Here is a 110886-nt window from a genome sequence, read left to right as displayed (position 1 = left end):
TCCATCGGCACCGACGCGATGCCGGCTGCTGCGCGTCACCTGCCCGCGCAGCAGCAGTGAAAGTTCATCCCCAACGCCCAGCCGGTAATCATCGCCGACACTGCCCAATGACGGGCCGTCACCGGGTGCGGTTCCGGCAAACAGGTCACGCCCGAACAGCCGCAGTTCCTGCCCGGCACGGTCGCTGAACAGCGCCTCGACACGCCCCGCCGGCTCCCCTACCGGGGCAGTAGCCACCTGGAACGGGAAGATCAGCAGGACCAGCAGCAGAAGGGTATGACGACAGTGGGCCATGATTCCTAAAAGCTGTAGGAGTCATGGTTTACACATGTCTTCAGACTTTGAAAACGAGAATGAGGCTACTTAGCCGTGCCGCAGGCTGCCGTCCAGCGACAGGATGGGGGTGTAAAGGGCCGGACGGCGGTCGCGAAACACGCCCCAACCGGCGCGGATGCGGGCGATGGCATCCAGGTCGAATTCCTGGACCAGGACAGCTTCCGACACCCGGTCGGCCTCCACCAGTCTGGCTCCCTTGGGATCGGTGATGAAGCTAGAACCATAGAAGGTGATGCTGCCCGTCTCGAACGTCTCCCTGCCGATACGGTTGCTGGCGATGACGGGCATCAGGTTCGCGCCGCTATGGCCCTGCATCACCCGTTGCCAATGGTCGCGGCTGTCCAGACTGTCATCCTGCGGTTCCGACCCGATGGCCGTGGGATAGAACAGCAGCTCCGCCCCCTGCAGCGCCATGACACGAGCCGCTTCCGGGAACCATTGATCCCAGCAGATGGCCGTGCCGATGCGGGCATAGCGCGTCTGATAGGTCTGGAAGCCCGTGTCGCCGGGATTGAAGTAGAACTTCTCCTGGTAGCCGGGCCCATCGGGAATATGGCTCTTGCGGTAAAGGCCCAGGATCGTGCCATCGGCATCAATGGTGACCAGGGAATTATAGTGCGCGGTATTGGCCTTCTCGAAGAAGGACAGGGGTAGAACGACTTCCAGTTCCTTGGCCAGGGCCTGGAAATGCTGGATCAGGCGGTTATTCTCCAGCGGGGCTGCCAGCTCGAAATATTCCGGCTTCTGGTCCTGGCAGAAATAAGGCGTCTCGAACAGTTCCTGGATCAGGATGATCTGGGCACCCTGGCCATGGGCCTTGCGGACCAGTTCGTCAGCCTTGGCGATATTCGCCTCGCGGTCCCAGCTGCACGCGAATTGCGTGGCGGCAACGGTCACCTTGCGCATCTTGTCCATCCTTACCGGTGCGTTCGGCCATCAGCATAGCCCAAGTTTGGGCCGTCGGTCACATGACCCTTGTCCGCGTCTTCAGCACCAGGGCCAGGAAAAAGGGCGCCCCCAGCAGCGCTGTGACCACGCCCAGCTTCAGTTCCGGTCCCGGTCCGCCCAACCGCAGGCCGGTATCGGCAGCCAGCAGCAGTGCCGCACCGCCCAGCGCCGACAAAGGCAGCAGGCGTGAGGGCTGGGCGCCGGCCAGCGGGCGCAGCAGGTGGGGCACGATCAGGCCGATAAAGCCGATGGCACCGGCCACCGACACGGCCGCCCCCACCGCCAGCGCGGTGCCCAGAATGACCAGGATGCCGGTGCGGCGCGGGCTGAAGCCCATGGACCGTGCCGTCCCCTCCCCCAGCGACAGGGCATCCAACCCCCGGCCCGAGGCCAGCAGCAGCAGCGCCCCCAGCCCCAGGAATGGGGCCGCCACGGCGACATGGTTCATGGACCGGTCGGCCAGCGATCCCAGCATCCAGAACACGATCTCGGTCAGGGCAAAGGGATTGGGCGACAGCGACAGGGCAAGCGAGGTCAGGGCGCCGGCCAGGCTGCTGATGGCCACGCCGGCCAGGATCAGCGTCAATACAGACGCCTGCCGCCCGGCCAGCAGGTAAAGCAGCGTCACGGCGATCAGCGCCCCCGCCATGCCGCCCAGCGGCAGGGCCAGGGGCAGCACCAGGCTCGCCCCGGAATAGAATGCGATGACGGCCCCCAGCCCCGCACTGGCCGATACGCCGATGACGCCCGGTTCGGCCAAAGGGTTGCGCAGCAGCCCCTGCAACGCCGCCCCCGACAGGCCCAGCACCGCCCCGATGCCCAGGCCCAGCAGGGCGCGGGGCAAGCGGATATCGGCGAAGATCACGGCGGCCATGCCGTCCCCGCCCGCCCACCAGTCGCGGATGGCCAATGGCAGCGACACGGGCGTGGGTCCCACCGCCAGGGAGGCCAGGAAAAACAGGATCACGGCCGGGATCAGCAGGGCCAGGACACCGCGCATCATCATCATTCCTTCCGGGACAGCAGCCGGTCGCGCGCGGCGGCCAGCAGGGTAACGGCATCGGCGGTGAAGGGCCCGCCGCAGGTCCAGAGCTTGCCCGGTATCGTCGGCCGGTCGATCGCCGGCACGGCGCGGTCGAGCGCCGGGTGGGCCAGCATCTGGCCGTTCAGCGACGGGTGGCCCTGCTCATCGGCATTGGCGACCAGCAGGTCCGGCGGGTCGGCGGCCACCGTCTCCACCGGCAGATAGCCATAGCCCTTCAGGCCCTTGTCCGCGGCATAGTTCACCAGCCCCGCCGCCCGCATGACGGCGTCCGACAGGGTGCTCGACCCGGCCGTGAAGGCACCGGGCGCCAGGGACAGGACGCGCGCAAGCCGGGACGGGGTGGTCGGGGCGGCGGCGGCCAGCGTGGCGTCCATGCCGGCGATCAGTTCCTCGCCGCGCGCCGCGACATCCAGGGCGGCGGCAACCTGACGGATCTGGGCACGGATAGCATCGAAGTCGCTGACCAGCCCCACCTCCAGCACCGTCACCCCACGGGCGCGCAGCAGGGCGATGGTGGGACGTGTGGTAAAGGTGCCGGCCAGGACCAGATCGGGCGCCAGCGGCAGCACCTCCTCCGCCATGCCGTGGACCAGGGGGATGTCGCCCACCCGGTCCGACAGGGCCGACAGGCCGGGATCGGCCGCCAGGAAGGACAGGGCCGCGATGCGCTCACGCGGTAGCAGCAGCATTGCCAGCTGGTCGGTGCACAGGTTCAGCGACACCACACGCGTCGGCCCCGCTTTCGCCGCAATCGGGGCCAGCATCGCCATGCTGAAGACACAGAACAGACCGATGACCGAAAGGCTGGTGGACCCCCACCTTTCGGGGGGATTGGCGGCGGGCTTGGTTGGCACGATGCTATCCTTGGACCCGGATCGCCGATGAACCGGCGGGCGCGATCTTATAGTGCGGTCGTGACGGAACGGGCAAGGTTGGGGGAGGCGTCGATCATGCAGCGACGGCCACATATCGGTATCACGGGCAGCGCCGGCACGGGCAAAACCAGCCTTGCCGCCGATCTGTCCCGGCTTCTGGACCTGCCCGTCCGGCGGGAGGCGATGCGCGACCGGCTGGCCGCCGGCTTCGATCCGCATGTCCTGCCCCGCGACGGGCACCGGCGGATGATCGCCGGCGACGCGGACGACCTGGCCCTGGACCTGGCGCGCGGCCGCGGGCTGATCACCGACCGCACTCCGCTGGATATGGCCGCCTTCTGGCTGGCCAACGGCTTTGGTGTCGATGATCCGGCAGGGACGGAGGCGCTGCTGGCCCGTGCGGTCTGCGCCATGGCCGATTACAGTCTGGTCGTGCTGCTGCCCTGGGGCGAACGACCCATCGCGACCGATGGGGTGCGCTCCACCAACCCCTGGATGCAACTGCATTTCCAGACGGTGCTGGAAGGGCTGTGCCGGCGCTATGTGGCCCCGGACCGGCTGCTGGTGGCCGATGGCAAGGCCCCGCCGGAAAGGCTGGCGGCGCTGGTCAGGGAACGGGTGTCGGCATAGAGCCGGTTCGCGATCACAGCGAATAGGCTCCGGCGGCGACTGCCGCCGCGCCGCACGTGCGGCGTCAGCCAAGCCGCCGGATAGCGGCGCCCGGCGTCTGAGGGAACAGTATCAATTGAAATCATCATCATCATCGGGCGCCGGCAGGCTGGCCCCGGTGGTGATGGCGTCGGTCAGGTTGGCACCACGGATATTGGCTTCCAGCAGGTTGGCCCCCGACAGATCGGCCCCGCGCAGGTCAGCACCCGACAGATTGACCCCGCGCATGGAAGCGCGGGTCAGGCTGGCCTGGATCATGATGGTGTTGGACAGGTTGGCCGGCCATTTGCGGCCCGTGCCGCGCCCGTTCGGTCCCTTGATCTCCACCGACCCGACCTTGGCATTGTCCAGCTTGGCACCCGTCAGGTTGCTGGCGCGCAGGTTGGCACCGTCCAGTGTCGCCCCCGTCAGGTCGGCGAAATTCAGGGCGGCGGCCGACAGGTCAGCCATCACGAACAGGCAATCGCGCAGCTTGGCACCGGAGAAATTCACGCCCTTCAGGTTGGCCCCACCCAGATTGGCGCCATTCAGGTCGATATGGGACAGGTCCTGGCCTTCTAGGTCCGCGCGTTCGCCCTTGTCGCCATTGCTGGTGATCCAGGTCTGGTGCTGGGACAGGATACGCTGGATGGAGGCGGAGAAGGTTTCAGCCGAACGGCTGAAATTTGCCCCCAGCATGTCGACATTCGACAGGTCCACCCCTTCCAGGTTGGCCCCCTGAAGGTCGGCGTTGCGCAGATTGGCGCCCGCCAGCACGGCACCGGCCAGATTGGCATCGCGCAGCCTAGCGCCCATCAGGTTGGCGGAGTTCAGGTTGACACCGCGCATGTCGCAGCCGGCGAAATTGGCACTTTTCATCACGGACCGGGCCAAATTGGCCCCGGCCATCTGCGCGCCTGAACAATCGGCCCCGACCAGCGAACATTCCGACAGATCGGCACCGGCCAGATTGGCGTTGGACAGGGTGGCATCATCCATGTCGGCCCCGCGCAGGTCCGACGGCTCCATCTTCACATTGCTGGGCGATCGCCGGTCCAGCAGGGCTCCGCCGCGCAGGTCCGCACCGCGCAGGATGGCGCATTTCAACCGGGCGCCGCGCAGGTGGGCTCCACGCAGGTCGGCGTTGGTCAGGTTGGCATTGACCAGGATGGCCCGGGTCAGCCGCGCCGCGAACAGGTCCGCCGCCGTCAGATTGGCGCCCGTGAAGTCGCAATCCGACAGGTTCGCCCCCGACAGCTTGGAATTCTGCAGATTGGCGCCGGAAAAATTATGTCCTTGCAGGTCGGCCAGGGCCAGCATGGCACGGGCACCGCCCGTCAGCCTTTTGAGCCAACGTTCATGCTTGTCGATGACGGCGAGCAACTCATGCGGTGTCATGGCGGGGGGACCATTGCGGACAAGATGAACTTTTCTTGAACGTGCCACAGGCCGGGGCATTTGTGTTAGATGGTTTCTTGACAATCATGCGCCTCGCTATTGCCGGAGCCTGTTCAGTGGACGAAAAAGCCAACGTCGTGCCCACCCGTCACATCGTGACCGCCTTCGATGAGCAGCTGGATCTGCTGCACGACATGGTGCGGGAGATGGGCCGGCTGGCGGGGGAACAGATCATTGATGCCGTTGCCGCAATCATCGGGCGCGACGCCGATCTGGCCGGTCGGGTCATGACCCGCGATGCCCGCCTGGACGAGCTGGAGCAGAAGGTGGAGGCGCAGACGGTACGCCTGCTGGCCCTGCGCCATCCCAAGGCCAATGATCTGCGCATGGTGATCGCCGGGCTGCGCATCGCCAACAATCTGGAGCGAATCGGGGATTTCGCGGCCAATGTCGCCAAGCGCTCTCTGACGCTGCAATCCCAGCCGGAGGTGGCGCTGGCCCGGTCCATGCTGCCCATCGGCCGTGCCGTCGCCGACATGCTGTCCGACGTCATGAAGGCCTATGACAGCGACGATGCCCAGGCCGCCCTGGCGGTGCGCCAACGGGATGAGGAGGTGGACCATGCCTATTCCGCCCTGTTCCGCGAGTTGCTGACCTATATGATGGAAAGCCCGGCCCGCATCACGGCCTGCACCCACCTGCTGTTTGCGGCCAAGAACCTGGAACGCATCGGCGACCATGCCACCAACATCGCCGAAACACTGTGTTTTCGTGTTCAGGGCCACCCGCTGGATGCCGCGCGCGCCAAGGGCGACGACACGGCCAGCATGACGGTGATGCCGGCCTGATATACCGCCAGCACCCTGGGTTTTTCTGCTGCCGGCCTCTGGCCGAACGCCTCGCCTTGTGCTATGTCTTCACCTTGGTCGGCAGAAAACCCAGGCGTCGCCAGCCCCGCAAGGGGCCGCTAAACCTGCCATATATCCTGAATTTCGACCGTCACTCCTCCCAAGGCGTGGCCTGCGTCGACAAGTTGGCGACCATCGACGGTTCCTGAACGGATCAAGGCTGTGCCTATGCGGGATGTTGACCCATGTCGAGAGAACATTTGTCCTTCCAGGTCGCCGATATCAGCGCCCTGGCCAAATCGCTGAAGTCCCAGCTGGAGGTCCATGAGGGGCCGGCCGGACATGTCAGCCTGTTGAACATGCTGGCGCGCGGCGCGGGCTTCCGCAATTTCCAGCATTACCGCGCCCAGGCCACGGCGCTCGACCGGCTGGAGAACCCGCCCCCAGCACCTGCCCCTCTGCCTGAGGTGGATCTGGGTCGGGTACGCCGCCTGCTGCGTCATTTCGATGAGGCGGGGCGCCTGATCCGCTGGCCCAACAAGTTCAACGAGCAGGTCACCTGCCTCTGGGTGCTGTGGTCGCGCCTGCCGGCCCGCGAAAGCATGACCGAACAGGGGATCAGCCGGAAGCTGGACGTATTGCACAGCTTCCGCGATTTCGCGCTGCTGCGCCGGGAAATGGTGGAACAGGGGCTGGTCAGCCGCACGTCCGACTGCCGTGATTATCGCCGCATCGAACGCCAGCCACCGCCCGATGCCCTGGCCCTGCTGCGCTATCTGGCACCGCGGCTGATCGCGGCAGCGTGAACCTGAAAGGGCGGCCCGGATGGACCGCCCTTCAATCTTCAACCCAGCCCCTTCTCCACGAACGCCGCCATGCGGCGCGCGAAGGACAGCGGGTCGGGCAGCGTCTCGCCCTCCAGGATGCGTGCCTGGTCCAGCAGCAGCCAGGCCGCATCCTCCAGCGACGTCGCCGCACCGTCCAGCCCCGCCTTTTCCGCCAGTCGGCGGATCAGCGGGTGGGCAGGGTTGATCTCCAGCACGCGCTTGGAAGCCGCATCGGCCCCCAACTGCCCATGCTGCTTCAGCAGGCGCTGGAGATGGATGTCCATGTCGCCCTCGTCCGCCACCAGACAGACGGCGCTGTCGGTCAGGCGCTCGGACCGGCGGACATCCTTCACCTCATCGCCCAGCGTCAGCTTCAGCAGGGCCGTCAGCGACGACAGGTCGCCATCCGACGCCTTGTCCTTCTTCTCATCCTCCGGCTTTTCATCGCCCTTGATCTTGGAGAGGTCGGCACCGCCGCGCGTCACGGATTTGAATGGCTTGCCGTCGGTTTCGCGTACCGACCCGACCCAGAATTCGTCCACCGGATCGGTCAGCAGGATGACCTCCACGCCCTTGGCGCGGAAGCCTTCGACCTGCGGGCTGCGATCCACGGCCGATTTCTCGTCGCCCGTGATGTAATAGATCGCGTCCTGGCCTTCCTTCATGCGCCCGATATAGGTGGCGAGGCTGACCAGTTCGCCCTTGCTCTCCGTGGTCCGGAAACGCAGCAGCTTCAGCAGATCGTCGCGGTGGCCGTAATCCTCATACAGCCCTTCCTTCAGGACCGCACCGAACGCGTCCCAGAAGCGGGCGTAATCGGCGACCTGCTCCGGATCGGCGGCCTTCTTGTTCAGATCGCCCAGCACACGCTTCACGATGCCGGCCTTCAGCTTGGCCAGAACCGGGTTGTTCTGCAGCATCTCGCGGCTGACATTCAGCGGCAGGTCTTCCGAATCGACCACGCCTTTCAGGAAGCGCAGATAGGGCGGGACCAGCCCTTCAGCTTCGTCCGTGATGAAGACGCGGCGGACATAGAGCTTCACATGATGGGCGCGGCGCGGATCGAACAGGTCGAAGGGCCGTTGCTGCGGCACGAACAGCAGGCCCGTATATTCGATGACGCCTTCCGCCCGCCAATGCAGGGTCAACCACGGTTCATCAAAGGCGTGACCGACATGGTGGTAGAATTCCTTGTACTGTTCGTCCGTGATCTCCGATTTTGCCCTTGTCCACAGGGCATTGGCCGCGTTCACACTGTCGGCGCTGTCGGCCCCCAGCAGGATGGGCACGGCGATATGGTCGGAATAGGTCTTGATGACATGACGAAGCCGATGTTCCTCCAGGAACTCGGTTTCCGCCTCCCGGATATGCATGACGATTCGGGTGCCGCGCGCCGGCGCGCTGGCATCATCCTCGGACACCGTGAAACTGCCCTGGCCGTCGCTGAGCCAGCGCCAGCCCGCCGCCTCCCCGGCCTTGCGGCTGAAAACCTCGACCTTTTCGGCCACCATGAAAGCGGAATAGAAGCCGACGCCGAACTGGCCGATCAGGCTGACATCCTTTTTGGCATCACCCGACAGGTTCTTGACGAAGGCCGAAGTGCCGGACCGGGCGATGGTGCCCAGATTCTCCACCAGATCCTGGCGGTTCATGCCGATACCATTGTCGACCAGGGTCAGGGTCTTGGCATCCTTGTCGGCGATCAGGCGGATCTTGAAGTCGCGGTCATCCCCCAGCAGCGACCCGTCGGTCAGCGCTGCATAACGCAGCCGATCGCACGCGTCCGACGCGTTGGAGATCAGTTCCCGCAGGAAGACTTCCTTCTCCGAGTAGAGGCTGTGCGCCACGATATCCAGCAGGCGGCTGACCTCGGCCTGGAAACTGAGCCGTTCCTCGCTCATCTCACTCACCTTGTTCTGCGATTGGTTCCATTGAGGGCGGCATTGAAGCCGTTGCTGGATATGGGGCAGGTCGCGGGCAAGCGCAAGCGGGGTCACGCCTTTCCCCTCCTTCCGCCCTCGGTATTATATTATCCCCGTCCCACGCCAAGGCTGGTCTATATAGTGGGGCACAACAAGCGCCCCCACCTCAACAAGCTTTAAGAAAAATGTCCTGCCGTACAGAGTCCTTGTCGCCCCCCGCACCCGACGGCCTGCTTCTCATTGGCGCCGGCAGAAATGCGCGGAATATCATATGCATATTCGAGAATGCCGGTGTCCGGGTCTCCAGGCTGGCGGATGACCGGCCTTCCGGGCCCGTATTGGGCCATGAGGTTGGGTTGATCGATGAGGTGGCGGGGAGTGCTAACATCAATGCCTTCCTTACCATTGCCGATCCCGCCCATGCGCAGAGCATCAGGGACCGCCCAGCTTTGCGTGGCTGCACCTGGCCGCGGTTCATCCATCCATCATCGGTAACCTCTTCCCACGCCAATGTCGGCGAAGGGTGCTACATTGGGCCATTCGCCGTCGTCACGGACGTCACCCTGGGCCGGCATGTGCATCTCTTCACTCACAATGTCCTGGGTGCGCGCGTTGCGGTCGACGACTTCACCGTCATTCTGCCGCATGCCACGGTGGCCAGCGATGTGCGGATCGGGAAGCGATGCATGATCGGGATGGGGGCACGCATCCATGCCGGCGTCCAGATTGGCGATGACTGCCGAATCGGTGTCAATGCCGTGGTTCGCCGCGACATGCCGGATGGCGCCATTGCCAATACCGACCAGCGTCTCCATGTTCGGCGCCGTATTACCTTTGCACGATCATAGCTCCAGATGTAACTACACCAAACTGGTGCCGGGACCCGGCACTCAGTCGAAAATACTGTATTGATTCGGAGTTTATGATGATTTTGATTTTAACTTATGCAAAAGTTTGTACAACTTCGATCAGTCACCTTTTGAACGAACGCTTCCCGGGGGAAGTCTATACTTCACACGGGCTCAGCACTTGGCTACGCGAGCCGCTGGCGCGTGTTTTTGCCGCCAATGATCAGGCCATGCCGGGTCTGCGCCCCTTCTTCGATGGTGGCCCGGCCATCCTGGACCGATTGGCCGAGGCCATGGCGGCCGGGGAACAGGTGACGGTCATCAGTGGGGTCCGCGACCCGATCGCCCGCTCCCTGTCCGTTGCGATGCAGAATTTCGATGACAGTTTTCTCGACTGTGTGGGCCCCACCGCGGAGGCCACGGCCAACGTCATGGCGGCCCGTATCGCCGACCTGTGGCTTAACGACACAGAAAGTGAGGACCCGGTTCGGGCGTGGCTGGAACTGATGGTGCGCGCCCCTTTCCGGTGGTTCAAGGAGGAGATCGAGACACCCTTCGGATTAGATCTGAAAGCCCGGCCGTTTGATCAGGACCGCGGTTACACCATCCTATCCAAGGATAATGTGCGGCTGCTTCTGTTCCGACAGGAAAAGGCACCGACCGCCATCGAACAAGGGCTCGCCGAACTGTTCCCGGATATCGATGTCACACTGCCCCACATCAACGACGGTGCCGATAAATCCACAGCGGATATCTACTGCGCACTCCAGGCCTGCTTTCGACTGCCACGTTCGGCATTGGTGCAAATCTACGCTCATCCCGAGATCAATCCCTATTTCGGGGAAAGCGATATTGCCGCGGCGATCGATCGTTGGGCCGAACCTCTCCCAACCCGCACTTGGGTCCTTCCCCCGCCGCCCGCTGCCCCGCGACCCACCTTCGCCGCAACTTTGTTCATTCCCTTGCGCAATCATGCTGAGTGGATCGGCGCGCAACTCGACAGCCTGTTTGCCCAGTGGCGGCCGGATCTCGAAATGGTCCTGGTCGATGACGGCTCCACCGACGGCAGCTTCGCAGTGGCATCGCAACGGCTGGCTACCCGACCGGATGTCGCCGCTACTGTGATGAGAAACAGTAAGCCAATCGGGCACGGCATGTTGCCGCACCTTGTCAAATTTTCAAAAGCACCCATCATTATTCAGGCAGATAGCGATGACATCACGCTACCGGGACGCATTGATACCATTATAGATCACTTCAACGCCAACCCGGACTGTAAGGTTATTACCTCCAATGCCGTATTGATTAACGAAAGTGGGTTGCCGACTTATTTGTTGAACACCGACCTTCCCGATGTGATCATCGATGATCCCGTGAAAGTGATCGATCAACAGGGCAGTCCCTTCTGGCTGGGTGCCTCCTCCGCCTATCATCGCTCCATCATCGAAGCGTTTGAGCCCCTGGATCCGGAACTCTGCGCATATGGTCTTGATCTTCTGACCGGCTTTCGGGCGGTATTGCTGGGCTCCCACCATTACCTGTCGCGCCCCCTTGTCGGCTGGCGCCAGCATGCCCGCAATAGCCATCGAATGATCGGGGCGCTCAACAATGACCCCGTTGCGCTTGAGCATGTGGGGGCTGTGTATGTGATGATCCGGGCGCAGCGCTTGCGAGACGTCGCATGGCTGCGCGCCAATGGCAAGATTGCGCCAGAGCGCGCGGAAGCGATTGAGGCAAAATGGCGGGCCGATTATACGAGCAAGGCCGACGAGTGGATTCGGCATCGCAACCGCCTTACCGGAACACATGCCACGCCGCAGCCCAGGGATTCCTCAAGAATTGACTCCGACCCGCATGTGCCCGGAATTCCTCCAATTTTTACCCTGGTCAAGGGGTATGAATATTCAATCAATGACCTGTTTCATGCTCTTGCATTCAGACCCGGCATCCACCTTGGGGCCCCCAATACTGCGTGGACAAGCCGCCAATCGATGTTCTCTGCCCGCATCCCGGATTTTGGCGCGAAAGCGATCATTCTTACGATGGCAGGTCTCCCCTATTGCGACACGCAATCGGTATTCATTTCAGTGGATTTTGTCGATCTGATCGAAGTGAAAATCACCGCCGGGCACGTCAAGCGTGTAACCGTGCCGATCGTCAGACGGTTTGATCCGGGCGGCGGGATTGTAACGCTCATGATTGTGACACCCGATGCCACGAAGCACAGTTCCTTCACCCCGAACAGCAATGATGACCGCATCCTGGGCGTTGCGTTGTTCTCATTGCAGGTTGTGTGATTCCACGACGGGACGTGTGAAGGCCCAGCGCCCGCGGGCACCAATCCCGCGCAAGCCCAGCCGCGGCATGATCGCGCACGGCATTGTGAACCATATCAAGCAGGATGACCGGTCCTGATCGATGTGGGCCGGTCAAACGGCGGTCGTGGTAACCGGGATCAGATCGCACAAAACGTGTTGCAAGCGCATTCAACCACGACGCCGCAGCCATACTGTTCAAGGCTGGCGCCCCTTGGGACTTTCAACAGCCCTCGTCAAATCGGACGAAACCCACCCAGTCCACTTAAAAGCCAACGAAGGGCTGGTGCATTATCGGCAATTCGATGAAGAGTGGCGCGCCCGGAAGGATTCGAACCTCCGACCCCCAGATTCGTAGTCTGGTGCTCTATCCAGCTGAGCTACGGGCGCACTGTATTCCGATTTCCGATCCCCGTTAAGGGTACCGGCCGGTGAGGTGGCGCTTGTATCCGATGGCGCCGGGGATTGCAATGGGATTTTGTTGACGTTGCCTACAATGCCGACGTCGGGTGATTGCCGAGCGCGCCTGCATCGGCTATTCCTGCGCCAACCCCACGAAAGCAGGCCCGCCTTGAGCAACAAGATCCAGAACCCCGACAAGAACTTCCCCGTGACCTGGGAGGAGCTGCACCGCAATGCCAAGGCCCTGGCTTGGCGCCTGGCGGAGCATACCCAATGGAAGGGTATCATCGCCATCACACGCGGCGGCCTGGTGCCTGCGGCCATCATCGCCCGTGAACTGGATCTGCGCGTGGTCGAGACCATTTCGGTCAAGAGCTATGACCACCAGACCCAAGGCGAGATCCGCGTGTTGAAGGCCGCCGACGCCGTCACCGATGGCGGCAAGGACTGGCTGCTGATCGACGATCTGGTCGATACCGGCAAGACGGCCGCCTATGTGCGCAAGCTGCTGCCCAATGCGCATTTCGCCACCATCTATGCCAAGCCGGCCGGCCGGCCCCTGGTCGATACCTTCGTCACCGAGGTCAGCCAGGATACCTGGATCCATTTCCCCTGGGACCTGCTGCCTGTCAGCTATTTGCAGATCGAGCGCTGATCCGCATTTCCAGGGTACCTGCCGCGGTGGGACAGCTGCGCAAGGGCAGTTCCACCCCGGCCAGCGACAGGCTGGTGGCCAGAGCCAGCAACGGCCCCGCCAGATCGCGCTGGCGGGCCGGCGGCGTCAGGTGCGCCAGCAGCAGTGCGGCCGACAGCCGTGCCTTCGGCCCCCGCTGCAATACGCCTACAAGGGTCAGCAGGGCCCGTTCGTCCGTGGACAGGGCGGAACGGCAGCCATTGCCGATATCCGGCCGGCCGGCCGGATAGACATGCAGTTGCTCCATCACCTCTTCCCAGGCGATCAGGGCGTCGGGCCAGCAGCCCGGCAATAGCCGGCGGAACTCCATCTCCACCTCCTCCCAGCGGAAGCGCCCGTGGCGCCAGCGCCGGGCCGACCACAGCAACAGCTGTTCGCCCCGCGACAGGGTGAAGACCGTCCCGCCATCCTGGAGTACCGCAAGCAGGCGCGCCCGCTCCGCATGGGCCATCTCCTCGGCCTGCCCTTCCCGGGCTGCCGCAGCGCCCAGATCGGGCCACCACAGGGCCATCTCGCTCATCACCGCCTCCGGCATCCATTGACCGTCAATGAGGAGATGCTATTGCGAATGGTTCGCAATAGCAAGGCGACAAATGCGCTGAACAGCATGATCTACACATGCAAAAAGGGGTACCCGCGAAGGTACCCCTTTTCGTGACCAGGAGCGCCATGAGGCCGCCTTGATTACAGGCTGCGCACGTCGGTCAGGTGGCCCTTGATGGCGGCGGCGGCCGCCATGGCGGGGCTGACAAGATGGGTACGGCCACCGGGGCCCTGGCGGCTTTCGAAATTGCGGTTGGACGTGCTGGCACAGCGCTCGCCGGGCTTCAGCTTGTCGTCATTCATGGCCAGGCACATGGAGCAGCCGGGCTCGCGCCAGTCGAATCCGGCCTCGGTGAAGATCGTGTGCAGGCCTTCGCTCTCGGCCTGTTCCTTCACCAGCCCCGACCCCGGCACGACCATGGCATAGACGCCGTCGGCCACCTTGCGACCCTTGGCCACCGATGCAGCGGCGCGCAGATCCTCGATGCGGCTGTTAGTGCAGGAACCGATGAACACCTTCTGCACCGGTACTTCCGACAGCGGCGTGCCCGGCGTCAGGCCCATATAGGCCAGCGAGCGTTCCACCGCCTTGGCCTTATGCGGGTCCTTGAAATCGGACGGGCTCGGCACGGTGGCGGTGATCGGGGCCACATCCTCCGGGCTGGTGCCCCAGGTGACCAGCGGCACAATGTCTGCCGCATCCAGTTCCACGACCTTGTCATAGACCGCGCCCTCGTCGGTGGGCAGCGTCTTCCAATACTCGACCGCCCGGTCGAAATCGGCCCCCTGCGGGGCGCGGGGGCGACCGCGCAGATAGTCGAAGGTCTTGTCGTCGGGCGCGATCAGGCCGGCGCGGGCCCCCGCCTCGATGGCCATGTTGCAGACCGTCATACGGCCTTCCATGGACAGGTCGCGGAAGGCCTTGCCGGCATATTCGATGACATAGCCGGTGCCGCCGGCCGTGCCCAGCACGCCGATGACAGCCAGGGTCAGGTCCTTGGCCGTCACACCCGGCGGCAGGTCGCCATCGACCTTGACCAGCATATTCTTCGACTTCTTGATCAGCAGGGTCTGCGTGGCCAGCACATGCTCCACGTCCGAGGTGCCGATGCCGAAGGCCAGGGCACCGAAGGCGCCGTGGGTGGCCGTGTGGCTGTCACCACAGACGATGGTCATGCCCGGCTGGGTCACGCCCTGCTCCGGCCCCACCACATGTACGATGCCCTGGCGGATATCGGCCATATCGAAATATTCGATACCGAATTCCTTGGTGTTGACACCCAGTTGCGCCACCTGGATGCGGCCTTCCTCGTTCTTGATGCCGGCCAGACGATCCTTGGAGGTGGGCACGTTATGATCGGCCACGGCCAGGGTCTTCTTGGGCTGGCGCACCTTGCGCCCGGCGATGCGCAGGCCTTCGAAGGCCTGCGGGCTGGTCACCTCATGCACCAGATGCAGATCGATATACAGCACGGCAGTGCCGTCCTCCTGCCGATGGACGGTGTGGCTGTCGAAGATCTTGTCATAGAGGGTGCGGGCCATGTCTCTCACCTGGGGGTCAAGGATCGAACCGCAAAGACGGGGGTTGCTTTACGGTCACATTGTTACATAGCGGCGGAGCATAGCGGCACGATCCGGACACGGCAAGCACAGGCGGCTTTCAGGCCGCGCGCCTGGATGCAACGCAGCGTTCAAGGCGGCGCATGATTGGTAGGAATAATACCAGTCTTATGCCCCGTCACCCCCGCGGCAGCCGCGCCTCCGGCGTCGGCGGGTCCAGGTCCTCGTACAGGGCCTGGGCTTCCGGCGCAGGCCCCCGCCGCGCCGCCAGCGCCTTGACCTTGATCACCCGTACATAGGCGCCTAGCGGGAAGGTCAGCACGTCGCCCACCTTCACCACCTGGCTAGCCTTCGACACGGGCGCGCCGCCCAGGCGCAGGCTGCCCGAACCCGCCAGCTTGGCCGCCTGGCTGCGGGTCTTCAGGAACCGCGCATACCAGAGCCATTTGTCCAGGCGCAGCCTCCCCTTGGCAATATCGGCGACGTCGGACAGGTCAAGGGGGGTGATGTCCTGATCGGCCATGGGCTCAGCCGTTCAGGGCGCGGACCAGGAAGGGCAGGCTTTCATCCATCCGGTAATCGACCGAGGAATGGTCGTCTGGAAATTCCTCATACCGGTGATTGATGCCCAGCTGTTCCAGACGGCGATGCAGGCGGCGGGCGCCATGGACCAGGTTATATTGGTCGCGGTCGCCACAATCGATGAACAGGCCCTTCAGACCGCGCAAGGCGTCGGCATGGGTCTCCACCATCCGCGCCGGGTCCCAGGCCAGCCAACGGGCCCAGCGTTCCTCTATCACCTCGCAGGTGTCAGGCGTCACGGGCAGACGGATGCCCAGATATTGCGACGGGTCGGGGTCATAGGTGGCGGCCATGCACAGGATCATCAGAACATGGGTATCTTTGCCATCCACCTTGCGCGCCGTTTCGAACGCATTCATGAAACGCTCGATAGAGCCGCCATAACGGCCAAGGGCGCGCAGCACGCCCGGCATGTCGGGCAGGTAACAGAGCTCGAACCCCATGTCGCCGGAATGGCAGGCCGCCGCCGCCCAGACATCCGGGCGCAGGTACGCATGCGCGAGAGCGCCATAGCCACCGCTGCTTTTCCCGAAAACCGCCCGTCGGCCGGCCCCGCCGCAACCGAACCGTCCCTCCACGAAGGGCACGACCTCGTCACACAGGAAATCCATCCAGCGGCCCATGACGGCGGAATTGATGTACTGGTTGCCACCCAGGCGGGTGAAGCAGTCGGGGAAGACCATGACGGCGGGGGCCATGGCGCCGCTATCGATCAGCCGGTCCAGCCTTTCCGGCAGGTTCTCCCCGAAATTCTTCCAGTTGGTATGGGCGGGACCACCGGCAGTATAGCCGACAATATCGACCAGCATCGGCAGGTCGGCGCCATCATGGCCGGCCGGAATATAGACATGCACCTCCCGCCTGGGGCTGTCGCCCAGCAGATTGCCGGCAAGAACCTGACTGTCCAGCGTCAGGCGATGGAGGGTGCCCTGGGCGGCGGTATGGGAACGGCGCATGCTGCTTTATCGTCCGGCTTGTTGTCGTTCTTGAAAGCCAGACTTTGCCCCCGCGCCGCGTTGGTTACAAGCCTTCCACGGGCGGCGGCGGATTGGAGCCGGGGGCGAAGGCCGCCTGCCCGGCCCGGTCGCGCCATTCATGCAGGGCCCAGGCGACGGAAGGAAAGGCCAGTTCGTCCCAGGGAATCTGGCCCCAAGCGAACATCCCCACCTCCAGGCTTTCCGGTCCGGCCGCAATGGCGGGGTCGGCCAGGGTGGCGCGATAGATCATCTGCACCTGGGAAATGCGCGGAATATTGTAGACGGCAAGCAGCGCATCGATGGTGATGCGGGCACCCGCCTCCTCCAGCGCCTCGCGCGCGGCCCCCTGCTCCGTCGTTTCGGCCAGTTCCATATAGCCGGCAGGCAGGGTCCAGAAGCCCCGGCGCGGTGGAATGGCGCGGCGGCACAACAGAAATCGCCCCTCGGCATCGGTGACCACGGACCCGACGACGATCTTGGGGTTCTCATAGGCGATATAGGAACAATCGGGGCAGACCAGCCTTTCCCGATCCTCGCCTTGCGGCACCATGCGCACGCGCGGGCCGCTGGTGGGCGGCGGCGGGTACAGGCGGGAAGGGTCGGCGGGGGGCGGGCTCATGGAATTTACCATGCAGCCAAAGCCCCCGCCGGGGCAAGAGGCCGGCGACCGCCGGCCCGCGCCACGTGGCGCGCAAGCCAAGGGCGCGGATGCGCCCGCCCGGCACCTGAGGGAACAAGAAAACGGCATTTGGCTGAAATCGGCCAAATGCCGTTGGTCTTAATTCTTGGCGTCCTGTGCCGTGTTCTCGATGGCCTTGCCACCGGACTTCACATCCTTGCCCACGCCCTCGACCGTATTGCAGGCCGACAGGGCGAACATTGACAGCAGCAGGGCGGCCGGAATCGCATAGGAGCGTTTATTCATGATGTCCTCTCGCGTTGAAGCCGGCTTTTCGCCAGCGGTTGATGGGGGAGTAACAACGAGAGAGGATGTTTGTTCCTTCAATCTTCCGTCACTTCCATCAGCCATGGCCAGCGGGCGCGATAGCTGTCCACCTTCGCCCGATACGCGACCGGATTATCGCTGTGGGGGTTGGGGCGCAGGATACCGGCTGCCAGTTCATCCAGCCCGTAGGGCGCCACCACCTCCCCGTCGGGGGCCATGCCGACGCAGGTGCAGCGGACCAGGAAACCGGCGACGCCGTCACGGCTGCTGACCAGCGGCGGGATCAGTTTGCCGAATCGCTGCGGATACCAGAGATGGACGCGCGCCTGGTTACGCAACTCCACCTCCACGCCCAGATCGGCAAAAACGGTGGTGGCGGCGCGGATGGCCGCATCCTCCGCTTCCCAACTGGTGTCCGGATCGTAATAGAACAGGTCGTAATCCTTGACGCCCCAGCCGGGGTCACGCCCGTCCCGCGCGTTCCACACGGCCTGATACAGACAGCCGGCTACCAGCAACGCCTGCGACAGGCCCAGGGCTGGCAGCCGTTCCAGGATGGCGGCATTGACGGGATTGGCCAGCGCCAGGGCGCGGAAAGCGTCGGGGGTCATGGCATGCATAACGGGGCGGATCGGAGCCAATGCTGATCCGCCCCTGGAGTAGCGCTTATTCCAGCCCCTCAAACAGGGCGGTGGACAGGTAGCGTTCGGCGAAACTGGGCAGGATCACGACGATCAGCTTGCCCTTGTTCTCGGCCCGCGCGCCCACCTCGAACGCGGCGGCCAGAGCGGCACCGGACGAGATACCCACCGCCACGCCCTCGGTCTTGGCGGCGTCACGGGCCAGCTCGAACGCGCGGACGTTGGAGATGCGCAACACCTCGTCGATCTGGTCCTTGGCCAGGATGTCGGGCACGAAGCCGGCGCCGATGCCCTGAATCTTATGGGGCCCCGGCAGACCGCCGGACAGGACAGGGCTGTCCTCCGGCTCCACCGCCACGACCTTGAAGCCGGGCTTGCGCGCCTTCAGCACTTCAGCGACGCCCGTCAGGGTGCCCCCGGTACCCACGCCGGAAATCAGGATGTCGGCCTTACCCGCCGTGTCCTTCCAGATCTCCTCCGCCGTGGTGGCGCGGTGAACGGCCGGGTTGGCCTGGTTCTTGAACTGCTGGAGGATATAGGCGTCCGGCGTGCTGGCCAGCAGTTCCTCCGCCTTGGCGATCGCACCCTTCATGCCCTGCGGGGCCGGGGTCAGCACCAGTTCGGCCCCCAGCAGCTTCAGCATCTTGCGACGCTCAATCGACATGCTTTCCGGCATGGTCAGGATCAGGCGATAGCCCTTGGCGGCGGCCACGAAGGCCAGCGCGATGCCGGTATTGCCGGAGGTCGGTTCGATCAGGACGGTGCGGTCGGGCGCGATCTTGCCCTCCGCCTCCGCCGCCTCGATCATGGCCTTGCCGATGCGGTCCTTGACGCTGGACAGCGGGTTGAAGAATTCCAGCTTGGCCACGATGTCGGCCACGACACCATGCTTGGCCGCCAGGCGGTTCAACCGCACCAGCGGTGTCGCTCCCACGGTGTCCAGGATGCTGTCATAAATCTTGCCACGGAATTCAGCGGACATTTCACATCTCCATTCGTGGTATTCTTCGGAAATACCGGATCAGTGCCGTGTATATAGGGGGGCTCAGGCAGTGTCAAAGGCCGTAGGTCAGGTCGAGGGCGTAAGCCTGAGCCCTGACAGATATGGACTTCAATCCAATGCTGTCAGGGCTCGCCTCCGGCTCGACCTGACCTACGGTGGGCTAGATACTGAAGTCCAGCTTCGAGGCGGCTTCGCTGGCCACACCAGCCTGATGGGCACGCACGCAGAGGTCTTCGATGCTGGTCTGTTCCAGCCGCGCCATCACCTCGTCCTGCAATTCCGCCCAGAGGGGGCGTACCACCTGGCGGCCCAGTTCGGCCCCCACCTCCTCCTCGATCGGATCGGTGGCCTGTTCCAGAGCGCGGACCACGCGCACGATCTCGGCCACCGTGATGCGGCGGCGTTCCTTGGCCAGACGATAGCCGCCCTTGGGTCCGCGCACACCGGCCAGCACACCGGCCCGCACCAGGGCCTGCAGCACCTGTTCCAGATAGCGCTTGGGAATGCCCTGGCGCTGGGTGATCTCGGCCGACTGCACGGGTGCGGAACCGGCATTATAGGCGATGTCCAGCACCGTCTCGATGGCGAACATCAGTTTCTTGGAAATGCGCAGCATGCCTGTCCCTCACCCTTTCGTGCCGGTGGTCTTCACGCCCGTTGAACCGAAGCCGCCGGCCCCCCGCTCCGTCTCATCCAGATCGTCCACTTCGGTCCAGACGGTCCGCTCATGCCGGGCGATCACCATCTGGGCGATGCGCATGCCGCGCTCCACCGTAAAGGGCGTGTCGGAATGGTTGATCACGATCACCCCGATCTCGCCGCGATAATCGGCGTCGATAGTGCCGGGGCTGTTGACCAGACTGATGCCGTTCTTCAGCGCCAGGCCCGACCGGGGGCGGATCTGCGCCTCATAACCGGCCGGCAAGGCGATGGCGATACCGGTGGGGATCAGCTTGCGTGCCCCGGGCGCCAGGGTCACCGGCTCCGCGATGGCGGCCAGCAGGTCCAGACCGGCTGACAGGGCCGTGGCATAGGCCGGCAGGGCAAGGTCGGCGCCATGGGGAAGGCGGCGGATGGCGATGCTGATATCCGACATTCTTAATTCTTTCCGTTTACAAAATGATCGGCGATGGCGGCGGCCAGGCGGCTCGCCACCTCGGCCTTGGGCATGTTTGTCCAGGCATCCTCCGTGCCGTCGGCACGGATGACATGCACGGAATTACGGTCGCCGCCAAAGGTACCGGTGGCTGGCGATACATCATTGGCGACGATCCAGTCACAGCCCTTGCGCAGCCGCTTGGCGCGGGCATAGGCGACGACATCGTTGGTCTCCGCCGCGAAGCCCACCACCAGCACCGGGCGCCGTGGCCCCGGGGCCGACAGGGTGGCCAGGATGTCGGGATTCTCCGCCAGGTGCAGGGCGGGCGGGCCGGACCCGTCCTTCTTCAGCTTCTGCCCCGCCACCCCATCCACCCGCCAATCGGCCACGGCAGCGGCAGCCACGAAAATGTCGGCCGGCAGAGCGGCTTTGCAGGCGTCCAGCATCTGCGCCGCCGTCTCCACGGACACGACCGTCACCCCGGCCGGGTCGGGCAGACGCACCGGCCCGCTGACCAGCGTCACCCGCGCGCCCAACGCCGCCAGGGCGGCCGCCACGGCATGGCCCTGCTTGCCGCTGGACCGGTTGGCGATATAGCGCACGGGATCGATGGGCTCATGTGTCGGCCCGCTGGTAACCAGGGCATGGCGGCCGGCCAGGGGCCTGGGCGCATCCTGCGCCGCGAACCAGCCGACCAGATGATCGATGATGGCCAAAGGTTCCACCAGCCGGCCCGGCCCGTACTCGCCACAGGCCATAGGTCCCTCATCGGGCCCGATGACCCCCACCCCCCTTGAGCCCAGCAGGGCCAGGTTGGCGCGGGTGGCCGGATGCTCATACATCCGCACATTCATGGCCGGCGCCACCAGCACCGGCTTGTCCGTGGCCAGCAGCACGGTGGTGGCCAGATCGTCGGCCAGCCCGTGCGCCATGCGGGCCAGGATATTCGCCGTGGCCGGCGCCACCAGCACCAGATCCGCCTGCCGTGAAAGCTGGATATGGCCCATGGACGATTCGTCGGTCAGCGACCACAGATCCTGATAGACGGTGTCCTCCGACACGGCCTGCAACGTCAGGGGCGTGACGAACTTCGCCCCGCCATCGGTCAGCACCACGCGCACGCAAGCCCCGCGCTCGCGCAGGCGGCGCACCAGGTCCGGCGTCTTGTAGGCGGCGATGCCCCCCGCCACGATCAGCAGGATGCGGCGGCCGGCAAGCGAAAGCACAGGCGGGCTGGTCTCGGGCAAGGGGCGATATCCCTTCGGCGCGGGCGCCGGGCAGATTGTTTACCGGTAAATGCGGACAATCGGCGACGCCAATGAACGCCGGTTGCGCTGTGAAATCAGGGATATTCCCAAACCGGCCCGGATGCAAGCGCATCGCGCCGCACCTGTTGCGGGGGCCGCGATGCCCCAGGCGCCGGGCAGCGCGACAGATTGTCCAGAAGCCTGCGCTTCCCAACCGTTGGCGGGCCATGTATATCGAACATCCGCGACCGGGGAAGCCTCCGGCCGCTCCGTTCGTGCTGGCCTTTCCCTGCTGTCCCGCCGTATCCCCCGGATGCGGGCGCGGATGCCAGAAATGGGGGTGGAAAGGCCGGACGGCAAGTCCAATTCGGCCCGGTCAATGCCGGGTCCCTTTAGTTGTTCCAGTAGCGGGTGGCGGCCCGCATTCCGTGGCCGCGCCCAATTCGCCGAGGAGATGAGAGGTATGGCGGACACCATCCATGCGGGCGACGGCCAGACCCGCCGCGACTTCATCTATCTGGCTGGCGCCGCCATGGGCGGTGTGGGTGCCGCTGCCGCTTTGTGGCCCTTCATCAGCAGCCTGAACCCGGCCGCCGACACGCTGGCCCTGGCCACGATCGAGGTCGATCTGGCCCCGATCCAGCCGGGTCAGGCCATCAAGGCCATGTGGCGCGGCAAGCCGGTCTTCATCCGTAACCGCACGCAGGAAGAGATCGACGCTGCCCGCGCCGTCCCGACGGCCGAGCTGATCGATCCGCAGGCCGATCAGGCCCGCGTCAAGGAAGGCAAGGACAACTGGCTGGTGCTGGTCGGCGTCTGCACCCATCTGGGCTGCATTCCGCTGGGCACGTCGTCGGGCGAATCGAAGGGCGATTTCGGCGGGTGGTTCTGCCCCTGCCACGGGTCGCACTACGACACGTCCGGCCGTATCCGCAAGGGTCCCGCCCCGCAGAACCTGCACGTGCCGGAATACGCGTTCCTGACCGACACCCGCGTCAAGATCGGCTAAAAGATAGATCCAGTCAGGGAGTGCCAGATGGCTCACGCCCCACAGTCCAATTTCGAGAACCCGGTGGTGAACTGGATCGACCAGCGCCTGCCGATCTTCACCATGATGAACAAGGAGTACGGGTCTTTCCCGACTCCGCGTAACTTCAATTATTTCTGGAACTTCGGTGCCATCGCCATGGTGGTGCTGGTGACGATGATCGTGTCCGGTATCGTGCTGGCGATGCACTATACCAACAACACGTTGCTGGCCTTCGACAGCGTCGAGCGCATCATGCGCGACGTGAACTGGGGCTGGATGATCCGTTATATCCACGCCAACGGCGCGTCGATGTTCTTCATCGCCGTCTATATCCACATTTTCCGCGGCATCTATTACGGCTCCTACAAGGCCCCGCGCGAACTGCTGTGGATCTTCGGCGTCGTCATCCTGCTGCTGATGATGGGCACGGCGTTCATGGGCTATGTGCTGCCCTGGGGCCAGATGTCCTTCTGGGGCGCCACGGTGATCACCAACCTGTTCTCCGCCATCCCGGTGGTGGGCGAGAGCATCGTGACCCTGCTGTGGGGTGGCTTCTCGGTCGATAACCCGACCCTGAACCGCTTCTTCGCCCTGCACTATCTGTTGCCGTTCGTGCTGCTGGGCGTGGTCGTCCTGCATGTCGCGGCCCTGCACATCACCGGGTCCAACAATCCGCTGGGTGTGGAACCGAAGGGTCCCCAGGACACCCTGCCGTTCCACCCCTACTACACGACGAAGGATTTCTTCGGGATCACCGTGTTCCTGATCATCTTCGCCGCGTTCGTGTTCTTTGCACCGAACTATATGGGTCATCCGGACAATTACATTCCGGCCGACCCGCTGGTGACGCCGGCGCATATCGTGCCGGAATGGTATTTCCTGCCCTTCTACGCCATCCTGCGTTCCATCACCTTCTCCATCGGCCTGCCGTTCACCGACGTCGTGCTGATCCCGGCGAAGCTGGGCGGCGTGCTGGCCATGTTCGGCTCGATCGCCATCCTGTTCGTCCTGCCCTGGCTGGACAGCTCTCCGGTCCGTTCGGCCCGGTTCCGCCCGATCTTCAAGTGGTGGGTGCTGCTCTGCCTGGTGCCGGCTTTCTTCATGCTGGGCTATGCCGGCGGCAAGCCGGCCGAACAGCCCTATGTGCTGATCGGTCAGCTGGGTACGGTGATGTATTTCGCGTTCTTCCTGCTCCTGCCGATCATCGGCCGGATCGAGAAGCCGCTGCCGCTGCCGGCCAGCATCGCCAATCCGGTCCTGGGCGGCAACGCCCCCACCACCAAGTGATGGAGAAGGCCTGATGCGTCGTCTTCGTACCCTCATCGCCGCCGGCGCCCTGACCATTGCCGGCCTGACCGGCAATGCCCTGGCCTCCAGCGACGCCCCCCTGCCGCCGGCCCAGACCTGGGCCCATGGCGGGGTGAACAGCTTCCTGTCCTTCTTCAAGGGCTATGATTACGCCTCCGTGCAGCGCGGCTTCCAGATCTACAAGGAAGTCTGCTCCGCCTGCCATTCGCTGCATCTGGTGTCGTACCGTCATCTGCACGACATCGGCTTCAACGAAGAGGAAGTGAAGGCCATCGCGGCCTCGGTGGAAATCACCGACGGCCCCAATGACCAGGGCGAGATGTTCACCCGGCCGGGCCTGCCGTCCGACCGGTTCAAGAGCCCGTTCCCCAACAAGAACGCCGCGGCCGCCGCCAATGGTGGCAAGGCCCCGCCGGACTTGTCGCTGATCGTGAAGGCCCGCGCCCATCACGAGGATTACATCTACGCCCTGCTGACGGGTTATGGCGAGGCTCCGGCCGGCCATGAATTGTCGGAAGGCAGCAACTACAACAAGTACTTCCCCGGCAACGCCATCGCCATGGCGCAGCCGCTGTACGCGGACGGCGTGACCTTTACCGATGGTACCAAGGCCACGATCGAGCAGCAGGCCCATGACGTGACGACCTTCCTGGCCTGGGCCGCGGAGCCCAAGCTGGAAGAGCGTCGCCGCGTCGGCCTGATGGTCATCCTGTTCCTGGTGTTCTTCTCCGGCATCATGTACGCCGCCAAGCGTCGCCTGTGGTCGGAAGTGCACTGATCAAGGTTTGGGGAACCGGGCAACCGGCTTCCCGCCAGATCGAAAGGGCCGCTCCCGGCGACGGGGCGGCCCTTTTGTTTTATGATGGGATTTACCTTCCCTACTCTCTCTCCGTCATCCCGGCGAAAGCCGGGACCCAGGAGCCACATGCACGACCTTTCAGCCACCGTCGTTCGACGCAAGTTGAGAGGTTTGATCCTGCGGCCCCTGGGTCCCGGCTTTCGCCGGGATGACGGTGGGGGAGAATTCATCGCCAGGGCCCCATGACCGAAGACGACCTCCTTTCCCGCCTGCTTTACCGCGATGGTCTGATGCTGGTGCTGGACAAGCCGGCCGGCATCGCCGTGCATGCCGGGCCGGATAGCGCCAAGGGCAAGGGCGACAATCTGGAACGGCATTTCGATGCGCTGCGCTTCGGCTTTCCCAAGGCCCCATCACTGGCCCATCGGCTGGACCGCGACACCTCGGGCTGCCTGATCCTGGGCCGGCATCCCAAGGCGCTGCGCCGGCTGGGCATCCTGTTCCAGGAAGGCAAGGTGGCCAAGACCTACTGGGCCATCGTGCTGGGCCATCCCGCCGACAATACGGGCAAGGTCGATGCCGGCCTGACCAAGGTCAGCGATGCGCGGCGCGGCTGGCGCATGGTGATCGACAAGGAAAACGGCCAGCCCTCCGTCACACTCTGGCGGGTGCGCGGGCGCGGCGAACTGCCCGGCATCGGCCCCGTCGCCTTCATGGAACTGAACCCCAAGACCGGCCGCACGCACCAGATCCGGGTGCATATGCAGCATCTGGGGCATCCGCTGCTGGGCGACCCGATCTATCTGCCTGCCGGGGTCGGGGGCCGCGTGGGCGATATGCTGCACCTGCATTCCCGCACCGTCACCGTGCCCATCCAGGCCACGAAACCGCCCGTGACCATCACCGCCCCTGTCCCACCGCACATGCGTGCGGCCCTGACCACTTGCGGCTGGGAGGGGGAACCGGCATCGGATGCGGTTCTCCGGTAATCAACGATCACCGGAACATGGCGTCACGCGTCGTTGGCCGCCGGCAACTCGCCCAGGGATATCGGCTCATGGTCGGGAAACCGGTCCAGCAGGGCACCGGTTTCCGCCGCCACCGGCCCGCGGTCGGTGACGAAGCCGTCGATCAGGGTGAGCGGCAGTATATCCATGCCGGGTGCGGCGATGGTGGTGGGGCCCAGCGCCTGCCAGTTGATGGCGGCGGCTGGCAGGCATACATGCACCGGTATCCCCGCCCCCTGACCCGCACGGGCCAGGTCGGCCGTGCCGGCCGGTACCAGCACGTCGCCACGCGAACTGGCCCGCAACGCGGCCACGAACAGACGCTCCACCACGCCACGGCGCACCAGGTCCAGGGCGCTTGTCTGGTCGCAGGGGCTGTGCGGGATGCCGGCCTCCACCATCTCCCACGCGGCCAGGGTGCCGATCGTCACCACCTGCGGCGGGGCGATATCCTCACCCAGCACGCCGCCCGTGGCCCGGCGCAGATCGACCTGTTCCTGCGCCAGGTAAAGCCCGGCCGATGCCGCCCCCCAGCCCACACCCGACAGCCAGCCAGGCTCCGCCGCCAGCAGCACGGTCTGCGGCATGCCGTCGCCCCCGCCGGCGCCGACTCGGCGCAGCATCGACATGGCGTGACGACCGATGGCCAGATTGGCCGCCAGTTCCTCCGTGGCGATCGCGTCGGCCTCCATATAGGCGCGCTGGGCCCGGTCCGATGGCGGGGTGACGTCCAGCACCTCGCGCATGCGATCCAGGACACCACGCAGACGCGGGCAGCGCGGATCGGTGGCGGCCAGGGCATGCCAAGCCGTCATGACGGGCACAATATCGGGATCCCGCCGGGCCGCCAGTGCCAGCCCATAGCCTGCCGTTACGGAGACCAAGCCAGGACCGCGTACAATACCACCCATGATGGCGCCCAGCACTTCCCCCACGCTGGACAGGCGACGGATCGTGCAAAGCGCCGGTAAAGCCGCCTGGTCGATCACCTCCACGCCCCAGCCATCGTCCGCCAGCCATATCGACTGGTGTCGCATGTAGCGGCGTGAAGGGGGGGCAGCGGGCATGGGGTCCCTGTTTCCGGTTGCAGATCCACCATGGCCCGCTCACATCCCGCGGGTCAAGCCGCCTTGGCCGGGCCGCCGACCGGTGTGGCATATTTAGCGGTACTATGCGGCGGCCAGTTGCTCAACGAAACCGCTAACATTCCGGCGAAGGCTGCCGGCCTGGCCGGCCACGCCATTGGCCGTACTGGTGACCTGACGGGACGTCTCCCCCGTTTCGCCCGCAATACCGCACAGACCGTCCAGATCCTGGCGGATATCCTCGGTCCCCACGGCCGCGGCCTGGACATTGCGGGTGATCTCCGCCGTGGCTGCTGCCTGTTCCTCCACCGCCGCGGCGATGGCGCCGGTCATGCCGCGGATATGGCCGATGGCCGCGACGATACTGTCGATGGCTCCCACCGACCCGCGGGAGGCGGCCTGAACCCCTTCAACCCGGCGGCGGATATCCTCGGTGGCGGATGCCGTCTGGGTTGCCAGGGCCTTCACCTCCTGCGCCACGATGGCGAAGCCGCGGCCGGCATCGCCGGCCCGTGCCGCCTCGATCGTGGCGTTCAGCGCCAGCAGGTTGGTCTGGGCGGCGATCCCGTCGATCAGGTCCACGATCTGGCCGATCTGGCCGACAGTATCGGCCAGATCGGCAATGTCGCGGGCCGTACGCTGGGCGCCGTCTGCCCCCTCGCCCGCCAGGGCCGCCACCTGGGTGGCCTGGCGGCTGATCTCCCGGATGCTGGCCGCCAACTGCTCCGTCGCTGCTGCCACGGTCTGTACATTGGCAGATGTGCGGTTGGACGCGTCCGCGGCGGCACTGGTACGGTCGGCGGCATTGGTGGCCGCGCGTTGCAGACCGCCGGCCTGATTTTGCAGCCCATCCGCTTCCCCCGCCAGTTCGGCGACGATGGCTTCCATCCGGCCCACAAACTCGCCCACCAACCGGTCACGTGCGGCGCGGCGGGTGGCGTCGGCCGCCTCCGCCTCCCGTTGTTCGCGGGCCAGCCGTTCAGCCCGTTCCATGCCATCGCGGAAAACTGCAACGGCACGGGCCATCTCCCCGATCTCATCGGCGCGGTCGCCGTCGGCCAGTTTCACCGTGAAGTCATTGGCCGCCAGCCGCCCCATGACACCGATCAGCCGGTTGAGCGGCAAGGTGACACCCTTCAGCGCCACCATCAGCGACAGCGCGATACCACCCACCGTGCCCAGCAGCGCAGTCAGCGCCAGAATCCACGTGGTCAGCTGTTCCAGCGCATGCAGCTCTCCGGTCAGGCCGGCAACGGCCTTCGCCAGCTGTGCGATATAGGGATCGGTCTGTTCCGATGCCGTGCGTTCGGCTATGCGCAGCCGGTCACGGAACAAGGCGTGCGCTTCGGCCGCCTTGCCGTCCAACGCCAGCGTCCGCACCTCGCGCAGGGCCGTTGCCACAGGGGCTTGGTCATCGGCAATGGCAGCGGGGTTGCTTCCCGGCACGGGTGGCGGCAACGTGCGCAGGGCAGCGATGGCGTTCTCCATGCCCTCCAGGCGCTTGTCGAATCGGCTGGCGATGGCGGCCCGCCCTTCCGCTGGCTCGAAGATCAGGTTCAGCGCGTCGCGCTGCAGCGCTCGGCTGGTGGAACGCAACTCCGCCGCCGCCAGGGACGCCTGATTGGTCCGGTTCAGTGCCTCCGTGGCACCAGTGACACGGGCCTTGGACCAGAGAGCGGTGGCCGTCACCGTCAGGGCCACGATGGACAGGATGGCCACCGGGGCCAGAATCTTCATCGACAGACGCATGATTTCCGCTCCCATGCTGACGAAACCACCGGGAAACAAATGGCCATGCGCGGCGGGCGAGGGCGGTTTTCGGCGCCCCTTTCCCTCATGTGCAGCAGCCGGGAAAGGTCATTTCGCCAGCATACATCCCACGAGCGTCAGGAAAAGGCCTCGCTGGATGTGCATTAGGCTAGTTCCACAAGTTTCCGGAAATTGCCGGCAAGGAAGCGGGTACCAAGAAAAAGGCCGCACCCCGGAGGGTGCGGCCTTTTCTCATCATTCTGTCGGCAGCCGGTCAACGCGGCGCCAGCACCATGATCATCTGCTTGCCTTCCAGCTTCGGCATCTGTTCGACCTTGCCCAGATCGTCCAGTGCCTCGCGCACCTTGACCAGAACGGCCATGCCGATGTCCTGGTGGGCCATCTCACGGCCGCGGAAGCGCATGGTCACTTTGACCTTGTCGCCTTCTTCCAGGAAACGGCGCATGGCCTTCATCTTGATGTCGTAATCATGCTCGTCGATGTTCGGACGCAGCTTGATTTCCTTGACCTCGATGATCTTCTGCTTCTTGCGGGCCTCGTTGGCCTTCTTCTGTGCCTCGTACTTGTACTTGCCATAGTCGAGGATCTTGCAGACGGGCGGATCGGCATTGGGGCTGACCTCGACCAGATCGAGGCCGGCATCCTCGGCAGCGATCAGAGCATCACGCAGGCTGACAACGCCCACCATCTCGCCTTCCGCATCGACAAGGCGGACAGAACGGACATTGATTTCGCGATTGATGCGGGGACCGTCGCGTTGAGGTTCGCGGTCTTGGGAGGTGGGCCTGGCTATGGAAACTTCTCCTGTTTTCCTGGGATCACCGCCCGGCGGCAGCTTGGGGTGCGCGGGCGGGCGGCGATCCGTTATCACATGGGTTACGGGTGGTCTTAGAAAGCGGAATCGGTGGAGTCCACGTCCGCGGGGGGACGCGCCTCTTCCGACAGATTAGCAATGGCGGCGTCAAGGGCAAGGATTTCCTGCGCATTGGAGCCAAGACGGCGCATGGCGACCGTTCCCTGCTCCGATTCACGCCCACCCACGACCAGCATGACCGGCACCTTCTGGAGCGAATGTTCGCGGACCTTCAGGTTGATCTTCTCGTTTCTTGTGTCCAGTTCGACCCGCAAACCGGCCTTCCTCAACGCTGCCGCCACCTTGCCGGCATAGGCGTCCGCATCCGACACGATGGTGGCCACGGTCACCTGGGTGGGCGCCAGCCAGAGCGGGAACTTGCCGGCATAGTGCTCAATCATCATGCCGATGAAGCGTTCCAGGCTGCCCAGGATAGCCCGGTGCAGCATGACGGGCCGGTGCTTGGCGCCATCCTGGCCGATATAGGAGGCGTCCAGCCGCTCCGGCAGCTGGAAATCCAGCTGCAGGGTGCCGCACTGCCAGGACCGGCCGATGGCATCGGTCAGGTGGAACTCCACCTTGGGGCCATAGAAGGCGCCCTCACCCGGTAATTCCTCGAATTCCAGCCCGTTGGCGCGCAACGCGACGCGCAGGCTTTCTTCTGCCTTGTCCCAGGTAGCATCATCGCCCAGGCGGTTATCGGGGCGCAGCGCCAGCTTCACGGCGATCTTGTCGAAGCCCAGATCCTTGTAGACCCCCAGCTGAAGCGCGAAATACTCCTTCGCCTCGCTGCCGACCTGATCCTCGGTGCAGAAGATATGCGCGTCGTCCTGGGTGAAATTACGCACGCGCAGGATGCCGTGCAGGGCGCCCGACGGCTCGTTGCGGTGGCAATTGCCGAACTCGGCCATGCGCAGCGGCAGATCGCGGTAGCTCTTCAGGCCCTGGCGGAAAATCTGCACATGGGCCGGGCAATTCATGGGCTTGACGCCCAGGAACTTCTCCACCCCGTCCTCGGTGGCCGACTCGCGAACCTTGAACATGTTGTCGCCGTACAGGTCCCAGTGACCCGACGCTTTGAACAGGCTGCTGTCATAGAGCTGCGGCGTGCGCACCTCCACATAGCCGGCGGTGACCAGCTTGGCCCGGATGTAATTCTCCAGCGACCGGTAGAGCGCCCAGCCCTTGGGGTGCCAGAACACCGACCCGACCGCCTCTTCCTGCACATGGAACAGGTCCATCTCGCGACCAAGCTTGCGATGGTCACGCTTCTCGGCCTCTTCGATCTGGTGCAGATGGTCGGCCAGTTCCTTTTCGGTCCGCCAGGCCGTGCCATAGATGCGCTGCAGCATGGCGTTCTTGGCGTCACCGCGCCAATAGGCACCGGCCACCTTCATCAGCTTGAAGGCATGGCCGACCCGGCCCGTGGTGGGCAAATGCGGGCCACGGCACAAATCGTACCACTTGCCCTGGCGATAGATGGTGATGGTTTCCGAGGCCGGCAGATCCTCGATGATCTGGGCCTTGTACTTCTCACCGATCGACTTGAAATGCTCGATCGCCTCGGTCCGGTCCCATTCCTCGCGCGTGAAGGGACGGTTCTCGTCCACGATCTCGTGCATGCGCTTTTCGATCTTCACCAGATCGTCGGGCGTGAACGGCACGTCGCGGGCGAAATCATAATAGAAGCCGGTGGCGATGGCGGGGCCGATCGTCACCTGTGTGCCGGGATACAGTTCCTGCACCGCTTCGGCCATGATGTGGGCTGCGTCGTGCCGGATCAGGTCCAGCGCGTCGGCCTCGTTCTTATCCGTGATGATCGCCAGATGGCAATCGGCCTGGATGGGCAGAGCCAGGTCACGGACAACGCCGTCGATCTTCACGGCCAGGGCGGCCTTGGCGAGCGACTTGGCGATGGAGGCGGCCACGTCGGCCCCGGTAGTGCCCTGCGCATAGGTCCGCACACTGCCATCGGGCAGCGTAATGGCAACCTGGGCGCTGGAAACGGGCACTTCAGCCGAAGACATGGCTTTCCCCTGGAAATAGAGTTGGACAACAGTTTGGAACCGCGACTTTTGACCGGCGGCCGCCGCCGGGTCAAGCACGCGAGATGGGCGAATTTCACATGGAAGGGAAGGGGTTTCGGTGGGGGCGCCATGATTTCGCCCTTCGTTTGCTCCGCTGTTTCCGGTAAAGGGGGAATGGTCACCCATGCGAGCCACCCCATAAAGCACATCAGGGCCCATGCGCGCACAGCCACGGCGGATGTTCAGGCACCCAACCGCGATCCTGCCTCTGCTGCTGGCATTCCTGCTGCCAGCGTATGCGCCCGCACAGGCAGCCGAGCCCAGGCTGATCGGCGTCTTTCGCGACTGGAACGCCTTCACGCTGGAGGAGGCGTCGGGTCCCGTCTGCTGGATGGTATCGCGGCCCAAGAAGATGGAAGGCGACTTCACCAAGCGCGGCGACGTCTTCCTGCTGATCACCCATCGCCCGAACGAACGCAGCTTCGATGTGGTGAATTTCATCGCCGGCTACCCGTTCGCCGACCATGCCGAGGTGACGGTGCAGGTCGGCAAGCAGAGCTTCAAGCTGTTCAGCAAGGATGAGCAGGCCTGGGCCCGGGACCCCGACACCGACCATGCCATCGCCCAGGCCCTGCGCCAGGGATCGACCCTGGTCGTGCGCGGCACCAGCCTGCGCGGCAGCCGCACCACCGACACGTTCAGCCTGGCCGGCAGCGGTGGCGCCTATCAGGCCATCGGCCAGGCCTGCGCGGAACGAGCGGCGGCACCGGCGGAACCGTAATCAGGGCGTCGCCGTCGCCGTGCCTTCCAACTTGCAGATATTCTTCAGCGCCTGCCATTCGGGCGCGCTCAGCAGGTCGCCCACCGTCTGGCCGCCGGCCTGTTCCAGGGTGGCGATACGCTCCGACAGACGGGGATGACTGCCGATCCATTCGGCCAGCGTGCCATCGGCCTCCGGATGCTCTGCCCGGATCGTGTCGAACAATCGGGCCAGACCTAGGGGGGAGACACGCGCCTGGGCCAGGGCATCGATGGCGAAGGCATCGGCCTGGCGTTCCTGATCCTGGCTGAAGTCCGACTCCACCATCTGGCTGACCCCCACGGCCAGGGCACCGCCGCCAATATCACCCACCACCATGGAAATCAGCGCCGAGCTGAGGCTGTAGCGCATCACGCGCTCCATGGAATGACCATGATGCAGGTGCCCCAACTCATGCCCGATGACGCCCAGGATGGCATCCGGCCCGTCGGCCCAGTCCATCAGCGCCGTGGTGACGCTGACATGGCCGCCCGGCAGGGCAAAGGCGTTGGGCAGGTCGCTGTCGATGACATGCAACCGCGCGGTCTCGGCCGAAGGCGGCAGGCGGCCCACCAGCTTTTTCAGGGCCGCAACACCGTCGGGTGCGTCGCACTGGGCATTGCCGCCCTTGCGCGTCAACAGGGAGGCCGCGATGGTCTGCACCTGATCGCCGATGCGGGCCTGCCAGGAAGCCGGCACCAGGGGGGCCAGCATCCCGGCCATGGCCGGGATCACGAATTGCACCAGCAGAACCAGGGACAGCACGGCCCCCACCAGCCAGACCGCCAGCGGCAGGTCGTGGCGCACCCGATGTTCCCGCTGGGCCGGCTGCTGCATGCCGGCGGCATGGGCCCGGCGCAGCAGCGTGTCGGGATCATCCAGCGCCAGAACGGCATGCGCGTCGGCGGCCAGCCCCACGCGCATGCGGCCATCAGGAAAGTCACCCGGTATGGGGGCCACATCCCGCCAGGACCAGCGGTCCAGTTCCCGCCCATCCTCCCGCTCGATCACCAGCCACTGGTCCAGGAAGGTCAGACGGACCGCGATGGCGCGGCCCGTCTGACGGTCTTCATATTGTGCCTGCATTCCGTCACGCGCCGATGCCGATATCGCCGATGGCGTCGGCCAGCCCCTCACCTCGCGTCGGGGCCGGCTGACCCCGGTTCAGCAGGTCATCCAGCACGCCCATGTTGCGCAGGTGCAGGTGACGGCCGATCTGACGCAGCACCTCCACCTGGGTCCAGGCAACGGAAATCAGGCTGTTCAAGGAGAGGAACACCACCATCAAAACCAGCGGCAGCAGGAACAGCGCGGCACTGCCCGGACCCAGCGCCCGGACAAAAAGCACGCCCGCCGCCACCATCAGCACCAGCGTCACCACATAGATCAGGGTGCCGACCAGTGGGATATAAAGTACCTGACGGGTGCGCAGCGGCAGGTCGAACAGCATGTCGCCCAACTGCGTCGCCCCCAGGAAGGCGATGGAACGGCGCACGGCGTAAAGGAAGAAGCCCGCCGTACCCAGCGTGATCAGGATGGCGGCGACAATCCACACGGTCGGTTCGAACGCCGGCATGGGGCCGGGATGGACCCCGGTCACCTGCGCCTCCTGTGCCGCCGCCGACCAGGTCATGAAGGGCATGAAACCCACGATCATGGCGCCATAGCCCACAACGAACAGCAGCCAGCTTGGCAGATAGATGGACCAGAGGCCGGCGCTTGTCGCCGTGGCGCGAAACCGTTCGGTGCCGAACCAGCTGATGCCGGTGCGGTAATTATACATCCTGGCATCCAGCTTTGGCTGCAACAGGCCGAACGACACCAGCACCAGCAGATAGGCATTGAGGTGCTTCAGCATGAACCGCCCCAACTCCCGGTCCTGCCCGCCATGGATGCCGCGCCAGCGGGTGCGGGTCAGCAGATAGCGGCGGGCGAAATACATGGCCATCAGGCCCAGGAGACCGGCCCCCAGCGCCACCACCATCTGAAAGGCGAAATGCTGACCGAACGCCGCGGGCGGGATCATGGCGTTCAACAGGGCAATGATCACGCCGAAAGGCAGCAGCGCCACCAGCGCCACCAGAAAGCCGATGAACAGTTCCTTGCCCGTACCCGTGTAGGCGAAGGCGTCCCCGCGCAGCGACACCGAACCCCACAGGACCCGTCGCACCTTGGTCCGCGCCCAGAAACGATAGAAGCCCAGGGTCAGGATAGTCAGCAGCGTATTCAGCAACAACAGGCCGATCAGCGGCCCCCTGTCCAGATGGACATCGATCCCACCATCGGCTGGCGGCGGTCCATCGGTGGCGGGGCTATCGGGATCATGGGCCAAAGGCAGGCTGGTCAACTTTTCCCCCCGGAATAGATTTGCCCGTTAATTATGCGTATCGTGAGGGGCGCGGTAAAGCGTCGCGGAGTGGTCACGCGTCGATTTTTTCATTCCTTTCAATCACATACAGGCGTGTGGGGAATTCCGCGCCCGTATGCTGAATACGGGATTTGCGAATGGCTCTCAATGGCATCTTGACAGAAGCGCAATGCGGTCCGACATATCGGGCAACCTTCCGGCCGCGCCCAAGCAGCCCACGCTTAAGCAGGAGCAGAGAATGAAGATGTTCGCCCGCCGCACCTTTCTTCGCGACATCGCCCGCCGGGCCACTTGTATCGGCCTGGGCGTGGCGATGCTGTCGCTGCCGGCCCTGGCGGCGGGTGCGGCCGAGGTGAACATCTATTCCTCGCGCCATTATGATGCCGACAAGCTGCTGTTCGCCGCCTTCGAGAAAGAGACGGGCATCCAGGTCAATGTCATCGAGGGCAAGGATGACGAGTTGATCGAGCGGCTGAAGGCCGAGGGGCAGAACAGTCCGGCCGACGTGCTGCTGGCCGTGGATGCCGGCCGCCTGTGGCGCGCCCAGGATGCCGGCGTGCTGCAACCCGTGAAGAGTGCGGCGCTGGAAAAGGCGGTGCCGGCCGCATACCGTGAGAAGGACGGCTATTGGTTCGGCCTGTCGGCCCGTGCCCGCGTTATCATCTATAACAAGGACGCGGTGAAACTGTCCGACCTGTCCACCTATGAGGATCTGGCCGATCCCAAATGGAAGGGCCGGCTGCTGGTCCGCAGCTCCACCAATGTCTATAATCAGTCGCTGACCGGCTCCATCCTGGCCGCACACGGGCATGACAAGACGGAAGCCTGGGCCAAGGGCCTGGCCGCCAATTTCGCCCGCAAGCCGCAGGGCGGCGATATCGACCAGATCAAGGCCGTGGCGGCCGGTGAGGGCGATGTCGCCATCTCCAACACCTATTATTTCGCCCGCATGCTGAATTCCAGCAACGCGGCGGAGAAGGCGGCGGCGCAGAAGGTCGGGCTGTTCTTCCCCAACCAGGGTGACCGCGGCGCGCATGTGAACATCTCCGGCGCCGGTGTGGCCAAGTTCGCGCCCAACCGCGACAATGCCGTGAAGTTCCTGGAATTCCTGGCCAAGCCGGAGGCGCAGAAGATCTTTGCCGAGGCGAACTACGAGTTCCCGGTGGTGGCCGGTATCCCGTCCCACCCGGTGGTCGCCGCCTGGGGCGATTTCAAGCGCGACAGCCTGAATGCCAGCATCTATGGCAAAAACAACGCCGAAGCGCTGAAGATCATGGACCGCGCCGGCTGGCAGTAAGCTGCGACGGTTGACGCAAGGGCCCGCCGGCCAATACCGGCGGGCCCTTTTCATGTCTAGAATCCGGCTTCGATCCCGCCCACCTTCAGCCCCGCCCGGTTGCGGATCGCCGGCTGCACCAGCCCTTCCAGCGCCGACCATTCCGGGTCTGTCAGCAGGCCCAAGCGACGCAGGACCGCCGCCATGGCGGGGCCGGCGGCCCGCTTGGCGCCGTCATCGATCTTCACGGCGATGGCAATGCCTTCTGCCGGGATGATGCCGACGCTGACGCCCTCCGCCCCTGCCTTGGACAGGATGCGGCTGTTCAGGGCCTGCATGAACATTGTATCGAAACCTTCCGTGCCGCTGATCAGTTCCGGATGCGATCCCCAGGCCGCCAGCAGGCGTTGGGCCGCGTCGGCGCGGGCGGATGGCAAATCCTGCGGGTCGGCCATCCGCGCCATGCCGAAGGCCAGGGCCTCCAACGGCAAGCCGATGGTCGGGATGGAACAGCCATCCGTGCCCCAGGGGGCAGATGTCAGGTCCTGCGCCGTCACCTGTTCCATGACACCCAGGATGCGCTGCTGCACCCGGTGCTGATAGCTGACATAGCCGCGAATCATCTCCCCGCGATGCAGGGCGGTGGTCAGCATGCCGGTATGCTTGCCGGAGCAATTATTGTGGATCGTCGTCGGCTCCTCCCCCCGGCGCAGCATCGCCTCCCAGGTCGGGACCGAATAGGGCGCGTGGGTGCCGCATTCCAGGTGGTCGGGCGTCAGGCCAATGCGTGACAGCCAGGCGGCCACGCGGTTCGTATGCATCGGCTCGCCATCATGGCTGGAACAGGCCAGCGCCAGTTCCTCCGCCCCCAGCCCGAAGGCATCGGCGGCCCCGGTTTCCACCAGCGGCAGGGCCTGCAGCGCCTTGTTGGCGGAGCGTGGAAATGTCACGGCCTTCACGTCGCCGAAGGCGGCCAGCACATGGCCGTCCGCCCCCACCACCACGGCCCGGCCGCGATGGCTGCTTTCCACCAGCCCGCCGCGCGTCACCCGGATCAGGATGGGATTGGTGTGGTCATCCGGCAGGGCGACCGTGACGCCGCCGCCAAGGCCGGTGTCGGGATGAGGATGGCCGCAGCCGGGTCTATGGATATGGGGCGGATCGGGATCGGGCATGACCGGGGCGCACATGTGGGATGGGGGGACGAAACTTGCCCCGACCGGCCTTTCCATGCAAGGAGTCCCCGCAATCCCCCTCACCGCTTCATCGGTTTCATCATGCGCGGCTATTTCGCCCTGGGCGCTGAAGGCATCAGCAAGTCCGGCAATCTCGGCACCATCATGCGCACCGGCCATGCCTTCGGCGCCAGTTTCGTCTTCTCCGTCAACGGCGTCGTCGATATGGACGAACTGCGCGTCACCGACACGTCCGGTGGGGTGGACCATGTGCCCTATTATGGCTGGCGCTCCATCGACGACATGGTGCTGCCCGCCGGCTGTCAGCTGGTCGGATGCGAGCTGACGGATGACGCGGCGGAACTGCCCAGCTTCCGCCACCCGCTGCGCGCGGCCTATGTGTTCGGGCCGGAGCGGGGCAACCTGTCGCCCGCCATGCTGGCCAGGTGCGACCATGTCGTGAAGATCCCTACCAAGTTCTGCGTCAATGTTTCGGTGGCCGCGGCCATTGTCACCTATGACCGCATGATCTCGCTGGGTCGGTTCGCCGAACGGCCGGTGCGCGTGGGCGGCCCGCGCGATGCCATGCCCGACCATGTGCATGGCAAGGTGCGGGTCCGTAACAAGGAAAGCCTGCGCATGCGCCCGCTTCTGGGCGATTGGGAGGCATGAAGTCGAATAAATTCAATGCATTGATGGCCTTGCGGATGATGTCGATCCCTGTCAAGGCGCAAGGTATCTTCTGGATGGCTGGGAACAAGGGCGCGCGATTACCATTTATGATATAAGGGTTTATCGATCATGAGGCCCACCATGTTTGCTTGTACGCGTGCCCCGATGCTGTCCCTGGTGCTGCTGGCCCTGGCTTGGCCGGCCGCAGCACAGCAACAGCAGCCCAAGCCGCAGCCGGAGGTGATGGACGAGGTGATTGTCACTGCCCCGCGCAATGGCGAGCCCGACTTCCAGGAAGCGCAGGAATTCCACCAGAAGGAATATCAGCGCCTCCACGCCATGTTCGGCAAGGAACCGCCGGCCCCGCCGCGCGGCGATCAGGTCTTCGCCTCGGGCGGGACGATGAGCAGCCCCAACGACCGCTCCGCTGCCCGCGACCAGATTCAGAACGCGCCACGCCTGCGCGACACGCTGGCCAGCAATTAAGCGTCTGTATTTAAACCCGCGGTTCCGGATTCTCCATATCGATGACGGCGATGTTGCCCAGGGTGCGCGTTGACAGGATGCGTAACCGGTTATCGGCGCCGTGCGGATAGAAGGCGGGGCCGGCCAATCGGGGCGCCCCCGCCCGGCCCAGCAGGAAGGGTGCCACGGCCACCCGCAGCCGGTGAAAGGCCCCGGCGGCCAGGAACTGCGTCAGCACCTGACACCCGCCCTCCACCATCAGCCGGCGCACGCCCAGGCAGCCCAGCCGGGACAGGATGGCGGCTACGCCATCCTCCCTGCCCAGCCCGATGACTGTGGCCACATCGCCCAGCCGCGCGCGGGCAGCGGGCAGCGCCTCCTCGTCGCACAGCACGATGGCGGGGCCGCCCTGGCTGAAAAAGGCCGATGTCGGGTCCAGGTTGCCGGAGAAGGTCACCACCACCTTGATCGGGTGGTCGGGCAGGCCACGCGCCCGGCGTGCCGCCAGCAGTTCCGGATAGCGTACCGTCAGCCGCGGCTGGTCCCGGCGTACCGTGGCGGCCCCGACCAGGATAGCGTCGCAATCGGCCCGTACCCGGTGCATGTCGTGGCAGTCCTCCTCGCTGGACAGGACCAGACGGCGGCCGCAATCATTGTCGATATGCCCGTCCAGGGACATGCAGACGGACAGGTGCACCCATTCCATGCGTCGTTTCCCTCGGCCTGCGGACGATCCCGATCATACAAGGTGGGACGGGGTGGCCGCGCTGTCCAGCATCAGTCCGCTGGAAAACGGTTCCATGCATGAAATGTGGCCGTTCTCAAAGGCCGTGCCCCCTAATTGACAAGGCCGCCACGGGTGATTACCACGCTTGGCCAATGACAGTTGACGGCGATGGAGGTTTGTATGCGGCGGATGGTCGGATGGCTGGGTATCGGCACAATGCTGGCCCTGGCAATGACGGCGACGGCCGGTGCCGCGGAGGTCCGGCTGCGCGCGGATAACTGGTGCCCCTATAATTGCGAACCCGGTGAACGGCCGGGCTATCTGATCGAGATCGCCAAGGCGGCGCTGGAGCCGGCGGGCCACAAGGTCGATTACGCCCTGATGACCTGGACCGACGTGCTGGCCGCCACCCAGGCCGGTACCGTCACCGGCGCGGTGGGCGCCATCCGGGACGAGGCACCGGACCTGATCTACCCGACCGTCAATCTGGGCCTGTCGCGCCCCACCCTGGTCATCCGCAAAGGCAAGGAGACCAAGGACTTCAAGGTCGAGAACCTCAATTCGCTGAAGGCGATCCGCTTCGGTTCCATCAAGGATTATTTCTACAGCACGGAAGTGAACGCCTTCATCGACGCCAACAAGGGTTCGCCCAATCTGGTGCAGGTATCGGGCGACAATGTGACCGAAGACCTGGTCAACATGCTGATCGACGGCAAGATCGATGCGCTGGTCGAGGACAGCAATGTCGTAGATTTTTTATTGGAATCAAAAGGTTACCGGAACCTGTTTAACTACCATTCCCTGGGTCAGCAGAGCGGCGTGTCCATCGGCTTCTCGCCCAAGGACCCGAACAGCGCCGCCTATGTGAAGCTGATCGACGCCAAGCTGCTGGAACTGCGCAAGGGTGGCAAGTTGGCCGGTATCCTGGCCAGGTACGGCGTCAAGGACTGGCAGCCGTAACCGGATTGCGAACCGGGGCGGCAGGGATACGGCCGCCCCGGTCAGATGAGTTTCAGAGCGGACCGGTCATCAAAAAGGCATTCAGCTTGTTGCCGTCCGGATCGCGGAAATAGGCGGCATAGAAATTTTCGCTGCGCGGACCCGGCGGGCCTTCGCAGGTGCCACCATGCGCCAGCGCGATCTCGTACAGGCGATGGACCTGTTCCTTGTCCTTCGCCTCGAACGCCACCATGACGCCATTGCCGACCGTGGCAGGATTGCCGTCATAGGGCTTGGTTGCCGCGATACCGGCAGCCCCGCCGGGATTGCCCCAGCCGATGAAGGTGGGATAGTCCATCATCCGGCCGGTGCCCATCTCCTTGGCGATGGCATCATAGAATATGGCCGCACGCGCCAGGTCGTTCGTGCCGACCGTCACATATCCGATCATTTTATCCCCCCGATCATTCCCGCCAGCATCGGCGGATGGATGAGAACAATACATGAACGAATACCAGATTTCGAGTCCTTTTCAGCTGCCCCTGAAGCAGCGTGCCTTCAATTTGGCAAAGGCATTGGACCGGTGGCTGATGGCATGTTTCAAGGCAGGGTCCATCTCCCCGCAGGTGATGTCGTACCCGTCGGCGATGAAGATCGGGTCATAGCCGAAGCCGTTCGATCCGCGTGCCGGGAAGCTCACCCGTCCCTCCAGCCGACCCTCCACCACCTCCACATGCCCGTCGGGCCAAGCCAGGGCCAGGGCACAGATGAAGGCCGCACGGTCGCCCTTGCGGTCGATGGATGCCTCCAGCTCCCGCCGCACCCGTTCCATGGCGACGGTGAAATCCTTGCCCGGCCCGGCCCAGCGCGCGGAATAGACACCGGGATCGCCGCCCAGCCCCTCCACCGACACGCCGCTATCATCGGCCAGCGCCGGCAGGCCCGATGCCAGTGCGGCCGCCCGCGCCTTCAGCACGGCATTGCCGATATAGGTGGTCTCCGTCTCCTCCGGCTCCCCCAATCCCAATTCACCTGCACTGGGGAAGTGCCGGACATGGTCCTTCAGCAACGCCGCAATCTCCGGCACCTTGCCCTTGTTGTGGGTGGCAATCACCAGCGTGTCGCCGGTGAACTGGCGGGGATGGGTCATGGGGGGCTCCGGTGGGGCAAGAGGAATCCGTGCTGAATATCCCCTGGCCACGCTGTCGCGCAATCTGCAAACCGCCAGCACTGGCGGGGCGAACCGGTTTCGGATAGAATTTGCCTATGGATGGACATTCGCCAAAGACCATGGCTCCGTTATCGGACGATGATGAAATGGCCCTGCGGGCGGCGGAAGCCAGCCTGAAGGCAGGTCATGTCGTCGATCATGCCGATGTGCGCCAATGGCTGCTTTCCTGGGGACGTGCCCAGGAGTTGCCCGCCCCGACCGTTCGTCCCTGAGCGCCGATGCGCATCACTTGGACGGCGGAGGCCATCGGCGACCTTCAGGCCATCCGGCTCTATATCAGCGATTTCAACCCGGTAGCGGCAGAGCGCATGGCCGTTCGGCTATTGGCGGCAGCGGAGGGGCTGATGACCTTTCCTGCACGTGGGGAAGCTGTTGCCGGCGGTCGGCGACGGTTGAGTATCTTGCCTCCCTACAGCATCTACTATCGTGTCGAACAGGAACGGATCATCATCCTTCGCGTCATTCACGATAAACGCGACCGGCCATGATGACGGGGGCTCCCGTTGGAGAGCCCCCACCTCCTCAAAGCCCCAGTGCGGCCCGCTGCAACGCCGCCAGCTCGCCCACACCCTTGCGGGCCAGCGCCATCAGCGCCATGAACTCCGCCTCCTCGAACGGCTTGTCCTCCGCCGTGCCCTGGATTTCCACGATGCCGCCGCGGCCAGTCAGCACGAAATTGGCGTCCGCGCCGGCATTGCTGTCCTCGGGATAATCCAGGTCCAGCACCGGCACGCCCTGATAAAGCCCGCAGGAAATGGCGGCCACCTGGTCGATCAGCGGGATCGTCGCCATCGTGCCGGCCTGCACCAGCTTCTGGAAGGCCAGATGCAGAGCGACATAGGCACCGGTGATGCTGGCCGTGCGGGTGCCGCCATCGGCCTGGATCACGTCGCAATCCACCTTCACCTGCACCTCGCCCATGGCCTTCAGGTCGGTGACGGCGCGCAAGGACCGGCCGATCAGGCGCTGGATCTCCTGCGTGCGACCGGACTGCTTGCCCTTGGCGGCCTCGCGGTCGGTGCGGGTATGGGTGGAACGGGGCAGCATGCCATATTCCGCCGTCACCCAGCCTTGGCCCTTGCCGCGCAGGAAGGGGGGGACCTTCTCATCGACGCTGGCCGTGCACAGCACATGCGTGTGCCCGAACTTGATGAGGCACGACCCTTCCGCATGGCGGGAGAAGTTGGTCTCCAGGCTGACGGCGCGGAGCTGGTCGGCCAGGCGGCCGGAAGGACGGGTCATGATCGCTGGGTCCATGGCTTGAAGGAAAAAACTTGCCTGCCCGTCATAGCAACGGCCCGGCATTCCCGTCCAGCGGCACCGACGTGACCCCTGCCATTGATTTGGTACGGAGCCACCACTAATCTCCTTTTGGAAGTTGCCGTCACAGGGGACCCTTGGCGCCAGGATGATCAGCGAGCTGAACCAGCGGTCGCGGGAGATTTTCCGCCATATCGTGGAAGCCTATGTCCAGACCGGAGAGCCGGTGGGATCACGCACCCTGTCGCGCCGGCTGTCCACCGCGCTGTCACCCGCAACCATCCGCAACACCATGGCGGACCTGGAAGAGCTGGGTCTGCTGATGGCTCCGCACACGTCGGCCGGGCGCGTGCCCACAGAGGCGGGCCTGCGGCTGTTCGTGAACGGCCTGCTGGAGGTGGGTGACCTGACGGAGCGGGAGCGGGAGGATATCGAGGTTACCTGCTCCGCCAAGGGCCGTTCGGTGCCGGAGGTGCTGGAGGAGGCGACAAACCTGCTGTCCGGCCTGTCATCCTGCGCCGGTCTGGTGCTGGCGCCCAAGACCGACCGGCCGCTGAAACATATCGAGTTCGTGAACCTGTCGCCGGGCCGCGCGCTGGTCGTGCTGGTGACAGAGGATGGGCTGGTGGAGAACCGGGTGGTGGAGGTGCCGACAGGCCTGCCGCCATCGGCCCTGCAGATGGCCAGCAATTACCTGAATGCCCGTGTCGTGGGCCGCACCCTGGTGGAGGCACGTACCTTCATCCAGAAGGAGCTGGAGGAACAGCGCAGCCAGCTGGACGGCCTGACCCAGAAGGTGGTGCAGACAGGTTTGGCCACCTGGTCCGGGGCACGCGGCAGCCAGGGTTACCTGATCGTACGCGGGCAGGCCAAGCTGCTGGAGGATGTCACCGCCATCTCCGACCTGGAACGCATCCGCACCCTGTTCGAGGCGCTGGAAACACGTGAGCAGATGCTGCGCATGCTGGACGCCACGGGCAAGGCGGAAGGCGTACAGATTTTCATCGGGGCGGAGAACAACCTGTTCTCCCATGCCGGCTGTTCGATGATCGTCAGCCCCTATGCCAACACCAAGGAGCAGATCGTCGGCGCCATCGGTGTGATCGGCCCCACCCGCCTCAACTATGCACGCATTATCCCCATGGTCGACTATACCGCCAAGCTGATCGGGCGGCTGATGGGGTGATCCCCCTTGCGGTCGGGTATCGGCAGCCCCAGATTCCGGGTTGCGGCATCTCGACAGGCGGCGCATTCCCGCCTAAACCAGAGGCCATCCTTATCCGTACGATCCCAAGGGCAAGTTCCGCGATGACCGACACGATCAACACCCATGACAGCGACCAGACGCCCGAGCCCGCCGCCCAGGCCGGCGCGACAGAGGCCGGTGCCGACGGGGCCCGAGTTGCCCAGTTGGAGGCGGAGGTCGCATCCCTGAAGGACCAGTTGCTGCGCAATCTGGCGGAGGCAGAGAATGCGCGCCGCCGGGCCGAGCGCGAGCGCGAGGACACCGCCAAATACGCCGTCGCCAAGTTCGCCAAGGACCTGCTGTCAGCCGCCGACAATATGCGCCGCGCCGTGGAAGCGGTGAGCGACGATGTGCGCGCCGAGAACCAGGCCGTGGGCAACCTGCTGACCGGCGTGGAGGCGACGGAGCGCCAGCTGATCGCCGCGTTCGAGCGCGCCGGCATCGCCAAGGTGGAGGCGCTGGGCGCCCCCGCCGACCCGAACTTCCATCAGATCATGATGGAGATCGAGAATACCGGAAAGCCCGCCGGCACCGTCGTCCAGGTGCTGCAGGCCGGCTACACCATCCATGGCCGTCTGCTGCGTGAAGCCATCGTGGGCGTGGCCAAGGGCGATGTCACTGCGCATGTGAACACTAGCGCCTGAGAGGAGAAGCCCTCCCTTCTCCGCGGCATCACCGGGGAGAAGGGAGGGCGCATTTGTCAGGATGTCTGAAACAAAAAGCCCGGCACCATCACTGGTGCCGGGCTTTTTGCTGAATGCTCCGATCCCTGGGATTACAGGACGCGGGCGATCTCTTCCATCTCGAAGGCTTCGATGATATCGCCTTCGCGGATGTCGTCGTAATTCTCGAAGGCCATGCCGCATTCGAAACCTTCGCGCACTTCGCGGACTTCGTCCTTCATGCGCTTCAGGGTCTTCAGCGTGCCCTCGTGGATCACGACATTGTCGCGCAGCAGACGGACCTTGGCACCGCGCTTGACGATACCTTCGCTGACGCGACAGCCGGCGACCTTGCCGACCTTGGTGATGTTGAAGACCTGCAGGATCTGCGCATTGCCCAGGAACTTCTCCCGCAGTGTCGGAGCCAGCATACCGGTCAGCATCAGCTTAACATCGTCGATGATGTTATAGATGATCGAGTAGTAGCGGATTTCCACGCCGTCGCGCTTGGCCATGTCGCGAGCCTGGGGATTGGCACGGACATTGAAGCCCACGACCAGACCCTTGGACGCATTGGCCAGCGTGATGTCGCTTTCCGTGATGGCGCCCACACCGGACGTCAGCACGCGCACCTTCACCTCTGTATGCTCGGCCGTCAGCTTCTCCAGCGCACCGGAGATGGCTTCCACCGAACCCTGCACGTCGCCCTTGATGACGATGGGCAGTTCCTTGGCCTCGCCAGCCTGGATCTGCTTGAACATCTGCTCAAGCGAACCGCGGCCGGACTTGGCGCTCTCGGCTTCGCGCTTCTTGCGGGCGCGGTACTCGGTGATCTCGCGGGCACGGCTTTCGCTGTCGACCACGACCATCTCTTCACCGGCCAGCGGCACACCACCCAGGCCCAGCACCTCCACCGGCATGGCCGGCGGGGCATCGGGCACGTTGGTGCCACGGTCGTTGACGAGGGCGCGGACACGGCCCCATTCGGAACCGGCCACGACGATGTCGCCGACCTTGACGGTGCCGCGCTTGACCAGGACGGTCGCCACGGGACCACGGCCCTTGTCCAGCTTGGCCTCGACCACCACACCTTCGGCGGCGCGGTTGGGGTTGGCCTTCAGTTCCAGGATTTCGGCCTGCAACAGGATGGCTTCTTCCAGCTTGTCCAGGTTCAGGCCGGCCTTGGCCGACACTTCCACGTCCAGGACGTCGCCGCCCATGCCTTCCACGACCAATTCATGCTGGAGCAGTTCCTGGCGGACCCGCTCTGGCTTGGCCGACGGCAGGTCGCACTTGTTGATGGCGACGATGATCGGTACGCCGGCCGCCTTGGCATGGCGGATGGCCTCGATCGTCTGCGGCATGACACCGTCATCGGCGGCCACGACCAGCACCACGACGTCCGTGACATTGGCGCCACGGGCACGCATCTCGGTGAAGGCGGCATGGCCCGGCGTATCGACGAAGGTAATCTTCGACCCGGACTTCAGCTGTACCTGATAGGCACCGATATGCTGGGTGATGCCACCGGCCTCACGGGCAGCGACATCGGTCTTGCGCAGCGCATCCAGCAGCGACGTCTTGCCATGGTCGACATGGCCCATGACCGTGACGACCGGCGGACGCGACACCAGATCTTCTGTCCGGTCCTGGTCGCCCTTCACGCCGATTTCCACGTCGCTCTCCGCGACGCGGACCGGGCGGTGGCCCAGTTCCTGCACCACCAGTTCGGCCGTGTCGGCATCGATGGTCTGGGTGATGGTGGCCATCACGCCCATGCGCATCAGGGTCTTGACGACGTCGGCGCCGCGTTCAGCCATACGGTTGGCGAGATCGCCCACCGTGATGACTTCCGGGATGATAACGTCGCGGGTCACCTTTTGGGTCTCCTGCCGGCCGAACTGGCGCAGACGCTCGCGTTCGCGGGCGCGCTTTGCGGCAGCCATGGACCGACCGCGACGGCCTTCCTCGTCCGACAGGGCCTGGGAGATGGTCATCTTGCCACCGCGACGCTTGTCGTCGACCTTGGCCTTGACCGGTGCGGCGGGCACCTTGGCGGCAACCTTCCCAGGACCACCGGCCACCTTGGCGCGGCGGGGACCATCCTCATCTTCGAAATCGCCGACACGCGGCGGCACACTACCGACCGGCGGACGGGCAGCATGCTGATCCTGCGGCGCTGCGGTACCGGGACGGTTTGCTGCCGGACGGGCCGACCGGTCGTCGTCACCGGCCGCCGGGGCGGCGTGACGGGACCGGCTGGTTTCGGTGCGGGCCGCGGTTTCGGCCTTGCGGGCGTCCTCGGCATCCTTGCGGCGGCGCTCGGCCTCCGCAGCGGCAGCCTTCTCGGCCTCCTGGATGGCGCGCAGTTCCTCCAGCTCGCGACGGCGAACCGTATCCTCGTCCAGCGGCTCGGAAGCGCGGGCGGCGGCATCGGCCTCGGCACGGGCGATGGCTTCGGCACGGGCACGGGCTGACGCTTCTGCGGCAATGGCCGCCTCGGCATCGGCGATGGCCCGGGCCTCGGCCTCGGCAGCCTCCAAGACAGCGCGTTCCTCCGCCTCTTCGGCGGCATAGCGCAGGGCACGCAGGCGGGCCTCACGCTCGGCGTCGCTCAACTGACGGGGGGCATTGCCACGCAGCTGCGGGCCACGGCCACCGGCCGCACCCTCCGCTGCGCGCCGGGCGGCGGCACCGCCATCGGCCACACCGGGTACGGCACCCTTCTCGAAGGTCTTTTTGCGCTTGACCTCGACCGCCACTTCCTTGCCGCGCCCATGCGAGAAGCTCTGGCGCACGGTGCCTGACGCACCGGCGCCGCCGCCCGCCGCCGGCTGTGCCGGGGCCGCCGGCTTCTGCTTATTGGCCCCACCCAGTCCAAGCGTCTGGCGCCCACCCAGGGTAAGCACCTTCTTGTCGCGGTTCTGGTCGTTGGTATCGCTCATCCCTAATCCGACAGTAAGCCGTTGAAATCCAATACGGTCGCCCAAGAACTCAGGCGGCCGTTCCGCCGAGTGCGGAAAGCCGTGCAACTTCGCGACGGAGCTGTTTTGCCAACGGACCCGCCGCCAGCACCACATGTACCGCCTCGTTCCGGCCCAGTGCCGCTCCCAGTTCCGCCCGGTCGAAAGCATCGACCAGCGGCACACCCAGCGCCTGCGCCAAGGCATGCAACTTCGTCCGACCATCGTCGGATCCGTCACACGCCTCCAACCATAACCCTACACTCTTTTGACCCGCACCGCCCGCCCGGCCTATGTAACCGGAGCGCAATGCAGCCTGTACCTTCTCGAAACCCGCCAGCACGCCCCCACCCTTGCGGGCAAGGCCGAGCAGGCCCAGGGCCCGACGGCGAACCAGACGACGCGTCAGCGCTGCCAGGTCCGGGACGGGCTTCACACCCTGCCGGGCGGCCTTGGAGAAAAGCCCCTTGGCCAGGGCCTTTTCAACCAACCCCGCATCAGCCGTCAACCACAGCCCACGACCGGGCAGGGTTTCGTCCACGTCGGGCACCACACTCTGGTCCGGTCCGATAACGAAGCGGATCATACCCGCCTTGTCCTGGACCTTTCCGCTGGCGATGCATCGGCGCAGCGGGCTTTTACGACCCGCCACGGCCTCGGGTTCATCAGCCTGCGCCTCGGCGTCGAGTTCCGGCGGATAGCCGGGCGTCGTGTCAGTGCCGGTGCTCATGCCTCAGTCCCCAATACTCAAACCAAAAGGATGGAAGGCCTCAGCCCTCCGCCCCTTCCTCGTCGGAGAACCAGTGCGCCCGCGCGGCCATGATCAGTTCATTGGCCTCGTCCAGCGTCATGGCATCCTTGCCGATGATGTCCAGCAATTCGTCGCCGGCCAGGTCTGCAAGGTCATCAAGCGTCTTCACGCCCTTCTCACCCAACTTGACCAGCATGGCGGGGGTCAGCGCCTCGAAGGCGGCGACCACATCCTCCACGCCCAGCTCGCGGCGCTTGGCTTCCAGGATTTCGTTCTGCTGTTCCAGGAAGGTGACGGCACGATTCTGCAGCTCGGCGGCCACATCCTCGTCGAACGCGTCGATCCGGGTCAACTCGTCCAGGTCGACATAGGCGATCTCCTCCACCGAGGTGAAGCCTTCGTTCACCAGCAGGTGGGCGATCATGTCGTCGACGTCCAGGGCCTCCATGAACAGGGCCGAACGCGAGCTGAACTCCGTCTGGCGGCGCTCGCGCTCCTCAGCCTCGGTCATGATGTCGATGGTCCAGCCTGTCAGCTGGCTGGCCAGGCGGACATTCTGACCACGGCGACCGATGGCCAGCGACAGCTGGTCGTCGGGAACCACCACCTCGATCTTGTTGCCCTCGTCATCCAGCACGACCTTGGCCACTTCGGCCGGGGCCAGCGCATTGACGACAAAGGTCGCCGGATCGGGCTTCCAGGGAATGATGTCGATCTTCTCGCCCTGCAACTCGCCCACAACGGCCTGAACGCGGGAACCGCGCATGCCGACGCAGGCACCGACCGGATCGATGGAACTGTCCTTGGAGATCACGGCGATCTTGGCGCGGCTGCCCGGGTCGCGGGCCACCGACTTGATCTCGATGATGCCGTCATAAATCTCGGGCACCTCGGCCTTGAACAGGCCGGCCATGAACATCGGATGGGTACGCGACAGGAAGATCTGCGGGCCACGCGGCTCCTTGCGTACATCATAGATGTAGGCGCGGACGCGGTCGCCGGTCTTGAAATGCTCACGCGGCAGGCACTCGTCACGGCGCAGCACGGCTTCGGCCCGGCCCATATCGACGGTGACGTTGCCGTACTCGACGCGCTTGACCAGACCGTTCACGATCTCGCCCTTGCGGTCGATATACTCGTTGTACTGACGCTCACGCTCCGCCTCGCGCACTTTCTGCACGATGACCTGCTTGGCGGTCTGGGCGGCGATGCGGCCGAAATCGATGGGCGGCAGCGGATCGACGATGAAATCGCCCAGCTGCGCCTTGGGATTCTTGCGACGGGCCTTGGCCAATGTGACCTGCACGGCCTCGTTCTCCACCTCTTCCACCACTTCCATGTGGCGGGTGAGCTGGATATCGCCCGACTTGCGGTCGATGCGCGCACGGATGTCGTGCTCATGCCCGTACTTGGAGCGGCCAGCCTTCTTGATGGCCTCCTCCATGGCTTCGAGCACATGCTCCTTGTCGATGTTCTTCTCGCGGGCGACCGCGTCGGCTACCTGAAGCAGTTCCATCCTGGCGAACCCTGCCCTCTATTCCTGATCGTCAAACCGTTCCAACGCCATCGGCGTTGGTGCGGCCATCGGTGGTGTCAACATCCTGGTCGTCATGACGATCCTTACGGGCAAAACGCCCAGGACCCTTCTTCTTGGAGGTCGCCTCTGACGTCGACCTCGAATGCGCTGGCGCGGGACGCTTCACCGGCCGAGCCGTATCGTCCACATCCATCTGTCCGCCTTCAGTACCGGCGACCAGACCCTGCTCATTCGCGACAGCCTGCAACAGGTCGTCGGTCAGTTCCAGCTTGGCCTTGGCGATCTGGGCGAAGGGGATTTCCGCCACCTCCACCAGACTGGGATCAACCTCGACCGGCTTGGCCTTGGCCGAAACCTTGGCACCCGGCTTGCGCTTGGGCGGCTGCGATGTCTTGGCGTCCAGGGCGATCAGCACATTCTCGCCCTCGACCCCGTAAAGCGTGCCGCGGAAGCGCTTGCGCCCATCCAGCGGAATGTCGGTCTCGATACGGGCATCCAGGCCCTTGAACCGCTCGAAATCCTTCAGGCGGGTCAGCGGCCGGTCGATGCCGGGACTCGACACTTCCAGCGTATAGGCCGAAGCGATCGGGTCTTCGACATCCAGCAGGGCGGAAACGGCGTGGGAAATGTCGGCGCAATCATCCACGGTCATGGCGGCGCCATCGGCGCGGTCGGCCATGATCTGCAGGGTCGGGCGCAGCCCGCCGGAAATCTGCAGGCGCACGATCTCATACCCCATGGCCTCGACCGAGGGGGTGATGATGCCGCCGATGCGTTCCAGCACGTCCATTCGCGTTTACAACTCCGTACGCCCGCTGGCCGCCACCGGTGCGAACCGGATAAGCAAGGCCCAGATAAACAAAAAGGCGGGCCAAAGGCCCACCCGCAATGCAGACCAGCCTGCCAACGACGTTCGCTGGCCGGTCCGTATGGGATAAAGATGACGGGTATATAGACCCGTTCGCCGTGCGAGAAAAGGGGAATCGCCTCCGGGGCTTGCATTCCTGCCACCCGGCCGGCCCCGCCGCCATGTGCCGGGGCTCAGCCCGCCGGCTTCTCCCCATCCATCTCCTTCTCCCCTGCCTGCTGCTGTTCCGCCTTGGCCTGGGCGATCTGGGCCAGGCGGTTGCGATAGGCGGTGACGGCACCGCGGATCTCCCCCTCCACCGCCGACAGGTCGGTTCGCCGTGCGGTCAGGGCGCAGATGCCGATGGCGGCGGCACGGAGCGGCTGCACCCCGATCAACGGCTTGTCGGGTGCCGCCTTGAACTGTTCAACGGCGGCGCGGATAGTTGCGGCATAGGTTTCCGCCTGTCCGCGCAGGTCGCTCTCGGGCCGCAGCCGCCGCAGCAGATCGTCCAGCACCGAGCCCGCCCGCAGCAGATGGTCGGCCGCCATGCGGTCGCCCCCCATCGTCAGGCCGGGACAGGCGAAATCGATCAGGAAGGCCACCTGGAAACCATTGCGCACAACCTTCTGCAGGTTGATCGCTTCATGGGCATTGGCCAGCGCCTCGGCGGCGCGACCCCGGTCAAACTGGCCTGCCGCCTTCATGCGCAGGGTGTTGGGCACGTCGAACAACGGGATCTGGATACCTTCGCGCGGCTGGCGCCGGCGGTCGGGGCCGATATAGTCGGCCGTGACCACGAAACTCTTGCGCGCCTCGATCAGATTGACGAGCCGGTCCTGCACCTGCTTGGCGCTGAACGGCTTCACCATCATGTCGTCCGCACCCGTGGCATTGAAGCGCATCAGCAGAGGCTGCGTCGGCTGCCAGGTGGTGGTGATGATGCCCAGGAACGGGTTGTGCGGCGGCTGTGCATGGCGCAGGCCCTGCACGAACTTCAACCCCTCCGGATCGGGCGCATCGGCATCGATGAACAGCAGGTCGGGCTGGATGGCCATCATGGCCGTGGGCACGTCGGCGGTGTTCGGGAAATCCAGGATCCGGTCCACCCCCATGCGGGCCAGAATGCCGCGCAGTAATCGCCGCGTATTGACCTCCCGATCCACGATGACGACGGCGAGGGAACGGAAATCATATTCAGCCATGAGCCGGCCCTCCCAGGCCGGAAGAAAGCGCGATGCCAGCGCCAACATCCGCTTCGATCAGTTCATATAGCCAGCACGTCCGGCCGGGCAAGGATACGGGTTTTCCGGTTACCAAAAGCTTGAAGCCGGGAGCGGCGGTGGGCCGCCCCTCCTCATCCCCCGTATCCAGCAGGCAGCGCCAGGCGCCGCCCCCCTGCACCGCGGGCAGGATGAAATCCGCGGCCGCGTCGCCGGCATTGACGATCAGCAGCAGCACCCCGTCCAGATCGGGCGTGCCATCGGCCGACAGATGCGGGCCGGCCTTGCCGTTCAGCAGCAGGCCCAGGCAACGGGCCTGCCCGTCGCGCCATTGCTCAGCCGCCTTCTCCACCCCCTGGGGATTGATCCAGGTGATGTCTTTCAACCCGTCTGCCGACACTTCCCGCCCATGCAGGAACCGGCCCCGGCGCAGCACGGGATGGGTGCGGCGCAGGCCCGTCAGGCGTGCCACGAAACGGCTGGCCGCCCGTTCATCCGGGCCCAGGCCGGGCCAGTCGATCCAGCTGACCTCATTATCCTGGCAATAGGCGTTGTTGTTGCCCTGCTGACTACGCAGCAGTTCGTCACCCGCCGTCAGCATGGGGGTGCCCTGCGACAGCAGCAGCGTGGCCAGCATGTTGCGGCCCTGCCTGCGGCGCACCGCCTTGATGAACGGGTCGTCGGTCGGCCCCTCCACCCCATGGTTGAAGCTGAAATTGGCGTCGTGGCCGTCGCGATTGCCTTCCTGATTCGCCTCATTGTGCTTGACATTGTAGGCGGTGAGGTCGGCCAGGGTGAAGCCGTCATGGCTGGTGATGAAGTTGATGCTGGACCAGGGGCGGCGGCGCGCATTGTCAAAAATGTCGGCCGACCCGGTCAGCCGCGCCGCCAGTTCCGGCAGCATGCCCTCATCCCCGCGCCAGAAGCGGCGGATCGTGTCGCGGTAGCGGTCGTTCCACTCGCTCCAGCCCGACGGGAACTGCCCCACGCGATAGCCACCGGGACCGATATCCCAGGGTTCCGCGATCATCTTCACCCCGGCCAGCACCGGGTCCTGACGCACCGCGTCCAGGAAGCCGGCACCATTGTCATAGCCGTGGCTTTCACGCGCCAGTGTCGTTGCCAGATCGAAACGGAACCCATCGACATGCATGTCGACCACCCAGTGGCGCAGACTGTCCATCACCATCTGCAACACGCGCGGATGAGCCAGATTAAGGGTATTTCCGGTACCGGTATGATCTTGGTAGAAGCGCTTGTCATGCGGTTGCAGCAGATAATAGCTGGCATTGTCGATGCCGCGGAACGACAGGGTCGGGCCCAGATGATTGCCCTCTCCCGTATGGTTATAAACCACGTCCAGGATCACCTCGATCCCGGCATCATGCAGGCGGGCGACCATGTTCTTGAATTCCCGCGTCGACCGCCCCGTCATGTAACGGGGCTCCGGCGCGAAGAAGCTGATGCTGGCATAGCCCCAGTAATTGTGCAGGGACCGTTCCACCAGATGCCGGTCGTCGGTGAAGCCATGGACCGGCAGCAGTTCCACCGCCGTCACACCCAAGGCCTTCAGATGGTCGATCATCGGCTGGCTGGCCAGGCCGGTGAAGGTGCCGCGCAGGCCGGGGGCGATATCGGGATGGCGCAGCGTCTGGCCGCGCACATGCGCCTCATAGATGATGGTATCGGTCCAGGGCACACGCGGCCGGCGCTCCAGCCCCCAGGTGAAGGCCGGGTCGATCACCCGGCATTTGGGCATGCCGCGGGCATTGTCGCGCCGGTCGATGGACAAATCCTCGCGCGCCGCCCCCATCCGGTATCCGAAATGCGCGTCCGACCAGCGCATGGGGCCTTCCAGCGCCTTGGCGTAAGGATCCAGCAGCAGCTTGTTGGCATTGAACCGGTGGCCTCTGGACGGGTCGTAGGGGCCGTGGACGCGATAACCATAGAGCAGGCCCGGCCGCGCTTCCGGCAGATAGGCGTGCCAGACATCGTCGGTACATTCCGGCAGGATGATGCGCTCGATCTCGCGGCTGCCGTCGCTGTCGAACAGGCACAGCTCCACCTTTTCCGCATGGGCGGAGAACAGGGCGAAATTGACGCCCAGCCCATCCCACGTCGCCCCCAGCGGATCGGGACGGCCAGGCCAGACGATGGTGCGCGCGGCGCCGGTGGATCGCATGGGGCTAGGCCTACCTTCCTTGCCGGATCAGATGGACGACAGCATGCCAAACTTGCACGGCCCGCGCCAAGAGGTTGAGGATACTATGGAACCGCTTGGTTAACGAATTGTCTCGCCATCGGCCGCACTGGCCAGTGATGCCTGTCGGTGCAGTACGGTTTCACGATGGATGATGTAAAGGCCGGACGCCGCCACAATGGCACAGCCGGTCCAGATGGCCGCATCCGGTACTTCGGCGAAAAAGATATAGCCGAATCCGGCGGCCCAGATCATCGCCACATATTCGAACGGCGCCAGCAGCGACGGGGCCGCCAGGCGGAAGGCTTGGGTGAAGACGATCTGTGCCACACCACCCACAATGCCGACCAGGGCCAGCAAGCCCAGGCCCACCGCATCGGGCGTGCGCCAGCCGGGGATCATGCACACAAAGCTGACCAGCCCCATGGTGACAACGAAATAGAAAGTGATGGCGCCATTGCTCTCCGTCCGCGCTAGCGCGCGGACGAACAGCATGGACAGCGCATAGAAGAAGGCGGCCCCCAACGGGATCAGGGCCAGCAGGCTGAACATCCCCTGCCCCGGCCGCAGCATGACCATGACGCCGCCGAATCCGACCAGCACCGCCAGCCAGCGCCGCCAGCCCACCTTCTCCTTCAGCACCGGTACGGACAGGGCCGTCATGAACAGCGGTGCGGCAAAGCCGATGGCATAGACATCGGCCAGCGGCATGACGGCGAAGCCATAGAAGAAGCCATAGGCCGCTGCCACGCCCATCAGCGACCGGGCGGCATGGGCGGTCACACTTTTCGTGCGCAACGACGCCACCCCGCCCGTGCGCGCGATCAGAATGCCGATGGGAGCCAGGGAGAAACTGGCCCGGAAGAACATGATCTGCCAGGTGCCGTAATCGGCGGTCAGATGCTTGATCATGGCGTCCATGATGCCGAACAGCAGGGTGGCCAGGACGAAGAAGCCGATGCCGGACAGCGCACGCCCCGCCATCATCCGCAATCCCGCTCTGCCGTCGCCGCCACCTGCCGGCCCAACACCGTCTCGCGATACAGGATGTAGAGGCCGCTGGAAATGACGATGGCCAGCCCGATGAACAGGGTGCGATCCGGCACGTCGCCGAACACCAGCCAGCCGAACAGCACGCCCCAGATGATCTGGCTGTACTGGAAGGGTGCCGCCACCGCCGCCGGCACCTTGCGAAACGAGGTCAGCAGGCAGACAAAGGCCACGCCGCACAGCGTGCCGCCGATCGCCGACAGGCCCAGATCATGCAGCGTCGGCATCCGCCCCAGCCAGGGCGTCATGGCGCCGAACACCGTCCCGCTGGCCAGCGTGGCATAGAAGGCGAAGGAGACGCTGGTTTCCGTGTTGCGGGCCCGGCGCGTCACCAGCATGCCCACCGAATAGAACAGCGCCCCGGCCAGCACCGCCAGCGACCCCAGATTGATCAGCCCGCTGCCCGGCCGCAGCATGATCAGTACGCCCACGAAGCCCACACCGATGGCCGACCAGCGGCGCCAGCCGACGGGTTCCTTAAGGATCGGTACAGCCAGCGCCGTGATGAACAGGGGGGCGGTGAAGGCCAGCGCATAGGCATCGGCGATGGGCATGCGCGAATAGGCCCAGAAGGCGAAGAAGCTGCTGAACAGGCCGCAGGTGGCGCGGATGACGTGATAGATCGGCCGGCGCGTGCGCAGATTGTTGTAAAGCCCGCCGAACAGGGCAGCATAGGCCAGGATCGGTCCCATCGCGAACAGGCTGTTCAGTGCGATGATCTGGGGCACCGCATAGGTCTTGGTCAGCAGCTTGATGGTGACATCCATCCCGCTATAGAGCGCGAAGGCCGCGAAGGCGAGCGCGATGCCCGCCGGGAAATTCTCTTCCCCCTGCTGGGCCTTGGGACGGGCGGTGATGGTGACCATGGGATTTGTATCGCATCGCGAAAGCGGCAGTGAACGGAATGGTACGGGCCCCGCGGCCCGGGAGATAGTCCCGTCCCGCGCATGTCGCCCCTGCTATCACCCCATGGACATTGGAAAAACCCACGATATGGGCGAAAAGCGCAAGGTCTTCCCATTTCGGCAAAGGCGGTATGCGATGAGTGCCTTGACCATCACCCCTCCCCAACCCGCTGATTTCAACGATTGGCGGCACCTGTGGACGGAATATCTGGCCTTCTACAATACCAGCCGGGATGAAGCGCTCTATCATCGCAACTGGACGGAACTGCTGCGGCCCGACGGTGTGGTCCGGGGCTTTGTCGCGCGCGGAGCGGATGGCCGGCTGCTGGGCCTGACCCACTACCTGTTCCAGGCCACTGCCTGGTCGCAAGCGCCGGTCTGCTATCTCCAGGACCTGTATGTGGATGAGACGGCGCGCGGCCTGGGTGTCGGTCGTGCGTTGATCGAAGCCGTGGCGCGGGTCGCGGAGCAGACGGGCGCCGTCCGCCTCTATTGGCTGACGCATGAGACCAACACCACCGCCCGCGCCCTCTATGACCGGGTGGCCAGCTATAAGGGCTTCGTGCGGTATGATTACGACCTGGAAGCGCGCTAGACCTGTTCCTCAGGCGCCGGCGCCCACATCCGTGGGCTTGGCTACGCCGCATGGGCGGCGCGGCGGCAGTCGCCGCCGAATGCCAATGGTCAAACCTTGACCATTGGCATTACAGATCGTCGAACTCCGGCAGCTTCAAATCCTTGGCCCCGGCATGGCGCACATCGGTGGTGTTGGCCCCGTCCAGGGCCAGCGCGGTGCAGATGGCACCGCTCAGATCGGCGCCGATCAGCACCGCCCCGCCCAGATCGGCGCGGGTCAGATTGGCCTGGGTGAACACGGCCTGCGTGGCCTTGGCCTTGCGCATGTTGGCCCCGCCCAGGTCGGCCTTGTCGAAGCGCGTGCGACCCAGATTGGCAGGCCAGAGGCGCGTGGCGTTGCTCTGGATCTGCACGGGCCCCAGATCGGCGCGCACCAGGACCGCGCCTGTACAGGTCGCCCGTTCCAGGCTGGCGCCGCGCATGTCGGCCGCCGTCAGGTCCACTTCACGCAGATCGGCCAGCGACAGGTCGGCCATGGCCAGGGTGCAGCCCGACAGGTCGGCCCCGCGCAACATGGTCCGGTGCATCAGGGCCGCCGACAGCACCAGCCCCGACAGGTCGCGCCCGTTCAGGTCCACGCCCGACAGATCGGCGCGCAAGCCTTCGCGCCCCTGGCTGTCCACCCAGACGCGGTGATCAGCCAATATCTGCTCCAGGTCACGCCCGTCGGTGGACAGGTCGCGCGACAGGATGGCCCCTTCCAGGTCGGCCGCCCGGCGCGTCACGTCATCCATGATGACGCCGATCAGGTCGGCCCCCAGGAAGCGGGTGGCGTTCAGTTCCGCTCCCGTCAGGTTGGCACCCGACAGCTTGGCACCCGACAGGTTGGCCTCCCGCAGGTCGGCGCCGGTCATGTCACAGCCCGTCAGGTTGGAATTGGACAGGTTGGCGCGCACAAACTTGGTGCCGCGCAGGATGGCATCCGTCAGATCGGTCTGCATGACGAAGGCGTTGGAGATCTTGGCCCGCGACAGGTCGGCGGCGCGGATGGTGGCCACCGACAGTTCGGTATTGACCGATATCGCCTCGAACTCGTGCGCGGCGATGTCGCCATTCTTGCGCACATGCATGATGGTGCCATCGCGCAGGTCGCTGTCCGACATGATGGCTTCGGTCAGCACCGCCCCCCGCAGGCAGGCCCCACGCAGATCGGCCCGGCGCAGGTCCGCCCCCTCCAGATTGGCCAGGCGCAGGTCGGCGGCATAGAAATTGGCCCCCGCCAGGTTCGCCCCCTCCAGCCGCGTGCCGAACAGCTTCGCCCCCGACAGATCGGCATCCGACAGGTCGAAGCCCGACAGGTCCATATGCGACAGGTCGCGCAGTTTCAGATTGGCGCGCGCTCCGCCCGCCTGCCGGCGTAGAAAGGCCTGATGGCGGCTATGAACCCCCTGCAATTCCGCAACAGTGATCCGCGACCGGTCCGGCCCGCGCCCCAGTTCGCCGCCCATGTCCTACCCTTCACCTTGGCTGAATATTCAATGTGACCAAAGGACCCGTAAGGATCAGCCTAGCATTAAGATTATAAAAGTGAAAATTCCGTATAGACGGACAGGCCGACTATTACGGAAGGATGTGCCTTTCCTTCAAGTCCCAACCCCTGGTCGGCATGAACAAGCCGGGACCCCGCCCTTCCCGGCTGCGCATTGACTCACGGCCTCACCCCCTGTATCAACTCGGCCACCCTGCAATGGGTATCGAATTCGGCACCGAGGTGCCCCGCCGGTCCGCGAGTGTCGCGCACTGGCGCTTTTGCGTTTGGGCATATCCCATGCGTGAGGGCGAAAAAACGGGGCGCTGGCGGGACCGGGATGGAAGGCTGGTAATGTTCGACGGATTGACGGGACGGCTTGGCGATATCTTCGACCGCCTGCGCAAGCGCGGGGCGTTGTCGGAGGATGACGTCAATGCAGCCTTGCGTGAAGTGCGCATTGCCCTGCTGGAAGCCGACGTCGCCCTGCCCGCCGTGAAGTCCTTCGTCACCGGCGTGAAGGAAAAGGCCGTCGGGACCGAGGTGCTGCGTGGCATCAATCCCGGCCAGATGGTCATCAAGATCGTCCATGACCATCTGGTCGAACTGCTGGGCAATCAGGTCGAGGATCTGAACCTGGAGGCCGTGCCGCCGGTTCCCATCCTGATGCTGGGCCTGCAGGGGTCGGGCAAGACCACCACGTCGGCCAAGATCGCTGTCCGCCTGAAGAACCGCGACAAGAAGAAGGTGCTGCTGGCGTCGCTCGACACCCGCCGCCCGGCGGCGCAGGAACAGTTGCGCATCCTGGGAGAGCAGACGGGTGTGGCCAGCCTGCCCATCATCGCCGGTCAGCAGCCGGTGGAAATCGCCCGGCGTGCCATGGAAGTGGGCCGCCTGGAAGGGTTCGACGTCGTCATTCTGGATACCGCCGGCCGCTTGGCCATCGACGAGGAGCTGATGGCCGAGGTCGTGGCCATCCGCGATGCGACCCATCCGGTGGAAAGCCTGCTGGTCGTCGATGCCATGACCGGCCAGGACGCGGTCACCGTCGCCACCAATTTCAATGAGAAGGTCGGCATCACCGGCATCGTCATGACGCGCATCGACGGCGATGCGCGCGGCGGTGCGGCTTTGTCGATGCGCCACGTCACCGGCAAGCCCATCAAGCTGATGGGCATGGGCGAGAAGACCGACGCGCTGGAGCCGTTCCACCCCGACCGCATCGCCGGCCGCATCCTGGGCATGGGCGACGTGGTCAGCCTAGTGGAGAAGGCCGCCGAGAGCATCGACAAGGAAGAAGCCGAAAAGCTGGCCAAGAAGCTGGAAAAGGGCGGCTTTGACCTGGATGACATGCTGAGCCAGATGCGCCAGATCAGCAAGCTGGGTGGCATGGGCGGGATGCTGAACCTGCTGCCCGGCATGGGCAAGATCAAGGATCAGCTGAAGGGCGCCAATATCGACGACAAGATCCTGAAGCGGCAGGAAGCCATCATCCTGTCGATGACCAAGAAAGAGCGCAAGAAGCCCGACATCCTGAACGCGTCGCGCCGTCGGCGCATCGCGCTGGGGGCCGGCGTCACCGTCGCCGACGTGAACCGCCTGATCAAGCAGTATCAGGACATGTCGGAAATGATGAAGAAGATGCGCAAGCTGGGCCAGAAGGGCCTGATGCGCCAGGGCCTGGGGGCTTTGATGCCCAAGGGCATGCGCTGATGGCCGGTACGCTGGACATGGAGATGCAGTCCCTGTCGCTGGACAGCCTGTGGTTCGATGCCACGCTGGCGGCACTGCTGCATGGGGTGAACAGCACCCTGTTCGCGGCCGTGCATCGCGACGGACCGGCCTTGCGCCGCCTGGCTGGACTGGTCGCATTCGTGGTGCTGACCATGGCGCTGTCGGCCCTGCTGGGGCGTGGTTGGGCCCTTGGCTTCCTGGCCGCCTCCAGCGTCTTTACCTTCTATTTCCATGCCGTCTGGCTGCCGGGTCATGGCGTCAATGGCTGGACCGGGGAGCCGCGCGAGCGCTATCTGGCCCTGATCCGCCGGAAGGACCGCACATGAATGTGAAAGTGCGCAATCCGGCCGCCCCGGACCATGCCACGCTGCTGACCCCGCGCCTGACGCTGCGGCCGCTGTCGGCCGCCGATACCGACGCCATGCATGCGATCTTCAGCGACGCGGAGACCATGCGCTACTGGTCCCACCCGGCCGTCACCAGCATCGAAGAGACCCAGGCTTCGATGGAGAAGGCGCTGGCCGAGGACGACAGTGTGCGCAGCTGGGCCGTGACCACCGACGGGCGGAATTGTCTGGGCTGGGCCAACCTGTTCGGCGTGCGCGACGGCATGGGCTGGATCGGCTATATCCTGTCGCCCGCCGCCCGCGGCAAGGGCTATGGCGAGGAAGCGGTGGAAGCGGTTCTGAACTATGCGTTCGGCGCCTGGGGCCTGCACCGGCTGTCCGCGAACATCGACCCGCGCAATCACCGGTCGGCGGGATTGCTGCTGCGCCAGGGTTTCACCTGGGAAGGCAACCAGCGCCAGGATTTCCCCTTTGCCGGCGATTACATCGATACCGGCATCTTCGGCATCCTGGCATCCGACTGGCAGAAGCGGCGGGAAAATCCGCCCACGCCGCTGGCCACCTTGCGCCATGGTCCGGCCGTGCTGCGCCCATTGAAGGCCAGCGACGCCGACGCCCTGCACGTCGCCTTTGGCGATCCGGACAGCATGCGGTACATGCCGCACCCGGCCTATACGGATATCGAGCAGACCCGCGACAAGATTCTGTCCATGGCATCGGGTGCGCGCGCCGGCTGGCACTGGGCCGTCACCAGCGATGGCGGCGAGTCCCTGGGCTGGTCGCTGTTGCTGAAGGAAACGCCCAGTCAGGTTCATCTGGGCTATATCCTGACACCGGCCGCGCGTGGCAAGGGGCTGGCCAAGGCCGCTACCGCCGCCATGCTGCGTTATGCCTTCACCGTGCTGAAGAAGGCCCGCGTGGAAGCCGAGTTGGACCCGCGCAACGCGGCGTCGGCCGCCGTGCTGGAAAGTGCGGGCTTCGTACGCGAGGGCATACGCCGCCAGGGCAGTATGCGCCCGGATGGCGAGCTGGTGGATAACTGCATCTACGGAATCCTGGCGTCCGAATGGACGGCAGCGAATGGCGGGAACGAAAAATGACCCGCCGACCAAGAACATCGTCGCACGGGTCCGATCTGAACCGCGGCGGTTACCCTTTCATCCAGATCACCTTCAATCAATAGCTCAAGGAAGACTTCCATGTCCGTTAAGATCCGTCTGGCCCGTGGTGGCTCGAAGAAGCGTCCGTTCTACGCCATCGTCGTCGCCGACAGCCGCGCGCCGCGCGACGGCGCCTTCATCCAGAAGGTCGGCACCTACAACCCGATGCTGGCCAGCGACCACGCCGACCGCGTGACCCTGAACGAAGAGGCCATCAAGGGCTGGCTGGCCAAGGGCGCCCAGCCCACCGACCGCGTCACCAAGTTCCTGGCCAAGGCCAACCTGATCGCCACCCCGGCCATCATCGAGAGCCCGAAGAAGTCCGCCCCGAAGGCCAAGGCCCAGGAGCGCGCCAAGCTGGCCGCCAAGGCCGCCGCGGCTGAGTAAGTGATATGGATGGGGCAGCTCGTTTGGGGCCGCCCCATCGGTGGAGTTCAAAGATGACCGATCGCGTTTGCGTGGCCCAGATCATCGGATCGCATGGGGTTCACGGCCGGCTGCGGGTGAAGAGCTTCACCGGCGATCCTGAGGCCGTGTTCGATTACAACCCCCTGACGGACGAGGCGGGCACACGGAATTTCACCCTGCGCATGACCGGAATGGGCAAGGACCATTTCCTGGTCGAGGCCACGGGCGTGAAGGGCCGCGACGCCGCCGACGCGCTGAAGGGCGTCAAGCTGTTCGTGCCGCGCGACCGGCTGCCCCTGCTGGATGATGAGGACGAGTTCTACCATGCCGACCTGATCGGCCTGGGTACCGTCACCCAGGGGCCGGACGGTGATGTCGATTTCGGCATCATCAAGGCCGTCCATGATTTCGGGGCCGGCGATGTGCTGGAACTGGCGCATGTGTCGGGCAAGACGGTGTTCATACCGTTCTCCCGCGCCGTTGTGCCCGTCGTGGACGTCAAGGGCGGCCGTATCGTCATCGAGCCGCCCGTCAACCTCTTCACCCCGGCCAAGCCGGACGCCGAAGAGCTGGCGGAAATGGGCGGCAAGCTGTCGCTGGATGACGAGCCGACCGGTGACGAACAGGCCGGTGGCGAACAGGTTGGCGAACAGCCCGAGGGCGGGGAGACGGCGACAAGCCGTTGATCTGCCATGCCGGAGTCCAAGTCCCCTTTCTGGCACGTGACCGTGCTGACCCTGTTCCCGGAGATGTTTCCGGGGCCGCTGGGGCTCAGCCTTGCGGGAAAAGCGCTGGAAAAGGGCACCTGGACGCTGGAAAAGCTGGACATTCGTTCGTTCACGCGCGATAAGCACCGCTCCGTGGACGATACCCCGTTCGGCGGCGGCCCCGGCATGGTCATGCGCCCGGATGTGCTCGATGCAGCCATCCGTGAAGCAAAGGCCAGGCAAGAGGCAGCCGGACTGAAACCAGGGCGGATCGTCTACCTTTCACCGCGTGGACGCGTGTTGGACCAGGCGCTGGTGCGAGAGATCGCCAGCGAAGGGACCCTGACATTGCTGTGCGGGCGGTATGAGGGGATCGACGAACGGGTGATCGAGGAACATCGCCTGGAGGAGGTCTCCCTGGGCGATTTCGTGCTGTCCGGTGGTGAGCCGGCGGCCCTCTGTCTGATCGACGCCGTGGTCCGGCTTTTGCCGGGTGTCATGGGGAACGTCGAGACGGCGGGGGAAGAGAGTTTTGAACGGGGGTTGCTGGAGTACCCCCATTATACGCGGCCACCCGTCTGGAATGGCCGTGCGGTGCCGGAGATCCTTTTGTCCGGTCACCATGAGAAGGTCCGGGCCTGGCGGCTCGAACAGGCGGAAAAGATCACAGAGGCCCGACGGCCCGACCTGTGGTCCGACTACCTGGCCAACCGCCCGGCCCCAAAGGTGAAGAAACGCCGAGCCCGTCGGGCATCGGCCGCGCCAACCAAAACCACCGCGATCCCGGACGGGAACGGTGGCAGTAGCGAAGGATGAGTACCATGAACATTCTGCAGAAGCTGGAAGCCGAACAGGTCGCCAAGCTGACCGAAGGCAAGAAGATCCCGACCTTCTCCCCCGGCGACACCGTGAAGGTGAACGTGAAGGTGACCGAAGGTACCCGTGAGCGTATCCAGGCCTATGAAGGCGTTGTGATCGCCCGCAAGAATGCCGGCATCAATTCCAGCTTCACCGTCCGCAAGATCTCCTACGGCGAAGGCGTGGAGCGCGTGTTCCCGCTGTACAGCCCGCGCCTGGACAGCATCGAGCTGGTCCGCAAGGGTCAAGTCCGTCGCGCCAAGCTGTATTACCTGCGTGGCCTGACCGGCAAGTCCGCCCGTATCGCCGAGCGCACGACCGGCCGTGGCATGAAGAACGGCCGCTCGATCGTCACCGCCGACTGATCACTCCTGCCTTCAGGCTTGAAAGGAACACCCCGCCGGATGCTGTCTGGCGGGGTGTTTTGTTTTGGGCATAGCGCTTTACGCTCTACTGCCGTCGTCCCGGCGACAAGCCGGAATGACGGCAGAGGAAACTACCCTGCTGCCGCCGTTTTCTTCTCCGCCCAGCGCACCCCCTGGGTGATAGCGAAGGTCATGGTCAGATAGATGGCGCCGGCGATGATGAACATCTCCACCGGCTGGAAGCTGCGCGACGCGATGGTACGGGCCGCCCCCGTCAGTTCCACCAGCGTGATGGCGCTGGCCAGTGACGTGGCCTGCACCATCTGGATCATCTCATTGCCATAGGCGGGCAGGATCTGGCGCAGGGCCTGGGGCAGCACGATGCGGCGATAGAGCAACGGACGCGACATGCCCAGCGCGCGGGCCGCCTCGATCTGGCCGAAGGGCACCGCCTGGATACCGCCGCGCATGATCTCCCCCGTATAGGCGGCCGTGTTCAGGGTCAGGGCGATGATGGCGCACCAGTATGCCTCGCGCAGGACGGGCCACAGGAAGCTTTCGCGAATGCCGGCGAACTGGCCCAGCCCGTAATAGATCAGGAATATCTGCACCAGCAGCGGGGTGGACCGGAACAGGAAGACATAAGCGCCGGTAATGCCGGAGATTATCCGGCTGGACGACATCCGCCCGAACGCCACCGCCAGCGCCAGCGCGAAACCAAGGCCCAGCGACAGCACTACCAACTGCACCGTCACCCAGGCACCCGACAGCAGGGAAGGCAGGGAGGCGAGGATCATGTCGATATTCATCGCCCCGCCCCTCAGTTCGCCACGGCGCGGCGCACGCCGCGTTCGGCCCGCCGCGCCAGGGCGCGGAACAGGGCCTCCGAACAGGTGGTCATCACCATGTAGATCAATGCTGCCGTCACATAGAACAAGAAGGGCTGGCGGGTGGACTGCATGCCCAGATAGGCTTGGCGCATCAGTTCGGCAAGGGAAACGACGGAGACCAGGGTCGTGTCCTTCAACGTCATCTGCCAGACATTGCCCAGGCCCGGCAGGGCATAGCGCAGAGCCTGGGGCACCAGGATGCGGCGCAGGATCAGCAGCCGGCCCATGCCCAGCGCCCGCGCTGCTTCCAATTGCCCCCTGGGCACGGCCCGCACGGCCCCGCGGATCACCTCCGTCGCATAGGCGCCCGACACGATGCCCACTGCGGCCACCCCCACCGCGAAGGCCGACAGATCCACCCGCCCGCCATAGCCGAACAGATGCGCCACCCAGGTGATCAAGCCCGACCCGCCGAAGAACAGCAGCCAGATGACCAGCAGGGCCGGCACGCCGCGTACCACCGTCGTGTAAAGGGCGGCCAGCCAGCGCAAGGGGGCGGGTCCCGACAGCTTGGCCGCCGCCGCACCCGACCCGACGATGATGCCGATCAGATAGGCGAAGACCGCGACTGCCAAGGTCATGACCGCGCCGCTGGCGATCTCGTCACCCCAGCCGTCGCTGCCGAAACGGAGAAGATCAAGCATGGGGGCGTCCCGGTCGCGGCTCAGCGGTTGCAGACATCGGCGAACTCCGCGGCGAACTGGTCCCAGCGACGATTGTTCAACACCCAGTCGGACCCGGCGAGCCCCATCGCCCGCGCGTCATCCCGGTTCTGGTAGGCATGTTCCATGGCCTCCAGCAACTCCTCCACGTCGCTTTCGCCCCAGTAGCGGGTGTTCCCCTTTTCATCCGGCACCGGACCCTGCCGACCCAGGACATAAGTACGGTTGTCACCGATCAGGTCCAGATGGCCGGTATTGGCCGACAGGACCAGCGGTATGCCGCATGCCATCGCCTCCATGGCCACCAGGTTGGTGCCGGGCTCGCAACGGTTGGGGAAGACGGCCAAATCGCATTCACGCAAGATCGGGGCGATCCGGTCACGCGACAGGAAGCCGATATCGATGAAGGAATCCTGCGGCAGGCCATTATCCAGCAGCCAGCGCCCCACATCCACGCTATGGCCATCCTCCGTCAGTTCCAGAGGCACCAGACCCAGGCGGCTGTTGCGCATGGTCATGGCTGTTCCCGGCCAGAAATTGCCCCAGACCGTCAGAAGAAGCGCCTCTGGATGGCGCTGCTGGAAGGTGCGGAAGGCGGCCAGTACAATGTCCTGTCCCTTGCGGAACTCGACCTTGCCACCGGAGAAGATTACGAACCGATCGCCAAGCTTGCCCGTCTTCGGACCCGGCGACACCTCAGCCGGATCCACCCCCTGGAAGACGCAGTCCGACGCCATGCCATAGTCGGCCAGGACCCGCTGGTTGAAGGTGGAATGGATGACGACGCGGCTATAGGAGCGGGCATCGGCCTGCGCCCGATCATCCAGGTTGGTTTCGGTGAAGGCCCCCACCCCGACATTGCGGTCGCCGAAGATGGGCTGCTCCGGCAGGCCGGGCCGCATACTGCCATCCAGCGCATAAAGCACGGTCGCGTTCTCAAGGTAGAGGCGCCGGCCCTGCGATTTCACATGCTCCAGATAGGAGGCCAGCCGGATCGTTCCCGGCTCCAGCACCTTCAGCTTTTCCACCGTCTGGGGGCGCAGCGTCGTCGTGTCCAGCGGGTTCAACAGCAGCGGCGAGCCGCCCGTCCGCATCAAATGCAGACAGGTGTGCAGACCGACCAGCCCCCAGCCATGCAGCTCGGTCAGCTTCCAGTTCAGAATGAAGGGACGGTAAGGCTGGTCGGTCAAGGTATGAACTCCCCCGGCGGCGTGCGGTCGCGGATCAGGGCATGGAACTGTCAAAGCCGAACCACTGCACCGACAAGTTCTTCATGGTGCCGTCCGCCTTCATGTCGGCGATGGCCTTGTTCAGCGCCGCCAGAAGTTCCGGGCGGCCCTTGGCGATGGCGATCCCCTGGCCGCGCCCGAACAGGCCGCCATCGAAGCCGGGCCCAAAATAGCTGAAATCCTTGCCTTCGGGGCGCTGGAGGAAGGCGTTCCAGGTGATGGCGTCGGCCAGACCGATCTCCACCCGGCCTGTCTGCAGGTCGAGTGCCAGATTCTCCTGCGTGTCATAGCGGCGGATATCCACCACGTCGGCCAGATACTTGTCGACGAAATTGGCGTGGATGGTGCTGGTCTGCACGCCCAACACCTTGCCCTTCAGCAGGCCTTTGATCTTGTCGATCGCTGCCTGTTCGTCGGCACTGATCTCCGTCAGGTCGATGCGCTCCAGCCCGTAATCCGCTTCCTGCAGGGGGTTGGCGTTGGCGGAAACCAGATAGGCCGGGGTGGTGGTATAGCCGCTGGAGAAATCCACGGCCGCCAGGCGTTCATCGGTGATCGACATGCCGGCGACGATGGCGTCGAAACGGCCGGCCTGCAAGGCCGGGATCATGCCGTCCCAGGCCTGGGCCATGAACTGGCATTCGGTGCCCATACGCTTGCACACATCTTTCATCATGTCGATCTCGAACCCGACCAGGGTGCCGCCGGCATCGACCATGTTGTAGGGCGGATAGGCGCCTTCCGTAGCGACCCGCAGCGGATTGGGGATGCCACCCGTCGCGGCGGTGGACGGCTCATGCTTGGCCTCGTCCTTGCCGCAGCCCGAGAGCGCCATCATTCCAGCCAGCGCCAGCGTCGCCATCAGCTTCTTCATCACGTCCATACTCCCCCAGAACCTGGAAACCATGACCGGATTGCCCGGCTCATTCATGCGTTCGGATTGACCCGTTACCGCTGCCCCTCGCGGGACAGGAACTGCCGGCAACGCTCCGACTTGGGATTACCGAACAGTTCCGCCGGCGATCCCTGCTCCTCGATGCGGCCCTGATGCAGAAAGACGACCTTGTGCGCAACCTCGCGCGCGAACGCCATCTCGTGGGTGACGATCAGCATGGTCGCCCCCTCCGTCGCCAGGTCGCGGATGACCTTCAGCACCTCCCCCACCAGTTCGGGGTCCAAGGCGCTGGTCGGCTCATCGAACAACATCACCTTGGGTTCCATGGCCAGCATGCGGGCGATGGCGGCACGCTGCTGCTGTCCGCCCGACATCTGCGAGGGATAAGCGTCGCGCTTGGCCGACAGCCCGACCTTGGCCAGCAGCGCGTCGGCCTTGGCGATGGCCTGGTCCCTGGGCTGCTTGCGCACATGCACCGGCGCCTCAATGATGTTTTCCAGCACGGTCATATGGGTCCAGAGATTGAAGCTCTGGAACACCATGCCGCAACGCTGGCGGATCCGTTCCACCTGGCGGGGATCGCCGGGGGCGGCGCCATGGCGGCCGCGCTTCATGGCGATCTGCTCGCCCCCGATGCACACCAGCCCGTCGTCGGGTATCTCCAGCAGGTTGATGCAGCGCAGCAGCGTGCTCTTGCCCGACCCCGACGATCCGATCAGGGCCACCACCTCCCCCTCCGCGGCGTTCAGCGACACGCCCTTCAGCACCTCATTGTCGCCGAAGCGCTTGTGCAAAGCCTCCACCTGGACGGCGGGAACGGAACCGGGAACGACGGAGGCAGGCGGCATCGGCATCCATTAAGATCAAGGCAATGAATTCGTGCCAAGCTACCCCGCCAAGGCACAGCCGCGAAAGGGGAAATCCTGGGTTTCGCATGCTATTCGATTTGGGCGGCGCGGTGATGGCCCGCCCGTGTTATCAGTTGCACGAAGAAGCAGCAGACTGACCGGATCCGACACCGACATGAGCCAAGGCATCCAGCCCAGCGCGAATCGCAGCACGCATTTCCTGTTCGACCACAAGGTCTTCACCGTGGATGGCTGCCGTTTCGTCTGGTCCAAGTCATCGGATGAGGCGGTGATGCGTTTCATGCTGGGCAAGGTCCAGGCCGAGGTGGCGGTCGACAAGCTGTGCAACGAGTTCAAGATCGACCCCAAGAGCTTCGACGGCCAGTTACTGGGCATGGTGACCAAGGGGTTGAAATATGTGCGGGAAATCCGGCCCGGCGACACCATCCCCAATGAGCTGATCGACGGCACCGCCTCCTGGCGGGTCGACGAGCGTCATTACCTGATCGCCAAGGGTCGGCTGACCATGCAGATGGTGACCTGGCTGACGGGGGGCGAGACGGTGGTGTCCAGCCCGGAGCAGCTGGAGCAGGTGCTGGAAGATCCCAACACCAAGTCCCGCGTGCGCGAAGCGTTCGAGGTGATCGCCAACAAACTGTCCCTCTCCGGCAATGCCGAGGAGCAGGTGGAGACGCGCATCGACACGCTGGCCAAGGAATTGTCCTATGTGGAGGCGCTGCGCGAACGGGCGGGCAAGCTGAACAAGATCCGCGATGGCCTGGAGACCGCCCACCGCATCTACAAAAACGAGCGGAACCTGAAGGAGGAGATCGTGCGGATGCAGACCCTGTCGCTGCCGCCGATCACCGATCTGGAACAGCGATTCGCCCAGATCGATGCCCAGACGGGCGAGATCCTGTCCATGCTGGCCAAGTTCGACAAGAACATCACCTATGTCCGCGAAATGCGCGACGACCTGCACCAGACCCTGCTGCCCTGGGACGAGGTGATGGAGGATTGGGAAGGCGTGGTGACGGAGAAGAGCCAGCCTTTCGAGGCTGTGCTGAAGAAAACCTACCAGTTCCTGGCCAGGAACTATTCCCAGGCCAAGCATTGGCGCTTGGCCGCACGGCGGGCGCCATAAACCTTTATTTCGTGCACCCTCAATCGCCGGGCGCCGCCATCCGGCGGCTTGGCTTACGGCGCACGAGCGCCGGGCCGGCGGTCGCCGACCTCCAGCGGCAAACATGCCGCTGGCCTACCAGAGCGCGGACAGCCGACCTTCAATGCGCCGCTGGCGTCTTCACTTCCGGCGACACGTACCGGAAGCTGATGCTCTTCGCCTGCGTGCCCTCGCGTTCGGGCATGCGCGACTCGAATTTGGTGGATTGGTTCGGGAACAGGCGGCGCACGGGCGGGATGATGCGCCAGGCGTAAAGCTCCTTGCCATCCTCCCCCAGGGCGACGGCCTGGATGTCGGGCACGTCGCGCTGGCTGCTCGACTTGTTGGCGATCTCCCCCGTCACGAACAGCAGGTTCACACCTTCAACGTCGCGCACTTCCACCCTGGTGGATTTGGGATCGCCCAGTTCGGACAGGCCCGCACCCGGCAGTTCCGCCAGCCCCGCCATCTCATACAGCGGGAAGGCGGCGGGCCAGGCCTGGATCACCATGTCCTTGCCGAAATACAGGCCGGCCCCGATGCCCCCCACCACCAGCACCAGCCCCGCCCAGGCCAGCATGGCCGCGCGGCGCGCCCGGGCCTGTCCGGGAACGGCGGGCAGGTTGCTGCCCTTAGGCATGGGACGCGGACGGAAGGGACGGGCCAGTCCCATATCATCGGCATCGGCGTCGAATCGTGAGGATTCAAAGCCGCCGGCATCCTTGCCCAGATCGCCGAAGCCCGACAGGTCGTCCGGTGGATCGTCGAACAGATTGCCGCGCGGCTCTTCCACCGGTGGCGGCGGCGCAGGAGGGGGCGGCGGGGAAACGGCGTTGCGGGCCGGTGGCCGGGCTGCGGGACTGCTCGCGGCGGCAGCGGCGCCAGGCCGCTCCACTGTGGCCAGCGGCGCCTTGGCGGGCGCACGGGGCGGGGCGGCAGCACGGTTTGGCGGGGGCGGCGGAGAGACCGCCATGCTGGGTTCGGCGAACCAGACATGGCCGCACTGGCCGCATTTCACCTTGCGGCCCGCACCCAGAAGACGCCCGTCGAGCATGAAACGTTTTGCGCAGGACGGACAGGAAAGAATCATCGGGTAGGGGCGCCGGGGTGCGGGTGGGCCGATATTGCGGCGCCGGGACCCATGCCCCACCGCCATCATTCCTTATAGGCGGGCGCGCGGGTCGGGCGCAAGGATGGGCGCGGGGGAAAGCGATACCTCCATCGGACGGGGTCTGCCGTCTTTACGCGGCGGCCGCCGCATGCCATTCCTGTTCGCCGTCATCCGGCCGGGTATCCGGCCGCTTACAGCCGCACCGGGGGAAGATGAGGCGCCGCGCCCATTTCGACATACCGCTGAGCCAGGACGCCACGGGCCGGTTCCTGCCCTGGATCATCGCGCTGATGGTCTATCTGGCGGCGCTGGCGCTGGCCGTTTCGCTGATCCTGTCCGGGCTGGCCCGGCGCTGGGACAGCGAGCTGTCGTCCGGCATGACAGTGCAAGTCGCCCCCACCGGCACCGCCAACGCCCGCGAGTTGGATGAACGTGTGCGCAAGGTGATGGATGCGCTGTCGGCCAGCGCCTTCGTGGCCGATGCCAGTCGCCTGTCCGATACCGATGCCCGTGCCCTGGTGGAACCCTGGCTGGGCGACGGGGCGCTGGTGGCGGAACTGCCGCTGCCGGTGCTGATCGATGTGCGTCTGGCCGATGGCGCCAACATCACCGATCTGGCGGAACAACTGAACCGTGCCGCCCCCTATGTGACGGTGGAGGACCCGGCCCGCTGGCTGGGCGATCTGCGCCGGCTGGCACGCACCGTCCAGGTGGTGTCCGTGGGGATCATCGCCCTGATCGGTGGGGCCGGCGTGGTCTCCATCATCTTCGCCGCCTCGGCGGGTTTTGCCGTGCATCGGCAGGAGGTGGAGTTGCTGCATGTGATGGGCGCCACCGACGGCTATGTCGCCGGGCAGTTCCAGCGCCACATGCTGCGCCAGTCGCTGCTGGGCGGCGGCGCGGGCTTCCTGCTGGCACTGTTGACCCTGTGGGGGGTGGAGCAGGCGGGGCGCGGCCTGGGCGCGTCCCTGCTGCCCGACATGGCGCTGTCGCCGCGCGACTGGGCCTGGATGCCGCTGGTCCCTGTGGCCGCGGCCCTGCTGGCGGCCATCACCGCGCGGCTGACCGTCATGCGCGCGCTGGGCCGGCTGCCGTGAGCTGGCATCTCGCCTCCCGCCGGTTACGCGGCCCGATCATGATGGTCGGCCTGCTGGCCCTGGTCTGGGCGGCGGGCCTGTTCCTGTTCGCGTCCTCCCTGCCCCGCCAGGAACCCGATGACGCCATCACCACCGACGGCATCGTCGTGCTGACCGGTGGCAGCGAGCGGCTATCCGTGGCCTTCGACCTGCTGCGCGCTGGCAAGGGCCGGAAGCTGTTCATCAGCGGCGTCTATCGCGGGGTGGAGGTGCGCGAACTGCTGGCCCTGTCATCCAAGTCGGGCGATCTGGAATGCTGCGTACAGCTGGGCTATGACGCCGACGACACCGAGGGCAATGCCGTGGAAACGGCGCGCTGGGTGGCCGAACAGGGCCTGACCAGCCTGCGTCTGGTCACCGCCAATTATCACATGCCGCGCAGCCTGGTGGAATTCCGCCGCGCCCTGCCCGGTATCGATCTGGTGCCCCATCCGGTGATGCCGCAGAAGGTGCGGCTGGATGGCTGGTGGAGCTGGCCGGGCACGGCGGAACTGATCATCGGGGAGTATAACAAGTATCTGCTGGCCGTGGCGCGTGCCGCCCTGACCGTGCCACGGCCAGCCGCCTGAGCCGCACCCCCGCCCTGGACAGGGACAGGGCCATCAGGTTAAGTGCGGGCCTCACACGCCGCCCATCCCGGACCAGACGCGCATGATCTTCCTCCGTTCGCTCCTGTTCAATATCGTCTTCTTCTCCTGGACGGCTGTCTATTGCGTCTCCATCGCCTGGACGCTGCTGTTTCCACGCCCCGTCCTGCGGGGGGCCGTGCGTTTCTACATGCGCAGTCTGTGCTTCCTGGAACGCATCATTATCGGCCTGCAATATGAGGTGAAGGGGCGTGAGCACCTGCCCAAGGACGGCAGCTATCTGGTCGGCGCCAAGCACCAGTCGATGTGGGAGACGATGAAGCTGCATCTCATCTTCCGCGATCCGGCGATCGTGCTGAAGCATGAGCTGACCTATATCCCGCTCTGGGGCTGGTACGCCTGGAAGTCGCAGATGATCCCGGTAAAGCGGGGCAAGCGCGGGGCGGCCATCGCGTCACTGGTGCGCGGCGCGCGTCAGATGAAGGCGATGGGGCGCGAGATCATCATCTTCCCGCAGGGAACCCGCGTCAGCGTGGGGGAATACCGGCCCTACAAGGTGGGGATCGGGGTGCTATATGAGAATCTGGATGTGCCGCTGGTGCCCATGGCGCTGAATTCTGGCGTGTTCTGGGGCCGCAAGACCTTCATCAAGCGCCCCGGCCTGATCACCATCGAATTCCTGCCGCCGATTCCGCCGGGCCTGCCCAAGGACGTGGCCCTGTTCGAGCTGGAGGCGCGGCTGGAGAGTGCCTGCAACCGGCTGGCCGTGGCCGTGGGCGGCCCCGCCACCCTGAACCCCAACGCCGCCAGTCCTGGCGCCGCCCCTGCCGTGGAAACGGAGGCGGATGCGGGTTGAGAGGGGGTGGCCCTCTCTCAACCCCGGCTCTTGAAGCTGCGCAGCTGCGCGTTCAACTGCATGGCCAGGCTGCTCATGCGGCTGGTCGCCTCGTTATAGCGGGCCGTCATTTCCGGGGTGAAATTGCCCTTGGCCTCGGCCTCCAGGCAGGACAGATATTCCTGCGTCTCGGTGATATAGGCCTTCACGGCACCCTGCGCCTCCGTCATCTCCGCCGGCGCCGCCGTGGCACCATCCGGCACGGCAGGAGCGGCCTTGATCGCGCAGGCGGCGATGGCCGGCAGCGGCAGCAAGGCCAGCGTGGCCGTCAGCAGGGCGGAACGGGTCAGGGTCAGCATGCGCGGTCTCCTCTGTCCATGCCGCATCGCAACATGTCTCTTGTTTAATCCTGTATTAACGATGACACATGCACAGGAGGAATCAATAGAATGAGCCTTTACTTTTGTGCAATGCAACCAGGGTACGTCATGCGCGAACAACTGTAACAAAGCGGTATGTTTTTTACTCAGCAGCTCATTTTAGAATCACAAAATTATCTGACATTCTATGTATCCTGCCTCTGCCCAAGAAATAATCAGGTTGCTGGATGTTTGGACGCGGCAGGCAAGGCAATTATGCGCCTCACATCTGTTGCCGCCCCCTCTTCCGCCGGCCGGCGGAAGCGCTTATTTCTCCCGGCAGGGGCGATCATGTGAAACCTGCAGGGAATGATTTCGTGAAGACCAAACATCTGCTGGCGGTCGCCGCCATGCTGCTGACCGCCGTCGGTGCCGCGCGCGGCGAGGACGGTCCCTATGTCGCCTCCTCCGTTGGTGCCTATATGGGCAATGATTTCAGCCATTCCGCCATCTGGAAGACGGCCAAGGGCGAGACGGAGAAGAAGTATAATGCCTCCATCGCCGCCGGTTACCGCATCGACGATTACCGGTTCGAACTGGAGGGTGGATATGGCCGCCTGGCCGATGTGACGGGCAATCTGGCCGCCATTTCCGTGGTGCCGGGTTTCCAGGCCAATGGTGATCTGACCGTCTGGACCGCCCTGGCCGGGGCCTATTACGACATCCCCGTCACCAAGACCTACCAGCCCTATGTCGGCATCGGCGGTGGCATCGCCGACCTGAAGAGCGACAGCGACCTGCTGCTGATTGATGAGGGTGCCCATGCCGCGGCCTTTGCCGAGGCCGGGCTGAACATGGTGGTCTGGGACGGGCTGACCATAGCGCCCGGCTATCGCTATCTCTGGATCAATTCCAAGGGTGGCGGTGCCGACAATGTCAGCACCCACATCGTCAAGCTGACGGCCCGCGCCAGCTTCTGAGGACGTGGTTCAATGCCCTCCCCCTTGATGGGGGAGGGCAGACTTAATCCTCGACTTCCTCATTGGCATAGATGCCCCAGAAGTCACCGCGTTCCAGCCAGCCATGAAAGCCCTGGATCTCCACCTCGCACCAGGGGCCCTTGCAGGAGACCAGCCTTCCCATGACGCCCGGCTCGGCCTGGGCCACGGCCGCAGCCGACGCGCTGGGCCGTTCGCGCACGGTGCGCAACTCTCCCGTGATCACCAGGGCGCGGCGGCCGGACAGCATGGATTGATGCACCCAGCCCTGCGTACCCTCCACATCGCGGATGCGCCGCCAGGTATCGAATTCCGCCGTGATCTCCACCGGCATGCCGGGCCGCACGAACACCCATTCGATGGGATAGGACCGGCCGGGACCCGTGCGGACATTCACCTCACCCGATCGGAGCGACACAAAGCGCGGCACGGGCAGGCCGCTGCGCACGATCATGTCGGACCGGGGGTCTGTCTCCTGGCCCCCGGCGGGGCTGTGCAGCAGACCGGCGGCCAGCAGGCCGGCCAGCAGCAGGCGGGAACCGCCCGCCATCACAGCCTTGCGCACCTTCTTCATCCGGGATCGCAGCAACAGGAGCCTCTTGGCTGGCGCCCCGGCTTCTGCCAGACGCCCATTCGTTAACGACCCTTTGTGCCGTACCCCGGACGGGCAGGTCAAGCATCAGCGACCATGCGGCGCCATGTGCGTGCCGGCACCCGTGGACAAGGCGGGCCGGCGCTTGTACTGCTATGGGCCGATCAAGCCACGGGAGGATGGGGAAATGGCCGAACGCAAGAAGCCCCTGGTCATCGTCACGCGCAAACTGCCGGACGCCATCGAGACCAGAATGATGGAGCTGTTCAACACGCGCCTGAACCTGGACGACCACCCGATGATGCGGGCCGAACTGGAAGACGCGGTCAAGACTGCCGATGTGCTGGTCCCCACCGTCACCGATGTGGTGGACGAGGCCCTGCTGAACCAGGCTGGTCCGCAATTGAAGCTGATCGCCAATTTCGGCAATGGCGTCGATCATATCGACCTGCGCGTGGCTCGCGCCAAGGGCATCCTGGTCACCAACACGCCCGGCGTGCTGACGGAGGATACGGCCGACATGACCATGGCCCTGATCCTGGCCACCGCGCGCCGCCTGTCGGAGGGGGAGCGGCTGGTGCGGTCGGGCCAATGGACGGGCTGGGCCCCCACTGTCATGCTGGGATCGCGACTGGCCGGCAAGCGGCTGGGCATCATCGGCATGGGCCGTATCGGCCAGGCGCTGGCGCGGCGTGCCCGGGCCTTCGGCCTGTCCATTCACTATCATAACCGCAAGACAGTCCATCCGGAGGTGGAGGCGGAACTGGATGCGGCCTATTGGGAAAGCCTGGACCAGATGCTGGCGCGCATGGATATCGTCGCCATCACCTGCCCGCGCACGCCGGCCACCTATCACCTGCTGAACGCGCGGCGCCTGGCCCTGCTGAAGCCCACCGCCATCCTGGTCAATATCAGCCGCGGCCAGGTGGTGGACGAGGCGACGCTGGCCCGCATGCTCCAGCGCCGGGAGATCGGTGCGGCCGGTCTGGACGTGTATGAGGATGAGCCCAATGTCGATCCCAAGCTGCTGAAGCTGGATAATGTCGTGCTGCTGCCCCACATGGCATCCGCCACGCTGGAAGGCCGCATCGACATGGGCGAGAAGGTGATCGTCAATATCAAGACCTTCGTGGACGGCCACCAGCCCCGCGACCGGGTGCTGGAGATGATGTTTTAGAGTCTGTCAGGCGCTTCTGTAAGCGCCTGACAGACTCTAATCTTTTGTTTTGTCGTGTGATTCACGCTTCAAATGATTCCATTTGAACCGATCACACTCTAATGGCTTTCCAGCCTTGCTGCGCCGCAACATACTGGCCTTACCCAAGGCCAGAACCGGAGCCGGCGCATCATGGCGGACCCCATCCCCAGCATCACCTATGATGATTTCCTGAAGATCGACATCCGCGCCGGCACCATCGTGAAGGCGGAGCCCTATCCGGAGGCGCGCAAGCCGGCCATCAAACTGTGGGTGGATTTCGGCGATCCCATCGGCATCCGCCGCTCCTCTGCCCAGATCACCGCCTATTACCAGCCCGACACGCTGGTGGGCCGGCAGGTGATGGGCGTGGTGAACTTCCCACCCCGCCAGATCGGCAAATTCATCTCCGAGGTCCTGGTGCTGGGCGTACCCAGTGCCGAAGGCGAGGTCGTGCTGCTATCGCCGGAGCGCGCGGTACCGGATGGCGGGCGGATGTACTGAACGCCGGAGGCCGTACTGAGCCCCATCGACCGGCCGCGATGCTCAGCACCGCGTGCAAACTCGCGTTTGACGGTTTATTTATAATATTATATTTCTAATATATCGTTTGAGCGGCGAGGTATCATGGTGATCGGACGGCTGTTCCTGCATGCGGTCTTGGCAGCGGTTTTGTTAACGCTAACAAATCCAACCCTTGCAGGGGACCAGCCCCCTGCCGACGCTGCGCCAGGATCGAACCCCATCATCCGCGACATGTTCACCGCCGATCCCGCCCCGCTGGTGGTGGATGACCGGCTCTATCTCTATGTCGGGCATGACGAGGCGCAGCGGGACGAGATGTTCAACATGCGGGAGTGGTTGGTCTATTCCACCACCGACATGCGGCAATGGACCGGCCATGGCGCGATCATGAAGGTCGCCGACTTCAAATGGGCGAAGAAGGATGCCTGGGCGTCTCAGGTGATCCGGAAGAACGGCAAGTTCTGGTTCTACGCAGCGGTCGAACATGACAATACCCATCCGGGAAAGGCGATCGCGGTCGCCACGTCCGACAGCCCGACGGGACCCTTCGTCGATGCCAAAGGTTCCGCGCTGATCACCAACGCCATGACGCCGAAGGGCACGCATAGTTGGGAAGACATCGACCCCACCGTGTTCACCGATGATGACGGCACGACATGGATCGCCTGGGGCAATCGCCAGTGCTACATCGCCCGGCTGAAGCCCAACATGATCGAGATCGATGGCCCGATCACAGAGATCACACCGCCGCATTTCGAGGAAGGGCCCTGGCTGCACAAGCGCGACGGTCTCTACTATCTGACCTATGCCTCGCTGGACCGGGCGACGCACAGGGATGAGAGGGTATCCTATTCCACCGCCCCCACCATCCAGGGTCCCTGGACCCATCGCGGGGAGCTGACCGGGTCCGGCAAGTACAGTTTCACGATCCATCCGGGCATCGTCCGGTTCAAGGGCGATTGGTACCTGTTCCTGCACAATGCCACGCTGGCCATCGGCGATCTGAACGGTGCGCTGGGCCGGCGCGCCGTCACGGTCGAGCATCTTCAATACAATGCCGACGGCACGATGAAGCCAGTGACACAGACAGAGGCCGGCGTGACGGCACCGCCGCCCCCCTGAACACCAAAATCAACAAAGCCGATCCGGAGGGAATGCCATGGACCTGAAGGCCTGTATCACCGACACCATCCGCCCGATGATGCGGATCGCCGTGCGCATGACCGCCGTGGCGGCCATCGCCGCTTGGACATTGACCAGCCCGGCCAGCGCGCAGAACGACAAGATGACGCCGATCGCGCCCCCGGCCCAGCCCACCGCGATCGAGCTGGGGACCGGCCCCCTGCCGGGCGCCACGGCGCCGGAAGCCTGGCACAGCCAGTATGGCAGCATCTTCGCCCGCAACGTCACCGTCGCCACGCTGACCCCCTTCCTGCCGGACCCGGCAAAGGCCACGGGCACGGCGGTCATCATCGCCCCCGGCGGCGGCTTTCGCACCCTGTCGATGAACAATGAGGGGTGGGATGTCGCCCAGGCCCTCACCGCCAGGGGGGTTGCCGCCTTCGTGCTCAAATACCGGCTCAACCAGACGCCACAGGATATGCCGGCCTTCGAACAATCGATGCGCGAGATGTTCACGGGCGCCGCACGGCCACCCCGGTTGAAGCCGGAGGAGATGATCCCCGCCATCGCACCGCAGATCGCCGATGCCCGCGCCGCCTTCGCGCTGGTTCGCCGGCGCGCGGCCGAATGGCACGTCGATCCCGACCGTATCGGCATGATCGGCTTCTCCGCAGGCGCCATGCTGACCATGGCCACCACCCTGGCCGGCCAGGACGCGAAGCCGGCCTTCATCGCCAATATCTATGGCCCGCTGGCCGCCATGACGGTTCCCGCCGATGCGCCGCCCTTGTTCGTGGCGCTGGCCGCCGACGATCCGCTTTTCGGCAATACGGGATTCGGGCTGGTCGAAGGTTGGCGCACGGCAAAGCGGCCGGTAGAATTCCATCTCTATGAACAGGGTGGGCACGGGTTCGGCATGTATCAAAAGGAAACCACGAGCACCGGCTGGTTCGACGCCTATACGCGCTGGCTCGGCATGCATGGCTTTCTTAAAAAGAAATGATCTCCACGTGATGGGGGCAACGGCCGGTCGATCATCCCGGCCACGGGCGGGAGCATCGGAGGCTGGCCCCTCACCCCACCGGTAATGCCACCGGCTCCGGATCCCCGCCCAGGTCCGGGGCCGACCCGGCCGGCTTCACCGCCGCCAGCCGCTGCACGATGGCGGCCTTCGGGCTGGACACTTCCCCCTGCTCGAACGCCACCACCTGCAGCCCGCCTTCGATGGCAAGGCGCAGCAATTCCCCGTCGCGCAACAGGAAGGCGGGGCTGGAGGGGCGGCCATGGCGCTGGTTGCCATTGGCAAAGGTCTCATAGAGCAGCAACCCGCCCGGCTTCAGCGCACCGACCAGGGCGGGCAGCAGCGGGCGGTGGAGGTAGTTGGTGGCGATGATGGCATCGAACCCGGCAAGGACTGCGGGCCATCCCCCCTCCCCCTCCAGATCGGCCTGAAGCAATGTCACGCCCGGCCGCCCCTCCAGGTCGGCCACGCCGCGCAGGTCGATATCCACGCCCGTGACCAGCGCCCCCCGGTCCAGGAAATGGCGCAGGTGCCGGCCGCCGCCGCAGGCCACATCCAGCAGCGATGATCCGGCCCGCACCAGCGGCGCGAAACGGGCAATCCAGAGCGAGGGCGGGGCGAACGGCAGGGCATGGCTCATGCGCCCGATCATAGGGCCGTCGCTGCGCCATTCAAGGCCCCCGATGCCCGCCCTCAGGCCGTGGGCTGGGGCGGTAACGGGGCCACCATCTGACGGATGACCTCCAGCATCTGGTCGCGATTGGGCAGGGCGTCGAAGTTGCGCAACACCTCTCCTCCCCCCGGCACATGCAGGCGCAGCATGTATTTCGCCGTCGCCCCCTCCATTCCCATGGCATTGGCAAGGTTGGGTGCGCATTCCAGGGCCGCGCCCGCATCACCAACAGGGGCGATCCAGCCGATGGTCTTGCCGGTTGCCGCATCCTGGCTGCGCAACAGGATGAAGGGACGGCGTTCATCCTTGCCCTCCATCTCGATACAGACATCGCCCGCACCATCCGGCGGCCAGGTCAGGGACGCGCCCATGCCCTCGCCAAGTCCCACCACCCCCAACAGAGTGGAACCAAAATCCATCTCGGTCTGCTTGGCCTTCGGCCCTTGCTGTGGCGCCGGGCAGGGCTTGGGGCGCCGATCCGCAGCCAGGAGCGGACCCGGCTTCTTGCCGGCATCGATGCGCACACCGGCCAGTGCCGCCTGCATCGTCTGTTCCACGGCGGCGCGATCGGGGCCGCTGACCCGCAGCTTCAGCACCCAGCCACCGGCGCTGAGGGCTGCCAGCGTGCTGGCCCGTCCCACCTCCTCCTGCCAGAGCAAGTGACGCAGCACGGGTGCATCATCACCGCCGGGCAGGGGCATGGCCCCGTCCACCACCAGCCGGCGGCCGGGCGCGGACAGGATGGCGGCGGCCTGGGTACTGGCCAGGACGGTCAGGTCGGCATCGAAGGCGCTGGCCTTGTAAACGAAGAAGGTCACCCAGCTGTCCTGGCCTGGCACGCCATACTGGACCAACCCGTCGATATCACGATCGCGGCTGCTCGTCCGCTTGCCCGAGACGGAGAGGCCGGCCACCTGACGCGGCAGCAGGAAGGGGGCGGGACCGTAGCGCAGGCCGGCGGCATCCGGCTGGTCCACCCAACCAACAGCAGCCTCTTCCTTCTGCGTCACCGTCACGGTGGCGGCTTGTATCGCGGCGGCGGTGGATTTGGCAGGGCTGCCGGTCTGGCATCCAGCCAGCAACAGCGGCAGCAGCAACAGGGTCGACAGACGATGGATCATGACACCTCCGGCGAGAGACAGGGGTGGATCAGGACAACGCTTGTCACCCCATGATCGCGGAGGGGAAATGGAGAAACCATTAATATCATAAAGCGCTTATGCTTCTGACGCACATTTTCGAGTACTGCCACTGGTTTCCACACGCCGCGCCGCCGGCATTGCACGCCGCACGGTAACAGGCTTGCGGGCGAGGCCGCGCCGGGCCATCTATCTGTCATCAACCCTTCCGCAGTTAGTCCCATGATCCTGTTCGACCTGAAATGCAGCCAGGGCCACCGGTTCGAAGGCTGGTTCCGCAACGGCGCCGCGTACGAGGCGCAGGCGGCGGCGCATGCCATTACCTGCCCCCTGTGTGGTGATGCCCAGGTGGACAAGGCCCCGATGGCACCGGCCATCGCCAAGGGCGGGCGCACCCACGACCGGGCGGAAGCGCCCGCAGCCCCCGCCATTCCCGACGCCGCCCTGGAGGCGCAGGCAGATATCCTGCGCCAGTTACGGGAATTGCGGAGCCAAGTGGAGAAGAATGCCGACTATGTCGGCGAGCAGTTCGCCGAGGAGGCCCGCAAGATCCATTATGGCGAGGCGGAAGGCCGGGCCATCTACGGCGAGACCTCCGTCGAGCAGGCAGAGGCCCTGCGCGAGGAGGGGGTGCCTATCGCACGCATCCCCTGGGTTCCGACCGGCAATTAGGGTCAGCCATGTGCCCAAACGGGCAGAAAACCGAGCTTTACGCTTGACCCGGCCCCGTCTTTGGCGCATCAACCCCCGACATATCGACGCCCGCCCACGCGGGACCGTGCTGGACGACATCCCGGCCCGGCCCCGCGAGGTTGTGGGCGCGTACCCATTCCGGACCACCGGAACCGGTCGATAGGGCGCCTTGGCGCCGGGAACGCTTGTCCTCAACATATCACCATGGAGACATCCGATGTCGATCACGGCTGAGCGCAAGACTGCGCTGATCGCAGAGTACAAGACCAACGAAACTGATACCGGTTCGCCCGAAGTGCAGGTCGCCATCCTGACCGAGCGCATCAACAACCTGACCGAACACCTGAAGACCCACTCGAAGGATTTCCATTCCCGTCGTGGTCTGCTGGTGATGGTCGGTCAGCGCCGCCGTCTGCTGGATTACACCAAGGCCAAGGACAAGGCTCGTTACGACAGCCTGATCCAGCGCCTGGGCCTGCGCCGCTAAGGCGTGGCCGGCCGCGCCAGTCCTTTCCGCAACCTTGTCGACAGGGTGACAATCCCCGTGACATTCCGCCCAGCTTTACATTCCACCCAAACCCGGAGCCGCGCTTGCGGCTGTGGGACCAGGGGCCGCACTTGCGGCCGGGGGTTGGGTGTCGGCGGTGGCGGTAGGGATGTCGGGAAAGACCATCGCGGCCCGCTCCTGAGTTGAGGTGTGGACGGCCAGCCGGGACCCCTTCCGGCTGGCCGTTTTCCCATGCGCGCTATCAAGGCTGCGCGGAAATGATGTACTGAAGGGGCCAAGAAACAGGCGGGGCCGTCCGAACGGGCCCCGGCCCGGCCGCCCAATCCGGGGTGTTGCGGGTTTCGGATGGAAGGATCGAAGACATGTTCAAGGTGTTCCGCAAGGAAATGGATTGGGGTGGGCGCAAGCTGGTTATCGAGACCGGCAAGATCGCCCGCCAGGCCGATGGCGCCGTCATGGTGAGCTATGGCGACACGGTCGTGCTCTGCACCGCCGTCGGCGCCAAGTCGCCCAAGCCCGGCGTGGATTTCTTCCCGCTGACGGTGAACTATCAAGAGAAGGCCTTCGCCGCGGGCAAGATCCCCGGCGGCTTCTTCAAGCGTGAAGGCCGCCCGACGGAAAAGGAAGTCCTGGTCAGCCGCCTGATCGACCGTCCGATCCGTCCGCTGTTCGTCGATGGCTATCGCTGCGAGACGCAGGTCGTCTGCACCGTGCTGAGCCACGACCTTGAGAACGATCCCGACATCGTCGCCATGATCGGTGCGTCCGCCGCACTGACCATTTCCGGCCTGCCCTTCCTGGGCCCCATCGGGGCCGCCCGCGTCGGTTACGAGGATGGCAAGTTCATCCTGAACCCGACCGCCGACCAGATGGAAAACGCCATCCTGGACCTGGTCGTCGCCGGTACGCAGGAAGGCGTGCTGATGGTCGAGTCCGAGGCCAAGGAGCTGTCGGAAGAGATCATGCTGGGTGCGGTCATGTTCGGCCATGCCCAGTTCCAGCCGGTGATCGACCTGATCATCGGCCTTGCCGAGGATTGCGCCAAGGAACCCCGCGACATCGCCCCGCCGGCCTTTGACAAGGCCGCCGTCAAGGCCCGCATCCTGGAAGTGGCCGGCGCCGACGTGAAGGCCGCCTATTCGATCCTGGTCAAGCAGGACCGGTATGCCGCCGTGGGTGCCGCCAAGGACAAGGTCAAGACCGCGCTGAAGGAAGAGTTCGCGCCGGAAGCCATTTCCGAGATGTTCAAGGAAGTGGAAGCCGACGTGCTGCGCGGCGCCGTTCTGGACACCGGCAAGCGCATCGACGGCCGCACCACCGTGGATATCCGCCCCATCGTGGCCGAAGTGGGCATCCTGCCCCGCGCCCATGGTTCGGCCCTGTTCACCCGCGGCGAGACGCAGGCCCTCGTGGTCGCCACCCTGGGCACCAACCAGGACGAGCAGATCATCGACGCGCTGGAAGGCGAATACCGCGAAAGCTTCATGCTGCATTACAACTTCCCCCCGTACAGCGTGGGTGAAGCCGGCCGCATGGGCAGCCCGGGCCGTCGCGAGATCGGCCATGGCAAGCTGGCATGGCGCGCCATCCACCCGCTGCTGCCGACCAAGGAAGAGTTCCCCTACACGCTGCGCGTCGTGTCGGAGATCACGGAGAGCAACGGCTCCTCCTCCATGGCCACGGTGTGCGGCACGTCCCTGTCGCTGATGGATGCCGGCGCCCCGCTGGCCCGCCCCATCGCCGGCATCGCCATGGGCCTGATCAAGGAAGGCGAGAAGTTCGCCGTCCTGTCCGACATCCTGGGTGACGAAGATCACCTGGGCGACATGGACTTCAAGGTCGCCGGCACCGAAGCGGGCGTCACCGCCCTGCAGATGGACATCAAGATCACCTCGATCACCGAGGAGATCATGAAGATCGCCCTGGCGCAGGCCCAGAAGGGCCGCATCCATATCCTGGGCGAGATGAACAAGGCGCTGAACACCGCGCGCGGCGAAGTGTCGGGCAATGCCCCGCGCATCACCGTCATCAACATTCCCAAGGAAAAGATCCGCGACGTCATCGGTTCGGGCGGCAAGGTCATCCGCGAGATCGTGGAACAGACCGGCGCCAAGATCGACATCGAGGATGACGGCACCGTCAAGGTGTCGGCCGTGGACAGCAAGTGCTCCGACGCCGCCATCAAGTGGATCAAGGGCATCGTCGCCGAGGCCGAGGTCGGCGAGATCTATGACGGCAAGGTCGTCAAGGTCATGGATTTCGGCGCCTTCGTGAACTTCCTGGGTTCCAAGGACGGCCTGGTCCATATCTCCGAACTGAAGAACGAGCGCGTGGCCAAGGTCACCGACGTCGTGAAGCAGGGCGATGCCGTCAAGGTCAAGGTCCTGGGCTTCGACGATCGCGGCAAGGTCAAGCTGTCGATGAAGGTCGTCGATCAGGAGACCGGCGAAGACCTGTCCAAGAAGAAGGACGGTGCCGAGGGCTGAGCCCCGGCGCATCCGCCCGCTTCGGGATGTGAGTTGAGCAAGGAAAAGGCCGTCGGGACGATCCGACGGCCTTTTTCGTTGTGGGGCGGGGGACGACGATGTACGTTTTTTCGTACAGATGGAGAGCGCCATGTCCCATGTTAGCGCGACACAATTCAGGCAGAACCTGGCCCATTACCTGGACGAGGTAGAGGCCAGCCGCGCCCCGCTGGTCGTCACTCGGCAGAATGCGGAACCCGTCGTGGTCATCGCGGAAAGCGAATGGAGCAGCATCCAGGAAACCCTGCATCTGCTGAGTTCGCCCACCAATACCCGCCGGTTGCTGGCCTCCATCGCGGAGGCGGATGCAGGTCAGTTGATTGAGCGGGACCTGCCGGAACTGGACCCCGATGCGCCTGACCTGGACAAGTAGAGGCTGGGAGGATTACCTGCATTGGCAGGAGCAGGACCGCGACGTTCTGGCCAGGCTCAACAGCTTGATCCGGGATACGCGCCGCACCCCCTTTACCGGTCTTGGCAAACCTGAACCGTTGGGCGGCAACCTGAAAGGCTGGTGGTCCCGCCGGATCACCCACGAACACCGGATGGTCTACCGTGTCACCGGCACAGGTGCCGACCAACAGTTGGAAATTTCGCAATGCCGTTGGCATTACGAATAATTCTTCCCGACCCCTTGCACGTCCTGCCTGCGATCCAAACATTTTTTGCAATTTCCGGCGCGCTCCCGTAGCGTGCGGGCAAATGCGTGGCTATGTGGGCGCCCATCAGGAGCAACGGATCGATGTTCGAGACCCTGCCGCTTTATTTCATGTTCGTGGGCGCGTCCGTGGCGCTGCTGACCCTGGCCCTGCTGGCCTATACGCTGATCACCCCCTATCGTGAATGGACCCTGATCCGGCAGGGCAATTCAGCCGCCGCCACCAGCATGGGCGGCACCGCCATCGGCATGGCCATCGCCCTGTCATCGGTGGCGCGCGGCACCTACTCCGTGGCTGAACTGCTGATGTGGGGCGGGGTGGCGCTGGTCTGCCAGTTGCTGGTGTTTGTCGCCGTCTGTTTCCTCCTGCCGGGTTTCCGGCAGGGGATCGAGGCGGACAAGCTGGGCTATGGCATCACGTTGGGCACCTTGTCCATCGCCATGGGAATTTTGAATGCCGGGGCGCTTTCGGTTTAACCCCACCCTCCCCATCTACGATGAAACCCGCCGAGAGATGACAGGGGCGGGACCGCTTGCCGTGAGGAGTCTTTCCAGATGATGCAGTTCTTCCGCACGCTGTTGGGCGTGAAGGGTGAGAAGGTAGGCCGCCAGGTGGTGGATGCCCTGGTCGCCATGGACCCGAAAAGCGCGTCCGTCGCCCAGTTGCGGGTCATGGAGGCCGATCTGGACAAGGCCGGCAAGCTGTTGACCAATCTGCGCGTGGACATGCAGCGCGAGCGCAAGGAAGCCGTGGAGGCGCGGGAGAATTACGACCGCCGCCTGGCCGCCGCCGAGCATCTGAACAACCAGCTGCTCACCGCCGAGGGCGAGCGCAGGGCCAGCCTGGAGGCCAGCCTGGCCAAGCTGCTGGCCCAGCTGGAAGAGCTGGAGGGCGAGGTCGCCATCGAGCAGCGCGAGGCCGACGAGGCCGAGGCCCTGGTGGCGGAAGCCGAGGCGGCCTATCGCGAGAAGGCCCGCGCCCTGACCGAAGCGAAATCCGCCCTGACCAAGGCCGAGCGCGACATGCAGCGTGCCAGCATCCAGGAGGAGCGGGAGCGCGAACGCGCCAACCGCGCCGCCCAGGTCGCCGGCCTGCGCGATGATGGCGGATCGAAGCTGAACACCGCCATCGACGCCATGACACGGCGCGCCAACGAGGCCCGCGCCAATGCCGAGGTCGCCCGCATGAAGGCCCAGGCCCTGGGCGACCTGTCGCGCAGATCGGCCGACGATATGGGCGATGCCGATATCCAGGCGGCCCTGGCCGCCGTGGGCAAGGGCGGGGCGCCCGCCCTGTCGATGCAGGATCGTCTGGCCCGCCTGAAGGGTCCGTCCGCCGCCGCCCCGCTGGCCCTGATCGACAGGTCGGGCGCCTGATCCGCCGTCCCCGCGCCTTCACCCCCAACCGCCATCCGGGCCGCCATGACCGACAGACAGCGCAAACGCCGCCGTTCCGCCCATGTCTCCACCCTGCTGGTCGGCGGTGCCGCGGCCCTGATGCTCTCGGGCTGCGGCGATGAGGATGTGCAGCAGACAGAAGCCCGCATCTTCCCCAGCGTGGAAGCGTGCCAGGTGGAATTCAGTGCGCAGGAATGCAGCAGCGCCTTTGAACAGGCCAAGCAACTGCACCTGCAATCCACACCGCGTTTTGACACCGCCACCGCTTGCGAGGCGACCATGGGCAACGGCGCCTGCCAGCCGCTGGTCCTGGCGCAACCCGATGGCAGCCTGGGCAATGTCTTCGTGCCGGCCCTGATGGGCTTCATGATGGCCAGGGCGCTGCAACCACCCCAGCAGCAATATGGCGGCGGGTATATCAATACCGGCGGCGGTTACTATTATCCGCGCCCCATCTTCATCGACCGCGACGGATTCATGCATAGCGGCCGCGGCGACCTGGGCCGCGCACCGGTCAGCCGGGACAGCTTCACCCAGGGCAAGTCCGGCTACAGCATGAAGACGGAAGTGCGCGGCAAGTCGGCGCAGGTCGGCACGACCAGCAAATCCACCAGCCGCGGCGGCTTCGGCAAATCATCTTCCAAGTTCGGTGGCGGCGGCAGCTGACGCCGCGCCGTTCCGTCCAGCATCCCCAGCACAGCGGATATCGCCATGCATCGCCAATCACTGCGCCCGCGGCCCGACTGGAAAGCACGGATGGAGGCGCTGGGGTTCAATTTCCACACCATCCCGACGGAGGAGGACCCCAGCGGTCTCTACTGGGATGAAAGCGCCTGCTGGGTGTTCAGCGAGGCGGAGATCGATCTGGTGGACGATGCCTCTGTCGAACTGCACAAGATGTGCATGGCGGCGGCCAAACGCATCGTCGATGAACGGCTCTATCCGCTGCTGAACATCCCCGCCCATGCCATCCCCGCCATTGAGGCCTCCTGGCAGCGCCATCAGCAAGGACAGGAATTCTCCCTCTATGGCCGGTTCGATCTGGCCTTTGGCGGGGCCGGTCATGGTGACGGCATGCCCAAGCTGCTGGAATATAATGCCGATACGCCCACCGGCCTGTATGAGGCCGCGGTGGCGCAATGGGCCTGGCTGGAGGAGGTGTTCCCGCAGGGGGACCAGTTCAATTCCCTCCATGAGGGGTTGGTCGAGCAATGGAAGGCCCTGCTGCGCGCCGACCGTCTGCTGGCCGAGAACAGTGACCGGCGCGGGGAATGGGAGGCCGGGCGCGCCCTGCACCTGACCTGCGCCATGCCGCATGCGGAGGATGAGGGCACGCTGCGCTATCTCCAGGACACGGCCATCGAGGCCGGGCTGGCCACCAAGAGCATTGCCCTGTCGGATATCGGCTGGACCGAGGAACAGGACCACCTGAACCGCAGCCGCCGCAATTATTTCACCGACCTGGAGGAGCAGGAGATCAAATGCCTGTTCAAACTGACGCCGTGGGAATGGCTGGTGGCCGATGATTTCGGCAGCAACCTGCTGGACCTGACGGCGCGCAACGCGATCCGGGTGGTGGAACCGACCTGGAAGATGCTGCTGTCCAACAAGGGGCTGCTGGCGATCTTGTGGGAAATGTACCCGCACCATCCCTATCTGGTGGAGGCGCATTTCGACCGCCGCGCCTTCGCCGCCGGGGCCAAGGTGGTGGCCAAGCCGCTGCTGGGCCGGGAGGGGGCCAATATCAGCGTCGTCACCATGGGCCCCGATGGCCGCCCCACCACGCGCGAACTGGATGTGGCCGGGCCTTATGGCGAGGAAGGCTATGTCTATCAGGCCTGGTCACCCGTGGTGACGGCCCGCGCGCCGGATGCGCGCGGCGTGATGCGCGATCACCATGCCGTCATCGGTTCCTGGATGGTCGGCGATGTCTGCCGCGGCATCGGTATCCGTGAGGACAGCAGCGCCGTCACCCGCGACACCTCCCGCTTCGTGCCGCACCGGTTTGAGTAAACAGCGCTACAGCAGATCCCGCAGGATGGGAATCAGGGGGATGTCGGCCGGCGGCATGGGATAATCGCCCATGCGCACCGGCTTGACCCAGGCAAGCTGCTGGCCTTCCAGCGGCGTCGGCGTGCCCTTCCAGACCCGTGCGGCATAGAGGGGCATCAGCAGGTGGAAGTCGTCATAGCTATGGCTGGCAAAGGCGATGGGGGCGAGGCAGCTTTCGGCCGTATCGATCCCCAGTTCCTCCTTCAGCTCCCGCACCAGGGCCGCTTCCGGGGTCTCACCCGCATCGACCTTGCCGCCGGGAAATTCCCACAGGCCGGCCATGGATTTGCCGGGCGGGCGCTGGGCCAGCAGGACGCGGCCGTCGGCATCGACCAGGGCCACGGCGGCCACCAGTACTGTGCGCACCGGCCCTTTCCGGGCCGGTTCCTGCCAGCAAGGCGTGTCGCCGCCGCTCACGACCGGTAGCTGCCATTGATGTCGATATAGCCGTGGGTCAGGTCGCAGGTCCAGACCGTGGCCTTGCCCGACCCCAGGCCGATATCCACCTCGAACAGGATTTCCTGGCCCTTCATATGGGCCACGACCGGCGTCTCGTCATAGCCCGGGACCTCCATGCCGTTGGCGCAGATCTGCACGCCGCCGGCAGAGATGACCAGCAGGTCGCGGTCGGCGCGCTCGCCGGCCCGGCCCACGGCGGCGACGATGCGGCCCCAGTTGGCATCCTCGCCGGCCACGGCGGTCTTCACCAGAGGGGAATTGGCGATGGTCAGGGCAATGCGCCTGGCGGCGGCATCGCTGTCGGCGCCCGTCACACGGATTTCCACGAACTTGGTCGCCCCCTCGCCATCACGCACGATCTGCTTGGCCAGGTCCAGGCAGACATCGTCCAGCGCCTGGGCGAAGGCGGCTAGGCGCGGATCATCCGTCCGCTCGATCGCCGCATGGGCGGCCTTGCGGGTGGCGCAGAGGACCAGCGTGTCGGAGGTCGAGGTGTCGCCATCCACGGTGATGGAATTGAAGCTGCGGTCGGTGGCCGACGACAGGGCCGCCTGCAACGGGGCCGGGGCGATATTGGCGTCGGTGAAGACATAGGCCAGCATCGTCGCCATGTCGGGCGCGATCATGCCGCTGCCCTTGGCGAAGCCGGCGACGGTGACGGTGACGCCATCGATGGTGGCCGTGGCCGACGCGCCCTTGGGGAAGGTGTCGGTGGTCATGATGGCGCGGGCCGCCACCTCCCACGCCTCACCCTCCGCCGGCGCCAGCTTGGTGAAGGCTTCCGGTAGGGAGCGGGATATCAGGTCGGCCGGCATGGGCTGCCCGATGACGCCGGTGGAAGCGGGGAAAATCTCCGACGGCTTGCAGCCGACCAGGGCAACGGCGGCGTCGATGGTGGCGTCCACGAACGCCTCGCCAGCCTTGCCGGTAAACGCGTTGGAATTGCCGGCATTGACCACCAGCGCCCGCACCGACCCGCCAGCCAGGTTGGCGCGGCAGCGATGCACAGGCGCCGAGGCGGTCAGCGATCGGGTCAGCACGGCCGCCACACTGGCCCCCTCATCCAGCACCGCCACCATCACGTCGTCGCGCGGCGTCTTGTATCGGATGCCGGCGCGATGGCCGGCCAGACGCACGCCCGCGACGGGCGGCAACGACGGGAAGGAGGGGGGGGCGAGCGGGGAGATAGCGGTCGCCATGGGGCGGGCTCCGGTTGCCAGGGGATTGTTCTTGCGCATCAAGCCGATGCGGGGCCACCGGGTCAAGTGCAGCTTCGATGACAAATACCCGACCCCATCCGCCTCCCCTAAAGTTCCAGCACCACACGCCCGTCCACCTGCCCCTCGCGCAGGCGGTTCAGCACCGCGTTCACATTATCCAGCCTGTCGACGGAGACGGTGGCCTTCACCTTGCCCTCGCCCGCGAACATCAGTGCCTCGGCCAGATCGGCGCGGGTGCCGACGATGGAGCCGCGGATGGTGATGCGGTTCAGCACCATGTCGAAGATGGGCACGGGAAACTCGCCGGGCGGCAGACCGACCAGGGCGACGGTGCCGTGGCGGCGGGTCATGCCGATGGCCTGGGCGAAGGCCGGGCGGCTGACGGCGGTGACCAGCACGCCATGCGCGCCGCCGATGGTGGATTGTATCTCCTTCACCGGGTCGGTCTTCAGCGCGTTGACCACCAGATCGGCACCCAGGCTTTTCGCCAGCGCCAGCTTGCTGTCGGCCACATCGACGGCGGCGACATGCAGGCCCATCACCTTGGCATATTGGACCGCCACATGGCCCAGGCCGCCGATACCGCTGATCACCACCCACTGGCCGGGGCGGGCATCCGTCTCCTTCAGGCCCTTATAAACGGTGACGCCGGCGCACAGGATGGGGGCGATGTCGGTGAAGCCGGCATTGGCCGGCAGGTGGCCCACGAAATCCGGGTCGGCCAGCACATATTCGGCATAGCCGCCATTGACGGAATAGCCCGTGTTCTGCTGCGCTGTGCACAGCGTCTCCCAGCCTGTCAGGCAATGTTCGCAATGACCGCAGGCGGTGTAGAGCCAGGGCACACCCACCCGGTCACCCTCACGCACAGAGGTGACACCCGCACCGGCGGCCACCACGGTGCCCACCCCCTCATGCCCCGGAATGAAGGGCAGCGGCGGCTTGACGGGCCAGTCACCATCGGCGGCGTGCAGGTCGGTATGGCAAACGCCCGACGCCGCGATCTTGACCAGGATCTGGCCGGGTCCCGGCCGGGGCACCGCCACCTCCTCCAGCCGGAGCGGGGCACCATAGGCGTGAACGACGGCGGCCTTCATCTTCTGCGGCAGCATGGCATCGGTCCTTCCAGATCACGGGAGCGGGCGGGAGTACCCGCCTTCATGGCCGTGAACGGTAAGACAACGCCTGAGGCCCGCCCATGATCCAGGTCAAGGGGGCAGTTGGTTGTTAAACCACCGCCCCCTCTCCCAGCTCGCGCATCCGCCAATGCGCGGGCCCCGCCGGCATCTCCGCACCCCATGCAGGACGCGGTGCCATGCGGCGGAAACGGGTATGCTGCTGGTCGGCCGGCCTTTGCGCGATGCGCAGCACCGACGTGCCGACCTCGCCACAGCCCAGGCAGGTGAACAGCCGGCTGAACTCCGCCACGGGCCAGTCATGCCCATGCCGGCGCACCAGCAGGTCGGTGCGCCAATGGCACTCCTCCCCGCAGCAGACGCAATGCATCTCGAAATCATGGCCGCGGAAATTCGCCAGGCCAACATTGCCCTTCAGGGCGCTGTGTCGGATTGCCGGTCGCATCACACGCTCCTTTGCTCAATCGATGTTCCGTTCTTGTTCTTATATAATGTTCTTATTTTGTTCTCAAGCGGATTCATCACCCCTTGCACGGGACCCTTGATGCGGTGATAAGCGGAGGGGAAATCTGACAACGCTATCAGAGCAGCGGCTACGGGAGGAATCATGGGCGGGAACTGGATGCGTGGCATGGCGGGGGCCCTGGCCCTGCTGCTGGGAACGGCCACGGGGGCATTCGGCGGGGCCAATCCGCCTGTGCCCGACACGCAGATCGCGGTGCAGCTTTTCAGCCTGCATAAGGATCTGGCCCGCGATGCCGCCGGCACGCTGAAGGCGCTGCGGGCCAGCGGCGTCACCCAGGTGGAAGCGTTCAACACGCTGGGCCTGACACCGGCCGCGTTCAAGGCGCTGCTGGACCAGGCCGGACTGACGGCTTCGGGCACCCATGTCTCGCTGAAGGATCTGCGCGAGAATGTGCCGGGCATCATCGAGACGGCAAAGATCGTCGGTTACCGCTATGTCGGCGTGGCCTGGCTGAAGCCTCAGGGTGTGGGCGCCGACCAGGGCATCGGCCCGGCGGAGATTGATGCGGCCATCGCCGCCTACCAGTCCGCCTGTCCGGCCCTGAAGGCCGCCGGATTGCGCGTCATGTACCATCTGCACGGGTACGAGTTCGCCGCCGACGGCGCGGGCACGTTGCTGGACCGGCTGCTGGCGGGGCTGGACCCGGTCTGTGTCGAGCTGCAAATGGATGTGTTCTGGGTGCTGAAGGCCGGGGTCGATCCCGTCGCCCTGCTGGACAAGCTTGGGGGGCGGGTGAAGCTGCTGCATGTCAAGGACATGGCGCCGGGATCGACCTCAGGCGAATTCACCGGTTCCGCCCGGCCCGGCGATTTCGCCCCGATCGGCAGCGGCAGCGTCGATTGGACCGCGCTGCTGGCCGCCGCACGCAAAGCCGGCGTGGACTGGTACGTGCTGGAGGACGAATCGCCGACGCCGATGACGCATCTGGCGACGTCGCTGGCCTGGCTGAAAGGGAAGTGATGCCGAACCGCCGGGGGATGGAGTTGTATCCCCGGCAACCTCGTTATTTCTTCAACCCGATCTCGCGCAGGCGCTGGTCCAGGAACTCACCCGCCGTCAGTTCGGCCGAAAGACGCACGTCGGGGCGGGGGTGCAGGAACATGGGCATGGAGTAGCGCGGCACATTATGTTCGGGCGGCGGGTTCACCACCCGGTGCGGCGTGGCAGGGATATAGTTGTTCGAAGCCAGCTTCAGCATGTCGCCGCCATTGACGGCGATCATGCCGGCATCGCACGGCACATCATACCATGTGCCGGCCGTGTCCTGGGCCTGCAGCCCAGGCTCGCTGCCCGTCACCAGCAGGGTGATCAGGTTGATATCCTCATGCGCGGCGGCGCGCACGGCGCCCGGCTCGTACCCCTCGCCCACGGGCGGGTAATGCAGAACGCGGAACAGGGTACTGGTCGATCCATCCATCATGCTGGGCAGCGGCTCATAGAACGCGTCGCGCACATTGGCCGGCACATTGTCCTGGATCCAGGTCAGCAGCGTGGACCCCATGGACAGCAGGTCGGCATACATGCGGTCCGTTGCCTCCTTCACCTGCGGCGGCAGGCGGCGGTTCGGATAGACATGATAGAATTCCTTCAGGTCCTTCAAGGCGCTGCCCTTGGCATTCTCCGACTTGAAGGGGAAGAAGCCGTCCTGGATTTCCGGATCGAACGTATAGTCGAACTTGCCGTCCCAGGCGAAGAAGCCGGACCAGACCTTGTACAGTTCCTTGATCAGGCCGGTGTCGATCGGATGGTTGCGCAGGACGGCGAAGCCCGTCTCATGCATGGAACGCACGAACTGCCGGGCGGCATCCGGTGCGGCGAAATCCACGGTGGCGATATTGAACATGGTGCTTGCCTTCAAGGCTGGCGGTTCTTGTGCATGGTTGGTCTTCTATCATCACGCCCACGGGCGCGTCGTCAATAGCCGGCCCCTTGCCCGGAGCCGGTCCGCCCCCTATGGTGCGGCGCGACATCTCCTTTGGAAACGGCAGCCGACCCCATGCGCTCCAAGCCCCTGCGTTTCCTGGCCGGGCCCGAGGCCATGGCCCGCATCCGCCGCGACGGGTTGCACGAGGATCTGTTCGATGTGGTGGCGGGTGCCAGCGGTGGGGCCAAGTGGCTGTCGCTGACCCGGCTGGACCAGGCGATGTTCGGCCGCTGGTTCCGGCATCGCGAGCGCCCGTTGCATATGGTGGGCAGTTCCATCGGCACCTGGCGTTTCGTCTGTCTGGCGCAAGGGGATCCGGTGGCGGCCGCCAGGCGGTTCGAGACGGCCTATCTGGACTATGCAGTGGAATCCACCGTTACCATAGCGGAGTTGACGGAGCATTGCCGGGAGTTCCTGCGCCTGATCTTTGGCGCGGACGGGATCGGCCATGTCCTGTCCCATCCCTTCATGCGCCAGTCGATTCTGGCCGTGCGCGGGCGGGGACCGATGGGGCCGCGTGCCGGCAAGGTGGGGCTGGGCATGGGGCTGGGGGCGGCCGGCATCGCCAACCTGGCCAGCCGGCGCAGCCTGCCGCTGTTCTTCGAGCGTACCGTCCTGCATGACAGGCGCGACGCCCCGCCCTTCGACCTATCGACCGGATTTCCTACCCAGGCCGTGCCGCTGACCGCCGGTAATCTGGTGCCGGCCCTGATGGCATCCAGCGCCGTGCCTTTCGTCTTCGAAGGGGTGGTCGATCCGGAAGGGGCGCGGCCCGGCCTCTATATGGATGGCGGGATCATGGATTATCACCTGGACATGGCATTCACGCCGCCGGGCCTGGTGCTCTATCCGCATTTCAGCCATCGCGTCGTGCCGGGCTGGTTCGACAAGGCCCTGCCCTGGCGTCGGGCGCGGGCGGACAGCCTGTCGCGCATGCTTGTACTCTGCCCATCGGTGGAATTCGTGCGGGCCCTGCCTTTCGGCAAGATTCCCGATCGCGGTGATTTCAAACGTATGGATACAGCAACCCGTCAGAAATACTGGCGCACAGCCGTGGAGGAGACTGACAGGCTCGCCGATTGCTGGCTGGATGCAGTGGAGAAGGACCGGGTTCCCGACCTTCTGGAGCCACTGACCCCTTGAAAATTTGCCTGGCTCGCCGGCCCTGACCTTTCGGTTAGGTTGCGGTCAAAATCAGCACGACTAATGCATAATGCAACGTTATTTGAAAAATGCAATGTGCAATCCGTGATTTTGCATTATGCAATATGTCAATAGAACGTAAACACACCCGGATTGCGGCAGATTCCCTCAACTTTTAGGGTCTGCACCCACTTGGCATCCGGCCTGCAATCCTTGGTTCCCATGAAGGCGACAACGCCTCACCCAATGAACCGACGGAGCCCCCCATGACCAAGTTCTTCGCCAAGACCGCCGCTGCCGCCCTGATCGCCGCCGCCATCGCCGCCCCCGCCTTGGCCCAGAACGCGTCCGGCACCATTCAGCTGAAGGGCAATGTCGCGCTGTCCTGCACCATCGCCGTCCAGGACCTGGGTCAGTCCCTGGCCCTGAAGACCGGTGAGACGAACAAGACCGTCGGCTCCGTCACCGAGAACTGCAATTCCGGCACCGGCTATAAGATCACCTTGGCATCGGCGAACGCCGGCAAGCTGAAGTCCGGCAACTTCACCATCAACTACAACATCGCCTACGACACGTTCACCGGCGCGCTGACCAGCCAGGCCGTGGTAGACCGCGCCAACGCGCAGTTCAACAAGAAGTCCGACCTGAAGGTCACCGTCGCCGCTTCCGATCAGTACATTGCCGGCGACTATGCCGACACCGTGACGGTCACCATCGCCGCCAAGTAAGCAGCGGCCCGCCCAAAGGGGCAGACGCATGCCGTCGGGCAGTACAGCCTGCACCCCCGTCTGGATAACCGGGCGGGGGCTTTTTAATTCCGAAGGTGACCACGCCGCCCTGATCGCCTATATCCACGGGCTTCGGGTGTGATGTGAACGGGTCCCCTTCCTTGTCGGATTTTGAAACCAGATTTGGCGAACCCCTTGCCAAGGTGATGCTGCGGTTCGACGAACTGCGCGACGCACTGGCGTCCGGCGTCATGGCCGGTGACGCCTTCGTCAAGGCCAGCCAGGAATATGCCGAGTTGGAACCGGTCGCCGCCGCCATCGCCGAGATGCGCCGCGCCCATGCCGACATGGGCGAGCTGGAGGCCATGGCTGATGGCGACGATGCCGAGATGCGCGATCTGGCGGCCGACGAACTGGCCGAGGCCAGGCGCCGCCTGCCCGATCTGGAACGCCGTATCCTGCTGGCTTTGCTGCCCAAGGATGAGGCCGACGAGCGCAACGCCATCCTGGAGGTGCGCGCCGGCACCGGCGGGGACGAGGCCGCTTTGTTCGCGGCCGAACTGTTCGAGATGTATAAACGCTACGCCGCCGCCCAAGGCTGGCGGTTCGAGACCATGGATGTCAGCGAGACGGGTATCGGCGGCTATAAGGAGGCCAGCGCCACCATCACCGGGCGCAGCGTGTTCCGCCGGCTGAAATTCGAATCGGGTGTCCACCGGGTGCAGCGCGTACCGGCGACCGAGACGCAGGGCCGCATCCACACCTCGGCCGCCACGGTCGCCGTGCTGCCGGAGGCGGAGGAGGTGGATATCCATATCGATGAGCGCGACCTGCGCATCGATGTCTTCCGCTCCTCCGGCCCTGGGGGGCAGTCGGTAAACACCACCGACAGTGCCGTCCGCATCACCCACCTGCCCACCGGCATCGTGGTCAGCCAGCAGGATGAGAAAAGCCAGCACAAGAACAAGGCCAAGGCCCTGAAAGTGCTGCGTGCCCGCCTGTATGAGGCGGAGCGCCAACGCCTGGCCGATGCGCGCGCCGCCGACCGCAAGAGCCAGGTGGGATCGGGCGACCGGTCGGAACGCATCCGCACCTACAATTTCCCCCAGGGTCGTATCACCGACCATCGCATCAACCTGACGCTTTATGGTAAGATTGATCGGTTCATGGCCGGCGAGATGGATGAAGTCATCGACGCCCTGATCGCCCAGGAAGAGGCGGAAAGATTGGCCGAACTGCAATGACGCCTTAAAGGCGCCATTGCATGCACTGAAGAATGTTGGCGGGCCCCACGATAAGAATGGCGGAGGAAACCCGATGTCCAACCCAGTCAATCCGGCCAATCCCGGCACACCGCCGGATTTCTTCACCCGTTTTCCCATGCGCGAGGTGATCAGCCCCGACCTGGATGCCGTGCTGGCGGAGGTTGAGGCCCCGCCGCTTTCGATCCTTTTCCTGTGGGGGCGCGACTGCCCCAACTGCGACATCGCCAAACATGCCATCCTGTCGGCACCGCCACGCTTCCTCTGGCCGGAGGTGCGCTGGCTGCACGACAATGTCTATGACGACATGGAAATGGCCAATCGCTTCAGCCTGCACGGCATCCCGGTCTTCTTCGTCTTCCGGGGCAAGCGGCTGATCGGCAAGATGACGAGCTGGCCTGGCATCGGTGATTTCACCAATGTCATTGCCGGCCAGATCGCCGCCTTGCCGGGATATCACCCGCCGCAGGGCAAGCCGAAGCTGACCCTGGTGAAGGGCTGAGATTTAATTCTGGCCCCATGTCGGGACCGCCCTTCCTGCCCCGTCCTTGGCATATCGGGGCCGGGAACGGCCCTTCATGACCGGCAGATGAAGGAGAGCGACATGCGGGTGATGGTGATCGTGAAGGCCACGGTGGACAGCGAACAGGGCAACCTGCCCTCCATGGAAATGCTGACAGCCATGGGCGCTTTCAACGAGGAACTGACCAAGGCCGGCATCATGTTGGCTGGGGATGGGCTCAAGCCCTCCTCCCAGGGTTATCGCGTCGCCTTCGATGGGGCCGACCGCCGTGTCAGCAGCGGGCCGTTCGCCGCCACCTCCGAACTGGTGGCCGGCTTCTGGCTCTGGCAGGTGAAGGACATGGACGAAGCGATCGCCTGGGTGAAGCGGTGCCCCAACCCCATGCCCGGTCCCAGCGAGATCGAGATCCGGCCGCTCTATGAGGAAGCGGATTTCATGTAAGGTTTGGCCCCGCCAAATGCGGCAGGCCGGCGTTCTACCGTTGCTCCGTCCGCTTGCGCTCGGCCGCCATGCGGCCGAACACCGGCTGGGCGTTGGGGGCAAGGACGCGCTGGCGTTCACGCGCCTTGGCACGGACGGCGTTGGCATAGATCTGCTTGGATGCCTCCACCATATGCACCCCGGCAAAGGCCCGGAACCAGCGATGGCCTGCCTCCTCCACCGCCGGCGCGCTGGCCAGCAGGAAGCGTCGGCGGGTGGGGGGTAGGAACAGGGCGCATTCCTCCCGCTCCGGCACGAACATGTTGGCTTTCAGCGTGCCACGCAGCTGGCTGGGGGAGAAGGGGCTGCCCAGGCCGAAGGGTGTGCTGTCGAACCGGGCCCAGATGCCGCGCCGGTTGGGCACCACGGCAATCAGCCGGCCGCCGCCCGCCAGCACCCGCCAGATCTCCCGCATCAGGGGCCGCATTTCCTCGGTACATTCCAGACCATGGACCAGCAGCACCCGGTCGATCGACATGTCGGGGAAGGGCAATTCCGCCTCATCCGCCAGGGTCACCCGGCCCGGCCCTTCAGGCGGCCAGGAGATCACGCCCTGGCTGGCCGGCATCACCGCCATCACCCGCTCCGCCTCCTCCTGGAACATGGTCAGGTAGGGCGTGGCATAGCCGATGCCGAGCACGCGCTGTCCCGATAGGTCGGGCCACAGCTCGCGGATGCGGCGGCGGATCAGACGGCGCACCACCTGTCCGGTGCTGCTGCGATAGAATTCGCGAAGATCAAGGACGTCGCTGTACATGCCGGCCAGGATATCATGGCCGGCCGGACGGTGCATGGGAAAGAAAGGCAAAAGAAAAGCCGGCCGTGCTTGGCACGCCGGCTGTAGATGATCATCCCCGGATCGGCGAGACACGTCCAGGGTTCCATCCCGGTAGAGTGGCGGTCGCCCGCAGCACCTCACGGCAAGGCGGACAATACGCCAAAGCCCCCCCGCCGCCAGCCATGAATGCTGTTGCCTTCCGTCATTTGCGCCTCAAGTAACATTTCTGCAACATAGTGCGGCGCAACGGGCACGCTCCCGCCGATACGCCATCCTTCCATTCCGCCGACAATCCATTACACTTGATGTAAATGCCGGGTGAATGGTCATGCGTTGGTCGCATGGCACGGGGGATGGTTGATGGCGCAAGCCCAAAGGCTGCTGTTGGCAAATCTGGTGTTGGCCCTGGCCTATGCGGTCACGGGCTGGCTGGGCCTTAAGGTACCGTTCGCGGGAGAGGCTGTTACGCTGATATGGCCGCCCACGGGCATCGCCTTTGCCGCCCTCTGGCGCGGTGGGCCCCTGCTTTTGCCGGGGGTGTTCGCGGGCGCCGCCGGCCTGAACCTGTTGATATTCGGCAATCCGGTCTTCGCCCTGCCTGTGGGCATGGGCAATTGCCTGCCGGCCCTTGCCGCTTGGGCCCTGCTGCGCCAGGTACGCGGGGCCAAGCCCTTGTTCGACGGGCCGGGGGGACTGTTCGCCTTCCTGACCGTTCCCGTGCTGCTGACCCCGATGCTGAGCGCCACGATCGGCGTGCTGGCCGCCCTGGCCGGCGGCGCCGAACTGCGGGAAAGCCCCCTCAGCGCCTGGACCAGCTGGTGGGTGGGCGATGCCATGGGGGTGCTGCTGGTGGCCCCGCCGCTGATCCTGATGGCGGCCCCCGGCGCCACGGCGCTGCTGCGCCGCCGCTGGGCCACGGCCCTGGGGCTGGTGGCCGGCGGTGCGCTGCTGCTGACAGCCATGGCGTTGCTGGAACCGCTCTGGCTGCGTGAGGTGGGGCGTCTGGCCCTGTTCTGCCTGATCCTGACGGCGGGGCTGAGGCTGGGGCTGCTGGGAACGGCATTTTATACGCTGCTGGTGGCGACCGGCCTGATCCTGTTGACGGCACACGGGTTGGGACCGTTCGCGGCAGCCGACTACCATGCCAGCTTCGCCACATTGCTGGCCGCCTTGTCCATCCTGGCCGTGACCGGGCTGGTGCTGGCCACGGTGATGGCCACGCTCCGCCGGGTGATGTTGGCGGAACGCGAGGCACGGCATCAGGCGGAGCAGGCCCTGACTCGCCTCTGCCAGACTCAAGACAATCTGGTGCAGGCGGAAAAGATGGCGTCGCTGGGCCGTCTGGTCGCCGGTATTGCGCATGAGGTGGCCACGCCGGTGGGCACCGCGCTCGCCGCTTCCACCCGGCTGGCCAATGACACGCGCGGGATCGAGCAGGCCCTGTCGGGCGGCACGCTGCGCCGTGAACAAATGAACGAATATATCGACGCCACCTCGCTGGCGGCCCGCATCCTGCAATCCAACATGGAACGCGCGGCACGGCTGATCGAGAGCTTCAAGCATGTAGCGGTGGACCGCACGCGCCAGGACCGCAGACGCTTCGATCTGGCCGGCTATCTGGAAGAGGTGGTAATCTCGCTCCGGCCGCAGACCCGCAAAACGCCGCACGCCATCGCGCTCACCGGCGCCACCCGCCTGCCGGTCGACACCTATCCCGACGCCGTGGCGCAACTGGTCACCAACCTGCTGGTCAATGCCGTCACCCATGCCTTTCCCGACGGGCGGCAGGGCCGGGTGGAGGTGGATCTGCGTGCCGATGCCGCCGGCTTGGTCGAACTACGCGTCAAGGATAATGGCTGCGGCATCGACCGGGAACAGCTGGACCGCGTGTTCGAGCCCTTCTTCACCACACGCCGGGAACGCGGCGGCAGCGGCCTGGGCCTCTATCTGGCCTATAATCAGGTGTCACAGAAACTGGGCGGCAGCCTGACGGTGGAAAGCGCCACCGGCCAGGGCACCTGCTTCCTGGCCCGTTTTCCGGCAGTGGCGCCGCCGGTCACGGATATGGGCACCACCACCGTCCCACCCGCCCCCATCGACCTGGCCGCCAAGCGCCGCAGCGCCTGACGACCGCGGCCCCCCTGCTTACGGGTCCAGGAATTCCCGCACCTTGGCAACCGTGGTCGCGGGGTCTTCCTCCTGCGGCATGTGGCCCAGGCCGGGGAAACTGACCAGGACCGTGTTCGGCAATGCCGCCTGGAACTTCGCCGGCGTGGTGGCGAAGGAGACCAGCCAATCCTTCTCCCCCCAGACAAGCAGGGTCGGGGCCTGGATGGTGCGCAATGTCTGCGTCGGGTCCTGGATCATATAGGCGGATGCGCGCAGCAGCCGGGCCTGTCGAACGCCGGGCGACAGCCAGGACTGATAGTAATTGTCCAGCATCGCGGCGGTGAACCGGGTCGGATCACCATACAGGGAGCCGATCATGGTCCGCACCGCATCCCGCTTCAGCGAATAGGGCAGCACCTTCATGGCGACGGGCAGTTCGACCTTCTGGCCAAAACCGATCCCCGGCAAGGGAAAGCCGCCGGGCGCCACCAGGACCAGCTTCTCCACCCGGTCCGGGTTTGACGCCGCGAAGTGCCAGGCGATCTGCCCGCCCAGCGAATTGCCGGCCAGTACGGCCCGTTCAACCTTCAGCGTATCCAGCAGCGCTTTCAACTGTGCCGCGTCGCGTTCCGGGCTATAGATGCCGGCCGGGTCCGGCCCGGTCAGCCCGTGACCGGCCAGATCATAGCGGATGACGCGGTGATCCCTGGACAGGTCGGCGGCCCAACCGTCCCAGCTTTGCAGCATGGAGGCGTTGCCATGGATCAGGACGATCACCGGTGCCGCTTCCGGCCCCTCCTGGCGGACATGGAAGCGCACACCGTCCACCTCCACGAAATCCGTGGGCGCCCGGGCGAACCGCGCCTCAGCCGCCGCGCGCGACAAGTCGGGCGTCCAGGCCCACCAGGCGAAACCGCCGACGCCGGCAACCACCAGCAGCAGGACGGCCAGAAGAATCTTTCCCAACAGGCGCATTGTTCCCCCCAAAGCGATCTGATTATGCTTGGGACAGAGCATGGGCAAAGCCGGCGCGTCGGGCAAGCCAAATGAAAACCGAATCAATGTTCATATCGATGGGTGGGCTTGACGGGCGTCCCCGCTTGGCGCAAAGCCTGCCGCGCCTTTCCCGCTGAACCGGATGTCCCCCCATGCCCCGTCCCGTCATCGCCATCGATGGTCCCGCCGCGTCGGGCAAGGGCACGCTGGCCCGCAAGGTGGCCCACGCCCTGGGCTTTGCCTTGCTGGACACCGGCGCGCTCTATCGTGGCGTGGCGCTGACCATGATCCGGGCCGGGGCGGACCTGGGCGATGGGGATGCCGCCACGGCAACGGCCCGCGCCCTGACCGCGGCCGATATCGACCGGCTGACCCATGACCCGGCCCTGCGCCTGGATGAGACGGCGGTGGGCGCCTCGCGCGTGTCGGCCGTGCCCGGTGTGCGCCAGGCATTGCTGGATTTCCAGCGCGGCTTTGCCGCCAACCCGCCGGGCGGGGCGCCGGGTGCCGTGCTGGACGGGCGCGACATCGGCACCGTGATCTGCCCCGACGCGCCGGTGAAACTGTTCATCACGGCCAGCGTGGCGGTGCGGGCCAAGCGGCGTTTCGCGGAGTTGCAGGGACGCGGGGAGAGCCCGGATTTCGCCGACGTCCTGGCCGATATGCAGGCCCGCGACGACCGCGACACCAAGCGCGCCGTCGCACCGCTGGTGCCCGCCGCCGACGCGGTGATCATCGACAATTCGGACATGTCGCCGCAACAGGTGCTGCAAACGGCGTTGGAGATCGCGCGCGCGAAGCTTCCCGCCTGACACCCATGCGCGGTGCGCCGCGGAAACGCAGGCATTTATCCGACTCTATCGGTTGCGGGCGGGGCCTATCGCGGCTATAAGACCCGCCTGTCCCGAAGGACATGAAGGATCGTAACGCGAGCGGACGACCGCCAGGGGAAACCCGGGGCGCGTCGATGCCCGCGTTTTTGCTTGGGTAAAACGTCCTCGCCGGTGCCAACGCGCTGGTGTCCCCCATGGCCTTCAACTGGTTTTCCTGCCCGGCATTCCGCCGAAGGGGACCGGCCACTTCGGGATGGGCCCGTCCGGGCGACCGGGCGGGAGCAGTACCAAAGCCGCCGGACGTGGTGTCCGGCGCGGCGGTGACAAGGCTTCGCGGCCGGCTCGGGCGTGCCGGAAACGAGGGGCGGCGTCACCGTTGTCTTCAACCCGAAACAGTTTGCCCATTGGAGTTCAAATGGCACAGGTTTCCGCCGCGAAGGAAAGCTTCGCCGCTCTGCTTGAAGAGTCCTTCGGTTCCGCCGACAGCCTGGAAGGCACCGTCGTCAAGGGCCGCATCCTCAGCATCGACAATGACCAGGTCCTGATCGATGTCGGCCTGAAGTCCGAGGGCCGCGTCGCCCTGAAGGAATTCGCCGTTCCCGGTCAGCCGATCGAGCTGAAGGCTGGCGATACCGTCGAAGTTTACCTGGAGCGCATGGAAGACAAGAACGGTGAAGCCGTTCTGTCGCGTGAAAAGGCCAAGCGCGAGGAAGCCTGGACCCTGCTGGAAAAGTCCTTCACGGACCAGTCCCGCGTCACCGGCATCATCTTCGGCCGCGTCAAGGGTGGCTTCACCGTCGATCTGAATGGCGCCGTGGCCTTCCTGCCGGGCAGCCAGGTCGATATCCGTCCGGTGCGCGACATCGCCCCGCTGATGGGCACGCCGCAGCCGTTCCAGATCCTGAAGATGGACCGCTCGCGCGGCAACATCGTCGTCTCCCGCCGCGCCGTGCTGGAAGAAAGCCGTGCGGAAGCCCGTTCCGAGCTGGTCGCCTCCCTCAAGGAAGGCCAGATCCTGCAGGGCGTGGTCAAGAACATCACCGATTACGGTGCGTTCGTGGATCTGGGTGGCGTTGACGGCCTGCTGCACGTCACCGACATCGCCTGGCGCCGCATCAACCACCCGTCGGAAGCCCTGCAGATCGGCCAGACCGTCACGGTCCAGGTCATCCGCTTCAACCCGGAGACCCAGCGCATCAGCCTCGGCATGAAGCAGCTCGAGGCCGATCCGTGGGAGGGCGTGGAAGCCAAGTACCCGCCGCAGGCCAAGTTCAAGGGCCGCGTCACCAACATCACCGACTACGGCGCCTTCGTGGAGCTGGAGCCGGGTATCGAAGGTCTGGTGCACGTCTCCGAGATGAGCTGGACCAAGAAGAACGTCCATCCGGGCAAGATCGTTTCCACCTCTCAGGAAGTGGAAGTGATGGTGCTGGACGTGGATCCGGTGAAGCGCCGCATCTCGCTGGGTCTGAAGCAGACCATGCAGAACCCCTGGGAGGCCTTCGTCGAGAAGTTCCCCGGCGGCACCGAGCTGGAAGGCGAAGTCAAGAACATCACCGAATTCGGTCTGTTCGTGGGTCTGCCGGGCGACATCGACGGTATGGTGCACCTGTCCGATCTGGACTGGAACACCCCCGGCGAGACCGCCATCCAGAACTACAAGAAGGGCGATCAGGTCAAGGTCAAGGTCCTGGACGTCGATGTCGAGAAGGAGCGTATCTCGCTCGGCATCAAGCAGCTGGCCGGCGACCCGTTCGAGCAGGCCGCTGCCGGCGTGAAGAAGGGCGAGGTCGTCACCTGCACCGTCACCCAGATCACCGAAGGCGGGATCGAAGTGGAAGTGGGCGAAGGCTTCACCGGCTTCATCCGCAAGTCCGACCTGTCGCGCGAGCGTTCGGAGCAGCGCCCCGACCGCTTCGCCGTGGGCGAGAAGGTTGACGCCAAGGTCACGCAGATCGATCGCGGTTCCCGCAAGATCGGCCTGTCGATCAAGGCCAAGGAAGTCGAGGAAGAGAAGTCCGCGATGCAGGAGTATGGCTCCTCCGACTCGGGCGCTTCGCTGGGCGACATCCTGGGTGCGGCCCTGAAGCGCAAGCAGCTGAACGACTGATCCGGCAACGGATCGGCCTGTTTTGCAGGGCTGAGTTAAGCGAAGGCCGCCGGGGCAACCCGGCGGCCTTTTGCTGTTGGACGATCTGCGCCAAAGTCAGGCTTCCATCGAAGCACCAGGGAGGAAAGGGTGGAGAAGATCGCACCCATTCTGAAGGATGAGAACAACGAACTGCCCGTGCCTCACGCTTGGCGGGGCCCCCTGCGCGACATTGTCGAACTGATCAGGGACAGAAAGGCCGATGCGGCGATCACCCCCTCGGGAATCGAGGCAATTACCGAAGAGGATATGGCCAGTTTCAGCACGTATATTGGACGCTATGGCGAAGGTGACCTTATCAGCCTGCCGCAAAAGACATGGGAGACATCCGTCTATCGATGGATGAAGGGTTACTGGATCGTCCTGGTCGATCTATTCCTTGAGGGCGACAATCGAAGCGACATGGTCCTGTTCGTGAAAATAGTCGAATATGGGCAATCCTACCGCTTCACAGTCGACTCACTTCACGTCCCTTGAGATGGACCATTGGCGGTCCACCTGTCACCCAATCAGCATGTAGCCATTGCCGTCCACCAGGCCATAGGTCACTGCCACCTGGCTGGCCGACAGGCCGGTCAGGGTGACGCTGGCATCGATGGTACCGTCGCCTGTCAGATCCAGGTGCCAGGTGACGCCCTGATAGCCGGTGGCGCCGCCGGTCGTGGTCTGCACGATGCGGCTGGTGCCATCCTGCCAACCCCAGACGGTGACCTGCTCGCTGTCGGTGCGGTCGAAATCGGTGATGGTGCTCCATACGGTGCGCGCCTGGGCACCGTTACTGCCGCGCCCATCCACGAAGAACCGATCCTGGCCCTGGCTGCCGGTCAGGAAGTTGGACCCTGCCCCGCCATCGATGATGTCATTGCCGGCCGCACCATCAACAGCATCGCTGCCTTCGATGGCATTGATCAGGTCGTTGCCGCTGGTACCGACCACGATATCATCCGCTGTACGCCCCGTGACCTTCCACTGCAGGCCGAAGCTGCCATCCGCCGTGTCCGGGGTCACGACGCTGCCATTCATCAGCATCTGACGGGCGACATCGCGCACCGGGGTCAGGGCGGCGTTGGCGATGGCATAATGCCCGTCGATCTCGGCCCGCAATGCAGCGGCATAGGCCGTGCCCAGTACCTCCATCCGCACGTCGCCGATATAGGCGGCGCTGGACAGGATCGCGCTGCGGAACTGCGTGAAGCTCATCGACTGCACGGTGGTGCCCACCAGCAGGTCCCAATGCTCGATGATGTTTTCGGGCGTCTGCCAGTCCAGGAACAGGACGCTGCGGCCCGTCGCCGCCTCGTTCATCAGCAGATGGCGGCCATCGATCTGGACGATCTGGTTGATGGAGACGTTGATCGGCTTGTCGACCCAGCGATCCGCCGGATCATTGCCGTTCTCCAGGATGATCACCGTATCCATCAGCCCGGCTTCCACCGAGTAGGAGTCGGAGCCGGTACCGCCGATCAGGATGGTGCCCCGCTGATAGAGGCCGCCGACCAGGGTGTCGTTACCACCGCGCCCGACCAGCCGCTGGTCAAGGCCGTTCGCGCGCAACGTATCGGCGGCCTCGGTTCCCTGGATATCGGCCATAATCTTGTAAACCTCTTGTGTCGTTGAAGATTCGCCAGAATTCTATTTATTCTCGATCCTAATTCAACCCAGAGGATATGCCATATCGCAGCACCGTGAAAAAGCCCTCTCTTCCATCGATCCGCAACCGGGGGGAAATTTCATGCCGATGTCACACCCATCGGATGGGCACGGAAAAGGCCGCCGGATCGCGCCGGCGGCCTGACACACATCCTCTTCAAACAGGTCCAGGGATCAGACCTGACGGCCCGTGCCGTCTGTGCTGGCGAACACTGAATGCAGGAACCAAAGGATGAAGGTGGCCAGCAGCATGAAGCCGCCCCACTGACGGCTGACCGTCATGACACCACCAGCCGCAGCCAGGGCCGCGATATAAAAAAGCAGGGATTTTTTCATCGTAAAGGGCTTTCCGTGCAAGCGCACCTGACAAGCGGCAAGGCCAATCGGCCGCCGCAGTGACGCGCGCATCTATCGATCAGGGTGGATCAGGCGGAAAGCCGGGCGGGCGGGCCGGTCGGCATGCGGGCACCGTGGCCCACGCGGGGATGGGGGAAACCGTCGCCCGTGCGCGCATAGACGACCCGGAGGGCCGTTGATGACGGCGGGGACAGCGGAGAAACGAAACGGTCGCCAGGGGTGGGAACGTCGCCTCCGCCACCGGCCATGTCGGGCTTCGCGGGCGCCTGTCCCTGCTGAAGCGTGACGATGGGGCCATCGGCCAGGGCCGTACGCAACCCGCTGCCGCCGGCGGTGATGCTGTCACGGGACCGGCTTGCCTCTTCGCCAGACAGGCCCCAGCCTGCCGCGGCGCCGGTCAAGGCCAGTAGCGACAGCAGCAGCAGCGCCTTTATCCGATCCGACCATTGACCAAGACGTCCGCGCAGGCGCGGTGTCGGCTGGTCGGGAACGGGGGCGCAATGATCGGTCATGGGGCCAAGGTGGGATGCAGCAAGGCAGGGTGCAAGGGGAAAACGGCGGATTTCACGCCGATCGTGCCATGGCGATGCCCTGCTGCAACGCCTGGGCCATGCGTTCGGCCTTGTCGCGCAGCAAAGCCGACGCCGGGGGCGTGAACAGCCTGTCCGCCGTCTCCGTAAACAGCGAAAGCCAGCGCTGGAAATGCGCTGTCTCCAGCCCCGGAATGCCGGCATGAACCTGCATGGGCCGGCCGCCATAGCGACCCGTGCCCATGGTCACCGACGACCAGAAATCATGCACACGGCGCAGATGGGCGGCCCATTCATCATCCCCGTCGCCCACCATGGCGTGGAAGACCGGGCCCAACAGCGGGTCCAGACGGACCGTGGCGTAGAATTCCACGATCAGGGCGGCCAGGCTGCCATCATCGATGCGGGAATAGGGAGGATCAGGGTCGCTCATGCTCCTGACCTTACCTTCAACACGAAGGACGCAGGCTTGTTCGCGCGGACGGTTTGCGTTGCGCCTGCTGCTTGCCTTACACTCTGTGCAACAAACAAACGGATGCATCCATGCCTCGCGGCGATCTCTTCTCCCCGCTCGACCCTTTCCAGACCGGCCGACTGAAGGTTGATGATCTTCACACGATCTATTGGGAACAGAGCGGCCATCCCGATGGCGTGCCGGTGCTGTTCCTGCATGGCGGGCCCGGGGCCGGTGCCTCGCCCACCCATCGCCGCTTCTTCGACCCCACCTTCTATCGCATCATCATCCTGGACCAGCGTGGCGCCGGCCGGTCCACGCCGTTGGGAGAACTGCGCGACAATGACATCCCGCACCTCGTGGGCGACCTGGAAGCGTTGCGCGCCCATCTGGGCATCGACCGCTGGATGGTGTTCGGGGGGTCGTGGGGTTCCACCCTGTCCATCGCCTATGCCGAGGCGCATCCCGACCGGGTGATCGGCCTGATATTGCGGGGCATCTTCCTGATGCGCCGGTCGGAAATCGACTGGTTCCTTCATGGCATGAAGCAGATTTTCCCGGAGGCCTGGGCGCATTTCAACGCCTATATCCCGGCCGCGGAACGGGACGACCTGCTGGAGGCCTATTGGAAGCGGCTGACCCACCCCGACCCGCATGTGCATCTGCCGGCAGCACGGGTATGGAGCATGTATGAAGGCTCCTGCTCCACCTTGATGCCCAGCCCGGAACTGGTCTCCGCCTCCGGCGAGGATACGCATGCCCTGGGTCTGGCCCGGATCGAGGCGCATTATTTCCGCAATAACGGCCTGGACCCGGAAGACAAGCTGCTGCGCGACATCCGCAACGTGCGGCACATCCCCGCCGTCATCATCCAGGGCCGCTACGATATCGTCTGCCCCATCCGTACCGCCGACGAACTGCACCGCGCCTGGCCGGAAGCCGATTACATCGTGGTACCCGATGCCGGGCACAGCGCCATGGAACCAGGGGTGCGCACCGCCCTGGTCCAGGCGACAGAGCGCTTCAAGACATTGCGTTGAGATTGCCGGGCCGGATCGTGTAGCGAACATAGGGATCCGCATCGCCCGCCACCTTGTCATAAAGGATGCGGGCGCGGGCATTGTCGGTTTCCGTGTGCCAGTAGACGCGGCCCCAGCCCTCTGCGCCCCCCATCTCGACCAGCCGGCTGATCAGGGCGCGACCCACACCCTGGCCACGCGCCGCCTGCGCCGTGAACAGGTCCTCCAGATAGCAGAGCAGTTGCGTCGACCAGGTGTGGGGATGCAGCACATAGTGACAAAGCCCCAGCAACCGCCCTTCCCCGCCGGTCGCCACCAGCCCGTTGACGGGGGAGACGGGGTCCAGGATGCGGCACCACAGCGTTTCCGTCACCCGTTCCGGCACCCCCACCTTGTAGAAGGCGCAATAGGCATCCCACAGCGCCCGCCATTCGGCCCGGTCCGCGGCCGTGATCGGCCGCACGCTCACGTCACCCGTCATCATCGGTTTCCCTGGTGATCTCCTGCCACCGGATATCGCATCGGTGGCAGGCCCTGTCCATGCAGCACATGTCGATAGTGCGGATGTGGTGACAATTTTCCCCGTGATCACAAGAACCTGCCGTCAAGAAGGCGGCGGCTTCCCCTTGTCAGGCCCCCTTGGCCTGTGGCACAGCTTTGGCATGGCCGGCGGAACGGCGGCGACGGATCGGAACGGCGCATGCGGACCCTTTTTCACCATCCCCTCTCCCCCTTCTCGCGCAAGGTGCGGGTGGCGCTGGCTGAAAAACGCCTGGATTTCGACCTGGCGCTGGAAAAGCCCTGGGAACGGCGGGAGGAGTTCATGCTGATGAACCCCGCCGGTGAGGTGCCGGTGCTGGTGGAGGCCGATGGCGCCACCATCGCCGAGCAGGGGGCGATCTGCGAATATCTGGAGGATGCCTATCCGGCGATCACGCTGCTGGGCAGCGACGTGGCGCTGCGCGCCGAGGTGCGCCGGCTGGTCGGCTGGTTCGACGTGAAGTTCAAGGCAGAGGTGACCGACATGCTGGTGGGGGAGAAGCTGTTCAAGCGCTTCTCCGGCCAGGGCACGCCCCAGGCGCAGTCGATCCGCGCCGGCCTGGCCAACATCCACTATCATCTGGATTATATCGGCTGGCTCTGCGACCGGCGCACCTGGCTGGCCGGTGACCAGTTCAGCTGGGCCGACATCGCCGCCGCCGCCCAGCTCTCCTCCATCGACTATCTGGGCGACGTGCCCTGGGATGATCATCCCGAGGCCAAGAATTTCTATGCCCGCATGAAAAGCCGGCCCAGCTTCCGCCCCATCCTGACCGATCACCAGCCGGGCCTGCCGCCGCCCAAGCATTACGCCGACCTGGATTTCTGATCCTTTCCGCAATCTCGTCTCAATTCAGCCGCAACCCAGGGGCTAGGATGCAGGCGGGGCGTTACCCGTTTTGAACGAAGTGGAGAAATCAGATGCGCCGGTCGTTGGTCCCCCTTATCGTTGCCGGTCTGCTGGCCGCCGCTGTTCCGGCCGTCGCGGCCCAGACCATGGCCCCGCCCCCCGTCACGGACACCGTGTCCCTCAACCTGTCGGGTGAGGAATGGGTAAAAACGGAGACGGCCCTGGTCACCCTGGTGGTCGATATGGCCGGCAACGGCAATGGCGGCACCGTGCGCAATGATGTGCTGAAGGCTGTGGCCGGCATTGCCGACAAGGCCGAATGGCGCATCATCGCCATGAACCCCCAATATGACAGCGCCGGACTGGAACGCTGGCAGGCGCAGTTACAGGCCCGCCTGCCGGAAGGCCAACTGGCCGCCTTGGGTGATCGCGCCAAGAAGGCCAGCAAGCCCGGGCAGCAGGTGCGCGTCGACACTATCGCCTTCGACCCCACCCTCGCGGAGATGGAGGCCACCCGCGGCACCCTGCGCACCAAGCTCTACGCCCAGGTGGATGCCGAGCTGAAGCGCCTGAACGCCGCCTTTCCCGGCCGCACCTATCGCGTCGGCAAGATCGAGTTCTTCGACATGCAGAATGTCGCGGTCAGTGCCTATCGCGCCAAGGCGGAAATGGCGGTCTCCGCCCCGCCGGCACCCATGGCCGATGCGATGCCCGGCGTGCAGGACAAGCTGACGATGAGTGCCCGCGTCACCCTGTCGGTCTTCGCCCCGCAACCATGAGTTTCCGGCCGCCGGCGCGAACCACACCGGTGTTGGGGGGGGGGTGGATTTTGTTGCCGCCCCCGT

At 65.0% G+C, this 110886-nt stretch carries 117 protein-coding genes and 1 tRNA gene (1 of these 118 cut by a window edge); 58 read left to right on the top strand and 60 right to left on the bottom strand.

Translation table 11 applies throughout. The features are described from left to right. The 4 genes from AC1Q7F_RS01945 to AC1Q7F_RS01930 form a co-directional block, all read right to left on the bottom strand. A protein-coding gene (locus AC1Q7F_RS01945; protein WP_492503247.1) for an SLBB domain-containing protein crosses the window boundary here: on the bottom strand, positions 1-294 show its 5' portion. 2658 nt of this gene lie to the left of the window's left edge; the window shows 294 of its 2952 coding nt (coding positions 1-294); it begins with the start codon at positions 292-294; its stop codon lies beyond the left edge, outside the window. Positions 295-363: 69 nt separating this feature from the next. After that, complete coding sequence (gene aguB, locus AC1Q7F_RS01940) at positions 364-1242, bottom strand: N-carbamoylputrescine amidase (protein WP_492503245.1); 879 nt, start codon at positions 1240-1242, stop codon at positions 364-366. A gap of 58 nt (positions 1243-1300) precedes the next feature. After that, a complete protein-coding gene (locus AC1Q7F_RS01935; RefSeq protein ID WP_492503243.1) occupies positions 1301-2287 on the bottom strand; it encodes a FecCD family ABC transporter permease in 987 nt (328 codons plus the stop codon). Between the two features lie 2 nt (positions 2288-2289). Beyond that, positions 2290-3183 (bottom strand): ABC transporter substrate-binding protein, encoded by an 894-nt coding sequence (locus AC1Q7F_RS01930; RefSeq protein ID WP_492503241.1) that lies wholly within the window; start codon positions 3181-3183, stop codon positions 2290-2292. Positions 3184-3279: 96 nt separating this feature from the next. Between AC1Q7F_RS01930 and AC1Q7F_RS01925 the strand changes: the two genes are divergently transcribed. Continuing rightward, positions 3280-3834, top strand: a complete 555-nt coding sequence (locus tag AC1Q7F_RS01925; RefSeq protein ID WP_492503239.1) for an AAA family ATPase — start codon at positions 3280-3282, stop codon at positions 3832-3834. A gap of 111 nt (positions 3835-3945) precedes the next feature. On the opposite strand, the gene AC1Q7F_RS01920 is transcribed toward AC1Q7F_RS01925, so the two are convergent. Beyond that, positions 3946-5250 carry a pentapeptide repeat-containing protein gene (locus AC1Q7F_RS01920; RefSeq protein ID WP_492503237.1) on the bottom strand — a complete coding sequence of 435 codons (1305 nt, stop codon included), beginning with the start codon at positions 5248-5250 and terminating at the stop codon, positions 3946-3948. Positions 5251-5366: 116 nt separating this feature from the next. Here AC1Q7F_RS01920 and phoU point away from each other — a divergent pair, with 116 nt between their 5' ends. Together phoU and AC1Q7F_RS01910 are read left to right on the top strand one after the other, a co-directional pair. Continuing rightward, complete coding sequence (gene phoU / locus AC1Q7F_RS01915) at positions 5367-6098, top strand: phosphate signaling complex protein PhoU (RefSeq protein ID WP_492503235.1); 732 nt, start codon at positions 5367-5369, stop codon at positions 6096-6098. Between the two features lie 245 nt (positions 6099-6343). Further along, on the top strand, positions 6344-6904 hold the full coding sequence (locus tag AC1Q7F_RS01910; protein WP_492503233.1) for a DUF2087 domain-containing protein: 561 nt from the start codon (positions 6344-6346) through the stop codon (positions 6902-6904). A gap of 38 nt (positions 6905-6942) precedes the next feature. Here AC1Q7F_RS01910 and htpG read toward each other — a convergent pair whose 3' ends face one another. After that, complete coding sequence (htpG, locus tag AC1Q7F_RS01905) at positions 6943-8826, bottom strand: molecular chaperone HtpG (RefSeq protein ID WP_492503890.1); 1884 nt, start codon at positions 8824-8826, stop codon at positions 6943-6945. A 206-nt stretch (positions 8827-9032) separates the two neighbouring features. Here htpG and AC1Q7F_RS01900 point away from each other — a divergent pair, with 206 nt between their 5' ends. Then, entirely contained in the window at positions 9033-9695 is a 663-nt protein-coding gene (locus tag AC1Q7F_RS01900) for an acetyltransferase (RefSeq protein ID WP_492503231.1), read from the top strand. Between the two features lie 77 nt (positions 9696-9772). Next, positions 9773-11992, top strand: a complete 2220-nt coding sequence (locus tag AC1Q7F_RS01895) for a glycosyltransferase (protein WP_492503229.1) — start codon at positions 9773-9775, stop codon at positions 11990-11992. A 331-nt stretch (positions 11993-12323) separates the two neighbouring features. Here AC1Q7F_RS01895 and AC1Q7F_RS01890 read toward each other — a convergent pair. Next, positions 12324-12400 (bottom strand) — tRNA-Arg (locus AC1Q7F_RS01890). A 181-nt stretch (positions 12401-12581) separates the two neighbouring features. Between AC1Q7F_RS01890 and gpt the strand changes: the two genes are divergently transcribed. Further along, positions 12582-13067 carry a xanthine phosphoribosyltransferase gene (gene gpt, locus AC1Q7F_RS01885; protein WP_492503227.1) on the top strand — a complete coding sequence of 162 codons (486 nt, stop codon included), beginning with the start codon at positions 12582-12584 and terminating at the stop codon, positions 13065-13067. Here gpt and AC1Q7F_RS01880 read toward each other — a convergent pair. The 11 genes from AC1Q7F_RS01880 to coaBC all read right to left on the bottom strand — a co-directional run bounded on the left by AC1Q7F_RS01880 (position 13042) and on the right by coaBC (position 21704). Beyond that, the gene (locus AC1Q7F_RS01880) at positions 13042-13626 is read right to left on the bottom strand and encodes a hypothetical protein (RefSeq protein ID WP_492503225.1); all 585 of its coding nucleotides are present in this window, start codon (positions 13624-13626) and stop codon (positions 13042-13044) included. The genes gpt and AC1Q7F_RS01880 overlap by 26 nt on opposite strands. A 164-nt stretch (positions 13627-13790) precedes the next feature. After that, positions 13791-15191, bottom strand: coding sequence for a 3-isopropylmalate dehydratase large subunit (leuC, locus tag AC1Q7F_RS01875; RefSeq protein WP_492503223.1), 1401 nt, complete (start codon positions 15189-15191; stop codon positions 13791-13793). Between the two features lie 196 nt (positions 15192-15387). Further along, on the bottom strand, positions 15388-15732 hold the full coding sequence (locus AC1Q7F_RS01870) for an RNA-binding S4 domain-containing protein (RefSeq protein ID WP_492503221.1): 345 nt from the start codon (positions 15730-15732) through the stop codon (positions 15388-15390). Between the two features lie 4 nt (positions 15733-15736). Next, a complete protein-coding gene (locus tag AC1Q7F_RS01865; RefSeq protein ID WP_492503219.1) occupies positions 15737-16747 on the bottom strand; it encodes an alpha/beta hydrolase in 1011 nt (336 codons plus the stop codon). 64 nt (positions 16748-16811) lie between these two features. Then, entirely contained in the window at positions 16812-17387 is a 576-nt protein-coding gene (locus tag AC1Q7F_RS01860; protein ID WP_492503217.1) for an NUDIX hydrolase, read from the bottom strand. A gap of 159 nt (positions 17388-17546) precedes the next feature. After that, the gene (locus AC1Q7F_RS01855; protein ID WP_492503215.1) at positions 17547-17693 is read right to left on the bottom strand and encodes an entericidin A/B family lipoprotein; all 147 of its coding nucleotides are present in this window, start codon (positions 17691-17693) and stop codon (positions 17547-17549) included. Between the two features lie 77 nt (positions 17694-17770). After that, positions 17771-18325, bottom strand: coding sequence for a nucleotidyltransferase family protein (locus AC1Q7F_RS01850; protein ID WP_492503213.1), 555 nt, complete (start codon positions 18323-18325; stop codon positions 17771-17773). Between the two features lie 55 nt (positions 18326-18380). Further along, positions 18381-19337 (bottom strand): cysteine synthase A, encoded by a 957-nt coding sequence (gene cysK, locus AC1Q7F_RS01845; RefSeq protein WP_492503211.1) that lies wholly within the window; start codon positions 19335-19337, stop codon positions 18381-18383. Positions 19338-19518: 181 nt separating this feature from the next. Beyond that, on the bottom strand, positions 19519-19974 hold the full coding sequence (locus tag AC1Q7F_RS01840; protein ID WP_054166884.1) for an RrF2 family transcriptional regulator: 456 nt from the start codon (positions 19972-19974) through the stop codon (positions 19519-19521). 9 nt (positions 19975-19983) lie between these two features. Further along, entirely contained in the window at positions 19984-20454 is a 471-nt protein-coding gene (gene dut / locus AC1Q7F_RS01835; protein WP_492503208.1) for a dUTP diphosphatase, read from the bottom strand. A gap of 2 nt (positions 20455-20456) precedes the next feature. Beyond that, a complete protein-coding gene (coaBC, locus tag AC1Q7F_RS01830; RefSeq protein ID WP_492503203.1) occupies positions 20457-21704 on the bottom strand; it encodes a bifunctional phosphopantothenoylcysteine decarboxylase/phosphopantothenate--cysteine ligase CoaBC in 1248 nt (415 codons plus the stop codon). A 463-nt stretch (positions 21705-22167) separates the two neighbouring features. Here coaBC and petA point away from each other — a divergent pair, with 463 nt between their 5' ends. From petA to AC1Q7F_RS01810, 4 genes are all read left to right on the top strand, one after another. After that, complete coding sequence (petA, locus tag AC1Q7F_RS01825; RefSeq protein WP_492503201.1) at positions 22168-22713, top strand: ubiquinol-cytochrome c reductase iron-sulfur subunit; 546 nt, start codon at positions 22168-22170, stop codon at positions 22711-22713. A 27-nt stretch (positions 22714-22740) separates the two neighbouring features. After that, positions 22741-24021 (top strand): cytochrome b, encoded by a 1281-nt coding sequence (locus AC1Q7F_RS01820; protein WP_492503199.1) that lies wholly within the window; start codon positions 22741-22743, stop codon positions 24019-24021. 13 nt (positions 24022-24034) lie between these two features. Continuing rightward, positions 24035-24820 carry a cytochrome c1 gene (locus AC1Q7F_RS01815; RefSeq protein WP_492503197.1) on the top strand — a complete coding sequence of 262 codons (786 nt, stop codon included), beginning with the start codon at positions 24035-24037 and terminating at the stop codon, positions 24818-24820. Between the two features lie 263 nt (positions 24821-25083). After that, positions 25084-25830, top strand: a complete 747-nt coding sequence (locus AC1Q7F_RS01810) for an RluA family pseudouridine synthase (protein ID WP_492503195.1) — start codon at positions 25084-25086, stop codon at positions 25828-25830. A 23-nt stretch (positions 25831-25853) separates the two neighbouring features. Here the strand turns inward: AC1Q7F_RS01810 and AC1Q7F_RS01805 are convergent, their stop codons facing one another. From AC1Q7F_RS01805 to thrS, 4 genes are all read right to left on the bottom strand, one after another. Next, on the bottom strand, positions 25854-26915 hold the full coding sequence (locus AC1Q7F_RS01805; RefSeq protein ID WP_492503193.1) for a translation initiation factor eIF-2B alpha/beta/delta subunit family protein: 1062 nt from the start codon (positions 26913-26915) through the stop codon (positions 25854-25856). Positions 26916-27017: 102 nt separating this feature from the next. Then, complete coding sequence (locus tag AC1Q7F_RS01800) at positions 27018-28682, bottom strand: methyl-accepting chemotaxis protein (RefSeq protein ID WP_492503191.1); 1665 nt, start codon at positions 28680-28682, stop codon at positions 27018-27020. Between the two features lie 274 nt (positions 28683-28956). Then, the gene (gene infC / locus AC1Q7F_RS01795) at positions 28957-29496 is read right to left on the bottom strand and encodes a translation initiation factor IF-3 (RefSeq protein ID WP_492503888.1); all 540 of its coding nucleotides are present in this window, start codon (positions 29494-29496) and stop codon (positions 28957-28959) included. A gap of 95 nt (positions 29497-29591) precedes the next feature. Beyond that, positions 29592-31583, bottom strand: coding sequence for a threonine--tRNA ligase (thrS, locus tag AC1Q7F_RS01790; RefSeq protein ID WP_492503189.1), 1992 nt, complete (start codon positions 31581-31583; stop codon positions 29592-29594). A 238-nt stretch (positions 31584-31821) separates the two neighbouring features. Here thrS and AC1Q7F_RS01785 point away from each other — a divergent pair, with 238 nt between their 5' ends. Further along, the gene (locus AC1Q7F_RS01785) at positions 31822-32364 is read left to right on the top strand and encodes an invasion associated locus B family protein (protein WP_492503187.1); all 543 of its coding nucleotides are present in this window, start codon (positions 31822-31824) and stop codon (positions 32362-32364) included. Here AC1Q7F_RS01785 and AC1Q7F_RS01780 read toward each other — a convergent pair whose 3' ends face one another. Both AC1Q7F_RS01780 and AC1Q7F_RS01775 read right to left on the bottom strand, forming a co-directional pair. Next, positions 32365-33468, bottom strand: a complete 1104-nt coding sequence (locus tag AC1Q7F_RS01780; protein WP_492503185.1) for a M48 family metallopeptidase — start codon at positions 33466-33468, stop codon at positions 32365-32367. 4 nt (positions 33469-33472) lie between these two features. Then, entirely contained in the window at positions 33473-34729 is a 1257-nt protein-coding gene (locus AC1Q7F_RS01775) for a DUF898 family protein (protein WP_492503184.1), read from the bottom strand. Between the two features lie 259 nt (positions 34730-34988). On the opposite strand from AC1Q7F_RS01775, the gene AC1Q7F_RS01770 reads away from it, so the two are divergent. Beyond that, a complete protein-coding gene (locus AC1Q7F_RS01770) occupies positions 34989-36047 on the top strand; it encodes a Fe(3+) ABC transporter substrate-binding protein (RefSeq protein ID WP_492503182.1) in 1059 nt (352 codons plus the stop codon). Positions 36048-36103: 56 nt separating this feature from the next. Here AC1Q7F_RS01770 and AC1Q7F_RS01765 read toward each other — a convergent pair whose 3' ends face one another. Further along, positions 36104-37201: an asparaginase gene (locus AC1Q7F_RS01765; protein WP_492503180.1), complete on the bottom strand. Its 1098-nt coding sequence runs from the start codon at positions 37199-37201 to the stop codon at positions 36104-36106. Positions 37202-37303: 102 nt separating this feature from the next. On the opposite strand from AC1Q7F_RS01765, the gene AC1Q7F_RS01760 reads away from it, so the two are divergent. Then, positions 37304-37873 carry a TrmH family RNA methyltransferase gene (locus AC1Q7F_RS01760; protein WP_492503178.1) on the top strand — a complete coding sequence of 190 codons (570 nt, stop codon included), beginning with the start codon at positions 37304-37306 and terminating at the stop codon, positions 37871-37873. Between the two features lie 141 nt (positions 37874-38014). After that, positions 38015-38359 carry a hypothetical protein gene (locus AC1Q7F_RS01755; protein WP_492503176.1) on the top strand — a complete coding sequence of 115 codons (345 nt, stop codon included), beginning with the start codon at positions 38015-38017 and terminating at the stop codon, positions 38357-38359. A gap of 10 nt (positions 38360-38369) precedes the next feature. Here AC1Q7F_RS01755 and AC1Q7F_RS01750 read toward each other — a convergent pair whose 3' ends face one another. Further along, positions 38370-39044, bottom strand: coding sequence for a RibD family protein (locus AC1Q7F_RS01750; protein ID WP_492503174.1), 675 nt, complete (start codon positions 39042-39044; stop codon positions 38370-38372). 201 nt (positions 39045-39245) lie between these two features. Here AC1Q7F_RS01750 and AC1Q7F_RS01745 point away from each other — a divergent pair, with 201 nt between their 5' ends. After that, positions 39246-40025 carry a substrate-binding periplasmic protein gene (locus AC1Q7F_RS01745; RefSeq protein WP_492503172.1) on the top strand — a complete coding sequence of 260 codons (780 nt, stop codon included), beginning with the start codon at positions 39246-39248 and terminating at the stop codon, positions 40023-40025. Positions 40026-40077: 52 nt separating this feature from the next. Here the strand turns inward: AC1Q7F_RS01745 and AC1Q7F_RS01740 are convergent, their stop codons facing one another. Together AC1Q7F_RS01740 and rdgB are read right to left on the bottom strand one after the other, a co-directional pair. After that, on the bottom strand, positions 40078-40455 hold the full coding sequence (locus AC1Q7F_RS01740) for a VOC family protein (RefSeq protein WP_492503170.1): 378 nt from the start codon (positions 40453-40455) through the stop codon (positions 40078-40080). 81 nt (positions 40456-40536) lie between these two features. Further along, positions 40537-41154 (bottom strand): RdgB/HAM1 family non-canonical purine NTP pyrophosphatase, encoded by a 618-nt coding sequence (gene rdgB, locus AC1Q7F_RS01735; RefSeq protein ID WP_492503168.1) that lies wholly within the window; start codon positions 41152-41154, stop codon positions 40537-40539. 140 nt (positions 41155-41294) lie between these two features. On the opposite strand from rdgB, the gene AC1Q7F_RS01730 reads away from it, so the two are divergent. Both AC1Q7F_RS01730 and AC1Q7F_RS01725 read left to right on the top strand, forming a co-directional pair. Further along, on the top strand, positions 41295-41447 hold the full coding sequence (locus AC1Q7F_RS01730) for a hypothetical protein (RefSeq protein ID WP_492503167.1): 153 nt from the start codon (positions 41295-41297) through the stop codon (positions 41445-41447). A 6-nt stretch (positions 41448-41453) separates the two neighbouring features. Continuing rightward, positions 41454-41723 (top strand): type II toxin-antitoxin system RelE/ParE family toxin, encoded by a 270-nt coding sequence (locus AC1Q7F_RS01725; protein WP_492503165.1) that lies wholly within the window; start codon positions 41454-41456, stop codon positions 41721-41723. Positions 41724-41757: 34 nt separating this feature from the next. Here AC1Q7F_RS01725 and rph read toward each other — a convergent pair whose 3' ends face one another. Further along, positions 41758-42477, bottom strand: coding sequence for a ribonuclease PH (gene rph, locus AC1Q7F_RS01720; RefSeq protein ID WP_492503163.1), 720 nt, complete (start codon positions 42475-42477; stop codon positions 41758-41760). A 166-nt stretch (positions 42478-42643) separates the two neighbouring features. Here rph and hrcA point away from each other — a divergent pair, with 166 nt between their 5' ends. Both hrcA and grpE read left to right on the top strand, forming a co-directional pair. Beyond that, positions 42644-43681, top strand: coding sequence for a heat-inducible transcriptional repressor HrcA (gene hrcA / locus AC1Q7F_RS01715; RefSeq protein WP_492503161.1), 1038 nt, complete (start codon positions 42644-42646; stop codon positions 43679-43681). 122 nt (positions 43682-43803) lie between these two features. Then, positions 43804-44385, top strand: a complete 582-nt coding sequence (grpE, locus tag AC1Q7F_RS01710) for a nucleotide exchange factor GrpE (protein ID WP_492503159.1) — start codon at positions 43804-43806, stop codon at positions 44383-44385. Between the two features lie 131 nt (positions 44386-44516). Here grpE and infB read toward each other — a convergent pair whose 3' ends face one another. The 8 genes from infB to AC1Q7F_RS01670 all read right to left on the bottom strand — a co-directional run bounded on the left by infB (position 44517) and on the right by AC1Q7F_RS01670 (position 55840). Then, positions 44517-47348, bottom strand: a complete 2832-nt coding sequence (gene infB / locus AC1Q7F_RS01705; RefSeq protein ID WP_492503157.1) for a translation initiation factor IF-2 — start codon at positions 47346-47348, stop codon at positions 44517-44519. Between the two features lie 49 nt (positions 47349-47397). Next, positions 47398-48096: an RNA-binding protein gene (locus AC1Q7F_RS01700; protein ID WP_492503155.1), complete on the bottom strand. Its 699-nt coding sequence runs from the start codon at positions 48094-48096 to the stop codon at positions 47398-47400. Positions 48097-48136: 40 nt separating this feature from the next. Continuing rightward, positions 48137-49633, bottom strand: coding sequence for a transcription termination factor NusA (gene nusA, locus AC1Q7F_RS01695; protein ID WP_492503153.1), 1497 nt, complete (start codon positions 49631-49633; stop codon positions 48137-48139). A 31-nt stretch (positions 49634-49664) separates the two neighbouring features. Beyond that, on the bottom strand, positions 49665-50444 hold the full coding sequence (rimP, locus tag AC1Q7F_RS01690) for a ribosome maturation factor RimP (RefSeq protein WP_492503151.1): 780 nt from the start codon (positions 50442-50444) through the stop codon (positions 49665-49667). Between the two features lie 251 nt (positions 50445-50695). Beyond that, a complete protein-coding gene (locus AC1Q7F_RS01685) occupies positions 50696-51706 on the bottom strand; it encodes a response regulator (RefSeq protein ID WP_492503149.1) in 1011 nt (336 codons plus the stop codon). Continuing rightward, the gene (gene glgX / locus AC1Q7F_RS01680) at positions 51699-53906 is read right to left on the bottom strand and encodes a glycogen debranching protein GlgX (protein WP_492503147.1); all 2208 of its coding nucleotides are present in this window, start codon (positions 53904-53906) and stop codon (positions 51699-51701) included. The genes AC1Q7F_RS01685 and glgX overlap by 8 nt, the downstream gene beginning before the upstream one ends. Before the next feature lie 99 nt (positions 53907-54005). Next, entirely contained in the window at positions 54006-54908 is a 903-nt protein-coding gene (locus AC1Q7F_RS01675; protein WP_492503145.1) for a DMT family transporter, read from the bottom strand. Beyond that, entirely contained in the window at positions 54908-55840 is a 933-nt protein-coding gene (locus AC1Q7F_RS01670) for a DMT family transporter (protein ID WP_492503143.1), read from the bottom strand. The genes AC1Q7F_RS01675 and AC1Q7F_RS01670 overlap by 1 nt, the downstream gene beginning before the upstream one ends. A 175-nt stretch (positions 55841-56015) precedes the next feature. Here AC1Q7F_RS01670 and AC1Q7F_RS01665 point away from each other — a divergent pair, with 175 nt between their 5' ends. Continuing rightward, the gene (locus AC1Q7F_RS01665; protein WP_492503141.1) at positions 56016-56474 is read left to right on the top strand and encodes a GNAT family N-acetyltransferase; all 459 of its coding nucleotides are present in this window, start codon (positions 56016-56018) and stop codon (positions 56472-56474) included. Positions 56475-56583: 109 nt separating this feature from the next. Here AC1Q7F_RS01665 and AC1Q7F_RS01660 read toward each other — a convergent pair whose 3' ends face one another. Beyond that, the gene (locus AC1Q7F_RS01660; protein ID WP_492503139.1) at positions 56584-57963 is read right to left on the bottom strand and encodes a pentapeptide repeat-containing protein; all 1380 of its coding nucleotides are present in this window, start codon (positions 57961-57963) and stop codon (positions 56584-56586) included. Positions 57964-58337: 374 nt separating this feature from the next. On the opposite strand from AC1Q7F_RS01660, the gene ffh reads away from it, so the two are divergent. The 7 genes from ffh to rplS all read left to right on the top strand — a co-directional run bounded on the left by ffh (position 58338) and on the right by rplS (position 63562). Beyond that, on the top strand, positions 58338-59696 hold the full coding sequence (ffh, locus tag AC1Q7F_RS01655) for a signal recognition particle protein (RefSeq protein ID WP_492503137.1): 1359 nt from the start codon (positions 58338-58340) through the stop codon (positions 59694-59696). Continuing rightward, positions 59696-60043 (top strand): hypothetical protein, encoded by a 348-nt coding sequence (locus tag AC1Q7F_RS01650; protein WP_492503136.1) that lies wholly within the window; start codon positions 59696-59698, stop codon positions 60041-60043. Before ffh ends, AC1Q7F_RS01650 begins: the two co-directional genes overlap by 1 nt. Then, positions 60040-61164 (top strand): GNAT family N-acetyltransferase, encoded by a 1125-nt coding sequence (locus AC1Q7F_RS01645; protein ID WP_492503134.1) that lies wholly within the window; start codon positions 60040-60042, stop codon positions 61162-61164. Before AC1Q7F_RS01650 ends, AC1Q7F_RS01645 begins: the two co-directional genes overlap by 4 nt. Positions 61165-61263: 99 nt before the next feature. After that, positions 61264-61611, top strand: a complete 348-nt coding sequence (rpsP, locus tag AC1Q7F_RS01640; RefSeq protein WP_421899956.1) for a 30S ribosomal protein S16 — start codon at positions 61264-61266, stop codon at positions 61609-61611. A 53-nt stretch (positions 61612-61664) separates the two neighbouring features. Then, on the top strand, positions 61665-62318 hold the full coding sequence (rimM, locus tag AC1Q7F_RS01635) for a ribosome maturation factor RimM (protein WP_492503132.1): 654 nt from the start codon (positions 61665-61667) through the stop codon (positions 62316-62318). Between the two features lie 6 nt (positions 62319-62324). After that, positions 62325-63155 (top strand): tRNA (guanosine(37)-N1)-methyltransferase TrmD, encoded by an 831-nt coding sequence (gene trmD, locus AC1Q7F_RS01630; RefSeq protein WP_492503131.1) that lies wholly within the window; start codon positions 62325-62327, stop codon positions 63153-63155. A 5-nt stretch (positions 63156-63160) separates the two neighbouring features. Beyond that, complete coding sequence (gene rplS / locus AC1Q7F_RS01625) at positions 63161-63562, top strand: 50S ribosomal protein L19 (protein WP_492503129.1); 402 nt, start codon at positions 63161-63163, stop codon at positions 63560-63562. A gap of 131 nt (positions 63563-63693) precedes the next feature. Here rplS and AC1Q7F_RS01620 read toward each other — a convergent pair whose 3' ends face one another. The 5 genes from AC1Q7F_RS01620 to AC1Q7F_RS01600 form a co-directional block, all read right to left on the bottom strand. Further along, positions 63694-64371, bottom strand: a complete 678-nt coding sequence (locus AC1Q7F_RS01620; protein WP_492503127.1) for an ABC transporter permease — start codon at positions 64369-64371, stop codon at positions 63694-63696. A gap of 11 nt (positions 64372-64382) precedes the next feature. Next, entirely contained in the window at positions 64383-65096 is a 714-nt protein-coding gene (locus AC1Q7F_RS01615) for an ABC transporter permease (RefSeq protein WP_492503125.1), read from the bottom strand. A gap of 20 nt (positions 65097-65116) precedes the next feature. Next, positions 65117-66304, bottom strand: coding sequence for a glycosyltransferase family 4 protein (locus tag AC1Q7F_RS01610; protein WP_492503123.1), 1188 nt, complete (start codon positions 66302-66304; stop codon positions 65117-65119). A gap of 34 nt (positions 66305-66338) precedes the next feature. Next, complete coding sequence (locus AC1Q7F_RS01605; RefSeq protein ID WP_492503121.1) at positions 66339-67217, bottom strand: transporter substrate-binding domain-containing protein; 879 nt, start codon at positions 67215-67217, stop codon at positions 66339-66341. Between the two features lie 74 nt (positions 67218-67291). Then, complete coding sequence (locus AC1Q7F_RS01600; RefSeq protein WP_492503120.1) at positions 67292-68092, bottom strand: ABC transporter ATP-binding protein; 801 nt, start codon at positions 68090-68092, stop codon at positions 67292-67294. A 169-nt stretch (positions 68093-68261) separates the two neighbouring features. Between AC1Q7F_RS01600 and AC1Q7F_RS01595 the strand changes: the two genes are divergently transcribed. Next, complete coding sequence (locus tag AC1Q7F_RS01595) at positions 68262-69230, top strand: hypothetical protein (RefSeq protein WP_492503118.1); 969 nt, start codon at positions 68262-68264, stop codon at positions 69228-69230. 139 nt (positions 69231-69369) lie between these two features. Here the strand turns inward: AC1Q7F_RS01595 and AC1Q7F_RS01590 are convergent, their stop codons facing one another. Then, positions 69370-70338 carry a zinc-ribbon domain-containing protein gene (locus tag AC1Q7F_RS01590; protein ID WP_492503116.1) on the bottom strand — a complete coding sequence of 323 codons (969 nt, stop codon included), beginning with the start codon at positions 70336-70338 and terminating at the stop codon, positions 69370-69372. 233 nt (positions 70339-70571) lie between these two features. Here AC1Q7F_RS01590 and AC1Q7F_RS01585 point away from each other — a divergent pair, with 233 nt between their 5' ends. The 3 genes from AC1Q7F_RS01585 (at position 70572) to AC1Q7F_RS01575 (ending at position 72938) form a co-directional block, all read left to right on the top strand. Further along, positions 70572-71456, top strand: a complete 885-nt coding sequence (locus AC1Q7F_RS01585; protein ID WP_492503114.1) for a cell division protein FtsX — start codon at positions 70572-70574, stop codon at positions 71454-71456. Further along, positions 71453-72064, top strand: coding sequence for a YdcF family protein (locus AC1Q7F_RS01580; protein WP_492503112.1), 612 nt, complete (start codon positions 71453-71455; stop codon positions 72062-72064). The genes AC1Q7F_RS01585 and AC1Q7F_RS01580 overlap by 4 nt, the downstream gene beginning before the upstream one ends. An 82-nt stretch (positions 72065-72146) precedes the next feature. Beyond that, positions 72147-72938 carry a lysophospholipid acyltransferase family protein gene (locus AC1Q7F_RS01575; protein ID WP_492503110.1) on the top strand — a complete coding sequence of 264 codons (792 nt, stop codon included), beginning with the start codon at positions 72147-72149 and terminating at the stop codon, positions 72936-72938. 17 nt (positions 72939-72955) lie between these two features. On the opposite strand, the gene AC1Q7F_RS01570 is transcribed toward AC1Q7F_RS01575, so the two are convergent. After that, complete coding sequence (locus AC1Q7F_RS01570) at positions 72956-73276, bottom strand: hypothetical protein (RefSeq protein ID WP_492503108.1); 321 nt, start codon at positions 73274-73276, stop codon at positions 72956-72958. A gap of 377 nt (positions 73277-73653) precedes the next feature. Here AC1Q7F_RS01570 and AC1Q7F_RS01565 point away from each other — a divergent pair, with 377 nt between their 5' ends. Continuing rightward, on the top strand, positions 73654-74256 hold the full coding sequence (locus AC1Q7F_RS01565) for an outer membrane beta-barrel protein (RefSeq protein ID WP_492503106.1): 603 nt from the start codon (positions 73654-73656) through the stop codon (positions 74254-74256). A gap of 43 nt (positions 74257-74299) precedes the next feature. On the opposite strand, the gene AC1Q7F_RS01560 is transcribed toward AC1Q7F_RS01565, so the two are convergent. Next, complete coding sequence (locus tag AC1Q7F_RS01560; RefSeq protein ID WP_492503104.1) at positions 74300-74863, bottom strand: SH3 domain-containing protein; 564 nt, start codon at positions 74861-74863, stop codon at positions 74300-74302. 190 nt (positions 74864-75053) lie between these two features. Between AC1Q7F_RS01560 and AC1Q7F_RS01555 the strand changes: the two genes are divergently transcribed. The 4 genes from AC1Q7F_RS01555 to AC1Q7F_RS01540 all read left to right on the top strand — a co-directional run bounded on the left by AC1Q7F_RS01555 (position 75054) and on the right by AC1Q7F_RS01540 (position 78711). Then, positions 75054-76043 (top strand): 2-hydroxyacid dehydrogenase, encoded by a 990-nt coding sequence (locus AC1Q7F_RS01555; RefSeq protein ID WP_492503102.1) that lies wholly within the window; start codon positions 75054-75056, stop codon positions 76041-76043. Between the two features lie 171 nt (positions 76044-76214). Then, positions 76215-76565, top strand: coding sequence for a tRNA-binding protein (locus tag AC1Q7F_RS01550; RefSeq protein ID WP_492503100.1), 351 nt, complete (start codon positions 76215-76217; stop codon positions 76563-76565). A 123-nt stretch (positions 76566-76688) separates the two neighbouring features. Beyond that, entirely contained in the window at positions 76689-77708 is a 1020-nt protein-coding gene (locus tag AC1Q7F_RS01545) for a glycoside hydrolase family 43 protein (protein ID WP_492503098.1), read from the top strand. Between the two features lie 37 nt (positions 77709-77745). Beyond that, positions 77746-78711, top strand: coding sequence for an alpha/beta hydrolase (locus AC1Q7F_RS01540; RefSeq protein ID WP_492503096.1), 966 nt, complete (start codon positions 77746-77748; stop codon positions 78709-78711). A 70-nt stretch (positions 78712-78781) separates the two neighbouring features. Here AC1Q7F_RS01540 and AC1Q7F_RS01535 read toward each other — a convergent pair whose 3' ends face one another. Together AC1Q7F_RS01535 and AC1Q7F_RS01530 are read right to left on the bottom strand one after the other, a co-directional pair. Beyond that, positions 78782-79369 carry a class I SAM-dependent methyltransferase gene (locus AC1Q7F_RS01535; RefSeq protein ID WP_492503094.1) on the bottom strand — a complete coding sequence of 196 codons (588 nt, stop codon included), beginning with the start codon at positions 79367-79369 and terminating at the stop codon, positions 78782-78784. A gap of 53 nt (positions 79370-79422) precedes the next feature. Then, entirely contained in the window at positions 79423-80523 is a 1101-nt protein-coding gene (locus AC1Q7F_RS01530; RefSeq protein WP_492503092.1) for a hypothetical protein, read from the bottom strand. 240 nt (positions 80524-80763) lie between these two features. Between AC1Q7F_RS01530 and AC1Q7F_RS01525 the strand changes: the two genes are divergently transcribed. From AC1Q7F_RS01525 to AC1Q7F_RS01485, 9 genes are all read left to right on the top strand, one after another. Continuing rightward, a complete protein-coding gene (locus AC1Q7F_RS01525; protein ID WP_492503090.1) occupies positions 80764-81213 on the top strand; it encodes a DUF1178 family protein in 450 nt (149 codons plus the stop codon). Positions 81214-81451: 238 nt separating this feature from the next. After that, positions 81452-81721 carry a 30S ribosomal protein S15 gene (gene rpsO, locus AC1Q7F_RS01520; RefSeq protein ID WP_492503088.1) on the top strand — a complete coding sequence of 90 codons (270 nt, stop codon included), beginning with the start codon at positions 81452-81454 and terminating at the stop codon, positions 81719-81721. A gap of 383 nt (positions 81722-82104) precedes the next feature. Continuing rightward, positions 82105-84228 (top strand): polyribonucleotide nucleotidyltransferase, encoded by a 2124-nt coding sequence (pnp, locus tag AC1Q7F_RS01515; protein WP_492503086.1) that lies wholly within the window; start codon positions 82105-82107, stop codon positions 84226-84228. 130 nt (positions 84229-84358) lie between these two features. Then, positions 84359-84640, top strand: coding sequence for a type II toxin-antitoxin system Phd/YefM family antitoxin (locus tag AC1Q7F_RS01510; protein ID WP_492503084.1), 282 nt, complete (start codon positions 84359-84361; stop codon positions 84638-84640). After that, positions 84618-84887, top strand: coding sequence for a Txe/YoeB family addiction module toxin (locus AC1Q7F_RS01505; protein ID WP_492503082.1), 270 nt, complete (start codon positions 84618-84620; stop codon positions 84885-84887). The genes AC1Q7F_RS01510 and AC1Q7F_RS01505 overlap by 23 nt, the downstream gene beginning before the upstream one ends. A 122-nt stretch (positions 84888-85009) precedes the next feature. Continuing rightward, positions 85010-85402, top strand: coding sequence for a DUF350 domain-containing protein (locus AC1Q7F_RS01500; RefSeq protein WP_492503080.1), 393 nt, complete (start codon positions 85010-85012; stop codon positions 85400-85402). 78 nt (positions 85403-85480) lie between these two features. Then, a complete protein-coding gene (locus AC1Q7F_RS01495) occupies positions 85481-86302 on the top strand; it encodes a hypothetical protein (protein WP_492503078.1) in 822 nt (273 codons plus the stop codon). 45 nt (positions 86303-86347) lie between these two features. After that, complete coding sequence (locus AC1Q7F_RS01490) at positions 86348-86989, top strand: DUF1190 domain-containing protein (protein WP_492503076.1); 642 nt, start codon at positions 86348-86350, stop codon at positions 86987-86989. 45 nt (positions 86990-87034) lie between these two features. Beyond that, on the top strand, positions 87035-88336 hold the full coding sequence (locus AC1Q7F_RS01485; RefSeq protein WP_492503074.1) for a glutathionylspermidine synthase family protein: 1302 nt from the start codon (positions 87035-87037) through the stop codon (positions 88334-88336). A 6-nt stretch (positions 88337-88342) separates the two neighbouring features. Here AC1Q7F_RS01485 and AC1Q7F_RS01480 read toward each other — a convergent pair whose 3' ends face one another. The 4 genes from AC1Q7F_RS01480 to AC1Q7F_RS01465 all read right to left on the bottom strand — a co-directional run bounded on the left by AC1Q7F_RS01480 (position 88343) and on the right by AC1Q7F_RS01465 (position 91635). Then, positions 88343-88741: a (deoxy)nucleoside triphosphate pyrophosphohydrolase gene (locus tag AC1Q7F_RS01480; RefSeq protein ID WP_492503072.1), complete on the bottom strand. Its 399-nt coding sequence runs from the start codon at positions 88739-88741 to the stop codon at positions 88343-88345. A 47-nt stretch (positions 88742-88788) separates the two neighbouring features. Then, a complete protein-coding gene (gene argJ / locus AC1Q7F_RS01475; protein WP_492503070.1) occupies positions 88789-90033 on the bottom strand; it encodes a bifunctional glutamate N-acetyltransferase/amino-acid acetyltransferase ArgJ in 1245 nt (414 codons plus the stop codon). Between the two features lie 107 nt (positions 90034-90140). Continuing rightward, a complete protein-coding gene (gene adhP / locus AC1Q7F_RS01470; protein WP_492503068.1) occupies positions 90141-91166 on the bottom strand; it encodes an alcohol dehydrogenase AdhP in 1026 nt (341 codons plus the stop codon). Between the two features lie 115 nt (positions 91167-91281). After that, positions 91282-91635, bottom strand: coding sequence for a hypothetical protein (locus AC1Q7F_RS01465; RefSeq protein ID WP_492503066.1), 354 nt, complete (start codon positions 91633-91635; stop codon positions 91282-91284). A gap of 162 nt (positions 91636-91797) precedes the next feature. Between AC1Q7F_RS01465 and AC1Q7F_RS01460 the strand changes: the two genes are divergently transcribed. Continuing rightward, a complete protein-coding gene (locus AC1Q7F_RS01460; protein WP_492503064.1) occupies positions 91798-92676 on the top strand; it encodes a sugar phosphate isomerase/epimerase family protein in 879 nt (292 codons plus the stop codon). 43 nt (positions 92677-92719) lie between these two features. Here AC1Q7F_RS01460 and AC1Q7F_RS01455 read toward each other — a convergent pair whose 3' ends face one another. Continuing rightward, complete coding sequence (locus AC1Q7F_RS01455; RefSeq protein ID WP_492503062.1) at positions 92720-93559, bottom strand: isopenicillin N synthase family dioxygenase; 840 nt, start codon at positions 93557-93559, stop codon at positions 92720-92722. Positions 93560-93712: 153 nt separating this feature from the next. Between AC1Q7F_RS01455 and AC1Q7F_RS01450 the strand changes: the two genes are divergently transcribed. The 5 genes from AC1Q7F_RS01450 to AC1Q7F_RS01430 all read left to right on the top strand — a co-directional run bounded on the left by AC1Q7F_RS01450 (position 93713) and on the right by AC1Q7F_RS01430 (position 97737). After that, positions 93713-94783, top strand: coding sequence for a patatin-like phospholipase family protein (locus AC1Q7F_RS01450; protein WP_492503060.1), 1071 nt, complete (start codon positions 93713-93715; stop codon positions 94781-94783). Positions 94784-95049: 266 nt separating this feature from the next. Further along, entirely contained in the window at positions 95050-95511 is a 462-nt protein-coding gene (locus AC1Q7F_RS01445) for a spore coat protein U domain-containing protein (protein WP_492503058.1), read from the top strand. 161 nt (positions 95512-95672) lie between these two features. Beyond that, a complete protein-coding gene (gene prfA / locus AC1Q7F_RS01440) occupies positions 95673-96755 on the top strand; it encodes a peptide chain release factor 1 (RefSeq protein WP_492503056.1) in 1083 nt (360 codons plus the stop codon). Positions 96756-96828: 73 nt separating this feature from the next. Further along, positions 96829-97275 carry a thioredoxin domain-containing protein gene (locus AC1Q7F_RS01435; protein ID WP_492503054.1) on the top strand — a complete coding sequence of 149 codons (447 nt, stop codon included), beginning with the start codon at positions 96829-96831 and terminating at the stop codon, positions 97273-97275. Positions 97276-97362: 87 nt separating this feature from the next. Beyond that, positions 97363-97737, top strand: coding sequence for a YciI family protein (locus tag AC1Q7F_RS01430; protein WP_492503052.1), 375 nt, complete (start codon positions 97363-97365; stop codon positions 97735-97737). Between the two features lie 34 nt (positions 97738-97771). On the opposite strand, the gene AC1Q7F_RS01425 is transcribed toward AC1Q7F_RS01430, so the two are convergent. Further along, entirely contained in the window at positions 97772-98569 is a 798-nt protein-coding gene (locus AC1Q7F_RS01425) for a methyltransferase domain-containing protein (protein WP_492503050.1), read from the bottom strand. A 345-nt stretch (positions 98570-98914) separates the two neighbouring features. On the opposite strand from AC1Q7F_RS01425, the gene AC1Q7F_RS01420 reads away from it, so the two are divergent. Beyond that, entirely contained in the window at positions 98915-100681 is a 1767-nt protein-coding gene (locus tag AC1Q7F_RS01420; RefSeq protein ID WP_492503048.1) for an ATP-binding protein, read from the top strand. An 18-nt stretch (positions 100682-100699) separates the two neighbouring features. On the opposite strand, the gene AC1Q7F_RS01415 is transcribed toward AC1Q7F_RS01420, so the two are convergent. Continuing rightward, on the bottom strand, positions 100700-101629 hold the full coding sequence (locus AC1Q7F_RS01415) for an alpha/beta fold hydrolase (protein WP_492503046.1): 930 nt from the start codon (positions 101627-101629) through the stop codon (positions 100700-100702). 182 nt (positions 101630-101811) lie between these two features. Between AC1Q7F_RS01415 and cmk the strand changes: the two genes are divergently transcribed. From cmk to AC1Q7F_RS01400, 3 genes are all read left to right on the top strand, one after another. Beyond that, positions 101812-102471, top strand: coding sequence for a (d)CMP kinase (gene cmk, locus AC1Q7F_RS01410; protein WP_492503044.1), 660 nt, complete (start codon positions 101812-101814; stop codon positions 102469-102471). 436 nt (positions 102472-102907) lie between these two features. Further along, complete coding sequence (gene rpsA, locus AC1Q7F_RS01405; RefSeq protein WP_492503042.1) at positions 102908-104602, top strand: 30S ribosomal protein S1; 1695 nt, start codon at positions 102908-102910, stop codon at positions 104600-104602. 129 nt (positions 104603-104731) lie between these two features. Then, entirely contained in the window at positions 104732-105118 is a 387-nt protein-coding gene (locus AC1Q7F_RS01400; protein WP_492503040.1) for a DUF7668 domain-containing protein, read from the top strand. 24 nt (positions 105119-105142) lie between these two features. Here the strand turns inward: AC1Q7F_RS01400 and AC1Q7F_RS01395 are convergent, their stop codons facing one another. The 4 genes from AC1Q7F_RS01395 to AC1Q7F_RS01380 all read right to left on the bottom strand — a co-directional run bounded on the left by AC1Q7F_RS01395 (position 105143) and on the right by AC1Q7F_RS01380 (position 107611). Beyond that, positions 105143-106231, bottom strand: coding sequence for a hypothetical protein (locus AC1Q7F_RS01395; RefSeq protein WP_492503038.1), 1089 nt, complete (start codon positions 106229-106231; stop codon positions 105143-105145). Between the two features lie 234 nt (positions 106232-106465). Then, positions 106466-106699, bottom strand: coding sequence for a hypothetical protein (locus AC1Q7F_RS01390; protein WP_492503036.1), 234 nt, complete (start codon positions 106697-106699; stop codon positions 106466-106468). 17 nt (positions 106700-106716) lie between these two features. After that, a complete protein-coding gene (locus tag AC1Q7F_RS01385) occupies positions 106717-107160 on the bottom strand; it encodes a hypothetical protein (protein ID WP_492503034.1) in 444 nt (147 codons plus the stop codon). A gap of 52 nt (positions 107161-107212) precedes the next feature. Beyond that, positions 107213-107611: a group III truncated hemoglobin gene (locus AC1Q7F_RS01380; protein WP_492503032.1), complete on the bottom strand. Its 399-nt coding sequence runs from the start codon at positions 107609-107611 to the stop codon at positions 107213-107215. 110 nt (positions 107612-107721) lie between these two features. Between AC1Q7F_RS01380 and pip the strand changes: the two genes are divergently transcribed. After that, positions 107722-108672, top strand: coding sequence for a prolyl aminopeptidase (gene pip / locus AC1Q7F_RS01375; protein WP_492503030.1), 951 nt, complete (start codon positions 107722-107724; stop codon positions 108670-108672). On the opposite strand, the gene AC1Q7F_RS01370 is transcribed toward pip, so the two are convergent. Then, positions 108656-109132, bottom strand: a complete 477-nt coding sequence (locus AC1Q7F_RS01370) for a GNAT family N-acetyltransferase (RefSeq protein ID WP_492503028.1) — start codon at positions 109130-109132, stop codon at positions 108656-108658. The genes pip and AC1Q7F_RS01370 overlap by 17 nt on opposite strands. A gap of 219 nt (positions 109133-109351) precedes the next feature. Between AC1Q7F_RS01370 and AC1Q7F_RS01365 the strand changes: the two genes are divergently transcribed. Next, the gene (locus AC1Q7F_RS01365) at positions 109352-110020 is read left to right on the top strand and encodes a glutathione S-transferase family protein (protein WP_492503026.1); all 669 of its coding nucleotides are present in this window, start codon (positions 109352-109354) and stop codon (positions 110018-110020) included. A gap of 92 nt (positions 110021-110112) precedes the next feature. After that, entirely contained in the window at positions 110113-110820 is a 708-nt protein-coding gene (locus AC1Q7F_RS01360; protein ID WP_492503024.1) for a hypothetical protein, read from the top strand. Positions 110821-110886: the final 66 nt, after the last annotated feature.

It is taken from the genome of Niveispirillum sp. GW835-FHT14G11 (genome assembly GCF_058793615.1).
The sequence above is the reverse complement of the archived record's forward strand: the minus strand, read 5'-3'. Positions and strand labels throughout refer to the sequence as shown.

Coding starts and splice junctions, on each gene's coding strand:
- aguB (WP_492503245.1), bottom strand. CDS start 1,242: ATGCGCAAGGTGACCGTTGCCGCCACGCAATTCGCGTGCAGCTGGGAC.
- AC1Q7F_RS01935 (WP_492503243.1), bottom strand. CDS start 2,287: ATGATGCGCGGTGTCCTGGCCCTGCTGATCCCGGCCGTGATCCTGTTT.
- AC1Q7F_RS01925 (WP_492503239.1), top strand. CDS start 3,280: ATGCAGCGACGGCCACATATCGGTATCACGGGCAGCGCCGGCACGGGC.
- AC1Q7F_RS01920 (WP_492503237.1), bottom strand. CDS start 5,250: ATGACACCGCATGAGTTGCTCGCCGTCATCGACAAGCATGAACGTTGG.
- AC1Q7F_RS01910 (WP_492503233.1), top strand. CDS start 6,344: ATGTCGAGAGAACATTTGTCCTTCCAGGTCGCCGATATCAGCGCCCTG.
- htpG (WP_492503890.1), bottom strand. CDS start 8,826: ATGAGCGAGGAACGGCTCAGTTTCCAGGCCGAGGTCAGCCGCCTGCTG.
- AC1Q7F_RS01900 (WP_492503231.1), top strand. CDS start 9,033: ATGTCCTGCCGTACAGAGTCCTTGTCGCCCCCCGCACCCGACGGCCTG.
- AC1Q7F_RS01895 (WP_492503229.1), top strand. CDS start 9,773: ATGATTTTGATTTTAACTTATGCAAAAGTTTGTACAACTTCGATCAGT.
- AC1Q7F_RS01880 (WP_492503225.1), bottom strand. CDS start 13,626: ATGAGCGAGATGGCCCTGTGGTGGCCCGATCTGGGCGCTGCGGCAGCC.
- leuC (WP_492503223.1), bottom strand. CDS start 15,191: ATGGCCCGCACCCTCTATGACAAGATCTTCGACAGCCACACCGTCCAT.
- AC1Q7F_RS01870 (WP_492503221.1), bottom strand. CDS start 15,732: ATGGCCGATCAGGACATCACCCCCCTTGACCTGTCCGACGTCGCCGAT.
- AC1Q7F_RS01865 (WP_492503219.1), bottom strand. CDS start 16,747: ATGCGCCGTTCCCATACCGCCGCCCAGGGCACCCTCCATCGCCTGACG.
- AC1Q7F_RS01860 (WP_492503217.1), bottom strand. CDS start 17,387: ATGAGCCCGCCCCCCGCCGACCCTTCCCGCCTGTACCCGCCGCCGCCC.
- AC1Q7F_RS01855 (WP_492503215.1), bottom strand. CDS start 17,693: ATGAATAAACGCTCCTATGCGATTCCGGCCGCCCTGCTGCTGTCAATG.
- AC1Q7F_RS01850 (WP_492503213.1), bottom strand. CDS start 18,325: ATGACCCCCGACGCTTTCCGCGCCCTGGCGCTGGCCAATCCCGTCAAT.
- cysK (WP_492503211.1), bottom strand. CDS start 19,337: ATGTCCGCTGAATTCCGTGGCAAGATTTATGACAGCATCCTGGACACC.
- AC1Q7F_RS01840 (WP_054166884.1), bottom strand. CDS start 19,974: ATGCTGCGCATTTCCAAGAAACTGATGTTCGCCATCGAGACGGTGCTG.
- dut (WP_492503208.1), bottom strand. CDS start 20,454: ATGTCGGATATCAGCATCGCCATCCGCCGCCTTCCCCATGGCGCCGAC.
- petA (WP_492503201.1), top strand. CDS start 22,168: ATGGCGGACACCATCCATGCGGGCGACGGCCAGACCCGCCGCGACTTC.
- AC1Q7F_RS01820 (WP_492503199.1), top strand. CDS start 22,741: ATGGCTCACGCCCCACAGTCCAATTTCGAGAACCCGGTGGTGAACTGG.
- AC1Q7F_RS01815 (WP_492503197.1), top strand. CDS start 24,035: ATGCGTCGTCTTCGTACCCTCATCGCCGCCGGCGCCCTGACCATTGCC.
- AC1Q7F_RS01810 (WP_492503195.1), top strand. CDS start 25,084: ATGACCGAAGACGACCTCCTTTCCCGCCTGCTTTACCGCGATGGTCTG.
- AC1Q7F_RS01805 (WP_492503193.1), bottom strand. CDS start 26,915: ATGCCCGCTGCCCCCCCTTCACGCCGCTACATGCGACACCAGTCGATA.
- AC1Q7F_RS01800 (WP_492503191.1), bottom strand. CDS start 28,682: ATGCGTCTGTCGATGAAGATTCTGGCCCCGGTGGCCATCCTGTCCATC.
- thrS (WP_492503189.1), bottom strand. CDS start 31,583: ATGTCTTCGGCTGAAGTGCCCGTTTCCAGCGCCCAGGTTGCCATTACG.
- AC1Q7F_RS01785 (WP_492503187.1), top strand. CDS start 31,822: ATGTTCAGGCACCCAACCGCGATCCTGCCTCTGCTGCTGGCATTCCTG.
- AC1Q7F_RS01780 (WP_492503185.1), bottom strand. CDS start 33,468: ATGCAGGCACAATATGAAGACCGTCAGACGGGCCGCGCCATCGCGGTC.
- AC1Q7F_RS01770 (WP_492503182.1), top strand. CDS start 34,989: ATGAAGATGTTCGCCCGCCGCACCTTTCTTCGCGACATCGCCCGCCGG.
- AC1Q7F_RS01765 (WP_492503180.1), bottom strand. CDS start 37,201: ATGCCCGATCCCGATCCGCCCCATATCCATAGACCCGGCTGCGGCCAT.
- AC1Q7F_RS01760 (WP_492503178.1), top strand. CDS start 37,304: ATGCGCGGCTATTTCGCCCTGGGCGCTGAAGGCATCAGCAAGTCCGGC.
- AC1Q7F_RS01755 (WP_492503176.1), top strand. CDS start 38,015: ATGTTTGCTTGTACGCGTGCCCCGATGCTGTCCCTGGTGCTGCTGGCC.
- AC1Q7F_RS01750 (WP_492503174.1), bottom strand. CDS start 39,044: ATGGAATGGGTGCACCTGTCCGTCTGCATGTCCCTGGACGGGCATATC.
- AC1Q7F_RS01745 (WP_492503172.1), top strand. CDS start 39,246: ATGCGGCGGATGGTCGGATGGCTGGGTATCGGCACAATGCTGGCCCTG.
- AC1Q7F_RS01740 (WP_492503170.1), bottom strand. CDS start 40,455: ATGATCGGATATGTGACGGTCGGCACGAACGACCTGGCGCGTGCGGCC.
- rdgB (WP_492503168.1), bottom strand. CDS start 41,154: ATGACCCATCCCCGCCAGTTCACCGGCGACACGCTGGTGATTGCCACC.
- AC1Q7F_RS01730 (WP_492503167.1), top strand. CDS start 41,295: ATGGCTCCGTTATCGGACGATGATGAAATGGCCCTGCGGGCGGCGGAA.
- AC1Q7F_RS01725 (WP_492503165.1), top strand. CDS start 41,454: ATGCGCATCACTTGGACGGCGGAGGCCATCGGCGACCTTCAGGCCATC.
- rph (WP_492503163.1), bottom strand. CDS start 42,477: ATGACCCGTCCTTCCGGCCGCCTGGCCGACCAGCTCCGCGCCGTCAGC.
- hrcA (WP_492503161.1), top strand. CDS start 42,644: ATGATCAGCGAGCTGAACCAGCGGTCGCGGGAGATTTTCCGCCATATC.
- grpE (WP_492503159.1), top strand. CDS start 43,804: ATGACCGACACGATCAACACCCATGACAGCGACCAGACGCCCGAGCCC.
- infB (WP_492503157.1), bottom strand. CDS start 47,348: ATGAGCGATACCAACGACCAGAACCGCGACAAGAAGGTGCTTACCCTG.
- AC1Q7F_RS01700 (WP_492503155.1), bottom strand. CDS start 48,096: ATGAGCACCGGCACTGACACGACGCCCGGCTATCCGCCGGAACTCGAC.
- nusA (WP_492503153.1), bottom strand. CDS start 49,633: ATGGAACTGCTTCAGGTAGCCGACGCGGTCGCCCGCGAGAAGAACATC.
- rimP (WP_492503151.1), bottom strand. CDS start 50,444: ATGGACGTGCTGGAACGCATCGGCGGCATCATCACCCCCTCGGTCGAG.
- AC1Q7F_RS01685 (WP_492503149.1), bottom strand. CDS start 51,706: ATGGCTGAATATGATTTCCGTTCCCTCGCCGTCGTCATCGTGGATCGG.
- glgX (WP_492503147.1), bottom strand. CDS start 53,906: ATGCGATCCACCGGCGCCGCGCGCACCATCGTCTGGCCTGGCCGTCCC.
- AC1Q7F_RS01675 (WP_492503145.1), bottom strand. CDS start 54,908: ATGGCGGGGCGTGCGCTGTCCGGCATCGGCTTCTTCGTCCTGGCCACC.
- AC1Q7F_RS01670 (WP_492503143.1), bottom strand. CDS start 55,840: ATGGTCACCATCACCGCCCGTCCCAAGGCCCAGCAGGGGGAAGAGAAT.
- AC1Q7F_RS01665 (WP_492503141.1), top strand. CDS start 56,016: ATGAGTGCCTTGACCATCACCCCTCCCCAACCCGCTGATTTCAACGAT.
- AC1Q7F_RS01660 (WP_492503139.1), bottom strand. CDS start 57,963: ATGGGCGGCGAACTGGGGCGCGGGCCGGACCGGTCGCGGATCACTGTT.
- ffh (WP_492503137.1), top strand. CDS start 58,338: ATGTTCGACGGATTGACGGGACGGCTTGGCGATATCTTCGACCGCCTG.
- AC1Q7F_RS01650 (WP_492503136.1), top strand. CDS start 59,696: ATGGCCGGTACGCTGGACATGGAGATGCAGTCCCTGTCGCTGGACAGC.
- AC1Q7F_RS01645 (WP_492503134.1), top strand. CDS start 60,040: ATGAATGTGAAAGTGCGCAATCCGGCCGCCCCGGACCATGCCACGCTG.
- rpsP (WP_421899956.1), top strand. CDS start 61,264: ATGTCCGTTAAGATCCGTCTGGCCCGTGGTGGCTCGAAGAAGCGTCCG.
- rimM (WP_492503132.1), top strand. CDS start 61,665: ATGACCGATCGCGTTTGCGTGGCCCAGATCATCGGATCGCATGGGGTT.
- trmD (WP_492503131.1), top strand. CDS start 62,325: ATGCCGGAGTCCAAGTCCCCTTTCTGGCACGTGACCGTGCTGACCCTG.
- rplS (WP_492503129.1), top strand. CDS start 63,161: ATGAACATTCTGCAGAAGCTGGAAGCCGAACAGGTCGCCAAGCTGACC.
- AC1Q7F_RS01620 (WP_492503127.1), bottom strand. CDS start 64,371: ATGAATATCGACATGATCCTCGCCTCCCTGCCTTCCCTGCTGTCGGGT.
- AC1Q7F_RS01615 (WP_492503125.1), bottom strand. CDS start 65,096: ATGCTTGATCTTCTCCGTTTCGGCAGCGACGGCTGGGGTGACGAGATC.
- AC1Q7F_RS01605 (WP_492503121.1), bottom strand. CDS start 67,217: ATGAAGAAGCTGATGGCGACGCTGGCGCTGGCTGGAATGATGGCGCTC.
- AC1Q7F_RS01600 (WP_492503120.1), bottom strand. CDS start 68,092: ATGCCGATGCCGCCTGCCTCCGTCGTTCCCGGTTCCGTTCCCGCCGTC.
- AC1Q7F_RS01595 (WP_492503118.1), top strand. CDS start 68,262: ATGAGCCAAGGCATCCAGCCCAGCGCGAATCGCAGCACGCATTTCCTG.
- AC1Q7F_RS01590 (WP_492503116.1), bottom strand. CDS start 70,338: ATGATTCTTTCCTGTCCGTCCTGCGCAAAACGTTTCATGCTCGACGGG.
- AC1Q7F_RS01585 (WP_492503114.1), top strand. CDS start 70,572: ATGAGGCGCCGCGCCCATTTCGACATACCGCTGAGCCAGGACGCCACG.
- AC1Q7F_RS01575 (WP_492503110.1), top strand. CDS start 72,147: ATGATCTTCCTCCGTTCGCTCCTGTTCAATATCGTCTTCTTCTCCTGG.
- AC1Q7F_RS01570 (WP_492503108.1), bottom strand. CDS start 73,276: ATGCTGACCCTGACCCGTTCCGCCCTGCTGACGGCCACGCTGGCCTTG.
- AC1Q7F_RS01555 (WP_492503102.1), top strand. CDS start 75,054: ATGGCCGAACGCAAGAAGCCCCTGGTCATCGTCACGCGCAAACTGCCG.
- AC1Q7F_RS01550 (WP_492503100.1), top strand. CDS start 76,215: ATGGCGGACCCCATCCCCAGCATCACCTATGATGATTTCCTGAAGATC.
- AC1Q7F_RS01545 (WP_492503098.1), top strand. CDS start 76,689: ATGGTGATCGGACGGCTGTTCCTGCATGCGGTCTTGGCAGCGGTTTTG.
- AC1Q7F_RS01540 (WP_492503096.1), top strand. CDS start 77,746: ATGGACCTGAAGGCCTGTATCACCGACACCATCCGCCCGATGATGCGG.
- AC1Q7F_RS01535 (WP_492503094.1), bottom strand. CDS start 79,369: ATGAGCCATGCCCTGCCGTTCGCCCCGCCCTCGCTCTGGATTGCCCGT.
- AC1Q7F_RS01530 (WP_492503092.1), bottom strand. CDS start 80,523: ATGATCCATCGTCTGTCGACCCTGTTGCTGCTGCCGCTGTTGCTGGCT.
- AC1Q7F_RS01525 (WP_492503090.1), top strand. CDS start 80,764: ATGATCCTGTTCGACCTGAAATGCAGCCAGGGCCACCGGTTCGAAGGC.
- rpsO (WP_492503088.1), top strand. CDS start 81,452: ATGTCGATCACGGCTGAGCGCAAGACTGCGCTGATCGCAGAGTACAAG.
- pnp (WP_492503086.1), top strand. CDS start 82,105: ATGTTCAAGGTGTTCCGCAAGGAAATGGATTGGGGTGGGCGCAAGCTG.
- AC1Q7F_RS01510 (WP_492503084.1), top strand. CDS start 84,359: ATGTCCCATGTTAGCGCGACACAATTCAGGCAGAACCTGGCCCATTAC.
- AC1Q7F_RS01505 (WP_492503082.1), top strand. CDS start 84,618: ATGCGCCTGACCTGGACAAGTAGAGGCTGGGAGGATTACCTGCATTGG.
- AC1Q7F_RS01500 (WP_492503080.1), top strand. CDS start 85,010: ATGTTCGAGACCCTGCCGCTTTATTTCATGTTCGTGGGCGCGTCCGTG.
- AC1Q7F_RS01495 (WP_492503078.1), top strand. CDS start 85,481: ATGATGCAGTTCTTCCGCACGCTGTTGGGCGTGAAGGGTGAGAAGGTA.
- AC1Q7F_RS01490 (WP_492503076.1), top strand. CDS start 86,348: ATGACCGACAGACAGCGCAAACGCCGCCGTTCCGCCCATGTCTCCACC.
- AC1Q7F_RS01485 (WP_492503074.1), top strand. CDS start 87,035: ATGCATCGCCAATCACTGCGCCCGCGGCCCGACTGGAAAGCACGGATG.
- argJ (WP_492503070.1), bottom strand. CDS start 90,033: ATGGCGACCGCTATCTCCCCGCTCGCCCCCCCCTCCTTCCCGTCGTTG.
- adhP (WP_492503068.1), bottom strand. CDS start 91,166: ATGCTGCCGCAGAAGATGAAGGCCGCCGTCGTTCACGCCTATGGTGCC.
- AC1Q7F_RS01465 (WP_492503066.1), bottom strand. CDS start 91,635: ATGCGACCGGCAATCCGACACAGCGCCCTGAAGGGCAATGTTGGCCTG.
- AC1Q7F_RS01460 (WP_492503064.1), top strand. CDS start 91,798: ATGGGCGGGAACTGGATGCGTGGCATGGCGGGGGCCCTGGCCCTGCTG.
- AC1Q7F_RS01455 (WP_492503062.1), bottom strand. CDS start 93,559: ATGTTCAATATCGCCACCGTGGATTTCGCCGCACCGGATGCCGCCCGG.
- AC1Q7F_RS01450 (WP_492503060.1), top strand. CDS start 93,713: ATGCGCTCCAAGCCCCTGCGTTTCCTGGCCGGGCCCGAGGCCATGGCC.
- AC1Q7F_RS01445 (WP_492503058.1), top strand. CDS start 95,050: ATGACCAAGTTCTTCGCCAAGACCGCCGCTGCCGCCCTGATCGCCGCC.
- AC1Q7F_RS01435 (WP_492503054.1), top strand. CDS start 96,829: ATGTCCAACCCAGTCAATCCGGCCAATCCCGGCACACCGCCGGATTTC.
- AC1Q7F_RS01430 (WP_492503052.1), top strand. CDS start 97,363: ATGAAGGAGAGCGACATGCGGGTGATGGTGATCGTGAAGGCCACGGTG.
- AC1Q7F_RS01425 (WP_492503050.1), bottom strand. CDS start 98,569: ATGCACCGTCCGGCCGGCCATGATATCCTGGCCGGCATGTACAGCGAC.
- AC1Q7F_RS01420 (WP_492503048.1), top strand. CDS start 98,915: ATGGCGCAAGCCCAAAGGCTGCTGTTGGCAAATCTGGTGTTGGCCCTG.
- cmk (WP_492503044.1), top strand. CDS start 101,812: ATGCCCCGTCCCGTCATCGCCATCGATGGTCCCGCCGCGTCGGGCAAG.
- rpsA (WP_492503042.1), top strand. CDS start 102,908: ATGGCACAGGTTTCCGCCGCGAAGGAAAGCTTCGCCGCTCTGCTTGAA.
- AC1Q7F_RS01395 (WP_492503038.1), bottom strand. CDS start 106,231: ATGGCCGATATCCAGGGAACCGAGGCCGCCGATACGTTGCGCGCGAAC.
- AC1Q7F_RS01390 (WP_492503036.1), bottom strand. CDS start 106,699: ATGCGCGCGTCACTGCGGCGGCCGATTGGCCTTGCCGCTTGTCAGGTG.
- AC1Q7F_RS01385 (WP_492503034.1), bottom strand. CDS start 107,160: ATGACCGATCATTGCGCCCCCGTTCCCGACCAGCCGACACCGCGCCTG.
- AC1Q7F_RS01380 (WP_492503032.1), bottom strand. CDS start 107,611: ATGAGCGACCCTGATCCTCCCTATTCCCGCATCGATGATGGCAGCCTG.
- pip (WP_492503030.1), top strand. CDS start 107,722: ATGCCTCGCGGCGATCTCTTCTCCCCGCTCGACCCTTTCCAGACCGGC.
- AC1Q7F_RS01370 (WP_492503028.1), bottom strand. CDS start 109,132: ATGACGGGTGACGTGAGCGTGCGGCCGATCACGGCCGCGGACCGGGCC.
- AC1Q7F_RS01365 (WP_492503026.1), top strand. CDS start 109,352: ATGCGGACCCTTTTTCACCATCCCCTCTCCCCCTTCTCGCGCAAGGTG.
- AC1Q7F_RS01360 (WP_492503024.1), top strand. CDS start 110,113: ATGCGCCGGTCGTTGGTCCCCCTTATCGTTGCCGGTCTGCTGGCCGCC.